This is a genomic window from Actinomycetes bacterium (assembly GCA_024222295.1).
Lineage (GTDB): Bacteria > Actinomycetota > Acidimicrobiia > Acidimicrobiales > Microtrichaceae > JAAEPF01.
The window spans coordinates 1-115343 of sequence record JAAEPF010000023.1; the positions used below are offsets into that span (position 1 = coordinate 1).

Consider the following 115343-nt stretch of genomic DNA (forward strand, 5'->3'; position numbering starts at 1 on the left):
CGTCGCCCCCTCCGACGACTACTGACCCACCCCCAAGATTCCCCCCAACCAACCCAAGAGGGGTGGAGCTTCGGCTCCACCCCTCTTGCGCGCTCTGGCACACAGGGGTCCGGAAACGCCGAATGCCCCGAGAGGCCGCTCACGCCACCAGCACCCGGCAGACCCGCTCACCGTGATTGCCTGCGCGTGCCGCGGATCACGTTCTTCGCACCTCGCGCATCCGCGCAGCGTCCCCGCTCCGAAGCCTCTGACGGCGGCCCGGCGCCGATCTCCAGAATCCATCTCCTGGGTCGGTGTCGGGCCGCCGCGCGCCGGCACCACCCGCCGACTCGTCAGCCGGACGGAGGGACATTCCGCCTCCTGGACAGGAGCCGCTCCAGCCGGAGGCGGTTGTAGCGCTGTACGACCACGAAAGGCAGATGGCACAACAGCCCGAAGGCCGTCATGAGGATGCCGAACAGGCAAGGCCGGAACACGAAGAACAACGGACCGGCGAACGCATTCGACCAGTGCACGTATTCAGCTCGGCGGGTCTCGATGACGAAGCGTTCCAGGGTCTGATCCGAGCGGTCGGGAATGCGGGCCTTGGATATCCCGCCACGGAAGAATCCCCCGGCCTCGGGAAGAAGGTCCTTCCATCGCCGGACCCGAAACACCCGCTCGTACAACCGGCCCTCGCGCTCGAACCGGCGCGAGCGGGTCACCCAGGTGTCGTGGTCCAGCCTGCGGGTCGGGATGCGGTTGCCCACCCACCCGGTCGCCAGCCCGATGATCAGCCATGCGCCTGCCGCAAGGAGAACTACGACAGCAGGCGGCAGCCCGTCCAGCTCGATCACGAGGGCCTGCCCGTCAACGCTTGCCGGTCGGAAGCGGGACCTCGCGCCCACGCCAGCGCACCCGCCGGCGGACCAGCGTGAACCAGAGGCTCCGGAAGAAGATCGCGAAGAACGCCAAGAGCTGCAACGGGAACAGGAGATAGGCCAGAGGCCCGAAATTGCCGAGGTGCGAGAACATGTGGCGAAGCTGGACCGCGAAGGCGCCATAGAGGGCAAGAACGGCGAGGGTGGGTGCCGGCTGCCCCGCGACCCGGACGAACGTGGCGACCACGCTGCCCATTGCGGTCAGCCAGACCACCGCTCCCGCCAGTCTGAACCCCGGCGTGTGGCTGGCTCCGGTTGCAAGGTTCTTCGTCCAGCCCTCCACGAGCGACCGCGGCCCGTCCGGGTACATCCGGAACCCCAGGTTCCTGTCCCCCACCAGCACCTTCACCGGCAGCCCCTGCGACTCGTAGGCCCTTGCGAGGGCCATGTCCTCGACGATCTCCCCGCGGACCGCCTCGTGTCCCCCGGTCGCCTCGTAGTCGGCACGGCTGGTCGCCATCACCGGGCCGAATGCCCCGTTCGTGGCCCTCTCACCAGTTGCGCCGGCGCCGATCCCCATGAACGAGACGGTGCCCAGCAGGGCAGAGACCCGCTCGTAGGTTCGTTCCACGAAATGGAAAGGCTCGACCGAGACGAGACCGCCGCGCTCATCCAGTTCGCCGACAACGGCCTCGAGGGCGCCGGGCTCGACGCGTACGTCTGCGTCGACGAACAGAAACGTCTCAGAACTCGAAGCCTGCGCTCCGACGTGGCACGCCCACGGCTTGCCGACCCAGCCCTCGGGCGCGGGGCCTGCGGAGAGCACTCGCACGCCGTCGAAGGACCGAGCCACGGCGAGCGTGTCATCGGTGGAACCATCATCCACGACGATGACCTCGGCCCCAGCAGGCCTCGCAACCTCCAGGGCGGCCAGCAGATTCGGAAGTGACTGCTCCTCGTTGCGGGCGGGGACTATCACCGAGAACCTGCGGCGTGCCGGCTGGCCCTGCAACGGCCGTGTCACGTGGAGCGTGGTCGGCCTTCCGAACAGCCACCATCCGAGCAGCCAGCCGGCCAGCATCCATACGATGTTGAGCACCGGAGCATGCTTGCACGTCAGGGCAGGCCTGACACGAGCTTCGGCCAGAGCTGGCTGCCAAACGGTGCAGACAATTTCCCAGCGAAGAGACCTAGCTTCTGGACCGTGACCGAAAAGGACAGTGCTCCCGCACCCGAGGTCTGGTCGGCCAGACGATCCCGGGTCGGCGAGGCCACCGTGTACAGGGCTCTCCCACAGCGGCCGCGCAGAACGGTCGGCGCATGGTGCTTCCTCGACTATCTCGGCCCCGGCGAGCCGGACGACGGTGGGGAAGGCATCGGACCCCATCCCCACATCGGGCTGCAGACGGTCACGTGGATGCTTTCCGGTGAGATGCTGCACCGCGACAGTCTCGGCAGCGAACAGCTCATCAGGCCCGGCGAGCTCAACCTGATGACGGCCGGGCAAGGCATCGTGCACGCAGAGGAGCGAGTGGGCGACAGCCCCGTCGAACTCGCCCAGCTCTGGGTCGCCCAGCCCTCGGCGACGCGCGACGGGAGCTCGGCGTTCGAACACCATGGGGACCTGCCTCGAACCGAGATCGGCGAATCCGAGGTGACCGTGCTGGTCGGCGAACTGGCCGAACTCGCGTCACCCGCCCGGCGCGACACGGACCATCTCGGGGCGGACATCAAGCTGAGGGGAAGCGCCTCGGTGCCTTTGCACCACGCACACGAGCACGTCGTCGTGCCGCTGCGCGGGTCGGTCCGCGTTTCGGGAACCATGGTCGAGTCTCCGCACCTGGCCTTCCTGCCACCGGGTCGGTCCGGGGTGGAGCTCTCGAGCACGAGCGACGCACGGGTCCTTCTCTTGGGTGGCGAGCCCTTCGACGAAGAGGTGCTCATGTGGTGGAACTATGTGGCCCGAACCCGCGCGCAGATCTCGGAGGCCCACGCGGAATGGACGGCACGAAGCGCTCGCTTCGTCGTTACCGACTCCGTCCTGCCCTCGATCGACGTGGGCCCTCCTCCCTGGGAGACGGGCTGAAACCGATCGAGACCCTCCAGGCCGTGCTCCGCTCGGGCCCCACATCGCCCAGGCCCCGGGTGGTCGTCGCGGGAATGGGTGACACCGGTGTCCCCATCGCCGTCCGGTTGGCGCGTCACTGCGATGTGGTAGGGGTCTCGACGAGGCCGGCCCTCGTCAGTGGCCAGGAGTTGGGCACGCGGCTGGCTGACCCCAGCAGCTGGCGGGCCAACTACCTGGTTCCCTACTCCAGGTTCAGGGGACTCGACTCCGTACGGCTCGTGCACGGCAGGATCGCCTCGGTCGACCTCGAGCTCCAGGATGTACGGATCCAGACTGCCTCCGGAGAGACAACCTCCGAGCCCTACGACTGGCTCGTCATCGCCACAGGCGCCTCCAACGGATTCTGGCGCCACGACCGCATCGAGAACGTCGCCGAGGTCAAGGCGGAACACGACCGGGTGGCCGACCGGGTCTCATCCGCATCCACCATCGCAGTGGTCGGCGGCGGGCCGAGCGGGGTGAGCGTTGCCGACAACCTTGCCCGTTCAGGCCCGGCCGAGGTGCACCTGTTCCACTCGGGTGACCTGCCCCTGCCGGGGTATCACCCCCGGGCGCGCGAGTGGATCGCCGGACGGCTGCGCCGCGACGGCGTGAGCATCCACACGAACCACCGCGCCCGGATTACAGACGGCATCGCACCGGACCGAATCACCTCGGATCCCGTCGCATGGTCGACCGGCCAGGCAGCGTTCGAAGCGGACGCCACGATCTGGGCGGTGGGAGGTGTTCGACCCCACAGCGAGTTCCTGCCCGCGGAGGTGCTCGACTCCGACGGATTCGTTTCCGTCGACGCCCACCTGCGGGTTCCCGGCCATCCCAACGTGTTCGCCGTGGGAGACATCGCCGCCTCCGACCCGAACCGCAGCTCGGCCAGGAACTTCGGCTATCGGGTGGTGGTAGCGAACATCCGCCGGCTCATCGCGGGCCGACAACGCGGCCTGCGGACCTTCCGGGCACCGGAGTACCGGTGGGGATCGGTGCTGGGAGTGCAGGAGGACGGCCTCGTCATTCTCCAGCCTGATGGCCGGCGGATCCGGATACCCCGCTGGATGGCCCGGGAGGTGCTGTTGAGGTTGTTCGTCCGCGCCTACCTGTACGGAACACTCCGGCGGTCGTGAGGCGAGGCCTCGGTCCCAGCCTCGACGCGCAAGGCCACGCGAGGCGACCAGCGACACTGTTGCGCAGGACACCACGGCCGCACCCGACACCACTGCCGCGCCGGAGACCACTGCCGCCCGAATGCAACAGTTCCGTGGGCTGAGCCGACGTCGCCTGCGACGCCCGAATGAGCGTCATTCCACCGAACGTCGCTATTGTCGCCGGCCGTGAATCTGTATGAACGAGTCAAGGCAAGGACGCTGCGGCTCAAGCCCTCGATCAAGTCTGCCTACATGCCATATCTGGAGCTGGCCGGCTCCGCCCACCTCCAGGCGCTCAGCGACACCTATGACATGCAGCTCGTCGAGTCGAGCAAGGATCCGCTCCTCGCGAAGCTCGCACCACCATGGCTGCAGCGAATCGCCGGGCCAATGCTCGATGCTGGCGACTGGTACGCCATGGCGATCCTGCATGAAGGCGACGTGGTCGGGCGGGTGTGGATGGCGTTGCGCGTCCCACACGGCCCGGTCAACGGAGTCATGAACGTGCGGCTCGCCAACGACGAGGCATACGGATTCGATCTCTACATCGAACCCGAGCACCGCCGCGGAGACATCAGCAACTTCATGGCCTACCACTGCATCAACGAGCTACAGCTGCGTGGAGTGAAGGTCGGCTACACCCACCTCGATTGCGACAACGCACCGTCGGTCTTCTGGCACGCCGGAGTGGGGTTCAACACGATCCAGAGCTACAGCTACCTGAAGATCGGTGACCGGATTCACTGGAAGATCCCACTCTCGGACTCGCCCAGGTGGGGCCCGGTTTCGCGCCGAGGCCGCCATTCGGAGGCGCCCGACGAGCGGGTCGACCCCTTCGGCAACGCCCTTCTGCCCATCTGAGCCTCGGCCGCGGCACAACAGGTGCGACCGCCTCGAGAGTGATCTTCAGTGCCTGGTGGACCCAGGTTGACCAAGCGGCCTCGCCAGTCAGGCTCAATCCGAGAGATGGCCGGCCGCCCGCCCTGCATAGGGAGGCAGGTCTAGGTAGCTCGCTATTCCGGGTTGGGCTGCCACCACGGCGGGAACCGCGCTCACGCAGTGCGTGGCGGTGGCGACGATGCCGGGGTTGCGGACCAGTCCGGCCGCAATCGACTCGGGGTGCCACCCGTGGAGCGTCATCGTTGTGGATGGATCGCCGGTGACCTCGACCTCGAAACGCTCACCCTCCGGCCCGAAGGACCAGGCGGGCTCCAGGTTCTCCTCGCCCATGAACCAGTTGGTCCGCACCGTTACGACCGGTTGGCCGTCGACGGTCGCCTCCCAGGTGAAACGCTGGGCGGCCACCCGGCCCGGTTCGATGGGCCCGATCGGTGAATCGATCGGCGCGGTGGCCAGCGACACGTCGTGACTGACCCGCAGTTCCGGATCCGCGCGGAAGCCGAGTTCCGCCACGATCATCGCGATCGACTGGCCAAACCCGTCACCCAGCACCGCCGGCATGATGCTGGCCCGCGCCTCCGCGGGTGTGGCGCCGAACAACATGATGGGGCCAACCACATCCGGTGCGTCATAGGACCGGATGTCACTCCACTCCTCGGCGCGCACATGGGTGATCGACTGCGACAGAGCCGACACGACCAGCGGAATGCGTTCGGTGACGCCGCCGGGATGGATGCCCGTGCCGTGCACGGTCGAGTTCCCCTCCCGACACGCGGCTTCGATGTCGGCTTCGTCGCGTCCTTTGGCAAAGAACCACCCGAGCGGGGTCACGACATTGGCGCCGGACGCGAGAATCGTGGCCACCACCTCCGGGTCGGCCATCACCGGCGAGTAGATCACGCAGTCAGCGCCGAGCTCCAGCAACTCTGCGACGTCGTTGGTGGCTTGCACGCCCACTGCCGGAACACCGATCAGCTCACCGACATCGACGCCGACCTTGTCCGGAGAATGGACCCAGCAACCGACCAGCTCGAGCTGCGGATGTGCCAGCACCCCCTGGATCGCCGCTGTTCCGACACCGCCCGTGGCCCACTGGATCACCTTGATCGACATCCGCCGAGCGTAGGTCGCTCACGGGGGTGTGAGGCCCCGGACGGTCTCCTCGATCCGGCCGGCACGTGTGGTGGGCCGCTTGGCGCTCTGAATCCGGTACAGGTACTGCTTCTTGTACGACTTGCTCAACGCATCAAAGGCTTGCTGGGCTCCGGGAGCCGCCTCCAGGGCATCTTGCAGGTCGGTTGGTACCAGGAGCGCCTCGATGTCGTCATGCTGCGACCACGAGCCATCGGACCTGGCCGCGTCGATCGCCGCCCGACCCCTGTCGTGCATCAGGCCCTCGTCCCGGTGGGTGTTCGACTCCAGCCAGCGACGCCAGTCGGCCCGGGTCCCTGGCACCACTACGTCCTTGTCGTTGGGCGAGGCGGGTACTGCCAGATCGGCGGTCTTCGTCATTGCGTCCGACCTTACGGCGGTCAGGCGACCCGGTTCGGACAGGTCCCAGACCCCCACGCGATCGACGATCCCCGCGGTGCTAGACAATCGACATGGCCACGCCAGAGCTCCATCCGGACTGTGAGCAGCTCGCCGGCCTCCTGGGCACCTGGAGGGGTGGAGGCGAGGGTGAGTACCCCACCGTCGAGTCGTTCGATTACGTGGAGGAAGTGAAGTTTGCCCACGTGGGCAAGCCCTTCCTGGCCTACGACCAGCGCACCCGCGCCACCGACGACGGCCGACCCCTGCACGCCGAGACCGGCTACTGGCGACCAGTCGTGCCTGGGCACCTCGAGGTCGTGCTCTCCCACCCGACCGGCGTCGCCGAGGTGCTCGAGGGTTCGATCGTGACAGGACCAACGATAGTGATCGACCTGCACACCACGTCGGTATCGCTCACGTCCACCGCCAAGTCGGTCTCCCAACTGCACAGGCGCTTCGAGCTCGATGGCGATGTCCTTCGCTACCGGCTTGCCATGGCAGCGGTGGGCGTGCCCCTAACGCATCACCTGACCGGGGAACTCAGACGAGTGGTCTGAGCCCCGCGTGTTTGGCCGGGTAGGACGTGGTCAGCTCAGGCGCAGACGCCACTGAGGTTGAAACCGATCGGCGTGCGCCCCGAGTAGGTAGCGTAGGAGCCTTCGGCTTCGAGGTCGGTGAGCGAGTACCCGTCGGGCACCTCGATGAAGATGTTGTCCGTCTGACCGCTGTTGGCGATGAGGTCGTCGCCCGTGAAGGTGAAGGTGTCGCCGGCGAGTACCAGCGTGACCGAGGTGAACGACGTCTTGTTGTTGTTGGGCACCAACACGAAGTGCCAGAACTGACCACCCGTTGGGCAGTCGCCGCCCTGTGGTCCGGCCGTGTCATTGTGCAGCGGAACGGTGGGGCCAGGAATTGTTGTCGTCGTGGTCGACGTGGAGGTTGTGGATGTCGATGTAGACGTGGTGGAGGTGCTCGACGTGGTGGAAGTCGAAGTTGTCGACGTGCTCGAGGTAGACGTCGAGCTCGTGGTCGTCGAGCTCGGCGGGCAGTCGTTGCCACCCCACCACTGCAGGGCCGTGTCGGTGTTGCCCGGGAACAGCAACGCCGGAGCGTTTGTGGGCTGGATGATCGGCGGCACTTCACCGGTCACAACCTCGAACTGGACCGGATCACAACCCTTGGTGAAGTGCACGACCGTCGAACCCGGCTCCTGCAGGGTCAGTTGTGTCGACCCTGCGAGGGTCTGAGGCCAGGCCAATCCATCCCCAGGCATCACATACACGACTGCGGCCGCTTCGATCGGGTGGCAGAGCCGCTCGGCGAGGTGCAGCGCAATCGTGAACGTGTTCGGATCCTGATGTAGCGAGTAGGTGAGGTTGCGGGTGACGATCGCCTCCGTCGGTGGCACGCACCCACCCCCGCCTCCCCACGACGTGAAGGCCACTGAGATGTCATCAGTTGACGCCGTGCGTGGAGCCGGCGTCCTGGATGAACAGCTTGCGGCCAGCAGGACCGTCGCCACAAGGACTGCCGCACCAAAGGTGACGGACCTGTTCGTGATCACGAGTTCCCCTCCGAGCTGCCGGCTCGCCTCCGCCGGTGACTTCCTCGCCTCTCGGTTCACTTCGTGAACCAGCCAGCACCTCATGTGAGTTCGTGAATGCCCTCAAACAGGTGTCATGGCCCGAGCGGCCACCGCTGCTTGTCGAGGTGCACAACCGATCCTGGGCAGGGTCCATGGCGACTCCCGGCCGCCAGACCCGACTGAGCATCGGGCGCGACCGCCCATCTCCGAAGCCTCATCCACAGGGTCGCTGCGATCGACAAGGCAACCGACAGAAGCGTGCAAAGGACCGTCAGGACCAGGAACCGCTTCACGCGCTCGACCCTGCAAGACGGGGACCGGACGAACGGCCACCACCAGGTGGGCACCTGTGCCCTCGAGCCTCAACCAGCGAAGCGCCGCACCGGCTGGTCAGGGAGCGTCGGCGTAGCGCAGGTACGGCCGGAACTCCTCGACGTTGGCGAACTGCTGCCTTGCGTCCTCGGTGGACATCGTCGGAGCCACCACGACGCGGTCACCGGGCTGCCAGTCGGCGGGGGTGGACACAGGATTCCGGTCCGTCGCCTGAAGCGCGTCGATGACCCGCAGGATCTCGTCGAAGTTCCGGCCGACCGACTTCGGATAGGTCAACGTCAGGCGCACCTTGTCGGAGGGGTCGACGATGAATACCGATCGGACCGTGGACGTGTCGCCTTCGCCTGGATGGATCATCCCGTACAGCTCGGCAACCGTGCGGTCGGGGTCAGCGACGATGGGGAAGTTCAGTGCCGTACCTGTTACTTCGCCGATATCGGGGGCCCAAGCTTCGTGGTCCTGCACCGAATCAACCGACAGCGCAATCGGCTTCGTGTTGCGCTTGGAGAACTCTCCCGTCAGGGCAGCGGTGCGGCCGAGCTCGGTCGTGCACACGGGCGTGAAATCAGCGGGGTGGCTGAACAACACGGCCCAGGCGTCCCCTTTCCATTCATGGAACGAAATGTCGCCATCGGTGGTGGCTGCGGTGAAGTCGGGGGCCGTCTCGCCCAGTTGGATCGCCATCTGTGAGCTCCTTGGTGCTTCCTGTGAGCCATCGGCGACCCACAGGACAGGACAACCCGAAGCGACACGATCCTGTTCCGACCTGGCTTGGCCCGTAGCCAGCCGGGCTGGCAGACCGCGCGGTCGGGCACCAGCAGTCGGGGCGGTCTGCAGGGCTCGCGTCATTCGTACGAGGACTGTCGGCACGAAGCGCGGACTGGCCGGCGGCGTCTCGTCGTCGTGGCTGGCTCAGGCGGAGTCGGTAGCCGCCCGGTTGGCGAGAACGGTGCCGCGGATGACGAAGAACAGGAGCCAGGCCACCCCGCATGCCGTGACCCCAACCCCCATTCCATTGGACGGCCGCAGCAGCACTACCGCCCCCGCGAGCATCGTGCCGACCGATCCCGCCAGCAACGAGCCTGCAGCAGCCTGCTGCGCCCGCACCCAGAGGACATTGTCCGCAAGCGTGGCCTTCGTGCGAATGCCGACGACCCAGTTCCGTGGAAGCCTGCCGTTGCGCGACCGAAGAGCAACGACAAGCAGGATCACTCCTGCTGCGATCAGCGAAAGGCCGAGAAGCACCGCTGTGCCAAGGGCCATGGGGTCGCTCGCGCCAGCGCCATCGAACATCGTCCGAAGCTAGCGCCACGATCAGGACCGGCCGACCCGCGCCGCGCGCATGTCGCCGGGTTGTCAGCTGTCCTCGACTGGGGACGTGCATCTGCCCAGCGAAGCACATCAGGTGGTGCTCCTTCGGTCCAAGAGAAGTGCGAGAGAAGCGAGCACCAACGGCACCACGACGATGACCGCCGGTGGGGAACTGGCCAACGATCCGATTCCCCTCAATACCCCGTCGTCGAATGCAGTCGTACCGGCAGCTTGCACGAGGGTCCACAGCAACAGCACCCCCAAGACGATCCAGCTCGCGACAAGCAGTCCGCGCCCAGGCCCGCCGCGGTGCACAGCCGAGTGACGCCAGGTGATCAACCCAACCCAGGCAACCATCGACAGCCCGACAACCGTGTTCACGGAATCGCCCTGAAGATTCGAAACCGCCACCAACCCGGCCACAACCAGCACGAGGCCCGAACCGCCGAGAACCCGATCCAGACGCTGATCTGAGGCCACGGCCGGACTCTTGCACAAGAGCTCTCATGAGCGCGGGCCGGATTCATCGAGATTGCCCGAGAACACGGGCGAGCCGTACTACTCCAACGTCCACCACTACGGGCCCGACCTCGAGGAACTACCGCCCGCACCCGGAGCACCGACGAGCTCGTCGGTTCTCCATGGGGTGGTGGAAGTCCAGCCCGACCACCCGCCCTACGATGCCGAGATGCAGTTGCGTCTCGTCGTTGTCACCGCGCTCGTGTTGTTCGCCGGATCGTGCTCCAACTCGGATGACACTCAATCGGCAGAACCCAGTTCCGACCCGGTTGCCGAAGCGGTCGACTACTCGCAACCCGGTGATTACGCGGCAGGAGTTACGACGCTGGAGTTGGAGGATCGATCGGTAGAGGTCTGGTATCCGGCGGACCCTTCGGTCACCGAGGGGATGGACACCGAAGTCTTCAACGTGTTGATGACGTTGCCCGACAGCTTCTCGTCATTCGTGCCCGATGGGCTCTCGGGCGACATCGACACGGGCGCCTACCGCGATGTTCCCGGAGTCGAAGGCGACCATCCGATAATCATCTACAGCCATGGCTTCGGTGGATACCGGCAGGTGGCGACCTACCTGACATCCCATCTGGCGAGTCATGGATTCGTCGTGGTGTCGGTGGATCACATCGAGCGTGGTCTGGTCCAACAGGCCCTGGGTGACGCGACGAGCGATCCGCAGCGCGAGATCGACGACCTCGACGCAGCAATCGCGTTGGTTGCCGAAGGTGACGCGTCGGCCGATTCACCGCTCTCTGGTGTCGTGGACACTTCTGTGATCGGGATCACCGGCCACTCAGCGGGAGGCGGGACATCCACTCGCTACGCCGAACTGGGCGACCGGGTGCTGGCGTTCTCTACGATCTCGGCTGGTACGCCTGCCCCGATCGAGGGTGACGAGATCGGTGTGCGCGGGATCGCCCTGAGTCCGGATGCCCCAGACGAGGTCACCGTCGAGGTTCTTGAGGTGTCTGGCGAAGTGCTAACGGTGTCTGTCGACGGGACGGACCCGCAGACGGTGGACGTCGATCGAGAAAAGGGCGCAGAGGTCGAAGCCGGCGGTGGGACTGCGACGCTGTTCTTCTTCCCACCGGACAGCGATCAGGCAGCGGTTCAACCCGGAACAGTCGTAGTGTCACGCCTCGTGCCCGACAAGCCTTCGCTGGTGATCCTGGGCGACGATGACCAGGTCGTGACGGCCGAGCGCAGCCGGAGCCAGTACGCAGTGCAGCCGAGCCCCAAGGTCCTCGTTGGCGTTGCCGGTGCTGGGCACAACAGCTTCACGGACTCGTGTGCTCGGATAATCGAGTTCGGAGGGCTCGGCGAGTTGGAGGACCTGATCGGATCGGCGCAGGTGGCGCGGGCGGAGGACGGATGCACACCGGAGGCTTCCGACCCCGAGGTCGTGCAGGCCGCGGTCCGCCATGCAACGACGGCCTTCTTCCTGGCTCAGCTCCTCGGAGAGGACGCCACACCGTCGCTGACCCAGGACGCAATCACCGAGTACTCGGGAGCCGAGTTGTCAGACCATTCGACCGCTCCGGCATGACGGTTTCTCTTGGGTGGAGCCCGAGAGGAGAATCGAACTCCTGACCTGCTCATTGCGAGGTATCCGACACTGAACGGTGTGCGAACCCCGCCAAGCACCAAGGGACGAATGACCCCGGATGAACCGATACGGCCCCAGGCCTTTTTGCGCTGTGCCGAGTCGGTCTGCGAGGTCCTTGACCAGGTGGAAGGGTCGCCTGCGCTAGCGGATGTCCCCGGGTTTCGCGCCCGATGGCCACGGCGGAATCCTGGTGCTTCGGCCGGCGCCCGCTAGAGACCGAGCAGGTCCATCGTCGTGCGGATATAGCGCTCGCCGGTTTCGGAGACCGGGAAGGTGACGGCACCCCCGGCCCTGGTCAACTCGACCATCGGCCGGCCGCCGGCGGGTATCGCTACCTCGACCCGGTGGATCTCGTCCTCTCCGACCAGCAGTGGGACCCGTCTGCGGATGCGGCGCCTGACGGGCTGCAGGAATCCGCAGGCACCGCAGATCGGAAGCGGGTGTGCGACGCGGCTGCATCGGCCACAGCGACGGATTCCGCAAACCACGCACGCCTCGGCAGGTTGCTCGCAGCGGTTGCATGTCTCGGTGCCGCAGTAGTTGCACTCGAGAGCGTGCTCGACGAGGTGCATCGACCGGTCGACCCGGACTGTGTCGACGGACCGGCCCGTGTCGAACGCAGTGACGTATCCCTTGCAGCGGCCGGCCGGTACCAGGTAGTCGATCTCGACCCGGCCTTCGTCGAGTGCGAACAGGAAGTTGCGCCCGGCGCCGACAGACCAACGTTCCCTCACGTGCAGGTCCGCACGTGCTGCGGCAGCAGCTGTGGCGGGCTCGGCGCTGCCGGACGATGCGTCGCCGAGCAGGATATCGACGGACCGGCTGATTCGGCGGCCACCCACCACACGGGGGCCCTCGACCAGATCCTCCACGCAGCCGCTTGCCAAACCGGCGTCGAGGGGGGCCGGCGGAAGCATCAGCGGTACAGCCGCGAAGGACGCCCGTCGTGGAGTGGGCACCGGGTCGGATTTCACGATGTCGACGGTCTCGAACCGCATCAGCCACTTCCTCCATGGGGACACATTGTGCGGTCAATATGTTTACCATGACGTAACGATTTACATCGCCCTCAAGTTTCTGGCCAGGCTGGCTCGCCTTCACCTGGCTTCGTCGCACCCCTCGACTCTGAGATCCAGAGCTCCTTGCACGAGCAGGCTGTGAAAACGGTGCAGGTGGGCGGGGCAAGCCGCGAAACGTCGCCCCTCCCACAGCGAACGACCGTGCGGCACCCGAGCTGCGCGACTTGGACAATCAGACTCTTCACGGTTCCGCCTCCGGGCGGCCCCGCCCTCAGGGCAGTGCCGCCTCGACCTGCGGCTCCCCCTGTGCGAAATCGGCCAACTGATTCCGTTGGCGTGGTCTGCTGATTCGAGCCCGAGAGGAGAATCGAACTCCTGACCTGCTCATTACGAGTGAGCCGCTCTGCCGACTGAGCTACTCGGGCGTGCCATGTGGGCGACTGCCGAGCATACAACCGGCCGCCCTGCATCCACGAAGGCGATCACTTGCGGTCGCTTTGGCTCCGACCGACGTTGATTCGTACCGTTGGGGGTCATGCAAGCCCCCAAGCCAGTGAAGCGAGCCGTGCAGAAGGTGGCCTCGTCGGATCGCTTCGCCAGGGTCGCACCCAAGGTGGTGCCCCCGATCGACCGGTTCGTATCGAAAGCGACCAAGGGCCGCATCATGCTGTCCCAGTGGGTCGTACCTTCGATCGTGCTGACCTCCACCGGGGCCAAGTCAGGCCAGCAGCGGCGCAGCCCACTCGCTGCAGTGTTGCTGCGCGGCGACATCTACGTGGTCGCCTCGAACTTCGGTGGCGAACACCATCCAGCCTGGTCCTACAACCTGATCGCCAACCCGGACGCAATGGTGACCATGCGCGCACGCGACCGCAAGGTGAAGGCGCATCTGCTCACCCACGAGCAGAAGGCGGAGGTGTGGCCGGAGCTCACAAAGGCGTGGCCTCCCTATGACCGCTACGTGGAACGGTCCGGACGCGATCTGCGGGTCTTCCGCCTGGCGACCACGTCCTGACCAGCCCGGATCAGGCAGCGTCGGGCGGGAGACGCAACAACAGCGCTCTCAATGCGAGCGACTCGTTCGGGTTGACCTGGAGCGAGTCGGTCAGCGACTGCACGGCCCCCGCGGCGTCAGTGAAACGTTCCGCAGCAACCGCGTCTGCATCACCAACGGCATCGCGGTAGTGGCCCACGAGGGTGGCGAGTCCGGCTCGCAGTTCGTCAGTGCGCAGCCGGCGGGCCTCACGCTTGTGACGAGCCTCCATGCGGCTGCGGTCCCCCTTGCGTGCAACTCCTGACCGTTCGGCCATGTCGTCGAAGGCCTCCATCTCGGCCTGGTGGGTCTCTCCGAGAGGCTCGAGCACGGAGTCGATGCCCTCCAGCAGCTCGTCCGCCACGTTGCAGGCTGCTGACCCCGAACCGTCGAGGCGCGTCGGAGCCTCAGCCCAGGCCGAGCGACGAGCGACGAGCTCGGAATCACAGGAGAGCAGTCGGGCACGGCGGAGGCTGCCACCGGCAGACCTCGATGCCTCTGCCGCGAGCTCGGATGTGACCCCTTCGGCTACCAACCGTTCCTCGATCGCCGAGGCCGGCACAGCCGAGGCGTGCAGTTGGACACAGCGAGATGCGATGGTCACCAGCTCCTCGGGAACGTCCTCCGCAAGCACGACGAAGATCGTCGTCGGAGGTGGCTCCTCGATCGTCTTGAGCAGGATCGGTGCAGCATCACGCACGAGGTGGAACTCGTCGAGCACGAACACCTGGAGGTCGCCCTCCGGCGGGGCCAGGGCGGCGCGGCGAACAACATCGCGCGCCTGGTCCGCGCTGATCGCCGGGCCGTCGCGCTCCACGATGGACATGCACGGGTGGACCCCGGTATCGGCCAGGTGAACGATCCGGGACGCCTCGGGCGAACCCGGCTCGGTTCCCGCGGCACCGACGAGCAGCTCCGCCGCAAAGGCCGTGGCCGCCGCCCGCTTGCCGGATCCCTCGGGGCCGACGATCAGGTAGGCCTGCACCGGCGACACGGCCGCCGCCCGCAGCGCAGAGACGAGGTCCGGCTGGCCGACGACATCCGCCCAGAGGTCATCGAGCGTGCGTTCGCTGTCGCGGGCATCCGACCCTGGCTGCATCCGGCGACAGTAACCGAGGCATCCCGAGCCGCGGACCGCCCCTCGATGGCTCAGGACGCAGCGCTCGCCAGCAGCTCCCCCTGCGAACCGCTCCAGCACGGCTGTGCGTGGACCACCATCAGCCACGCGCGTGTGGCGAACACAGGAACTCGCGATCTGTTCCAGATCCCGGTACTCCCTCGGATTCCGCGCTGCCGACCCGCCGCCTGCCGGCCCGGGATCACATTCCCAGTCGGTCGGCCACCACTGCGTTCACACGGTCCGAAACCGCCTCCACGGAGCCGGAGCCATCGAGGACCACCCAACGTTGTGGGTCCGCTGCTGCCTGGGCATCGAAACCCTGTCTGACACGATCGTGGAATCCTCCGCCTGCCGCCTCGATGCGGTCACGCGGCGCGCCGGTTCGCTCCGCTGCCGTCGCGTCGTCGACGGACAGCAGGACGACCAGGTCGGGTACGAGTCCGGAGACCGCCCAACGCGATATGTGCTCCACCTCATCGGGGTCGAGGCCGCGGCCGTGGCCCTGGTAGGCAACCGAGGAACCGATGTAGCGATCGCACACCACGTGGCGGCCCGACTCGAGGGTGGGGCGGATGAGGACCTCCGCGTGGTGGGCGCGGTCAGCAGCCATGAGCAGCGCCTCGGCACGGTCGGCGACCTCACCCGCGGTGCCTTCGAGCAGGATCGACCTCAGCTGTCGGCCGAGTTCGGTACCGCCGGGCTGGTGAGTGAACAGCGCGCCCAGCCGTGTGGCCAGCAACTCGGCCTGGGTCGACTTGCCACTACCCTCGCCGCCCTCGAACACGATGAAGCGGCCGCGCTCCGATCCACTACCGCTCACGAGGCTTCCTCTCCCGATTCGGTCGACCCGGGCGAATCATCTGAGTCGGACTTGCCGAATCGCAGTTCGCCGGTGATGTCGTCCCAGCCTTCGCGAAGACTGGACCGGATACCCATCTGCATCGAACGGGCTGCAAGCACACCCGCGCCGAAGATGATCGCTGACGCCAGCCAGAGCGTGATCCGAACCCCCGGTATCGCGAGGTCGAGACCACCGAGTGACCAGGTCGGCACTTCCGGCTCCGGGTCGCCGGTGGCTGCACGGGCGAAGCCGTTGAAGATGGTCGCCAGCACCGGGCCGAGCAACAGGGCGAGCATCACACACAGTCGAACCAGCGTCAGCAACGTGGTGAATATGCGGCCCCGCAGGTCGGCTCCGGTGTGCTGCTGCAACAGGGTGAAGCCCAGCACATAGCTGGCTCCGGCGAACAGCCCGAGGCCCGCGACTCCAAGCGCAGCCAACCAGAAACTCGACATGGACACACCGAAGAACAGCGACAGGCCCGACCCCATCACGCAGAACGGGAAGATCGTCTCCTTCGGCAGCCTGTTCTGAATGGCCGACAGCAGCACCACGCCTGATGCCACACCGATTCCCATGGCGGTGATGAAGAGCGGGAACTTGTCGGCATCGCCGATCACGAACCGGGCGAAGGTGGGCCCGAGCGGGATCAGCATCGCGCCGCCGACGAGACCCGTGGCCAGCCCGATGTTGACGGCACGCACCACCGGATTCACGAAGATGAAGTCGAGGCCCTCGCGGATGTCGGCCCACATCTTGCGAAGATGGGACTTCTCCTTGTCGAGGGCGTCCTCGGCCATCTCCTTCGCGTCCGTCGGCTCCTTCGCTTCCTCCACGGACTTCAGCTTCTTGGGAGCGTTCGACGGCAGGCCCCGGAACACGAAGCGAGAGAGGATCATCGCCGAGGCAGTGAACGTGAGCGCGTCGAAGTAGAAGGCGAGAGTCTGGGTGTCGCCGAGTGCGCGGTTGAGCCCTAGGAAGCCGAGCCAGCTCACCTGCACCAGTCGGTCGTTGAGGGTCTTGAGGGCGAACTGGATCGGCCCCGCGATCGGCAACGTCGCATACGCGGCGACCAGGCCGAGCGAGTTGGCCTGAGCCAGCTTCTCCGACGGGACCACCGCGGGGACCGTGGCCTCCTTGGCCGGTGACCACATCATCGTGAACACCTCGAGCACGAAGCTGGCGAGTATCAACCCCGGCACCGTGCGTACCAGTGGCAACAGCAGGTAGACACCGGCGCGCACCAGGTCGGCGGCGACCATCAGCTTCTTGCGGTCGAACCGGTCGACCAGCACGCCGATGAAGGGGGCCAGGAAGAACCCGGGAGCCACGCGTGCGAGCGTGACCAGGGCTATCGCGCCCTCGGGTTGGGAGGAGATCGACGCCGCCAACGAAGTGATGGCGAAGAACCCGACCCAGTCACCGAGGGCCGATATGACCTGGACGTTGAACAGCGCGAAGAACCGCCGGGTGCCGAAGACGCGCCCGATCCAGCCGTCTTCCTCCGGGGGGCCGCCCGACAGCGGCTCCTCGGCGGTCATCGCTCCTGATCAGCTCTTCTTCTTCGCGGGGGCCTTCTTCTTGGCCGGCGCCTTCTTCTTCGCTGGCGCCTTCTTCTTCGCCGGTGCCTTCTTCTTCGCTGGCGCCTTCTTCTTGGCCGGCGCCTTCTTCTTCGCTGGCGCCTTCTTCTTGGCCGGCGCCTTCTTCTTCGCGGGAGACTTCTTCTTGGCGGGAGCCTTCTTCTTGGGCTTCGCCTGGGCGGTCACCTTGCGGGCACGTGCAGCGGCCTTGTCAGCAGCGTCGCGGGCCTGCGATGCCGCCTTGTCGGCCGCGGATCGGGCCTGAGATGCCGCCTTGTCAGCAGCGTCCTTCGCCTGGGAGGTGGCCTTGTCAGCAGCGTCCTTCGCCTGAGAAGACGCCTTGTCCGCGGCGTCGCGGGCCTGGGCGGTCGCCTTGTCGGCGGAGTCCTTCAGGCCGTCGAGGGCCGACTGGATCTGCTCCTCGGCCTTCTTGCGCTGGTCCTCGGCCTTCTTGCGGTGCTCGTCGGCGAGCTTGCCGATGCGGTCGGCCTCGTCGGCCATCCATTTCTGGAGGTCCTCGATGAGCTGCTGGACATTGCCCAACACGTCACCCATCAAGTCCTCCACGTTCTTGGAGCCGTCGCGGGCCTGATCAGAGAGCTTGTCGAGCTCCTCACGTGCACGATCAAGGAACTGGGGGGTATCCGGCATGGTCGCCTCCTTGCTGGCTCCGGGCAGGTTGCCCGGAAGCGATAGCACCATCTCTAGTCCGCGCGGGCCCCTTGAGTCGACAAGATCCGGGCGAAATGGGACGGGCGACGCCCCCCGGTGCTACTGCGAGGAGCCGTCGCCGTCGGAAGATCCGGAGGCAGGTGGCTCACCGGACACCTCGGCGGCCGATGTCTCGTCGTCGCTTTTCTTGGCCGGAGCCTTCTTCTTGGCAGGGCTCTTCTTCTTCGCGGGCGCCTTCTTCTTGGCCGGAGCCTTCTTCTTTGCCGGAGCCTTCTTCTTCGCCTTCTTGGCCGGAGCCTTCTTCTTCTTGGCAGGTCCCTTGGCGCGACGCTCGGCGAGCAGTTCCATCGCCCGCTCCAGGGTGATCTCCTCCACCGAGTCGCCCTTGCGCAGGCTCGCGTTGTACTCCCCGTCGGTCACGTAGGGGCCGAAGCGACCGTCCTTGATGACGAGCGGCTTCTCGGTATCCGGATCGTCGCCGAGTTCGCGCAGCGGCTCCTGGCTCTTCTGGCCGCGGCGGCGTTTCGGCTCGGCGAATATCTTCAGGCACTCCTCGAGGGTGATCGTGAGGATCTGCTCCTCGCTGTCGATCGAGCGCGAGTCCTTTCCCTTCTTGATGTACGGCCCATACCGTCCGTTCTGAACGGTGATCACCTCGCTGTCCGAAGGATCAACGCCGACCTCGCGGGGCAGTGCCAGTAGTGGCAGCACGTCTTCGAGCGTGACCGTGGCCACGTCCATCGTCTTGAACAGCGACGCTGTGTTCGGCTTGAAGCCGGTCTCGTCGTCGTGCTCGCCTTCCTGCACGTAGGGGCCGAACCGCCCGGCCTTCAGGTGGACCTCGAGATCGCTGTCCGGATGGACGCCGAGCACGCGGTCATTCGACGGGGCATCCAGTAGCTCAACCGCCCGCTCGGCCGTGAGTTCATCGGGCGGCAGGTCCTCGGGAATCGACGCTGTCTTGCGGTCATCGCCCTCACCCTTTTCGAGGTACGGGCCATAGCGACCGACCCGGGCGACGATCGGAACATCATCGGCCGGGTCGTTGACCAGGGGGATTGAGTTGACGGCCCTTGCGTCGATCTCGCCCAGTCGCTCATCGACCAGTTCCTTCAGACCCATGCCACCACCGCCGGCAGCGCCCTGCGGGATCTCGCCGTCGTCGGTCACCTGGTCGCGCACCCCGAAGTAGAAACGGGTGAGCCATGGCTCCATCTGTTCGGTGCCACCCGCTATGCCGTCGAGGTCGTCCTCCATGCGGGCAGTGAACGCGAAGTCGACAAGGTTGGGGAAGTGCTCCTCTAGCAGGCTGACAACGGCAAAGGCCGTGAACGTCGGCACCAGCGCCGAGCCCTTCTTCCACACGTAGCCGCGGTCGAGGATGGTCGAGATGATCGAGGCGTAGGTCGACGGGCGGCCGACGCCCAGTTCCTCAAGTCGCTTCACGAGACTGGCCTCGGTGAAACGCGCGGGCGGCTGCGTGTCGTGTGCCACCGCGTCGAGTTCCTGCACGGCCATCGAGTCGCCCTCGGACATGTCGGGCAGGACCTTCTCAGCCCCGTCGTCCTCGTCTTCGTCGACTCCCTGCACGTATGCAGCGAGGAAGCCCTTGAACTGGATCGTGCGGCCCGAGGCAGCGAACACCGAATCACGGCCATCGGCGAGGGCTGCGCCCAAGCGCACCGAGACAGTCTCACCGCGGGCGTCGACCATCTGGGAGGCGACGGTGCGCTGCCAGATCATCTCGTAGAGGCGGAACTCCGAGTTGTTGAGCTCGCCCTTGACCTCTTCGGGGGTGCGGAAGCTGTCACCGGATGGCCGGATCGCCTCGTGCGCCTCCTGGGCATTGCGCACCTTGCGGTTGTAGGCACGGGGCGCCTCGGGCAGGTACTCCGCGCCGAAACGCTCGGTGATCTGGCTGCGAGCGGCGCTGACTGCCGTATCCGACAGGGTCGTGCTGTCGGTTCGCATGTAGGTGATGTAGCCGTTCTGGTAAAGCTGCTGGGCGGTGCTCATGGTCATCGCCGATGAGAACCGAAGCTTCCGGCCCGCCTCCTGCTGGAGGGTCGAGGTCATGAACGGAGCGGCGGGGCGGCGCGTGTACGGCTTCGCCTCGACCGAGCTGACCGCGAGGGAGATACCGGTGAGCCCTTCACGCACCGCAGTGGCAGAGGCTTCGTCGAGCAGCACCGCGCCCGCGTCCCGCGCAGACGCCTTGAGGCTGCCGTCGTCGCCGAAATCCTTGCCGTTGGCGAGGCGTGCGCCGTCGAGCTCGACCAGCGTCGCCGGGAAGGAGGTCTGGTCCTTGGAGGTGTCCTGGTGGCGCAGCTGCGCGGCCAGGTCCCACCAGGTGGCGGAGTTGAAGGCCATGCGTTCGCGTTCGCGCTGCACAACGACCCGTGTCGCCACCGACTGCACCCGGCCCGCGGAGAGTCGCGGCATGATCTTCTTCCAGAGCACCGGCGAGACCTCGTACCCGTACAGCCGGTCGAGCAGGCGGCGGGTCTCCTGCGCATCCACCAGACGACGGTCGAGCTCGCGGGGATTGTCGATGGCGTGCTGGATGGCCTCGGGAGTGATCTCGTGAAAGACCATCCGCCGCACAGGGACTTTCGGGTTGAGCACCTCGAGCAGGTGCCATGCGATGGCTTCGCCCTCGCGGTCCTCATCTGTCGCGAGGTAGAGCTCGTCGGCGTCCTTGAGCAGGGCCTTCAGGTGGCGGACGTGGTCCTTCTTCTCGGGGGACACCACGTAGAGGGGCTTGAAGTGGTTCTCGGTGTCGATGCCGAGGCGGGCCCACTTCTCGCCCTTCATGTTCTTGGGCACATCCGCGGCATTCCTGGGCAGGTCGCGGATGTGACCGATGGACGACTCGACGTCGTATCCATCGCCGAGAAAGCGCGCGATGGTCTTCGCCTTTGCCGGGGACTCGACGATCACAAGCGGGTTGGCCACGACGCACAACTAAAGCGTGTCGGCACCCGATGTCAAACATCGCGCCTCGCCGGCGCAGCCGGATCAAGCGGATCGCTGCCTCCTGCGCCAACCCTGCAGACCCTTGCGCGGAGCACGCGGAGCACCCGCGAACCCTCGCCGCGCCGGCACATCCATAGCGGTCGATTTGCTTGATCCAGAGGCGTTTCCGACCGACTGTGGAACCGATGACCCGGCAGGAGTCCACATCCGAGCCCGTAATCGGCGCCCAGTTGTACGTTCGTGGCGCAACGATCTGTGCCTGGTCGGCGATCGTCCTCGCGGTGGCCATCTTCCTGGCCGGCTAATGGGGTGGCAGCGCCCCCGCAACCGGTCGCTTCCGGGAGGACTGGCTGGCGACGGCACCGTGGTCAGCAGCGCTGTTCGCACTGTTGGCAGCCGGCGCGTTGCTCGGCAGGCGCCACAGCAGGGTCGCCGTCTGGTTGTTCGGTCTCGTCCTGGTGTTGGTCACCGCGATGGCGGCCCTCCTCACCGCCGGCGTCGACGACTTCTGGAGCCCCTTCGCCACCGAGGTCGAGCAGGCAGGCCTCCCGCGCAACGGCCTTACCCGCGGCGGCACGCTCGTCGTCGCGATGATCACCCTCGGTGCGCTGCTGCTGCTCGCACGGCGGGCGCCGGGAACGCGCACCGCCCTGAGTACGACCGCTGCACTCTTCGCTGCGGCGTCGATGCTCAACCGCGCCGGAATCACCGAGGTGTTGGAGCGTGAGCTGGCCGCTGGACGCGATTGCGGCGTGTTGTTCGTCGACCTCGACAACCTCAAGACGATCAACGACGAACTGTCACACGAGTCAGGCGACAGAGCCCTGCGGGCGGTGGCGCAGGCTATCGAGTCCCGCCTGCGCGGCCGCGACCGCGTGGGCAGGATCGGTGGCGACGAGTTCATGTGCGTGCTGACCAACCTGCAGGACATGGCCCAGTTCCGCGAGGTGGCGGGAAGGGTCGCTCAGTCGATAAGGGACAGCCGAATCAGCGGCAAAGGAGGCAGCACCGGGGTCAAGGCGAGCATCGGTGGCGTGATTGCTCCCAGCCACGGCGACGCGAAAGCCGCCCTTGCCGCCGCTGACGAGTGCATGTAAGCCGTCAAGAACGCGGGCGGCGACGGGATCTTCATCCTCGACAAGCCCGCGCCGGGCGAGAACCGCCGGTCGGCGGGCGGCGACGACTCGAGCAACGGTCCCCAAGCACACTCCGCGTCCCCTGATTCGTCCGGCCGCACCCGGATGTAGAGTCGCCGGACCCGACAAGGAGGGTCCGAGTGGACTTCGAACCGAGCCCCAGAGCCCGCGACCTGCAGGACAACCTGCTGGAGTTCATGGACGCCGAGGTCTACCCGGCCGAGCCCGTCTACGAGCAACAGATGGAGGCCCTCGGAGATCCCCACGGGCATCCGCAGATCATCGAGGACCTGAAGGACAAGGCCCGCGAGCGCGGGCTGTGGAACCTGTTCATGCCACATGAGACCGAGTGGACCCCCGACCCGGTGTCCAACCTCGACTATGCCCACCTGGCGGAGATCTCGGGATGGTCGGGCCACATGGCGCCGGAAGCCATGAACTGCGCGGCGCCGGACACCGGCAACATGGAGGTGCTGTCGCTGTTCGGTACGCCCGGACAACAGGAGCAATGGCTGCAACCACTGCTTGCCGGGGAGATCCGATCCGCGTTTGCCATGACCGAGCCCGACGTGGCTTCCTCCGATGCCACCAACATCCAGCTGTCCATCCGCCGCGACGGCGACGAGTACGTGCTCAACGGCCGCAAGTGGTGGATCTCGGGAGCCGCATCCGAACGCTGCAAGGTGTTCATCGTGATGGGCAAGACCGATCCGAACGCGCCCCGCCACACCCAGCAGTCGATGATTCTCGTTCCCCGCGACGCACCGGGGCTCAAGATCGTGCGCGACCTGCCGGTGTACGGCTACCAGGACCGCGAAGGCCATGTGGAGCTGCTGTTCGAGGACGTCCGCGTGCCTGCGGGGAACCTGATCGGCGAAGAGGGTTCCGGGTTCGCGATCGCCCAGGCGCGGCTCGGGCCCGGACGCATCCATCACTGCATGCGCTGCGTGGGCGTGGCCGAGCGTGCACTCGACCTCATGTGCAAGAGGGTGAAGGGGCGCGTGGCGTTCGGCAAGCCGATCGCCGACCAGGGGGTCGTGCGCGAGTGGATCGCGGACTCACGCATCGAGATCGAGCAGGCACGCCTGCGCACGCTCAAGGCCGCGTGGCTGATGGACACCGTCGGCACCAAGGGCGCCGCCATCGAGATCTCCGCGATCAAGGTCGTCGCCCCCAACATGGCGCTGCGTGTCGTGGACCGGGCCATCCAGGCCCACGGTGGCGGCGGTGTCAGTGACGACTTTCCGCTCGCACGGATGTACGCGGGCCTGCGCACCCTGCGCTTCGCCGACGGCCCCGACGAGGTCCACCGGCGCCAGGTGGCACGCACCGAACTCGCCCGCCACGAGTAGTCACCCACACCCTTTCAGGGCCCTTCGGAGCGCAAGGGGTCAATACGGCCCCAGCATGGCTGCGGGCTAGGCTCGGGCCCGGAGTGCCGGGAAGTCTGGTCGGCGCCGTTCGGCACGCCCGGCGGCTGATCTCCGACCCCTCATGATCCCGCTTCTGCTCGCCCACCTGATCGCCGCCGTGGTCTGCCTCGCCCCCGGGCGTCGCGCAGCCCGCTGGGCGCTGCCTGTGGCTGCGATCGCTCCCGCCGTCACATTCGGTTGGCTCGTGGCGAAGGCCCCCGCCGTGCTCGATGGCGACACGCCGACCGAGACCGTGAAGTGGGTGCCCGACCTCGCGCTGTCGATCTCGCTTCGCCTCGATGGCTTCGGGCTGCTGATGGGGCTGCTCGTGTCGGGCATCGGGGTGCTCGTGCTGCTCTACTCCGTGGCCTACTTCGGGCGCCGCGACGACCTCGGCAAGCTGGCGGGACTGCTCGTCGGATTCGCCGGCGCCATGCTCGGCATCGTCTGGGCCGACGGCCTGCTCACCCTGTTCGTGTTCTGGGAGCTCACATCGATCACGTCGTTCCTACTCATCGGCTTCGATGACGGCAACGTGACCGCGCGCGCTGCGGCGACGCGGGCGTTCCTGGTCACCGGTGCCGGCGGCCTCGCGATGCTCGCCGGGCTCATCATCCTCGGGCAGGTCTCCGACACCACCACCATCTCCGGTCTGGTCGAGGCGGCGCCCACGGGCACTCTCACCAGCGTCGCACTGGTGCTCGTGCTCGCCGGGGCGTTCACCAAGTCGGCACAGTTCCCGTTCCACTTCTGGCTGCCCGGAGCCATGGCGGCACCTACGCCTGTGAGCGCCTACCTGCATTCCGCCACGATGGTGAAGGCCGGCCTGGTCGTCGTCGCCCGCCTCGCACCGGGCTTCGCCACCGAAGGCCCCTGGCGGCTGCTCGTGGTGGGAGCCGGGCTTGCGTCGCTGCTCATCGGCGGCGTACGAGCGATGCGCCAGCAGGACACGAAGCTGGCGCTCGCCCACGGCACCGTCAGCCAGCTGGGTTTCCTGATGGTGCTGCTGGGGCTAGGCACACCGGCCACCACCTACGCCGGCGTGGCGATGCTGCTCGCCCATGCGTTGTTCAAAGCCTCGCTCTTCTTGTCGGTCGGGGTGGTCGACCACCAGGTGGGAACCCGCGACATGCGACGCCTCAAGGGGCTGCTGCGAGCGCTCCCGATCCTGGCCGCCTCCGTGATCGTGGCGGGTGCGTCCATGGCTGCCATCCCACCCACCTTCGGATTCGTGGCCAAGGAGAAGGCTCTCGACGCCCTCCTGGATGCCGACATCGGTGCCATAGGTGTGGTCGCCCTGATCGGCATCGTCGTGGGGTCGGTTCTGACCGTCGCCTACACGATCCGCATCGTGGTCGGCATGCTCGGCAACGACGCTGCAGGCATCGAGTCGACCACGACCGAGAGCGGCGAGGTGCTGCCTTCACAGGCACCGGTCGACCCGTCGTCGGTGCACCGACCCTCACCGGGCTTCATCGGAGCGCCCGCGTTGCTTGCGTTGGTCTCGCTGGTGTTCGGCTTCATGGCCGGCCCGGTGGGCAACTGGCTGGCCGAGGCAACCGCCTCGCTCGATCCCGAGACGTCCTCCAAGTACCTGAAGCTGTGGCCCGGCATCAACGTGGCGCTGGGCCTCTCGGCCGGCATCATCGCGCTCGGAGCGGCGACCTGGTGGTTCACACGGGTCCCCACCCGCACCGTCGACGCCCGCCGCAGCCCGGCCACGGTCATCTACGACCGCATCTACGACGGCCTGCTGTCGGGCGCCCGCCGCATCACCGCAGCGACCCAGAGCGGGTCACTCCCCTTCTACCTGGGCGTGGTGCTCAGCACGGTCGCCGCCGCAATGGTCGCCGCCATCATCGCCGGCGCCACCGATGCGATCAGCGACCCGGTGTGGGCCGACTCGCCGCTCGAAGTGGCGGCCGTGGTACTCACGGGGCTGCTCGCCGTGGCCGTCGTGGCGGCCCGCCAACGATTCACCGCAGCGGTGCTGCTCGGTGGCAGCGGCTACATGCTCGCCGTTGTCTACCTGCTGCAGGGTGCACCGGATCTGGCCATCACCCAGTTCCTGGTCGAGACACTCACGATCGTGGTGTTCCTGCTCGTGCTGGCGAGGCTGCCCCGCGAGTTCGCAGCTGCACCAGCATGGGCTCCGAGAACGCTTCGCATCGGCATCGCGGTGACCGTGGGCATCGTGGTGGCCGTGTTCGCCTTCGGTGCATCTGCGGCCCGCACCGAGCCGTCGGTGGGTCAGGAGTACATCGCCCTGTCCGAGCCGGAGGCGGGTGGCCTCAACGTCGTCAACGTGATCCTCGTGGACTTCCGCGGTTTCGACACCCTGGGAGAGATAACGGTGCTGGCAGTAGCCGGCGCAGGCGTGGTCAACCTGGTTCGCGCCGCTAGGCGCCAGCAGCGCCGCAAGCGACTCGAGGACGGCACCGAGCTCGAGGACCGATCGGGTCGACAGGTGGGGGTGTGGCGATGAGCGCTGACCACTCCGGGCCGGGACCGCTGAACCGTCGCTCGATGATCCTCACCGAGACGGTCAACGGGATCACTCCGATCCTGCTGTTGTTCTCGATCTTCCTGACCTTCCGCGGGCACAACGCTCCCGGTGGCGGTTTCGCCGGCGGACTGGTGATGGGTGCCGCGGTGATCCTGCGCTACCTGGCCTCCGGGCCGGCCGGCGTGCGCTCCCTTCGAATCGACCCGATCGTGCTCATCGGCATCGGCCTGACCCTCTCGGCCGTGGTCGGCCTGGCTCCACTGCTGGTCGGCGAGGGATTCCTCGAGTCGGCCATCTGGAAGTTCGAGCTGCCCCTGCTCGGCAAGGTGAAACTGGTGTCGTCCAGCTTCTTCGACATCGGGGTGCACATCCTCGTGCTCGGGGTCGTGATGGCGATCCTCGTGGCGTTCGTGGAGGCCGATGACGAGGTGGCACGGGTGCAACACGCGCGGCGTGTGTCCAAGCGGGAGGCCGAAGCTGACGCGGCCGAGGCGGAGGGGACGCCATGAGCATCGTGCAGGCTGCCCTCATCGCCGTGCTCGCAGGCACCGGCACCTACCTCGTGATGCACCGCACGCTGACGCGGATCATCCTGGGCCTCGGCCTGCTCGGCAACGCGATCAACCTGCTGATCCTCACCTCGGGAGACTCCCCGGGCGAGGCACCGATCATCGGACGCGAGGGCGCGTTCACCGACCCGCTGCCCCAGGCGCTGGTGCTGACCGCCATCGTGATCGGCTTCGGCGTGATCTCGTTCCTTCTGGCCATGGCCTACCGCGCCTGGACGATCGACGGCAACGACGAGGTCGAGGACGACATCGACGACCGCCGTCTCGCACAGCAGAGCGACACTGGCGGCGACTACGGGGAGCCCACATGAGCGCCCTGATCCCCCTGGTCATCGCAGTGCCGCTCACGGGGGCCGCCGTGACGCTGCTCGCAATCCGTTCGCGGACCACCCAGCGGCTGATCGCCATCGCCTGCGCAGTGGCCACGGCCGCGATCTCGATCGCGATCCTCATCGGAGTCGACCGCGACGGCACCCAGGCGGCCGCCCTCGGTGGTTGGCCGGGGCGCATCGCCATCAACCTCGTGGCGGACCGGTTCTCAGCGCTGATGCTCACCGTCAGCTCCACGATGCTGCTCGCCGTGCTGCTGTATGCCCTCGGCCAGCGAGCGGACGACGAGCGGTCACGCTGGTACCACCCGGCCTACATGGCCCTGATGGCCGGCGTGAGCGGGGCGTTCCTGGCGGGCGACCTCTTCAACCTGTTCGTCTGGTTCGAGGTACTCCTGATGGCCAGCTACGTGCTGCTCACCCTCGAGGGCAACGACGGCCAGATCCGTTCGGGCACCACCTACGTGGTGCTCAACGTGGTGGAGTCGCTGGTGCTCGTGACCGCCGTCGCGCTCATCTTCGCCGCCACCGGCACCCTCAACATGGCGGACCTGCCCGATCGCCTCGCAGCGCTGCCTGACGGGGTCCGGCTCGGGCTCAACCTGCTGTTGCTGATCGCGTTCGGGCTGAAGGCAGCCGTGTTCCCCCTGTTCTCGTGGCTACCTGACTCCTACCCGGCCGCGCCCAGCCCGGTCAGCGCCGTGTTCGCCGGCCTGCTCACCAAGATCGGTGTGTACGCGATCGTGCGTACCCAGACGCTGCTGTTCCCCGACACCAATCGCACGCTCCTGCTCGTGATCGCTGGCCTCACGATGGTGATCGGTGTGCTGGGCGCCATCGCCCAGTCCGACATGAAGCGGATACTCAGCTTCCACATCATCAGCCAGATCGGCTACATGATCATGGGCGTGGCCCTAGGGGGGCTGGCGGCGATCACGGCCACGATCTTCTACATGCTGCACCACATCCCCGTGAAGACATCCCTGTTCCTCGTCGAGGGAATCGTCGAGCGCGACACCGGGTCATCGACGCTCGACCGCGTCTCCGGGCTGGCGAGACGGTCGGGTCCTCTTGCTGCGCTCTTCCTCATCCCTGCGTTCAGCCTCGCCGGGCTTCCGCCCTTCAGCGGCTTCGTGGGCAAGCTGGCCGTGGTCACCGAGGGCCTCGACCAACGTTCGTGGTGGATCGTCGCAGCCGCCCTGGCAGTGTCGCTCATGACGCTGGTCTCGATGCTCAAGATCTGGACCGGTGCCTTCTGGGGAGACCCCGACCCAGCCCCCGCCGAGGGCCAGAGCCGGGGTCTGCTTCGCCAGCATCCTCTCATGTCGGCGGTCACCGTCGCCGTGGTCACCGCCACGCTCTGCATCGCGCTGTTCGCCGGCCCGCTGTACCGCTTCTGTGAGCGAGCGGCCCAGGATGCGACTCGCGTGACCACGTACACCGAGGCGGTGATCAAGTGAGCCGCCTACTGCCACCGGCCTTCGTGCTGTTCGTGTGGCTCGCGCTGTGGGGTGAGATATCGGTCGCCAACGTGGTGAGCGGGATCCTCGTGGTCACCCTGATCGGGTTGATAATCCGGCCGGTGCCCCGCGAGCACACCCTCGCCCCCCTTGCCCTCCTGCGACTGCTGGCGGTGTTCGTGTGGCGCCTGTTCAGCTCCTCGATGATCGTCGTGGCCGCCGTGGTGGCTCCGACACCCGCCCGCCTGCGTTCCGGCGTGGTGGCCGTACGGCTACAGCATCGCTCGAACCTGGTCGCCACGATCGTGGCCGACGCGATCAGCCTCACGCCGGGCACGCTCACCCTCGACGCGCACGACCCCGACCACGTGGAGCAAGATCCGCCCGGAGCCGAGGAGCACGATGGCGAGGCACCGGCCGACGGTTCGGATCATCCACCGCACGGCGACACTCCGGTGCTGTACATACACGTGCTCGGACTCGACAACCCCGACGCCGTTCGAGACGACGTGCGCCGCCTGGAAGAACTGGTTATCGCAGCGGTGACTCCCAACGAAGCCGTGTCGGGCGGTGACACGCCATGATCGTCGTCGTGTGGATCTCAGCAACGATGCTCGTGGCCGCGGGGCTGCTGGCAACCGTGCACGTGATCAGGTCGCGCAACCTGCCGGATCGCGCGATCGGCATCGACATGCTCGTGGCGCTGATCCTCAACGGACTCGCGGTGGGAGTCGCGGCATCACAGGACTCGCTCGTGGTGGCCCTGGTGCTCATCATCGGGCTGCTCGCGTTCCTCGGAAGCGTGACCATCGCTCGTTTCATCGAGAGGAGGGGGCTGTGAACTCCTTCGTGAACGTGCTGGCGGCTGTACTCATGCTCGCCGGCTCTGCCCTCGCACTGATCGCTGCGGTCGGCCTGTTCCGCATGCCCGACGCGTATTCCCGGATCCACGTCGCCACGAAGCCCGCCACGCTCGCGGTCGTTTGCACGGTCGGCGCGGCGATGCTGCGCGTTCCCGGCCTGTCCGCCACCACGAAGCTGCTGCTGGCGGTGGCACTGCAGTTCTGGACCGCACCGGTTGCCAGCCACATGATCGGTCGTGCCGCCTACGCGGCGGGACTGAAACCAGCCAAGCCCTGGGCCATCGATGACCTGGCCAACGGCGATGGCTTCGCGGAACCCGGCGCCGATGCGGACCCGGAGCCCGAAGCCCCCGCCGGGGACGCCGGCTGACGGCAGCTCAGGCCTCGCGGCTGATCTCGAGGATCCGGTCCAGACCGCATTCGCCGAGCAGGTCGGCCGCGGCCCCTGACGCCGTCACGGTCATGGTCGCCCCGCGACGCCTGGCCTTGCGGTCAGCGGCCAACAGCACGCCCAGACAAACGGGGTCGAACCAGTCGACCGATCGCAGGTCGACGTGCAAAGGTCCGTCGTGAACCGCGTCCAGCGCAGCCATGAGACGCGGCAGCGCGGACAGATCGACATCGCCGACCACTGCGATGGTGGTCGAGTCGCCGGCGGGACGGGTCTGCACGTCGAACAGCACGCCGCAAGCCTACGACTCCGAGCCGGCGCGCCCGACGGGGAGCCTGTCACCCACACATCGTACCGTTGTGGGATGACCGAGGTGCTCCGTACTCCGCCCGCCACCGGCGCGGCCACCGACCCCGGTGATGCCATTACGGCCTTGGTCGACTCGCTCTCAACCGACTCCCGCTTCGTGCACCGCCACCGCGACCCGCCCAGGCCGGCTTCACACGCCGACCCGAAGCTACCGCTACCCGAAGCGCTGGCCGGCGGCCTGCGGTGCTGGTCGCACCAGGCCGCGGCCATCGACGCCCTGCGCGATGCCACCTCCATCGTCCTCACCACGCCCACGGGATCAGGCAAGTCGCTGTGCTATCAGGCACCTGCACTCGAGGCCGCCCAGCGCGGTGAGCACGTGCTGATGGTCTTCCCGACCAAGGCGCTGGCCCACGACCAGCTCCACTCGCTGGCGGCCGCGGCGCCGCGGGGGATCAACGTGGCCGCCTACGACGGCGACTGCTCGCCCGAAGAGCGCAACTGGGTGCGATCCAACGCTCACATCGTGCTGACCAACCCCGAGATGCTCCATCTCGGCATCCTCTCCAACCACCGACGCTGGGAGGACTTCCTTCGCGGCCTCGATCTGGTCGTCGTCGACGAACTGCATGTGCTTCGCGGCGTGTTCGGAAGCCACACCGCCAACGTATTGCGCCGCCTGCGACGGCTGGTGGAGGCACACCGTGGTCGCGGACCCACGTTCGCGTTCACCTCCGCCACGATCGGTGAGCCCGGCGTTCTCTCCGAGGCCATGTGTGGCCTGCCTACCGCCACGATAGGGCAGTCCGGCGCCCCCACCGGCGAGCGCACCACGGTGCTGTGGAACCCGTTCGACGACAAGGGCGATCGTGAGGCAGCCGGCAGCTCACTCAACATCGAGACGGCGCGGGTTGCCAGCGAGGTGGCTGCCGGCGGGCTGCGCACCCTCGTGTTCTGCCGGTCGCGCAGGGCATCGGAGCTCGTTGCCAACGAGGTACGAGTCCGCCTGGAACAGGCAGGGGTGGAGGGTGCCCATGGTCTCGTGCGTGCCTACCGGGCCGGGTACCTCGCCGAGGAACGTCGCGAGATCGAGGTCGCACTGGCAGAAGACCGGCTGCGCTGCGTGGTGGCCACCAATGCACTCGAGCTGGGCATCGACGTCGACGGACTGGACGCAGTGGTGATGTCCGGCTTTCCCGGCACGATCGCATCGTTTCGCCAGCAGGTCGGACGAGCGGGTCGCGGAGCGCGCAGTTCGCTTGCGGTCTTGGTGGCGGGCGAGGATCAACTGGACCAGTGGATCATGCGCCACCCGCGCGAGGCCTTCAGGCGGGCACCCGAGCCGGCCGTGATCAACCCCGACAACCCCCATGTGCTGCATCCCCACCTCGGCTGCGCAGCCGACGAGATGCCGCTCACCCGACGCGACGAGGGCTACTGGCCCGATGTTCTCGACGATGCCGTGCGCTGCCTCGTGCTCGAGGACCGCCTCCGCGTGGAGGTTCCAACCGAGCGCGAGCCTGGTGCTGGATCGCCGCGTGCGCGCTGGGCGGGGCGCGGCTCGCCCGCGCCCACCATCGGGCTCCGTTCGGCGTCGCGGGGCGAGTTCCGCATCCGCCGGCCTGACGGCAGCGTGCTCGGCACCGTCGACTCCAGCCGGGTAGCCGACACGGTGCACGACGGCGCGGTGTACCTGCACCAAGGTGCTGCGTGGCGAGTGTGCGAGCTCGACATGGCCGACCGCACGGCGCACGTCGAGCCCGACGACGGCACCACCTACACACAGACAAGGCGTGACACGAGCATCGAGCTGCTCGACGAGTCGGGCACCGCGGTGATCGAGCAGATGGCAGCACATCTAGGGCGGGTGGAGGTGACCACAACCGTCACCGGCTACGTGCGCAAGTCCGTCGACCGCCACGAGGTGGTCGACCGGGTGGACCTCGACCTTCCCCCCTCGACCCTCGACACCACCGCCGTGTGGTGGACCTTCGGCGCCGAATTGATCGACGGCCTGGGGCTCGATGCCGGCCGTCTGCCCGGCGCACTGCACGCAGCCGAACACGCCGGTATCGGCATCCTGCCGTTGTTCGCCATGTGTGACCGCTGGGACGTCGGTGGCGTGTCCACGCCCTGGCTGGCGGAGAGCGACGCTGCCACGATCGTGATACATGACGCCCATCCGGGCGGTGCCGGAGTCGCTCCGATGGCCTTCGATGCGGCGCCGCGCCACCTTGCGGCCACGCTCGAGGTGCTCCGCAGCTGTCCCTGTGAGTCAGGCTGCCCGAGCTGCGTGCAGTCGCCGAAGTGCGGCAACGGCAACGAGCCGCTCGACAGGGAAGCGGCAGGCCTGCTGCTTGCGGCCGCCACCCGGCGACGGGGTCGGCGTCGCTGAGGGTCTGGCGGCATGTCATTCCACCCGTACCACCAGCGTTTCGCGCAGCCGCAACGACCCGACCGCCAATCCGACCAGGGGAACACGGGTGGGCCGCGCCACAACCGCCACGGTGAGCAGGGAGCCCCGCTGCCTTCCTCCCGACAGTCGCAGACCCTCGATCTCGAGTCCGGAACCGACATCGTGCAACGCCTCGCGGGTGGCTGCCTCGGTGGGCTCCACCATAGCTGCGCGGGCCGCGGCCGAGGTCGCCCTCGTGAGGTGGACCTGGTCACGCGCCAGGACCGCGACCTGCACAACGGCTGCCAGCAGGACGACGACCAACGGCAATACGAGAGCGAACTCCACGGTGGCCTGCGCCCTGACGTCCGGCTGGCGACCAGTGTGGCTCATCCGGCCTGCTGGAGGATCCGGGAGAACACGGCCTCGAACAGCCTGCCGACCACATCGGTTCCGGTGACCCAGGAGACCACCAGCAGTGCGAGCGCGGCCGCTCCGAGCAGCACGAGTGCGTACTCCACAGTGCTCTGGGCTCGCTCGTGCGGTGTGCCCGCGGCCATATGGCCGCTGGTTCTGGTGAGGTTTCTCATGGGTCTCCACTTCGCTCTTGTGAGCCGGTCGCCGGCTCGGTAGGGCAAGCTCGAGGAGGTCCTTGCCCGCCATGGCGAGCGGGGCGATCGTGACCAGCACGAACGCGGGCAGCACCAGCCCCGCCAGCGGCAACAGCAGCACCACCGGCAACCTGCGGACGCGCTGCTCGCGTTCGCGGCGAAGGCGCTTGCGCTCCTGAATTGCGAAACGTCGCAGCGGTTGCGCCACGGGTGCTCCCGACGTGGCGCTCAGGGACAACAAGGTCGCCAGCGAATGCCATCCCGGCTGTTCCCGGGAGCCGAGGTCCTCGAGCACGTCGATCAGGTCGGTGCCGCGTTCGAGGGAGTCAGCACAGGCCCTCATCGCAGCACCGGTGCCCGGCGCCCGGCCCACGCCGACCACCGCCTCGGCGACGCTGCTTCCGGCCGCTGCGGCGACGGCCAGCAGCTCGGCGCAGAGCGCCGGCTCCTCAGCCGTGTCGGGTCGCGGGTCACGCGGCCTCACGACTCGGGGACGGGTTGGCAGCGAGACGGGTCGACCCGGCCAGGCCACGGCGGGACCCACTACATCGGGGCGGCCCGGCATCACCGCCCGCGACCACCGACGCGGCCACAGCCCCGCGAGCGTGGCCGACGCGGCCAACACCGCTACCAGGGCGGTCACCGGACGGCTCGTGCGGTCAGGACCGCGCCCGCGCGCAGCGCGGCGAGGTCGAGCGCGACCGCCACGCCGAGGCACCCCCAACCAAGCGGCGTTGCGACCATGGCCGCCGTCGACCCGGGAGCAATCATCGTGATCATCGCCAGTCCGACCAGTGGCAGGGCGCAGAGCGCTGCCACCGAGGCGCGCGCCTGGCTGGTCAGTGCCCCGACTTCCTCGGTCAGTTCGATCCTGTCGACCAGCGCCGCTGCGACCGCATCGAACACCTCGGGCAGCCCCCTGCCATGGTGGCCGGCGAATCGTGCGGCGGCGCACAGCAGCCGTACATCCTGTGCAGGGAGAGGCGACTTCGTGGGCGGTACCGAGTCGGCCCGCAGATACCACTGCTCGAGTGCTTCATCCAGGCTGAGGCCGCGGCGCAACTGTGCACAGACGACCCCGCACTCGTGGCCAACCTCCGCCCTCAGACCACCCGCTGCATCCTCCAGCGCCTCCACCGGCGTCATGCCGAGTCGGGTGGAACGTGCCAGGTGCACCGCCACGGACACGAGCTCCCGGCGCGGATCAACGCTGCGACCTCGTCGGCGCCTGCGGAGCACGAACCTGGTGCACACCGCCGCGACGGCCAGCAGGCCCAGCGTTGGCGTCATCGGTCCTGCTCCACCGCCGCGAGACGTTCACCTGCGAAGCGGTGCATCGAGGTGACCGCACGCGAACCGTCGACCCTGCGCTCCACCCCGACCAGCAGGTCGACAGCGTTGCGGACCTGCGCGCTGGCCGCGTGCAGAGGAACGGAGCCGCCGAGTCCCACGACGACCATCACCTCGAGTCGTGCAACCGCGTCGACGGCGCTGGACGCGTGCACTGTCGACATCGACCCCCGGTGGCCCGTGGACAGTGCCCAGATCATGTCGGCGGCCTCGGCGCCGCGTACCTCGCCGACGATGAGGCGGTCGGGCCTCAGGCGCATCGCCGCCCGCACGAGGTCGCCCATGGAGATGCCACCAGCGCCCTCCGCCGATTCCGGCCTGCCCTCGAGGCGCACGACCGTGGGCCCCACCGGATCCAGCTCCGATGTGTCTTCGATCACCACCACGCGGAGCTCGGCGGGGATCAATCCCGACAGTGCGTTGACAAGAGTCGTCTTGCCGGCACCCGTTGCTCCGAACACGACGATGTTGTCACCACGGCGGACCGAGTGGCGGAGCTCATCGGCGACCGCCTGGGTGCAGAAGGCCTCAAGGTCGAGTGTGGCCATGTGGTGGCGGCGCAAGGCCACCAGGGGACCTTGGGGCGCCACCGGGTCGAGTATGACCGCTACCCGTGTGCCGTCCTCGGTGCGGGCGTCGACTATCGGATGTGCGCGGTCGGCCCTCAGGCCGAGCGGCGTGACCAGTCGCTCGATGGTGCGCAGTATCTGGCCGCCGTCCAGCTGGATCCCGGTGCGCTCGAGGCACCCCCGACGCTCCACCAGCACTTCGCCGGGCCCATCGATGAATATGTCGGTGACCGACTCGTCGCCGAGCAGCCGCTCGATCGGCCCCATGCCCAGAAGGTCAGAGGCGAGGTCATTGGCCAACGCCTCGAGCGCTGTCGCGTCCAGCAGCGGGGCCTCGCGAGCCAACAGCTCCCGCAGGGCCGCCTGCGGATCCCCTCCGCCGCCACCCGAGCGGAACGCCGAGCGCACCCGGTCGCGAAGCCCTGGCGCGTGGTCGGCTGGTTCAGTGCGCACGGCGCAGACCCGTCGCCAGGGTGGGTGGCACGCGGCGTGCAAGGCTGCCGCTGTCGATCGCCCGCCGAACAGCAGGATCGGATTCGACCACCCCGACCACCGGCAACCCGAGTATGTCGGCGATGTCGCGACGACCGACCGACCTGCCGGGCTCCCGCACGAAAACGACCCCATCGGCTGTGACCCCGAGGCTCATCGCCCGTCGCAACGCCATGTAACAGCCCGTCGTGACGAAAAGGGAGCTCCCGGCTTCCCGTAGGTGCACGGCTGGATGCCTGGTGCGACCATGGCCATCGAGGCCCGGCTCGCTCACGGCAAGGTCATGGGTGCTGAGTAGAGGGGTCCCGGCGTCCACCACCACGACCTCGCCGAGGGCAGTGCACGCCTGCACCAAGGCGGCGCCCCTGTCTGCGCCGACCTGGGCGCTGCCCTCACCCTTGGGCACCAGCAACAGATCGCTGGTGACGTCCACGGCGAGTCGGGCCAGCGCTTCGCCGGGGGCTGCGCTGTCGCACCAGTCGAGGATCCCGGGGCCGGCGGGCTCCGACATTCCGAGTGCCGCGGGCTGGTCGCCGCCGAGATCCACCACCACCGCACGGCCGTGGCGCTGTGCCATGAGTCCGCCCAACGCTGCGCTGACCACGGAGACGCCTGCACCGCCCTTGACGGACCAACAGGTGATGAGCATGCCTTCACCCCTTCCTTCACGGCCGCGCTCGAGGGCGGCCAGGATGGGGGAAGCGGGCGTCAACGATGCGCTCGGTGGCGGTCGTCAGCCCCGTGCTCGGTGTGCCGGAGACAAGCTACGTAGCGAAAACGAAGAATGCACCGGGTCGCGCGACCCGGTGCATTCGGTTGTGAGGTGTGCCTGGGCTCAGACAGCCAGCAGGTCGCGGGCACCCGTGTCGCTCGACGGGTGACGCAGCTTCGACATCGCCCGGGCCTCGATCTGGCGGATGCGCTCCCGGGTGAGGTTGAAGTGCTCGCCGACCTCTTCGCGGGTGCGAGCCTCGCCACGGTCCAGTCCGAAGCGAAGTTTCAGGATCTCTCGCTCGCGCTCATCGAGCGGTGACAACAGCCTCGAGATCTCCTCGGGCAGCAGCTTGGTGGCGGCCACCTCAAAGGGTGACTCGACGCTGCGGTCCTCGACGACGTCACCGAGTTCGGCATCGCCGTCCTCACGGAGCGGCTCCGACAGCGACAGCGGCTCGGCGGCGAAGCGCAGGGCCTCGGTCACCTTGTCCTCTGGCATCTCGACCTCGCGGCTCAGCTCGGCGAGGGTCGCCGGGCGGCCGAGCTTCAGCTCGAGGCGTGCCCGGGCCTTCTGCAAGCGGGCGAGCGTGTCGCCGGCGTGCACTGGCAGGCGGATCGTGCGGCCGGTGTTGGCGATGCCGCGCGTGATGGCCTGGCGGATCCACCAGGTCGCGTAGGTGGAGAACTTGAAGCCCTTTCGCCAGTCGAACTTCTCGACCGCGTGCATGAGGCCGAGGTTGCCCTCCTGAATGAGGTCCAGCAGCGGCAGCCCGGAGGCCTGGTACTTCTTGGCGATCGAGACGACGAGTCGCAGGTTCGACTGCACGAAACGACGCTCCGCCTCTTCGCCCTTGCGCGAGAGCCTGCGGAGCTCGCGGCGGCGGCCCGGAGCGATGCTGCGGCCCTTCTCCTCGATCTCGGCACGAGCCTCCGCACCGGCCTCGATGGCCTGGGCGAGCTCGACTTCGTCTTCCTTGGTGAGCAGTGCGTACTGCCCGATGTCGGTCAGGTAGAGCCGTACGAGATCTTCCTCGTCCCTCTCAACTCGGTCCTTGGCCACCGTTCACCTCTTCTTGGGCACCTGTTCAAGGGTGATTCGTGCGCTGGCACGAGTGCCTGTCAGGCCGGTGCGTGGTCCCGACGGCATCTATCTACTGTACGGATGAAGTCAAGCCTTCCAAGTGAGTAAATCATCACGCCGTGTGGTGGTGTGTCGATACATCTCATGCATGACGAGAAGTGCGACCGGTGGTACGGCAGTGGGCTCCGATGGCTGACACAGCTGTACAACAGGCGCGAACCGCCGTGAATTCCCGTTTCGTGGCGCTCCGGGCGGGCAACCGAGCCCAGCTGGTCACACCCCGATGGACCGCCCGATCCACCGCCGGCTTCGCCAGATCTGCTGTGGCGCCTCTCAGGAACTGATCAGGTCCGCCAGCGACACCGCCGCAGACGAGCAGATTTCAGCGTTCCTGTCGCCTTGCAGGCACTCCCCCAACAGGCCCAACGCTTCCAGGGTCGCGCGCTGCAGGTCAGCAACACAGATCGACAGCCACCTGAGTACTCCTCGGTCTGCTGCGTCAGCGCACAGTGCCAGATGGGCGCGATACCTCTCCGCCAGGGCGGGGCCTAGTGCGATCGACCACAACGCGAGACGCTGCTCTGCGTCGGCCACCTCGACAGCCGATGCCAGAACCGGGGCCCAGCGCTTCGATGCGGCATCGGGCCGGGCCCGCACCGAGCGCGGTAGGCGCCGCTCCCACTGCTCGGCTCGCCAACCATGCTGGGCGGACTCGACCGCGAAGAATGACTGCAGCGCAGCCCCCGTGGAACCTGACGCAGCGTCAGCATCGGTGGACCACACCCCGGTCAGGCGGAACAGGGCCTCCTCGAGCTCGAGGTGTCCTGTCACGAGCGCAGCCGTGTCTTCGAGGGTCAAGTGCTTCGGAGGCGGCTGCTGCACGGCCCAAGACTAGGCCGAGGGTTCAGGTCGGCTGCGGTGGGGCATAATGTCGTTGCAGCGCGCGGGAATCAACCATCACATGAGTGTGGTTCCACTGTGGTTAAGAGCGGAGGACCGACAATGACTGATCAAACTGGGAATGCCTGGCCGGCACTGCTGGACGCGCAGGGTCGTATCGCCGACCGACTGGACCGTGACCTGATTGACCAAGCCGACATCACGTTGGCCGAGTTCGAGGTCCTGGACCACCTTGCCGGCAGCGCGGAGCACACGGTTCGAATGAACGAGCTGGCGGAACACGTGCGCCTGTCCCCCAGCGGGCTCACGCGCCGCTTCGACACACTCGTGCGCCGCGGGTGGGTTACGAGGGAGCCTTGCGACGATGATCGCCGAGGCATCAACGCGCGGCTGACCACTGACGGGCTCGCGAAGCACGCGTTGGCCGTCGGCGTCCACGATGCCGGCGTGTCGACCTACATGCTCGACAACCTCGACGAGCACGAGGCCGAGTGCCTCACCCGGGTACTCGGCCGGCTCGGTGAACTGAACACGATCAAGCGGGGAGCGCGGGTCACCGAGGGCGCGACCGCGTCCGGCTGAGCAGGTAGTACCCGCTGACCCGGCAGTGGTCAGCCGCGCGGTCGGTACGCGTTCGTGATCGGCAGCCGCCTGTCGCGGCCGAAAGCCTTTTCCGATACGCGCAACCCCGGCGGCGACTGCCTCCGCTTGTACTCCGCCAGGTCGACCAGTCGGGCAATCCGTGACACCAGGTCAGGATCATGGCCTGCAGCCACCAACTGCTCTGCGGTCATGTCCGCGTCGACGTAGTCCTCGATCAGCGGATCCAGGACCTCGTAGGGCGGCAGGCTCTGGTCATCGGTCTGGTCGGGGCGCAGCTCCGCAGATGGCGCCTTGTCCAGGATCGACTCCGGGATCCACTCCCCCGCCTCCGTCGAGTTGCGCCAGCGACACAGCTCGTAGACGCTCAGCTTGGGCAGGTCCTTGATGACCGCCAACCCACCCGCCGAGTCGCCATAGAGAGTGGAGTAGCCCACCGCGGTCTCGCTCTTGTTGCCGGTGGTGAGCACCAGCCAACCGAACTTGTTGGACAAGGCCATCAACAACACGCCACGGATGCGTGATTGCAGGTTCTCCTCGGCCAGCCCTTCCTCGAGGCCCGCAAAGGAATCGGACAACATCTCCGTGAACGCTGCATGCGCCGGCTCGATCGCAATGGTGCGGCTCTGCACCCCGAGGTTGGCCGCCAGCGCCTCGGCATCGAGCACCGAGTGGTCACTCGAGTGGCGCGAGGGCATCAACACGACGTGGGTTCGCCGGGCACCGACTGCATCCGCAGCGATTGCCGCCACGAGCGCGGAGTCGACACCGCCGGACAGGCCCACGACAACATCGGTGAACCCGTTCTTGTGCACGTAGTCCCTCGTGCCGAGGCACAGCGCCGACCAGAGCTCCTCAGGCCCCATTGGCGAGTACGCAACCGCGCCGGCGGCGCCCGATGACACGACCCCTGGGACCTCGACCCCGGCCGGCTCCCCGCCCAGCTCGATCACGGTGCCGGCGACCCTTCGCGGTGGCGCCACGGGCACATCGGCCAGGACGAAGTCCTCACTGAAGCGCGCTGCGCGGCACACCAGACCGTCTGTGCCCACGACCATGGACCCACCGTCGAACACCAGCTCGTCCTGGCCGCCGACCTGGTTGACGTAGGCCACCGGTACACCGCTCTCCGCAACCCGCGCCCCCAGAGTGGCGAACCGGAGCTCCTGCTTGTCGGCACGAAACGGCGAGGCGTTGATGTTCAGCACCAGACGCGCTCCATGGTCGGCGGCGGCGACCGCCGGGCCACCTTGCACCCACACGTCCTCGCAGACGGTGACCGCCACGACGATCCCGCGCACCGAATAGAGCGCCTGGGACGGCGGGCCCGGGTCGAAGTAGCGCCTCTCGTCGAACACGCCGTAGTTGGGCAGCGCCTGTTTCCGGTAGCTGCCGACGATCCGGCCGCCGTGCAGCACCGCCGCGGCGTTCCATGGACCGTCGAGCGCATCGTGGGGATCTGCCCCGGGATGTCGGGTGCCCTCCACCCACCCGACCACCGCTGCGCACCGGCCGGTGACGGAGGAGGCGAGCTCCCGGAGCTGGGTCGCGGCATCGGCAACGAAGCCGGGCTTCAGCAACAGGTCCTCGGGTGGATAACCCGTGATGGCCAGCTCGGGGAACAGCGCCACGTCGGCCCCCGCGGCCTCGGCGCGCGCGTACGCCTCGAGGATGGCGGCAGCGTTGGCCTCCAGCGCACCCACCGCGGTGTTGATCTGGCAGAGTGCCACCCGCAGGGTCGCGGGATCGGGAGCATCGGACACCGGATCAGCCTACAGACGCGCCGGTGGGGGCCCGAAGGCCCCCACCGGATGCATCTCGGTCTGTCTGGATCAGGCCGGGTCGATGACCGAGCAGATCGTCTCGGTGATGAGCTTCGACACGACGTAGGGGTCGCAGTTGGCGCTGGGGCGACGGTCTTCGATGTAGCCCTTCTTGTCCTGCGCGACCTGCCACGGGATCCGGATCGAGGCTCCACGGTCGGACACGCCGTAGCGGAACTCCGAGAAGTGGGCGGTCTCGTGCTGGCCCGTGAGCCGGTCCTCGTTGCCGTGGCCGTAGCCGTCCAGGTGGCGCTCGAGTGCGTCCTCGGAGCCCATGGCCTCACAGGCGGCGATGATCGCGTCGTAGTCCTCGCGCATGAGGTTGGTCGAGAAGTTGGTGTGGCAGCCTGCACCGTTCCAGTCGCCCTTGATCGGCTTGGCCGAGATCGAGGCGTTGACGCCGAAGTCCTCGGCGATGCGGTACAGCAGGTAGCGGGCCATCCACATCTGGTCGCCGACCTCGAGGGTGCCGGACGGCCCGATCTGGTACTCCCACTGGCCGAGCATCACCTCGGCGTTGGTGCCGGAGATGTCGAGCCCCGCGCTCATGCAAGCGGTCGTGTGGGCCTCGACGATGTCGCGGCCGGCGATCTCCACGGCACCCACACCGCAGTAGTACGGGCCTTGGGGAGCGGGGTAGTAGTACCCCTCGACGGGCCAACCAAGCGGGCGGCCTTCCTCAAAGAACGTGTACTCCTGCTCCATTCCGAACCATGGGTCGTGCGCCGCGTACTTCTCGGCGACGGCCGCGCACGCAGCGCGGGTGTTGGTGGGATGGGGCTCCATCGTGCCGGGAAGCAGCACCTCGCAGAGCACCAAAACGTCGTCGCCACCGCGCAGCGGGTCGTGACACTGGAACACGGGCTGCAGCACACAGTCCGAGTTCTCACCGGGTGCCTGGTTGGTGGACGAGCCGTCGAAGCCCCAGATGCCGGGCTCCTTGCCGTCTTCGTAGATCCTGGTCTTGGAACGCATGAGCGGCACGGGATCCGTGCCGTCGATCCAGATGTATTCAGCCCTGTAAGCCACTGGCTTCACCTTTTCTGCTTCGTGGCCCTGCCGTGGCAGGACCGGCCCGATCTTGAGAGGTTTCCACGCCGAGGCACTCGCGTGCACAACGACGTGACCCTCAGAGGTTGGTCCGCCGCAATTTCTGACCCGTTGCCCAATTGTTAACGGCGTGTGAACTGACCGACTGCCATCCACCGCGCGATTCCCGCTTTCGCCGCCGCCATGGGCGTCCTGTCGGGCAAGCCGCCTGCTCGAGCATCGAACAGGGGGCGGCCGGCAACCACGGGGCCGGCGATGAGATCCTGGATGGACGGTGCCAAGATGGATGCGGCCCGCTCGCCCCGGCGAGCCTGGATCCCCCCGGAGAGTCCGATGCAACAAAGACAGGACTACGTGCTGCGCATGGTCGAGGAACGCCGTGTGCGCCTCGTGCGTCTCTGGTTCACCGACGTGGTCGGCCAGCTCAAGTCGGTGGCGATCTCACCTGTGGAACTCGAGTCTGCCTTCGAGGAGGGAGTGCAGTTCGACGGCTCCGCGATCGACGGGTTCAGCCGCGTGCAGGAGAGCGACGTGCTGGCCCGGCCCGACCCCAACTCGTTCCAGCTGATGGGCGCCGACGACGACGAGATCACCGCCAGGATCTTCTGTGACATCGCCAACCTCGACGGCACACCCTTTGAGGGAGACCCGCGACAGGTGCTCCGCCGCAACCTGGCCGCAGCCGCAGACGCCGGTTTCGAGTTCATGTGCGCTCCCGAAGTCGAGTTCTTCTACCTAGCCGCGCCGGAGCCCGGTGCGGCTCCCAGTCCGCTCGACCAGGCGAGCTACTTCGACCTGACCGTGGTGGACGAGAACAGTCACATCCGCCGCCGCACGATCCAGCGGCTCGAAGCGACGGGAATTCCCGTCGAGTACTCCTTTCACGAGGACGCTCCGTCCCAGCACGAGATCGACCTGCGCTACAGCGATGCCCTGGCCATGGCCGACAATGTGATGGCCCTGCGCATGATCGTGCGCGAGGTTGCAATGGCCTCCGGCGTGCACGCCACCTTCATGCCCAAGCCGATGGAGGGCGTCCAGGGCTCGGGGATGCACACCCACCTGTCACTGTGGTCAGCCGACGCCAACGCGTTCCATGACCCCGACGTGCCGGACGGCCTCAGCGAGGTGGCCCGCAGCTTCATAGCCGGAGTGCTCGCCCACGCCCCCGAACTCACCGCCGTCACCAACCAGCTGGTGAACTCCTACAAGCGCCTGGTCGCCGGGTTCGAGGCGCCGGTCAACATCTCGTGGGCCCACAACGACCGCAGCGCGCTCGTGCGCGTTCCGGTACCCAAACGCGGCAAGGAAAGGGAGGGCACGCGCGTGGAGTACCGGGCGCTCGACCCGGCCTGCAATCCCTACCTCGCCTTCTCGGTGCTTCTCGCAGCCGGTCTGAAGGGCATCGCCGAGGGCTACGAGCTCGGGCCCGAATCCACCGCCGTGCTGTCACAGGAAGCCGAGCGGCCGGGCACTCCGGGCCTGCTGCCCGCCAACCTCGCCGAGGCGCTCGACCAGATGGAGCGCTCCGAGTTGGTCCGCTCCGCTCTCGGCGAACACATCTTCGAGTGGTTCCTGCGCAACAAGCGCGCCGAATGGAGCGCCTACCGCACGCACGTGTCGACCTTCGAGCTGGACCGCTACCTGCGGGCCTGGTGACATGCAGCCCGTACTCATCTGGCCCGACCCTGCACCGCCGGACGTCGTCCGCGTGCTCGACCTCTCCGGCATCGACTGGGAGACCGTGACCGACGATGCCGACACGAGGAAGGGAGTCTGGTCCGCAGCCATCGTGAACTGTGAGGAACAACCGGCAACGGCGTACGCCATGGCTGCACAGCTGCGCCGCGGCGACCTGTCCGTGGGGCCGGTTCTGCTCCTTGTGCGGGGCTCACAGCTCGGAGACCTCGAGGATCGCCACGATGCCTTCGACGACTTCTGCGTGGTGCCCGCACACCCGGCCGAGCTCGAGGCGCGTGTGCGCCACCTGCTCGCCTCCGAAGGCGGCTTCGAGCTGCCCCCCGAGGTGATCACCTACGAGTCACTCGAGCTCAACCTGGAGACCTACCAGGCTTCGATCGACGGTCGCCCACTGGACCTCACCTACATGGAGTACGAACTGTTGAAGTTCCTCGCGGGCAATCCCGGGCGCGTCTTCACACGCGAAGTGCTGTTGAGCCGTGTATGGGGCTACGAGTACTACGGGGGTGCGCGCACGGTCGACGTGCATGTACGCCGCCTGCGCGCCAAGTTGGGCGAGCAGCACGCTGCGCTAATCCAGACGGTCCGCTCGGTGGGCTACAAGTTCGGCGAGTCGCGCTGGGGCAGCTGACCTGATGGACTCGGGCCTGGCGGTCGACGCCGCAGTTCTCGTCGGGTCCCTGCTGTTGGTGATCGGGGCTGCGCTGTCAGGAGCGGCCGACCGCTTTCGCACGCCCGGTCTGCTGCTCTTCCTGGTGCTCGGAATGGTGGTGGGCGACGACGGCCTGGGGCTGATCAGTTTCGATGACCCCGGACTGGCGCAGACCCTCGGTGTTGTCGCCCTGATCGTCATCCTCTTCGAGGGCGGCCTGTCGACGTCGCTCGACGAAGCCCGCCCGGTTGCCGCGCCCGCGCTGCTGTTGGCCACCGTGGGGGTGCTGGTGACGGCCGCTGTGGTGGCCGGCGCCGTGATGGTCTTCGCCGACGTCGGGACGACCACCGCACTGCTGATCGGAGCGGTGGTCGCCTCGACCGATGCGGCGGCCGTGTTCGCAGTGCTGCGCAAGGCGCCGGTGCCGCGACGGTTGGCCCTGATGCTGGAGACCGAGTCAGGCGCCAACGATCCGATGGCAGTGCTGCTGACCGTGGGAATCCTGGCCTCGTGGGAAGGCGACCCGACCACCGCTGACTGGATCGCATTCGGGTTGCGCCAGCTCGTCGGGGGCGTGGTGATCGGCATAGCCGTGGGTTGGCTGGCCGCCGCGGTGCTGCGTCGGCTGAGCACGGATGACAACGTCCTCGCCCCTGTGCTCGCACTCGGTGGAGCGGGGCTGGCCTACGGGCTGGGCACGCTGGTGGGAGCCTCCGGCTTCCTGGCGGTCTACCTCGCGGGCCTGATGGTTGCGACCGCGGCCCCATCGAAGCGTCGCGTCGTGGCCCGATTCCACGAGGCGATGGCGGCCATGGCCCAGATCGGGCTTTTCCTGATGCTCGGACTGCTGGTGTTCCCCTCGCAGCTGCCGGGCGTGCTCGGCATCGGCGTGGTGATCGCCGCCGCCCTGATCCTGGTCGCCCGCCCCCTGGCGATCGCGCTCTGCCTGCCGTGGTTCGGCCTCGGAGTGCGGTCGAACGTGTTCGTGGCCTGGGCAGGCCTGCGCGGTGCAGTTCCGATCGTGCTGGCCACGTTCCCGCTGACCGCGGGCTACCCGGAGGGCGACACGGTGTTCAACGCGGTGTTCTTCGTGGTGCTGGCATCGGCCACGGTGCAGGGACTCACGATCGGGCCCGTAGCGGGCAAGCTCGGCCTGTCGGGTGAGCGAGACGTGCTGTCGAGCGACTCAGACCTGTAGGTCGATCAGTTCACTGCCTTCGTTGCGGTACTCGCCCTCCATGCGCAGCGAGTGGCCAAGGATCACCGACAACACGCCACCGGAGATGATCACGGCGACCGGGATGACGATGACGAGTGCGATGACGATGAGTAGCGGACCCATGGCGGCCATTCTGCCCGATCAAAGGCCCCGACACCACACATGGGCGCCCAGCGTTCGTCAACGGGACCGCCCCGGCGCTGGCGGAGTCCGACAGCCGGGCGACGGGGTCACCCGGGCACGTGGACCCAGGCCTCCATCTCGATCAGGGCCCCGAAAGGCAACTCCGACACCGCCACCGCGGACCGGGCGGGTCGGTGGTCACCGAAGAACGCCGCGTAGCGCTCGTTGAGCTCGGCATAGTCGGCCATGTCTGAAAGGAACACCGTGGTCTTGGCGACCTGAGCGGGCTCGAGGCCGTGTTCGCGCAGAAGAGCGGCGAAGTTGGCCAACATCGCATCCGTCTGCTCACCGAATGAGTCGGCCAGGCCGTCAGCGGTGATGCCGATCTGGCCCGACACGCACCTCCACTCCCCCGCCTCGTACACCGGACTGTAGGGACTCGCCACGTCGACCTCCTCGGTGCCGCACTGGTCGCGGCGGGCTCAGAGTACAGCTGCGCGCAGCGGCCAGTCGGCGGTGAATCCGTGGTGCCGCCACAGTGCCGCTGCGGTTGCGGCGAACACGGCATCGCCGACTCCCACGGGCTCTCCGCCCGAACCGGTGGCCACCACTTCGACCGGAGGCATCGCCGCGGCGCCCAGCACACCGAAAGACCGGATCGTGAGGTCACAGACATCGCCTGCATCGTCGACCGCCAGGCCTTCGGAGCACACCCAACCCGCGGCCATGTGCACGGCGCCGATCACATATGACCGCAGCACTGCCTCGTCGAGCGGGTCGCCGGCATCCACGGCCACCAGTATCCGCCCACCATCGCGCTGTACGACCTCCACCCGGGCGGTCGCGCCGGTCGGCATGCCGACGACGACCGCTTCGGATTCGATTCCGCCAAGCGGGGACTCGGCGCCGGCTGCCACCGATGCGCAGAAGGCCTCGGCCCACCCGGCTGCCCTGAGCGCTGCGCTGGTGGGCGGACCAACCACGTCGACCTGTTCGACTTCCAGGCCCGGAGCGGCGACCAGGATCGCGTCCGCGATCGAATCCGTTCGGGCCACACGGACGATTCCGCGGCCGTCGCCATTCATCGCCATCGCCACCGGTGGGCGCTTGGGTCCGTGACGCACCGAGTCCTCGCGTGACCACAACGCCAGCACGGCACGACCGTGCTCGTCGGCGAGGCGGCGGGCGACCGCAGGGAGCGGACTGTCCGACTTCGCACCGAAGGCACCGCCGTTGGCCAAGGGATCTGCGGGCTCACCACCCGGTTCGCACCAGGAAGCATCGGTTTCCAGGTAGGCAGGCTCCACCCAGGAGGTGCGCAGGACCGAGTCCCACCGGCCCTGCGGTGCGGCAATGGGAGGGGCTGCTTCGAGCGTGGTGCGCCTGCCCTGAACCTTCGCCGCGGCTTCGCGGACCTCGGCCATTGTCTGCCCCACGACCCAGTCGCCATCGGGTCCGGGTACCGCGATCAGGGCATCCCGTGGCGCAGTGTCGGCTGCGAAGCCACCGCGTCCGAGGACGGCTTCGCCGTTGATTCGCTGGGGGCGGCCCCCTTCGAGAGCGGCGCGCCGAGCGACGGCATCGATGTTGCCGGCCCCGTTCCGAGCAGCACGAGGCTGGTCATCGCGGCCCTCGGAGCCGGCGCCCGTGGGTGACCCGGCGTTGAGCACCTCGACGGCCGCCTCGGTGATTCCCTGCCAGCCCGTGCAGCGACACAGGTGTGCGGCCAGCGCCCGCTGCAGCCGGGCCTCCTGTGCCGAGTCGGCGTCTGCGCTACCGGCGGCCCCGGCGTTCTCCGCAGCCTCGGCCTTGCGGCGGCAGTCCTCGAGTCGCATCACAATCCCCGGAGTGCAGAACCCGCACTGTGAGCCACCGCACTCCAACAGCGCGTCCGCCCACTGTCGGGTGACCGCGTCCTCGAGCCCCTCGAGTGTGGTGACCTCGCGTCCCGCCACCCTGCGCACCGGAGTCACGCACGCCACGCGGGCCTTGCCGTCCACCAGGACGGTGCAGCAGCCGCATTGGCCCTGCGGAGCACAACCGTCCTTCGCTGACGTGATTCGTGCCTCACCTCGCAGCACATCCAGCAACGAGCGGCGCTGCGGTTCATCGGCAGCCGTGAACTCCTCGCCGTTGAGGGTGAAGGTGACGGACATCGGCGCAGAGTGTGCCACCTTCAGGGGCTGTGGGCACTGTCAGCGGGGCGGGCCCCGAGTCGGCCGAAGGGTTCGTGGCCCGGTACCTTCGGTGTCGTGACCACCAGCGCCTCAACCGGCCGGCATTCGCACCCGGACCGGCTCATCCGCCCGTCGCGGCGCGACCTCCTGGTCGGAGCCACCGGACTGGCTGCGACTGCCGGACTGGCCGCATGCAGTTCCTCGGGCGAAGTCACGATCCCCGCTGCCGCCGAGCCCGGCCGGGCCCTGTTGGCCGCGTTCCCGCGATCGGTGCCACACGTGCCGGTCGGAATTCCGACGCGCCTGCCCTACCTCATATCCGACGAGGAGGGCGTGCCCTTCTCGGAGCTGACCGGAGACGTCGGCTTCACCATCTCGATGGGCGGGACCGAGGTCGCAAGTGCGACCGTGGCGCCTCGTTCGGAAGGTATCCCCCGCGCCTACCTCCCGCTCGAGATCGAGTTCCCCGAGGCCGGCGTGTACGACATCGTCGGCACCTACGAGGGCCAGCCACTCGAGAGCCGGGTCGAGGTGTTCGAGCCAGACGAGGTCGCGGCACCGGTGGTCGGCCAGCAGCTCCCACCCGCTCTCACTCCCACAGTCGACAACCCGGGCCTGGTGGATCCGATCTGCACGCTGGTGCCCGAGTGTTCGTTTCACGGGGTCAACCTGCAGGATGTGACCACGTCGGGTCAACGAATCGTCTTGCTGGTTGCCACCCCGGCCTACTGCCAGACCGCGTTCTGTGGGCCCACGCTCGGCAACCTGATCGACCTGGCCTCCGATCGCGAGGACCTGGTGGTGATCCACTCCGAGGTGTACCAGAAGCCGAAGGTGAACGAGGCCGACCTGCAGAATGCGCCGCTCGCTCCGGTACCCGAGGCCTACAGCCTGGCCATCGAGCCAGTGCTGTACGTGACCGACGAACAGAACACCATCACCGCACGCGCGGATGCGATCGTGGACCGCAGTGAGATGGCCGAACTGATCGCCTGAGAGGCGCGCCGGTCAGCTGAAGGACTGCCCGCACCCGCAGGTGCGTTGTGCGTTGGGGTTGGTGATCGAGAACCCCGACTGGTCGAGGCCGTCGTTGTAGTCAAGCGTCGCCCCCTCGAGCAGCTGTGCGCTGGACGGATCGACCACGACCTTCACACCTCCGAAGTCGCCGGTCTCGTCGTCGGCCTCGACCGAGGTGTCGAGGAACATGTCGTATGAGAACCCGGAGCATCCGCCCGGGCGAACCGCCACGCGCAGTGCCAGGCTCTCGTCGCCCTCGGCCTCGATGAGCTGGCCCACCTTGGTGGCCGCTGATTCGGTCATCGTGATCATGTGGTACCTCTCGGAACGGCCCGGTGGGCTCTGCCTGCACTGCACCGGTCGGACCGGCGTGTCTGCCAATTGTAACGGCCTGGGCCGTCAGAACACAGCGCGGCACACGCGCGCAATCACAGCGCGGCACGCGCTCGCACGATCACAGCGCGGCACGTGCCCGCATCAACGGGACGGAGAGGCCTCAGGTTGCGGCCAACTCGGCGAGGCACGGCGTGCGGGCGCCGATGTCGTAGAACTCGGTGACGACGGCACCACTGTCGGGCGATGCACCCGACACTTCGTCCACGAAGCCCTCCAGCATCCCGCGGTGCAGCGAGCAGACGACCTGGGGTTGGTCTTCTGCAAGGTCGGCGAAGGGACAGTGCCCGAATGCCACTGTCGTACAGCCGGCTTCGGTGACAGTCGCCGGATCGAATCCCAACTCCTCGAGCATCTGCACGGTCATGTCGGCACAGGTGCCGAGCGTGCGGGGTGCGTGGGCCATGCGCGCGCCGGCGCGCCTACCGGCTTCGAGCACGGACTCGGTGTCCGGTCCGGCGTCGACTGCGACCTGCAGCAGCATCGAGGCAAGCATGGGGTACACGGGCGGCTCAAGACCCAGGCTGGGCGCATCGCTGGCAAGCCCATAGAGCTTCTGGGGGCGGCCGACGGCCCCGCTCGTGTCGGGGCGAGATTCGAGCAGGCCGACCTCGCGCATCCGCTCGAGGTGTGGCCGCACCGTATTGAGGTGCAGGTCCAGCGAGTCCGCCACGTCGGAGGTCGACAGCGGCCGGGGTGACCGTGCGAGCTCCAGGTAGATCGCGTAGCGCGTGTTGTCGCCGAGCGTCTTGAGCACGTCGAGGCGCGTCGAACCCGACTCCCCGGGTGGTTCCTGCCGTCGCTGGGTCACGCCCCAAGCATAGCGCCGAAGTAATTTAGCCGGTGTTGGCCGTTAGAATGAGGTCCATGCCATCCGGCCCCCCACCAACCCCGCAACAGATCATGGACACCCTGCGGGCGGTGATCGACCCGGAGCTGGGCTCCGACATCGTCACTCTCGGAATGGCCCGCGAAGCGACGGTCGACCCCGAGGGCAACGTGTCGGTCCGAATCCTTCTCACCACCAGCGGGTGCCCGTTGCGCGCCGAGATCCAGCGCGAGGTCAAGGGCCGCGTCGGCGCCATGGACGGGGTCGACACGGTCGGCATCCAGTGGGGTGAGCTCGACGCCGCCCAGAAGGCCGAAACCATGGACCGCGCCCGCCGGGCAATGGCCGAGCGACCTGAGACCACTGCCGTTCCCTCCACGGCCAAGGTGCTGCTGGTCGCCTCCGGCAAGGGGGGCGTGGGCAAGTCTTCGGTGACCGTCAACCTCGCCGCGGCACTGGCCGCCCAGGGCTACGCCGTGGGCGTGCTCGACGCCGACATCTGGGGCTTCTCGGTGCCCCGGATGCTGGGTGTCGACGAGCAGCTCTCCGCCGACGACGACGGCCGGATCACCCCGCAGCGGATCGACGTGGGCAAGGGGCACATCGACGTGGTGTCGATGGGCCTGCTCGTGGAGCAGGAGGGATCCGCCCTCATGTGGCGTGGCCTCATCCTCAACCGCGCGGTGCGCCACTTCCTCGAAGACGTCGCCTGGGACGGGATCGACTACCTGCTCGTGGACATGCCCCCCGGCACCGGAGACGTGCAGATGGGGCTCGCCAAGATGCTCCCGCGCGCAGAGATGCTGGTGGTCACGACTCCTTCGATCAACGCCCAGAAGGTGGCAGTGCGGGTGGTGGACATGGGACGCAAGAACCACCTCCACATGGCAGGCGTCGTGGAGAACATGTCCGTCTACGTCGACGACGACGGACGGGAGCACCATATCTTCGGTAGCGGCGGTGCCGAGCAACTCGCAGTGGATGCCGGAGTGCCGCTGATCGGCCGGCTCCCCATTGAGCCCGAGGTCTCCTCCGGCGGTGACGCGGGCCGGCCGGCGGCACTGGGTGACACGCCGGCCGCGGCGGCGTTCGGTGACCTGGCACAGACAGTTCTCGAGATCTGCCCTCCCACCGACCTCACTGGCTGCACGGCCAGGATGCTCGAGTCCGTGCAGGCCTCGCTTGACGCCGCCGACGCGAACAATCAGGACAGCGGCATCCCGGTTTCGCCGTCGTAGACGCCGCCGTTTCGTTCGGGGTCCGAGTCCAGCACCGCCAGTCGCCGCCCGTCAGGCGATTCCGACATGTCGGGCAGCAGTGGCTCCGCGGGGTCTCCGAACTCGAGTCCTGCGACCGCCGTGGACGCGTCGCGATGGTCGGCCAGCACGGCGAGCGTGCGGACCGTGGGCATGATCATGGTCATCTCGCCGGCTGCCATGCGATCGAGTGCCTCAGCGGGCCTGATCCACACGTGTGAAACGATCTCGGCGCCATCGTGCTCCACAACCGCCCCCTCGGGCAGGGCCGTCACGAAGAACCTCGTGTCGAACCGGCGCGGTGACCACACCGGCGTCACCCATCTGGCGAAGGACCGGATACCTGATGCGTCGATGGTGGCACCGGCGGACTCCAGCAACTGGTCCATGCCCAGGGTTCCCCCGTGCACTTCCTTGCGCCAGGCGCTCAGGTCCGCTGGTCGCTGCTGCGCCGCGAGGCTCGTGGCCGGCGCCACTCCCGACTCCTCGAGGCACTCGCGCACGGCCGCGACCCAGAACGCGAGCCCGCCGTCGTCGACTCCGGTGAGCCGTGAGGCAGTTCGGTCATCGAGCCCGGCCACGCTGTGAACGGCACGCCTGTCAGCGGGGTCGACCGCACCGCCGGGGAACACATGGGCGCCGGGTACGAATCCCGCTCCGTCATGGCGTCTCAGCAGCAGAGCCTCGAGACCGCGCCTGCCATCGCGGAGCACCGCGACCGTGGCAGCGTCCTGCGCGGCGACGACTGCTTCCGGTGCCGGATCGTCAGTCATCGGCGGCGGCTCGTGAGGATCAGTCGCCGGAATCGAGTTCCCCGGCTGTGTCTTCGGGGGACAGCGGTTCGACACGGATGACCTTTGCACTGCCCGGTTGGCTCCCGGAAGTGCGGGCACCGGACTCATCTTCGAACAGATCGGTGTCGATGATGACTGTGCGCATGCCCGAGAACCCGTTGCCGGCCGGGAAGTCAGGGCCACCCGGGAAGCCAGGGCCACCCGGGAAGTCGGTGCCACCTGCGTAGGCCGAGCCCGCGCGCGTGCTCGAGACCGCGGTCGCTGCGCGGCGAGCCATCGCCCTCAGCGCCAACGGTGCCAGGAGCTTCCGCACCGGCGGGAGCATGAGCATCAAACCGACGAAGTCGGTGACGAAACCGGGGGTGAGCAGGAGCGCTCCCCCGCCGATGATCATGGCCCCGTCGATCAGCTCGCGCGTGGGCGGCCTACCTGCCACGAGCTCGTCGTTGGCCCGCCGCCACACCGCCAGACCCTGGCGCCTCATCAGCCAGGCGCCGGCCACCGAGAACGCCAGCAGCGCAACAAGAGTGGTGCCCAGCCCGAAGGCGTCGGCGGCTGCCACCACGACGGCCAGCTCCACGAGGGGCAACACCACGAACAACAGGATGAGTATGAGGGCCACGCTTCCAGCGTAGGAGCCACAAGCAAGGCGGTCATCGCAGAACGTCGCTCGGTTGTGGCGACACTCAGTCTCGCCGGCGATACCCGGTTCCGCGGTCGGCGCGGTGGGTGAGAGCGGCTGCCGTCAGTCGGTTTCGAGCATGCCGCGCCGCTCGGCCTCGTTGAGGCCGCCCCAGATTCCGTGGGGCTCCTTGATGTGAAGCGAGTACTCGAGGCACTCTTCGCGCACATCACAGGTCACGCAGATCCGCTTCGCCCGGCGCTCACGCTCCAGGCGGTCGGCCTTGCGCTCGAACTGGGGTGGCGGAAAGAACACTTCCGCCTGAGGTCCGCGACAAGCGGCCTTCACCTGCCACATGTCCAATGTCGGCTGTGCGCTCAACTGGGCCCCCCATTGTCAGAGCGTCAACATTTCGCACCATAGCCATGGCCTTCGCCGGCCAACAAGGTGCAATTTGCAAGCATCGTGCTCGCTATCGCGAGCGCAGGCGTGAACCTGAACGCCTACGTCCCGTCACGGGGGCGCCGTCAGTCGTCGTCCGACTGCCGCTTCTCGCGCATCTCGCGGTAGTCCATGGCACCGCCCTGCTCGGGCTCCACCTCGAGCAGCAAGCCGTCGATCTCGACGACCCGCACAACGTCCCCCTCGTCGATGGGCGTCGCCCGGTTGGTACGGGCCCGCCACAGTGCACCCGAGATCCGCACCGTTCCGTCGGGGTCCACGTCGGTGACCGCCGTTCCCTCCTCGCCGACCATCCAGTCACGTCCGATCGTGGGTGTGCCGAATCGGGTACGGACCATGGCCGGCATGCCCGAGTACATGGTGATCGCGATACCGATGATGCCGGTACCCAGCGCGATCCAGGTAGGTCTGAACTCGGTGAACAGGAACACCGATCCGACGGTGAACATCACCATGCCGATCGCGGTCCATGCGCGCGGCACCCCGCTCTGGATGTCGACGGCGAAAGCGACCGCCGAGAGCACGAGCAGCACGAGCGCCCACATGTTGTGTGGAAGCGCAGCAGTGCCATAGCCGCCGAGCACCACGCAGCCCGCTCCCACAACGCCCGCGATTCCGATGCCCGCGGTGTAGAACTCGAACAGCAATAGCCCCAGCGCTGCAGCCAGCAGCAGGTACGCCACCGAAGGGCTGGCGACCGTGTGCATCAACTGGGTGCCCAGGGGCAGCTTGGAGAACCGCACCAACGCCACGGGAGTCCGGCCCTCGGAGCCCTCCTCATCGGACACCTCGCTCTCCACGCCGTCGATGTTCACGATGTGCTCACGCACGATGGGTGAGAAACGGTCGACGACGCCCGCTTCAGCGGCTTCCTCACCGCTCAGGGCGGTGTCCAGCACCACAGCGGACTCCGCCGCGAACAGCTCGCCGAAGTCCTGCACCGCAAGGCGCTGTTGGCCCACTTCACCGACCTTCGCTCCCGGCGCCACCGAGGAGAAGTCGGCCACGGCCACCAGTTCCGCTGCCCCGCCCAGCGCCACCGCACCCGAGGGACCCACCCATACAGTCACCGGCACGCGGGCCGAAACCATCGCCTCCGCGACCTCGGCCAGGCGCTGGTCGGAGACGGCCGACCCCTCGCTGTCGATCTGCAGCACCACCGCCTCGACATCCCCGGCCTCGTCGGCAGCCCGTAGCGTGTCGATGATGTTGCTCGCCTCGATCTCGTCGATCAGCCCGTCGACCGCCACCACGTCGATGCACCCATCCGCCGCGCAGCTGCCCTGCGCCAGCGCAGGGGGCGACCACAACACGACGATCAGCCCAGCGAGCAACGCCGTGGCAACGGCACATCGCCTCATCGATCGGATGGCAGACTTGCCCACGGTGAGGGCCTCCAGATTGGACATTCACGAACGCGCCACCGCCCGTTCGGGTGGCAGCGGGATCAGCCCAGTCGCCCGCGCGTTGTGTCGCGACACCGAGGGGTGGCGCAGCCGGGCGTGGGGAGTGGGATGAACCCAGCCGAATTCTTCGGTGAATCCGGCGTCACAATCGTCGCCGGGAAGGGCGGTGTGGGCAAAACCACGGTGACGGCAGCCCTCGCGGTGGCCGCTTCGATGGCGGGACTCCGCACCCTCGTGATCGAGGTCGAGGGCAAGGAGGCCATGGCCTCCATGTTCGAAACGGGTGGGCTGACCTACTCCGAGCTCGAACTCGTGCGTGCCGCCGAAGCCCACGCCGGGGTGCACGCGCGCACGCTCACCCCCGACGACGCGCTGCTTGACTACCTGGCCGGCCGGGGCTTCCAGCGGATCTCCAACCGCCTGGTTTCGACCGGGCTGCTCGACATCATCGCCACCGCCGTGCCCGGCATCCGCGACATCCTCGTGCTGGGCAAGGTGAAGCAGCTGCAGCGCGACGGCGGCCACGACCTGATCCTGCTCGATGCGCCGGCGGCCGGCCATGCGATCACCTTCCTGCGCTCGGCTCGCGGCCTCGCCGACGCGGTGCGCAGCGGGCCCATCAACACCCAGGCCAACGACGTGCTCGAGTTGCTCAACGACCCCGCTCGCTGCCGGGTGGTGCTTGTGACGCTGCCCGAGGAGACGCCGGTCAACGAACTGATAGAGACCGCCTACAGCCTCGAAGAGGACGTCGGCGTCGCACTGGGCCCGGTCGTCGTCAACGGTGTGTACCCCGAGCTCGCAGGGCTGGGTACCGATCCCGAAGAGGCTGCGGCCGACGCCGGCACCCACCTGGTCGACGGCGAAGCCGAGCTGCTGTGCGCGGCGGCCGAGTTCCGCACGAGACGCCGGTCCATCCAGGACCGCCAACTGGAACGCATGGCCGAACAGCTCCCACTCGCACAGCTGCAACTCCCCTACCTGTTCACCTCCGAGCTCGACCGCGACGGACTCGAGGTGCTCGCCCAGGCCCTGTTCGACGGCATAGTCGAGCTGCCCGAGGACGGTGGGGCATGAGCGACCTGGCCTCCATCGTCGAGGGGTCGAGAGTGGTCGTGTGCTGTGGCTCCGGCGGAGTCGGAAAGACCACGACAGCGGCCGTTCTGGCGCTCGAAGCCGCCCGGCAGGGTCGGCGGTCGGTGGTGGTCACCATCGACCCGGCGCGCCGGCTGGCAGACGCCCTCGGCCTCGAAGGGCTCACCAACACGCCTTCGCGCATCGACGCCGACATGCCCGGTGAGATGCATGCCCTGATGCTCGACACCAAGAGCACCTTCGATGGGCTCGTGCGGCGCCATTCGGCCACCGCCGAACAGGCCGAGGGCATCCTCGAGAACCGCTTCTACCAGAACATCTCGTCGGCCCTGTCGGGCACACAGGAGTACATGGCCTCCGAGAAGCTGTACGAGCTGGCAGAGGAGGGCGACTGGGACCTGGTGGTCGTGGACACACCCCCCACCCGCAACGCCCTCGACTTCCTGGATGCCCCACAGCGGCTCGCACACTTCCTCGACCACCGGCTCTACAAGGTGCTGATGACACCCACCCGCGGGATAGTGCGAGCGGTCAACGTCGCCGCGCAGGCCGTCGTGCGGAGCATGTCCAAAGTGGTGGGCGGCGACGTCGTGGCGGACGCGATCGCGTTCTTCCGGGCGTTCGAGGGAATGGAACAGGGCTTCAAGGAACGCGCCGCAGCTGTTGACCGCCTGCTCGCAGCGCCGGAGACCGCTTTCATCCTCGTGGCCTCACCCAAGGCCGACACCGTGGCGGAGGCCAGCTATTTCGCCGAGCAACTCGCCGAGCACGGCATCGACGTGCGCGGGCTCGTGGTCAACCGCATGCAACCCGCATTCGGCACCGACGACGAGGGGCTCGCGCTGGGTCCGGATGCCGCACGTGAGCGCGCCAACACACTCGCCGGCACAGACCTTGGTGACCTGTACACCGCCCTGGCAGACGCCCGGCAACTGGCCCGCGGCGAGGAAGACCACCTCGTGGGACTGACCGAGAGGGTGAGCCCGGCTCCGGTGGTGAGGGTGCCGGTGCAGCCCTTCGAGGTGAACGACCTCGACGGACTGCACGTGCTCGGCGGATTCATGCTCGGTGGTGCCGTCGATGATCCCGCGGAGGCCAACGGGGACTGAACTCCCGGCTTTGTCCGCCAGGGTCACCACAGCGGTAGCGTCGTCGGTGTGAGTGACCGATTCGAACGCACGATCCTGCTGGCCACCGACGACGATGCCACCTTCGCCGAGGTGGAATCGGCACTCGTGGACGAAGCCACCTCGCTGTCGAGAGTGCGCGCCGGATCCGACGTGCGTGACGCCGTTGCCGCGCTGGATCCCGACCTGGTCATCTGTGACCTCCAGATCGGCAACATGGGTGGCGTGGCGACAGCTCTGGACCTGCGGCTCGAGGAAGGCGCAGGCCGCCTGGAGCCGCGGCCGATCCTGTTGCTGTTGGATCGTGCAGACGATGAGTTCATCGCTCGCCGCTCCGGTGCCGATGCCTGGGTGGTGAAGCCGCTCGATTCGCTCACCGTCAGGCGCAGCACCGACGCACTCATGGCGCCCGCCGAAGGCTGACACACGGAATCAGGCTTTCACCTGCGCCCGGTGGCGTGGGTACGATGTTGGCCCCAACGGGTGGTGGCGCAGCTTGGCAGCGCGCCTCGTTCGGGACGAGGAGGCCGGGAGTTCAAATCTCCCCCACCCGACCATCTGGCACGCGGTGCCCGGTCCATCCGGGCGCCGCGTGCGCTGTTCTCGACCGGGTTCGCGGACTATCGAGTGAAATCCGTCGCGAAAGTCAAGGACGTCACGGGACCGTCCGATGCTAGGTACGTGACAAGGGCAGACACACTGCGGGGCCGAGTAGGCCACTGGCGAAAGAGCCGGCTGCTCGCGCTGGTCGCATTCGCGGTTGCAGCAGCCTTCCTGGGGGCCTGCGAGTCCACCAAGGCCGAGCTGGACGCCGTTCGAAACGAGGTCAACGCCTCACGGGCCGCCGCTGGACTCCCCCCGGTGGCCGAGAACATCGTGCTGGACATCAAGGCCGACAACTGGGCCCAGCAGATGCGCAACCAGTGCCGGATCTGGCACTCCCGCCTCGCCGACGGGGCTCCGCCACAATGGAGGAAGCTGGGAGAGAACGTCGGCATGGGCGGCAACATCTCCCAGATCCACAACGCCTACATGAACTCGCCGGGACACAGGGCCAATGTGCTCGACCCGGCGTTCACCGAGATGGGTACCGCAGCCGTATGGGGTGAGTGCAATGGCTACCGCACCCTGTTCACGGTGCACGTCTTCATGGCGACCTGACTTCCGGGCGCGCCAACCGCGCCGGGGCTCCTCGCGCGTCCGGGCACCGCTACGGTGCGGCGCGTGGACATCACCGAGTTCCAGGAACTGATGGAAACCCTCTACGGAGAGGGCGACCGCGAACGCGGCATACCCGCCACCGTCGCATGGCTGTGCGAGGAGATGGGCGAGCTGGCCCAGGCCGTGCGCAAGGGCACCCCTGACCAGCAGCTCCACGAGGTCGGTGACGTGTTCGCCTGGCTCGCTTCGCTGGCCAACCAGCTCGACCTGTCACTGACCGACGCCGCGCAGCGCTACGTGGACGACCCGCCGAGCTGACCCACCGCCACCCCGCGCCGGCTCAGCGGGCCAGCAGCTCGGCGATCTGGATCGCGTTGAGCGCTGCGCCCTTGCGCAGGTTGTCGTTGGTGACGAACAACACGAGGCCGTGCTCGACCGACTGGTCCTCGCGAATGCGCCCGACGTAGGAGGGGTCGGCCCCGGCCGCCTCGAGCGGCGTCGGCACGTCGGACAGCTGAACGCCGGGTGCGGCTGCGAGGACCTCGGTGGCGCGCTGCACCGACAGCTCACTGGCGAACTCGGCGTGGATTGCCAGCGAGTGCCCCGTGAACACGGGCACGCGCACACAGGTACCCGCCACGCGCAGGTCGGGCAGGTCGAGGATCTTGCGGCTCTCGTTGCGCAGCTTCTGCTCCTCATCGGTTTCGAGGGTGCCGTCGTCGACCAGGTTGCCTGCCAGAGGCAGCACATTGAACGCGATCGGCTTCGCGAAGGAGTCGGTGGGTGGAAACCCGAGCGCGGTGCCATCGTGGGTGAACTCGGCGGCCTTGTCGCCCACCGCCTCGACCTGGCCGGCCAGCTCCTCGACCCCGGATAGGCCTGCTCCCGAAACCGCTTGGTAGGTGGCCACCCGCAGTGCGATGAGCGGAGACTGCAGGGCCAGCGGCTTGAGCACGGGCATGGCGGCCATGGTCGTGCAGTTGGGGTTGGCGACGATGCCCTTGGGGATCGATTCGAGGGCCTCGGGGTTGACCTCGGACACCACCAGCGGCACCTCCGGGTCCATGCGCCAGGCCGAGGAGTTGTCGATCACCGTCGCACCCACCGCCGCGACCTTTGGCGCGTACTCGCGCGAGAACCCGCCACCCGCGGAGAACAGGGCCAGGTCCAGTCCGGAGAAGTCGGCGGCTGCCGAGTCCTCCACCTCCACGTCGGTGCCGTTCCACGGCAAGGTCGTGCCAGCCGAACGGGCCGACGCGAAGTACCGCACCGAGTCGGCCGGGAAGTCGCGTTCTGACAACAGCTTGCGCATCACGCCACCGACCTGGCCGGTGGCACCGAATACTCCTACGTTCATGCCCCCGAGGGTACCGGTGCTCCTGACGCCGGGCCCATCCAGTTCCCGGTTGGTACCGCTCCCGTCAGAAGGTGGTCTGGTCGAGTTCGTACGCGGCGTGCAGCACCTGCACGGCCCGATCCGCGTCGGACTGGGCAACCACGCAGCTGATACGGATGGCCGATGTGGAGATCATCTCGATGTTGACGCCGTTGTTGGCCATCTCCTCGAACATCGTGGCGGCGACGCCGGGGTTGGACTTCATGCCCGCACCCACCACCGAGACCTTGGCGATGTCGTCGTCGCTGGTCACACCGGCCGCGCCCATCTCGCTGCTCTCGGCCCCACAGATCTCCAGCGCCCGGTCGATCTGCTCGTGGGGCACCGTGAACGAGATGTCGGTCACGCCGCCCACCGACACGTTCTGCACGATCATGTCGACGTTGACATGCGCCTCGGCGAGGTGCCGGAAGAGGGAACCGGCGATTCCGGGACGGTCCGGCACGCCGGCAACGGTGACCTTCGACTCCGAGTCGTCGGACACGACCGCTCGGATCAGTGCGTCTTCCATGTCGGGATCCTCCTCTGTTACCCAGGTTCCTGGCTCCCAGGTGAACGCAGATCGCACATGCAGCGCGACGTTGTGGCGGTGGGCGTACTCGACCGAACGCATCGCGGGCTTCGGGCATCCCGCGGCGGTCATCTCGAGCATCTCGTCGAAGGAGATCGCGTGCATGCGGCGCGCCTCTGGCACGACCCGTGGGTCGGTGGTGAACACTCCCGACACGTCCGTGTAGAGCTCGCAGGCATCCGCACCGATCGCCTTGGCCAGCGCCACCGCCGTCGTGTCCGAACCACCCCGACCCAGGAACGTGACGTCGTTCTTGACCGACACGCCCTGCGCGCCCGCCACCACCGGCACGCACCCTGCATTCACCGCACCGAGGATACGGTCGGCGCGCACGTCCACGATACGGGCGTTGCGGTGGTTGATGTCGGTGACGAAGCCGGCCTGGCTACCGGTGTAGCTCTCGGACTGCACACCCAGCTCGTGCAGTGCCATCGAAACGAGCGCGATGGACTTGCGTTCACCGGCGGTGATCAGCATGTCCATCTCGCGGCCCGGAAGGTCCGAGGAGACCTCTCCGGCAAGACGGAGCAGCTCGTCGGTCTCCTTGCCCATGGCCGACACGACGAGCACGACCCTGTCGCCGCGGTCGCGGCAGCGCGCGACGTTGAGCGCAACCTCGCGGATGCGCTCCGGATCCGACACTGAAGTGCCACCGAACTTCTGGACGAGCAGCGCCACGGTCCCAAGCTACAAGTGAGTCGCCCGGACACCCGAACCGGTTCGGTCGCCACGACTCTGCCGGCACCTGGCTGGGTCGGTATCCTGCGCGGCCATGGGATCAAAGGTGCCGAGTCCTCTCCGCAGCCGACCGTTGCGCATCCGGGTGGCCATTGCCTTCATGACGGCCCCGGTGCTGCTCACCGCCGCGTGCGGTGACAGTTCGGACTCCACCGCGGATGCGGGCGACGCGGCGAACTCACCGGCGGAGACACCGTCTTCATCCTCGAAGACACCCTGCCCGCCGGTGGAGGGCTCAGGTGAGCGGCAAGAGGTGTTCGACGGACCGCCGGAGTTCTGCATCGACCCGCAGACCACGGCGTACACGGCCACGTTCGTCACCTCCGAGGGGAATTTCACCGCCGAGCTCGACGCAGTCGCGGCGCCGGAAACGGTCAACAACTTCGTCGTGCTGTCGCGCTACCACTACTACGACGGAACACCGATTCACCGTGTCGTGCCGGGCTTCGTCATCCAGGGTGGTGACGGCGACGGCGCTCCGTACGGCAGCAACGACCTCGGCTACGCGATCGACGACGAACTCCCGGAGTCGTCTGCTGCCTACACCGACTACTCGCTCGCGATGGCCAACGCCGGGCCCGACACCAACGGCAGCCAGTTCTTCGTCGTGCTGCCCGGTGGTGGCGGTGGCTTGCAGCCGCTCTACAGCTGGTTCGGGCAAGTGACCGAGGGCCAGTCGGTCGTGGACACAATCGCCGCGCTGGGCCAACCCGCCACAGACGGTCCGCCCACGAGCGATGTCACTGTGGAGACGGTGGAGATCACCGAGGCGCCACTCTGAGCCCGCTCAGAACCCCGCATCGGGATTGAGTGCTCTCGGCAGGGCAGACAGCTCCGCAGCCCGCCCACCAGTGAAGACATGAACACCGCCGCTGCCGGTGACACCCCACGTGCCGTCGGGTGCCCGAACCAGGGCCGTGGCCTCATCGATGCCGGCCACCACCAGATCGGGTGCGGCGAGGCTGATCGTGCGTTGGCGCTTGTCGGCAGACCACTTGTCGAAACGGGAGATGACGGTCATGGACGGTATGAGACCGAGCCCGACCGTGAAGGCGCCGCCGCGGTTGTCGACCATGTGGCTGCACAGCACCGAACAACTCTCCGCCGCGACGGCCACCGTCGCTCCGCCCTCCCAGGCCGAAACCAGCGCGGAGAGAAGAGGGGTTTCCTTGAGCACCGATCGCAGGTGCATCGGCGACCCGCCTGGGACGTACAGGGCCTTGGTCGACGAGGCTGTCTCCACCAGCGCGGAATCGAAGGCATCGGCTCGCGTCATGGCAGCCAACACACGCATCTGCACATCGAGCTCGCCCAGGTGTGCACCAGCGGCGGCGATCATGGAATCCGGGTCCTCGTAGGCCATGGCCGTGGGCAGCAGGTCGACCGTCGTGCCCGGGTCGAACAACTGATGGTGGTGGCCGTTCTCGGGGCCGAATTCGGCACCGCCTATCAGTGCAAGGGTTCCGCTCACGCCCCCATCCTGCCCTCTCGGGGCCATTGACAACGACAGCGGCTGCAGCAGGCCCGGCTGAACCTGGTTCGGTTCGCCTTGCATCCGTGAGGCTACCCGTCGGTAACATACGCACCATGACGATAGAACGTGTGGGAATTCTCGGTTCAGGGATCATGGGGTCAGGCATCGCAGAGGTGGCGGCGAAGGCCGGCATCGACGTAGTCCTGCGGTCCCGAAAGCAGGAAACGGCTGACGCGATGCGCGCCGGGCTGGAGAAGTCGCTGACCAAGCAGGTCGACCGCGGCAAGCTCGACAAGGTCGACGCAGACGCCGTGCTCGATCGGGTGTCGGCAACCGACCACCTCGGCGACCTGGTCGACTGCGACCTCGTAATCGAGTCGGTCGTGGAGGACCTCGATGTGAAGCTGCCGCTGTTCGCGGAACTCGACAGCATCTGCAAGCCCGACGCCGTGCTTGCCACCAACACCTCCACGCTCCCCGTGGTTGACATGGCCATGGCGACGCACCGCCCCGACAAGGTGTGCGGCGTGCACTTCTTCAACCCTGCTCCAGCCATGTCGCTGGTCGAGGTCGTGGAGCCGATCACGGCCTCGGAGGAGACGATAGCCAGGGCTGTGCGCTTCGCGGAGGCCTGCGGCAAGAACCCCGTGACCGTCAAGGACCGGGCGGGATTCATCGTCAACGCGCTCCTGTTCCCGTACCTGAACAACGCCGTACGCATGCTCGAGAACGGCACCGCGACGGCTGAGGACATCGACGAGGCCATGAAGGGCGGCTGCAACTTCCCCATGGGACCTCTGGCGCTGCTGGACCTGGTCGGCCTCGACACATCGCTGTCCATCCTCGATGCGCTCTACGAGGAGTTCCGCGACCCCAACTACTCCGCGGTTCCGGCCCTGAGGCGCATGGTCTCCGCGGGTCGCCTGGGCCGCAAGACCGGTTCGGGCTTCCACGACTACTCGCGCTGAGCCGGCCGGCACGGTCCACGCTCCGGCGCCCCTGACCCGAACAACTGAGGCCCTTCGCCTGACAGCGCCTGCGCGCTGGGGCATGCTCGGCACCCGTGGGTTCACAGCTACCGCCCAGCCGCTGGTCCTTTCCGTCTCCCGAGGACGCCGAGCCGGACGGCCCTGTCGCGCTCGGAGGTGATCTGGAGCCGTCCACCCTCGTGGAGGCTTACTCGCGTGGTCTGTTCCCGATGCCACTCGGCAGGCGTGGCGAGTTGGGGTGGTTCTCGCCCGACCCGCGCGGGATTCTGCCGGTCGACGGGATGCACGTGTCACGGACCCTTCGTCGCTCGGCAAGGCGGCTGGACACAACCGTGGACACCGCGTTCACCGATGTGATGCAGGCCTGTGGTGACCCGTCGAGGCCACACGGGTGGATAACCACGCAGTTCGTGGATGCGTACACGCGCCTGTTCGACCTCGGTTGGGCCCACAGTGTCGAGGTGTGGTCAGAAGGCGAGCTGGTCGGTGGCGTGTACGGGGTGGCCATAGGCGACTTCTTCGCCGGCGAGTCGATGTTCCACACCGCCACCGACGCGTCGAAGGTGGCCCTGTGGAGCCTGGTCAACCTGTTGGCCGGTTGTGGGCGGCCCCTTCTCGATGTGCAGTGGCTGACCCCGCACCTCGAGAGCCTCGGCGCGGTGGAGATTCCTCGCTCGGAGTACCTGCAGCGACTTCGGGAAGCGGCGGGCGGGTCCGGCTGCTGGTAGCGGCCCGGACCCTGCGCACCGCGACCAGGCAGTCGGATCAGACCCTCGGCCGTCGACATGGCAGGCTTGTGCGTGACCGACCACCCATTGGTCGCCGCAGAGAGGGGACTGGCCCATGAGCTTTCATCACGTGGCGCTCGCCACCAACGACCTGGCATCCACCCACGAGTTCTACACATCCGCGATGGGTTTCACGCTCGCGAAGATCGTGGTGAATCCGACCCCGGAGGGTGGCTGGGCCAAGCACGCGTTCTACGACACCGACGATGGCTTCGGCGCCGAAGGCGGCCTCATCGCGTTCTGGGAACTGCATGGCGACTACCCGGAGGTACACGGGGCCATGTCGGCTGCGGTGGGGCTCCCCGACTGGGTCAATCACCTGGCATTCACCGCTACCGACGAGGCGCACTTCGAGTCGGCCATCAAGCGCTGGATGGCCACGGGCCACGACGCCGTGGAGATCGACCACGGATTCTGTCGGTCCGTCTACACCAACGATCCCAACGGCACGCTGGTCGAATGGTGCCTCGACACCCGGGACCTCGACGAGTCGGACCGAGAGCGCGCCGAAGAGGCGCTGCTGGCGGCCGAACCCGATATGGACGGCCTACCCGAGGCTTTCATCGCCCACGAGTCCGACGCCGCCGCGACGGCCCGGCAAGGCTGACAGTTCCCGCTGGCGCGACCAGGGGGCGCATTCGGTCGGCGAGCCGGCGCCAATCTGTTGTGAAATCAAGGTTATTGCACGGTTTCGAACACCACACGGAGTGAGATAACTACGCACGGTGGGACTACCGGGACTTTTGCCGAATTTCCGCGACCGACCATTGACCTCGAGCGAATTTTCCTATTCAGTGCTCCGAGTAATCACAAGGCACCAGGGGATGCGTCGAACCGTTGGCACGGGTTGAATCCGCTCAGTATGCGGGAACTCGAAGTGTGGTCGCTCAATAGCCAACTGGGGAGCAAGTAGCGAAACCGACCCCCTGCGGTGGCGGGCAGGGCGAAGCCTTCCGCCGCAGCTGCCACCGGGATCCGTCCCGGTGACCTGGAGAGTTACGACGAGGGGACCCCCGAGGGTCCCCTCGTCGGCATTCTGCCCACCCTCGGTGAGGTACCCATCGCTCAATCGGTGGCCATGTTGGCGAAGAGCGTGCAGTAGTCGAGGAACACGAGACGACACACGCCCGATGGGCCCGCACGGTGCTTGGCGACTATCACCTCCGCCGTGTCCTTCTCGGCGCTGTCCGGGTTGTACTTCTCGTCGCGGTACAGGAACATCACCACGTCCGCGTCCTGCTCGATCGAGTTGTGAGCGACTACCCCGTTGGCCACGAAGTTGTGGGTACCAGACACAGTGGCGTCGTAGGTGGGCTTCTCACCGAGCGCCTCGACTTCGAGGACCTCGTCCCACAACACGTCGGAGTCGGCGAGCTCGGCCAGCTCCTTGCTGCCGAGTACGTCGGCGATCCGCGCCAGCCGCTCCCGACTCGACGCCCTCGGGCGCGATTCGGTGCCCAGGAGGTAGCCACCGCAGTACTGCTCGCCGAGGGCCCCGGCGAGGTCGCGCTGGGTCATCTCCGCTTCACGCAGCTTCTCGACCACGAGGTCGCGGACCTCACACGGAATGGTGTCGACGTTGGGATTGCCGTCCACAGTCGACAGCACCGCGATCGCTTCAGGAACCTGGGTCGCACGTTCACCGGAGAAGCCGATCCGCTCGAGCAGCAGGCGCTGCTGACGGGCACCATGCACCCACAGTCGCCAGCGTGGCCGGCTGGACCCGATGTCGTTCATCCGGGCCTGGATGCCGAAGCGCAACAGCAGTGTCTGGAGATCATCGGCGAGACGACGCGACCCGGTGGTGGCGGCGAGCCGCACATGTGGCCTGCCACGCAGTTCTGTGACCGACAGGTAGCCGATGCGGCCCAGCACTCCGTGCAGCACTGCTGCCAGCTGGTCCTCGGGCAAGCGGTGCACTGCGGCGGGCGCCGCTCCTTCGGCAACCATGTCGGCTGCGAGCTGTGGCAGGTCCTCGGGGGCAACGGGAACGATATGTTCGGGTGAGCCCAGGGTCCGCGGCACCGCTATGCGACTGCCCGGCTCCAGCTCATCGAGGCGTCGCCATCCCGACACCGTGCGAAACGGGTGGTTGGCGCTCGCCTCGACCCGCCGCCCGGAGGAGAGGTGCAGGCGGAACACCTCCTTGGTGCCACTCGGAAACGCATGGCTGAGTGTTGCCGGCACCATGCGCCAGTGCTCGTCAAGACTCCACACCGGCACGTCGTGGGCGCCCGATTCGACCAACTCACCGAAGGTGACCTCGGTGTTGTCGTCGGCCCGCCGCACGCGGGTGTCGGCGGTCAGGCATCCCGACTCTCGCAGGTCGGCCAGCATCGGTCGCTTGTCCGAGCGCTGCTCGAGCTGGCGCGAGAGCTGCGACAGCGCAAGCACCGGGGCATCGAGCTCGCGGGCCAGCACCTTGAGCCCCCGGCTGATCTCCGCCACCTCGACCTGGCGACTCTCGGCTGCTCCACGGCCCTGCATGAGCTGGAGGTAGTCCACCACCACGAGGCCCAGCTTCTGGCCCAGGCGGTCCTGCAGGCGCCGCGCCTTGGAGCGGATCTCCATCAAGCTCACGGCGGGGTTGTCGTCGATCCACATCGTGCCCTCGCCGAGCCGGCCGATCGCCTTGGTGATCTTGGACCAGTCGTTGGAGCGCAGCTGGCCACTTCGCATCTTCGAGGAATCCACCCTCGCCTCGGACGCGATCAGGCGCTGGGTGATCTCGAGGTGGCCCATCTCGAGCGAGAAGAACAACACGGGCAGCCGCTCGCGCACCGCTGCATGGGAGGCCAGCCCCAGCGCGAACGCCGTCTTGCCCATGCCCGGGCGGGCCCCCACCACGATCAGTGCACCTGGCTGCAGGCCGGCAAGCATCTTGTCGAGCTCGGTGTATCCGGTGGGGGTGCCGGTGACCGCCTCACCGCGCTCCTCGATCTCCTCGATGTTGGTGAGACCGGCCTCGAGCAACGGCGCGAGGTCCTTCATCGTGTCGGTGGTGCGTCGTTGCGCAATGGCGAAGATCGCGCTCTCCGCATCGTCCATCGTGCGGTCGATGTCGTCGCGCGGTGAGTAGCCGAGTTCGGCGATGTCGTTGGCTGCACCGATGAGCCGGCGCAGCAAGGCCTTCTCCTCCACGATGCGGGCGTAGTACTCGGCGTTGGTGATGGCCGGTGTGCGCGTCTGCAGCGTCACCAGAGCCGCGGTACCGCCGCAGGCCTCGAGCAACTCCACCCGATCGAGTTCCTCTGCGACCGTCACGGGATCGATCCCCTGGCCGGCCACGGCCAGGGCCTGCATGGTATCGAAGATGTGGCGGTGGGCGGGCTTGTAGAAGTCGTCGGCGCCCACGATCGGCGAGACCATCGAAACCGCGTGTTCGGACAGCAGCATTGCCCCCAGCAGCGACTCCTCGGCCTCGATCGAGTGTGGCGGCACCCTGGCGCTGATCACCTGCGGCGGCCGACCCTCGCTTCTTGTGTCTTCCCCTGCGCGGAGCGGCGCTCCGATGGCGTCATTCATTGCATTGATCCTCCAACGATCCGCCTGTGGGCATCCAGAGGATGTCCCTGCGAATTACCTGCGAATATCCTGTGCATCGATGGGTGGAGTCCTGTGGAGGACTGTGGACAGCCCAGGATCAACCGGGGCCTGGCTGTGGGGGAAGCGCGGGGAAGCAAGGGGGCGCCGACCGAAACCGGTGCCCCCTTGGCATCCGCGTGTTGTGCGCGACGCCCCCGGCCCTTGCGGCAACGGGGTGCGTCGGGCGGTCAGTCCGCCACCACCTGCAGGTGAATCGGGAACTCGACGTCGGAGTGCAGCCGGGTCATCACGTGGTACTGGCCGGCTTCCTTGATGTGATCCTCGAGGCGCAACGCCTTGCGGTCGATCTCGATACCGGTCTGCTCCATCACAGCGCCAACGATCTCGGCAGCGGTGACGGAGCCGAAGAGGCGGCCGCCCTCACCTGCGCGGGCCTGCACCAGGATCTCCTTGGAAACGATCACCTTGGCGATCTCCTCGGCTGCCTCGCGGGCGGCGGCATCGCGGGTATCGCGGGCCTTGCGCATGGACTGCGCCTGCTCCTCGGCACCGGAGGTGGCCGGAATGGCCAGTGAACGGGGCTCGAGAAAGTTGCGGGCGTAGCCCTTGGACACCTCGACGACATCGCCGCGGTTGCCCAGACCCTGTACGTCGTCACGCAGGACGACCTTGACGTTGCTCACTGTGCACCCTCCTCGCTCGCTGCGGGTGAGTCAGCGGCCGGCGCTGCTGCTGGCGCGTCACCGCGATCCTCATCGGCCGGCGCCTCCCTGCGCGGTCGACGATCGTCGTCGCGCGGTGGACGGTCATCGTCACGCGGTGGCCGGTCGCGACGCCCACGGCGGTCACCACGGCCTCCGCGCTGGGTGGTCACCCGGCTGGAGTAGGGCAACAGAGCCATCTCGCGGGCGTTCTTGATCGCGTTGGAGACCTCGCGCTGCTGTTGCTCACTGTTGCCGTTGACCCGTCGAGCGCGGATCTTTGCCCGGTCGGACATGAACCTGCGCAGCAGGTCGACGTCTTTCCAGTCGACGTAGTCGATCTGCTCGGAATCGAGGATCGATGTCTTCTTCTTGAACTTGCGGCCCTGGTCCTTGACCTTGGGGCCACGCTTCGTGGACTTGCCCATCAGAACGGCTCCTCGTCGCTGTTGTACTCACGCGCCGGCGGTGTGTTCTGTGCAGCGGAGTCATATCCCCCGTCGCCACCACGGCGCTCGTTCTTCGATATGGATGCGGTTGCCCAGCGGAGGCTCGGTCCGACCTCGTCGGCGACGACCTCGACCTTCGAGCGCTTCTCGCCCTCCTGGTTCTCCCAGGAACGCTGCTCGAGGCGGCCCACGACCATCACGCGGGTGCCGCGGTCGAGCGACTCGGCCACGTTTTCAGCCAGGTCGCGCCAGCACACCACGTCGAAGAAGGAGGTCTGCTCCTCCCACTCGTTGCTCTGCTGGTTTCGCCAGCGCCGGTTCACCGCCAGGCCGAAGTTGGCGACCGCTGCACCATTGGGGGTGAAACGGAGCTCGGGGGCCCGGGTCAGGTTGCCGACCAGTTCAACTGTGTTTCCTGCCATTGCAGTCCTCCTGTCAGCCGGCAGCCAGAAGGCCGCGGCGGTTGGCCTCGGCGTCCGGCAACCGGATCAGCTTGTGGCGGACGACATCGTCCGCGAGTCGGAGGAAGCGGTCGAGGTCGTCGAGATTGGTCGCCTCCGTGCTGATCTCGAACACGGTGTAGACACCCTCGGTCTTGTGGTTGATCTCGTAGGCGAACCTGCGACGACCCCACTTGTCGACGGTGGGTACAAGACCTCCGCCTGCCTCGACCATCTCGGTGACCTTCTCGATGACGGCGGTGTTGGCCGCATCATCGGCATCGGCGTCGACGATGACCATCAATTCATACGCGCGTGACGGCACGTTGTGACCTCCCTGTGGTCCTGGCTCTGTGGCCGTAGGGTCCTGTCGGATACAGGACAGGGGCTTGGTTGACCTCTCCACTGTAGGGCGTGGCGGGTCCGCGGTCACTTCCGCAGCTGGTTGGTTCCTCCATGCCGCACATGTTGGCAGCGGGGTGTGACAGCCAACCGCCGCACCACAGCGCGCTGCCGCCGCGTTCCAGCCGCTACTTGCTGCCGTAGAGGGAGAGCGCCTCGGCCTCGTCGGCATCGAGGTGGTATGTCTCCTCGGGGCCCGGGAAGGCTCCGTTGCGCACGTCGACTGCAAACGCCGTGATGGCGTCAACCGCATCGGTTCGCTGGTCGGCGTAGCGACGCACGAACTTGGCGGCCTTGCGGTCCTCGACGCCCAGCAGGTCGTGGTACACGAGTACCTGGCCGTCGCAGTCGGGGCCGGCGCCGATACCGACGGTGGGGATGTCCAGGGCGTCGGTCACCATCGATGCCACGGCATCCGGGACACCCTCGAGCACGATCGCGAAGCAGCCGGCGTGCTGAAGGGCCTTGGCATCCGCCACGAGGGCCAGTGCGGCCTGGGACTGCTTGGCCTGCACCCGGAAACCGCCCATGGCGTGCATCGACTGGGGGGTGAGCCCGAGATGGCCCATCACTGGGATCTCCGCATCCACCAGGGCCTCGATCATCGGCACCCGCTTGGCGCCACCCTCGAGCTTCACGCACTGGGCTCCGGCGCGGACCAGTTCGGCTGCATTGCGCACTGTGTCCTCAACACTCACGTGGTAGCTCATCCACGGCATGTCGCCCACGACGAGTGCGGCGGGCCTGGCACGTGCCACCGCAGCGGTGTGATGCGCCATGTCGGCCACGGTCACCGACAGCGTGTCGTCGTAGCCGAGCACAACCATCGCGAGCGAATCGCCCACGAGGATCATGTCGACCCCGGCAGCATCCGCGATGGCGGCGCCCGGAGCGTCGTACGCGGTGACCATCACCAATGGATCGGAGCCGTTGGTGACCTTGCGGGCCGAAACGGCGGGAACAGTGGTCTTTGCGGATGGAGCCATGGCTCGCCTCCTCGTGTGGTCCAGCGCCCCTTGGCTGCCGGCCTTGGTACAAGGTTAGGTCACCCGGCTGTCCGGACCAAGCGCCGCGGCCCCCGGCGACTTCACGCCACGGGTAGGTTGCACCCATGCCGATCTGTGAGAGCTGCGGGCGCGAGGAGCGCGAAGTCACCAAGGTGCAGCGCGTCTACCTGGTCGCCGATGACAGCGCCGAAGCCGACGCCAGCCCCGCCGGGATCGAAGCCGGCGCGAGCCCCACCGCCGGCGACATCGAGATGTGGTGTGCCTCGTGCTGCGCAACCTTCCCGCACTCGGTCATCGACGCCGAATAGCAGCCACCCTCGGCTGGACCCGCTGACGGCCGAACAACCGGGCCGGGCGGATGGACCGCCTGACTGACCGCCTACGGGGGTGCGGGAGCCGGAGCAGCCGTGGTCGTGGGCGCTGCTGTCGTGGTGGTCGTGGGCGCGGCCGTGGTTGTGGTTTCGGGTGCGGCCGTCGTGGTCGTGGCCTCGGGATCGACCGTGGTGGTTGTCTCGTCCGCGGGCACCGTGCTGCTGGTCGACGGCGTCGTCGTCGTCTGGCTGGCCGGCACCCTGTTGCTGTTGAGCACCTTGTCGCCTGAGTCGACCCCGTCGAAGTCGCAGGAATCCTCGTCGGCCACGGCCTTGCGCATGAACCGACTCCAAGTGCGCGCAGGCAGGCCGCCGCCGGTGAGGTTCGGGCCGGCGTAGGTGGCCGGATCCTCCTGGCCGAACCACACCGCAGCGGTCATGTCACAGGTGTAGCCGGCGAACCAAGCGTCGCGGTTGTTCTGGGTGGTGCCGGTCTTGCCCACCGCCGGCGCCCCGATCGGCGCCTGCCTCGAGCCCGTTCCCTTGGTGATCACCCCGCGCAGCGTCGCGCTGACCGTGTCGGCCACGTCCTCGCTGATCACCTGCTCGGAGGTGATGTCCGTCGAGGCGTCGAACAACACGTTGCCCTCGGCGTCCTCGACCCGTCGGATCACGTAGGGGTCGGTGCGCCTGCCGTGGGCCGCGAGCGTCGAGTAGCCGGCCGCCATGTCCAGCACCGACACCTCACCCGATCCCAGCACGAGCGAGTAGTTGGGCTCGAGCGGGCTGCGCACCCCCAGGCGCTGTGCCATGTCCACGAGCTGTTCCGGGCCGATCGTGTCGACGATCCCCGCATACACGGTGTTGGTCGACTTCCACGTCGCTTCCTCGACCGTCACCACTGCACCACCAGCACCGCCCGAGGGCTTCCACAGCTCGCCCTGGCTCGCGTAGACCCCAGGGAAGCTGGTCGTCTGGGGCGCCGAGAAACGCGACTTCGTTGAGTAGCCATCCTCCACGAACGCTGTGAGGGCGAAGGTCTTGAAGGTCGAACCGGCCTGGCGGCCCGAGCCACCACCCTCGAGGCCCAGCGCCAGGTTGACCTGGCTCGCATTGAAGTCCGTGCCGCCCACCATTGCGCGCACCCTGCCGATGTCGTCCACCGCCACGAGGGAACCGAGCAGACCGTCGACGTCCTCGACCGTCTCCTGGACCGCCTCCTGGGCGTAGCCCTGCATCTCCGGGTCGAAGGTCGTGTACACCCGCAGGCCCTGGGTCTCCGCACCGCTGCCGTAGGTCTCGCGCACCTGGCTGCGCACGTACTCGAGCCAGTACTCCGAACCGAGCTCCTCGTACCTGACATCGTTGAAGTCGGCCTGCTTCTCCTCGCGGGGGCGGATCGTCTGGACCTGTGCGGAACCATCGGGGGCAACAGATCCGCTCACCCACGGCACGCCAGCCGCAGCATCGGCTTCGGCCTGGGTGATGTAGCCCTCCTCGACCATCGCGTCGAGGGTCGTCTGGCGGCGCCGCGACGCTTCCTCGGGGTCCCTGCTGGCGTCAGCGCTCTCGGGCGAGCGGATGAGGCCCGCCAGGTATGCGGCCTGGTACAGCTGCAGGTCCTGAACTCCGATCCCGAAGTACTCGCGCGAGGCAGCCTCGACGCCATAGGCCCCACGGCCGAAGTACACCTGGTTGAGGTAGCGGTTGAGGATCTCGCGCTTGTCGAGCTGTTGTTCGAGCTTCACCGCGAGCACCGCTTCACGCAGCTTGCGGTCGAGCGTGCGTTCCGGGCTCAGGTACACGGTCTTGACGTACTGCTGGGTGATCGTGGACCCGCCCTGCTGGGACTGGCTTTCGCCGAGCACATCACGCACGACCGCACGCGTGATGCCGATCGGGTCGATCCCACCGTGGTCGAAGAAGTTGCGGTCCTCGGTCGACAGCACCGCCTGCACCAGCACAGGCGGCAGGTCGTCATAGGAGACGAGGACCCGTTCCTCCGCCGCGGTGAGCGACGCCATCGCGCTGTCGAATCCGCACTCACCGGGCCCGACGTTGATGTCACACACGAACGTGGTCTCGATGGGCTGCTGTTCGGCGGGCAGCTCGATGGTGTTGAGCACCAGCCACGCACCACCGACAGCCACGACCGCGAGCACCGCGAACGCATAGAAGACGCGGCGAAGGCTCCAGAGGATCCTGCGCTTGGGCCGCGTCGGGGTGGTGGGTTCGTCAGCCATGGGGGTCGGGGCACGCAAAGCGGCCTGCAAAGAGTTTGGTCGGTGCGGGCAGCCTGCGGGTAGCTGTGCCGTAGCCGGTTCTCAGGATTGGGGCGCGTGCTGTCGCCGACGACTCAGCGTCGACGCAGGGCCTCTGAGAGCGGAACGACCTCGATCAGGTGGTTCCAGCGGCATTCGAGGCACACCTCGACGGTGTAGGTGCGGGCCTGGGGGCGGCTGCCATAGCGTTCCACGAGCTTCCTCAGCGAGGCCCGGTCCTCGACGATCCTCCCGCCTGCGGGCAGGCGGGGGGCGAACACGTACTGGACCAGCCGCAGGCTCGAATCACCACAGACCGGGCACGGCGCGGTGGCCTTCCGCGAGCAGTTCTCACCGACTCGAAGCAGCTCGGGCTGGGCATCGCAGACCTCGTTGCGGGCCACCTCGCCGGAACGCACCCGCCTGAGCAACTGCCGGCGCGCGAGCCGGTAATCAATGCTGCCGGGGACAGCGCCTTCGCGTCCCTCGGTGTCCGGCTGAAGGTACGGCACGGCCCGAAAGGGTACCGCCAGATCGACCCCTCGGTGCCGCCAGATGGTGCATGCCCGACCGTCGTGGGCCACCGGCGGGGTCCGCGAACCCCTCGGGGTGGTCCGCGAGACTGCGGGCATGGCCGGATCCCGAACCACTCCCCGGCGGCACCCCTCGGCGGGCAACCTGTCCTCCCGCCCCACCCTCGTTGGCGACGAAGGCAGTCCCGGTCCGCTGGTTCCCGCGAGCTTCCCCCATGGCGACGAGGGTGCGGCGCCGGCCGTGCGCCTCGGCCCGGACCTCGACAACGAGACACTCGCCAAGCTGCTCGGCCCGCTGGAAGGTGCGCGGGTGCTCGACCTCGGCTGTGGATCGGGGTCGGCTTCGGTTGCCATGGCGCGTGCGGGCGCACGGGTGATCGCCGTGGACTCATCCACCGCCCGGTTGACGAGGGCCCGCACCGCAGCCGAAGTCGCCGAGGTGCGTGTGGAGTTCCACCACAGCGACCTCGCAGACCTCGCGTTCGTCCGCGCCGACAGCATCGACGCCGTGCTGGCCGTCTACTCGCTCGCCCAGGTCCAGGACCTGTCCAGGGTGTTCCGCCAGTTGCACCGCGTGCTCTCCCCCGACGCACCTGTGGTCCTGTCGGTTCCGCACCCGATGTCGTTGATGCTCGAGTGGGACCCCGAGGAGCAGTCGAGCCCGTGGCTCGCGCGCACCGCCTGGAGCGACGCCGCGCTGGCATGGCGCGTCGGTGGTGACGAAGGGGCCACCCACGTGCACCAGGTCTCCGAGCTGTTCACCTCGCTGCAACGCAGCAACTTCGCTGTCGACACGCTCATGGAGCCGGTCCCGGAGACCGACGCGGTCGGCTCCCCGCACCGCGGCCCGCTCGATGACTGGGTGCCGTCGACGCTGGTGATGCGCGCCCGCAAGCAGGGAATCTGACGGGGGCGCCGCAGGGCTCAGTCGGCCGGACGCACGACCACGACCGGGCACGCGGAGTGGTTGACCACATAGGTGGTCACCGAGCCGAGCAACAGGCCCATGAAGCCACCGTGGCCCCGTGATCCGACGACCAGCATCTCGGCGGTCTCGGACAACTCGATGAGACGCTCGCCCGCGTGTCCGTCGAGCGCGGCGGTGTCAACCTCCACGCCTTCGAGACCACCCTCATCGCGCACGGTCGCGACGGCCGCGCCGAGGGTCTGGCTGGCGGCCGCGTCAAGGTCGGCCGGGTCCGGAACCGCCAGTTCGTAGCCAGTGCTCATGATCGGGGTCGTGTAGGTGCCCACCGCGTGCAGCCGGCAACCACGCAACCGCGCTTCGTCGGCAGCCCACCGGAGGGCATCGAGGGAGTTCTCGGACCCATCCACGCCCACGACGATGCCGTCGAAACCCTCACTCGGTGCCGCTCTGGAGCCTGCTTCGTTCATGAGCGAACAACCTACCCGTCGGACGCGCCGTCGGCCCGGGCAGCCCACCATGCGTCGAGTTCCTCGATTGCCCGCTCGGTTCCAAGGGGACCGTGTTCGAGTCGCAGCTCGAGCAGGTGTGCCAGGGCTTCGCCCACCACGGGCCCACCGGGTATCCCCAGGTGCTCCATCACATCCACTCCGTCGATGTCGGGGCGGATCGCAGCCAGCTCCTCTTTCTGGCGGAGTTCGTCGATGCGCTCCTCCAGCTCGTCGATGCGTGCTTCGAGCGCCTCGGCCTTGCGCTTGTTGCGGGTGGTGCAGTCCGACCTGGTCAGTGCCAGCAGCTCGTCGAGCAGGTCGCCTGCGTCGCGCACGAACCGACGGACCGCCGAGTCCGACCAACCCAGCTGGTAGGTGTGCATGCGCAGGTGGAGGTACACGAGTTTGGTGACATCGTCGGTGAGCTCGTTGCTGAACCGCAGCGCCTTCATACGCTTGCGGGTCATGCGCGCACCCACCACCTCGTGATGGTGAAACGACACGCCGTTGTCGCCGATCGCCCGTGTGGCTGGCTTGCCCACGTCGTGGAAGAGCGCCGCCAGGCGAACCTCGCGCTGCGGGGGAGACTTGGCGACCACGGCAATGGTGTGGGTGAGCACGTCCTTGTGGCGGTGGATCGGGTCCTGCTCGACGCGCATGGCGGGCAGCTCGGGCAGCACCACGTCCGCGAGGGCCGTGTCGCTGAGGAACCAGAGCCCGGCGGACGGATCCGGCACGACGACGAGCTTGCACAGCTCGTCACGCACCCGCTCCGCGGACACTATGCCGAGGCGATCGGCGCCCCTCTTGACAGCCTCGACCAGTTCGGGCCCCGAGCGGAGGTCGAATCGGGCCACGAACCTCGCAGCACGCATCATCCGCAACGGGTCGTCACTGAAGGAGACGTCGGGATCGAGCGGTGTCCGCAACCGCTTGGCCAGCAGGTCTTCGAGACCATCGAAGGGGTCGATGAGCGACGGCTCCGAGCCGGTCACCTCGAGTGCCATCGCGTTGATGGTGAAGTCCCGGCGCTCGAGGTCGGTGCGAAGGTCGGTGCCGTGAAACGCAACCTCGGGCTTGCGGCTGTCGGAGCGGTAGACCTCTTCGCGGTGGGTCGTGACCTCGAAATCCTCACCACCGATCGATGCTCCGATGGTCCCGAAACGTTCCCCCTGGGACCAGACCGCGTCGGCGAGTGGTGCAACCAGTTCCTTGATGCGCTCGGGGGTGGCATCGGTCGTGAGGTCGATGTCGTCATGGCGCGGGCCGTCCTCACCGGGTGGCAACAGGAGATCCCGGACCACGCCGCCGACGAGGTAGAGCCTGTGGCCGCCCTGTTCGAACCGCTCGGCAAGCGGCCTGACGCGCTCGAGCAGGGGGCGTGCGCGTTCGGGGATCACGCGGGCGATCGTACCGGCAAGTGAGGATGGCCACGAAGGCGTTGCGGGGCCACCTCAGTGTGTGGGGCCACCTCAGTGTTGCGGGGCCACCTCAGTGCAGTGCCCGGCGCCGTGCCTCCATGGCACTGTCGACGAACTGGTCACCCGGGCCTCCCGAGGTGGGCGACTCGGGATGCAGCTTCATCCCCGCCATCGCCGCCACGGTGGCAGCTGCGCTGTCTGCGATTGCGCGCAGGTCATAGCCACCCTCCAGCAACGCAGCCGCCCGCCCCCGGTCGACCAGGGAAAACAGGTCCGAGCACAGGTCTGCGTAGTCACCCGAGGTGAGCCCGAGGTCGCAGAGCGGATCCGCCCGATGGGCGTCATAGCCTGCGGACAGAAGCATCCAGTCCGCGCCGAACTCCTCCACCGCCGGCGCCACCAGCTCCTCGACGCTTCGGCGGTACACGTCTCCTGTTGCCCCTGCCGGTACGGGCACGTTGAGCGTGGAGCCGGCACCCGGTCCGCCACCGGTCTCATCCGCGTGGCCGCTGTAGGGATAGTGCGGACTCTGGTGCCAGGAGACATACAACACGTCGGGATCGTCCCAGAAGATGTCCTGGGTGCCGTTGCCGTGGTGTGCATCGATGTCCACCACGACCACCCGGCTACCCGCATCGCGCAACGCCGCTGCGGCCACGGCGATGTGGTTGTAGAGGCAGAACCCCATCGCACGATCAGCGGTCGCATGGTGACCAGGGGGTCGGACTGCCACGAACGCCGCGGACGCAGTGCCGTTGCCCAGCTCCTCGACCGCAGACAGGAGGGTGCCCGACCCGAGGCGTGCGAGCCGGGCGGACGACTCACCCACGTGCGTATCGGAGTCGAGGTAGCCGCCACCCAGCTCACAGAACCGGTCGACCCTCGCCACGTGGGTCTCCGAGTGCACTGCGGTGAGCTCCGAATCCGTGGCAGGCCTGCCCGAGATCGGCAGCAGTGCATCGCTGAGGCCGTGCAGCTCGATGCCCCGCGAAACCGCGCTGATCCGCTCCGGTCGTTCGGGATGTCCGGGGCCGCTGTCATGGTCCTCGAAGACCGCGTCACTGCAGAAGAGCACGTTCACTGTTCCCCACGCTACGTGTGACCGCAGCGCAGCGCCGCACACGGCATGCAGATACCCCGCTGCGGTATCCGCCGTCGCGGTGCAGGACGGTATCCTCGGCAATGGGCCGTGCGATCCGGCCGCCAGGAGGCTGCACACCCAATGTTGACGCGCGAGACCATCACGGTGGGCAGCCAGCGGTTCCGGGTCGGCCCATGGCAGGCGGACAGCGGCGTGGCGCACCTCTCGCTTCCACCACGGGCAACGCGGCCGACCACGCAAGACCTGCGCGCCGCGCTCGAGGCGGTCACCGCAAGGGGTTACACGTCGGTCCTGACATCTGCGCTCGAAGAGACCGAAACTGCCCCATTCACGCTGCTGGGCTTCAGTGAACACGACCGGCTCAACGTGCTCGTGCACCGACTCGCCAACGTCGAGCAGATCGGGCCCACCCCACGTCGCGTGAGGCTCCGCCGGGGTCGACGAGGCGACCGTTCGGACGCGCTGGCGGTCGACGCAGCCGCCTTCCCCGACTTCTGGCGACTGGATGCCGAAGGCCTGGCTGACGCAGAAGCGGCTACCCCCACGAGCAGGTTCCGTGTGGCCATCGCCGACGGCCGGGTCGTCGGCTACGCCATCACGGGCCGCGGGGGCGACTCGGGCTTCCTGCAGCGCCTGGCGACCGACCCGGCTGTGCAACGCCTCGGCATCGGGTCCGCATTGGTCGGCGACGCCCTGCGGTGGAGCATCAAGCGGCGCTGCCGCCAGGTGTACGTCAACACTCAGGTGGGCAACGCGGCAGCCCTGTCGCTCTACCGGCGGCTCGGGTTCGAGTCAACGGGGAACGACCTCGTCGTTCTCTCGTGGACCCCGGAGTGAGCCGCATCCGTCCGCGGCGCCGCACCCTGCCGGGGGCTGTGCTGGCGCTGGCGGCGGTGCTCATGGTCGCAGTCGGCGCACCGGCTGGCGCCGCCGCAGGGTCGGCGGTCCACTCCACCGAACGACAGGGTGAGGCCGACGACGCCGAGCAGCTCGCCACCGTCGAGGCGGCCAGTGCCTGGGTCGAGCCCGATGGCACATTCTCGGTCACCCTCGCTGCATCGAACGCCGCGCCACCCGGGAGCACACTCACCTGGACCGTCGGCCAACGGATATCACCGGGCAGCGACGGCCTGAGGGCCGCCACCGAGGACGTGATCGCCGGCAACGGGATCCGTCGCACGCTGCAGGCACCGCGCAGCATCGCCTTCGACGAGTTGGCCCCGGCCGATCCACCCGCCGGGTCCACAGCCGGCAACTGGCGTGTACTCGACGTGCCGATCCGTTCGGGACCCGGTGATTCCGAGAGCCTGTTCGTGCCCAACGCCGGCATCCACCCCGTGCGCCTGGAACTCGCCGACCCCGCGGGCGAACAGTGGTGGGAAACGACCGTGTTCCTCAACCGGCTGCCCGAGGAACTACCCACCACACCCGAGGGCACCGCCGCGACAACGGCTGTGCAGCTCCTGGCGAGCCTCGACAGTGGCCCCACGCTCTCACCCGATGGCACGGCATCGGTGCCCACTGACGAACAGCCCACGCTCAGTTCGATCCAGTCGTTGCTCACCGAGTCGCTGGACCTACCGCTCACCGTGGCACTTCGACCCAACACGATGCTCGGGTTGCAGCGCAGTGCCAGCCCGGCCGACCAGGCATTCGTGGCCTCGGTCGCCGAGTCCGCATGGAACGTCGTGCCGCAGACCTACGTCCGGGTCGATGCCGCTGCGCTCGGGCAGGCGCCCGATGACGAATTCACACGCCAGGTCGAGGTCGGCGCCGCCATCAATGGCGCGTTCACCGGCCGCGACCCGGTTCCGCTGTGGATGCTGGATGACACTCTCGACGAGGAGGCCGCACGGATACTCAGCCTCTTCGGTGTGTCGCACCTGATGGTGTCAGAGGACAGGTTGGTCCTTGTCGGGGACGACGCTGACGACTCGCGTGATCTCGACGACTCGATCATGCGGAATCGCTCGGTCGCCCTCGAAGGCTTCGACTCCGTTGCCGTGTCGACCTATGACGCGGAACTGACGCGCCTGATGGTGGAGCCGGGAACCGAGGCCGCCCTGGCTGCACACCGCGTGGTCACCGCCCTGATGAGCGAGTGGTTCGCAGCTGCGTCCGAGGCTGCCGAGGGCGAGTTCCCGCCGCTTTCCGCAGCGGTGTTGCTGACTCCCGGCGTGTCCGCCGAGACCGTCGCCGCACTGACCGCGCCGCTGCTCGGCGACGGACCACTACGAGTCGGTGCTCCTCCCCCGCCCGAGACGGGTGACGACGCTCCCCTGGCCCGACTCGGCCCGCTCGACCCACCCGACTTCGGTGCCATGGTCCGTCGCACGACGCAGGTGGGAGCCCACATCCAGGGATGGCGGTCGATGGCGGGCAGCACAGACCCGACCGCCGGCGAACTCGACCTGATCAACGACCAGACGGTGGAGATCTCACTCGACCAGGCCGCACGTACCGCCCTGTGGAACGGTGTGCTGGTCCGTGTCGACGCAAAGGTCGCCCAGATATCGGTGCCGCCACCGCGCACGATCGTGCTCACGTCACGCACCGGGTCGATCCCGCTGCGGTTCGGCAACGCAACGGGCCAGGCGGTGCGCCTGCTCATGCGCACGCGTTCGCCCCGCCTCGACTTCCCCGACGGGCCAGTCCGCGAGATCGTGCTGGTGCCCGGCGAGAACCGGGTGGACATCCCGGTGGAGGTCCAGGCTCCGGGCTCGTCGGTACTGCGAATAGAGCTGAGTTCGCCCGACACTGCCATCACGCTGCCCGACACATCGGTGACGGTGCGCTCATCGTCGATCTCCGGAGTCGGAGCCGCACTCTCGGGCCTGTCGATCCTCGTACTGGCCGTGTGGTGGATCCGCACCCACAGGTCCCGGCGCAACGGCGGGTCGGACCCGGGCGGCGAGAACCCAACGCAGGACACAGCAGACGCACCCGACGGCGGCGCAGGCGCAGCCGATGACACAGCTAGCGTGTCGCCACGACACGAGGGCGATCAATCGGAGCAGGAGTGACCGACGAGCCGACCAACCAGGGCGTGGCCGAGGGCATCACGTTGGTCGGTGCGGGAACAGTCATTGCCGGGCGCTACCACCTCGAGTCGCTTCTCGGCTCCGGTGGGATGGCCCAGGTGTGGGAGGCCAGCGACCAGACCCTCGGGAGGCGGGTGGCGGTCAAGGTGCTGCACCCGCACCTGGCCGGCGACGACACCTTCGTGCGCCGGTTCCGCCAGGAGGCCATAGCCGCGGCACGCCTCACGCATCCCGGAATCGTCGGGGTGTACGACACCTGCTCCGACGGCACCTACAAAGCAATCGTGATGGAGCTGCTGGACGCCCGCACTCTGCGCGAGGTCCTCGACGAGCGGGGCACACTCGACGCCGAGAGTGTCCGCCGCATCGGACTCCGTCTGCTCGACGCCCTCGAAGCAGCCCACCAGGCCGGTCTGGTGCACCGCGACATCAAGCCCTCCAACATCCTGCTGTGCACCGACGGACGGGTGAAGATCGCCGACTTCGGGATCGCCAAGGCTGAGGACCACACCGAGCTCACGCGTGACGGCTCGTTGATGGGAACCGCTTCCTACCTCGCGCCCGAACAGCTGGAAGGCGAGAGCGTGGACGGCCGCAGCGATCTCTATGCGCTCGGCATCGTGCTCTATGAATGCCTGGTGGGTCGCATCCCCTTCCAGGGTGACTCGGGCGCAGCAGTGGCACTGGCCCGGCTCCACACCGACCCTGTCGACCCGCGGCGCTACCGCGCGGATGTGCCCGCTGCGTTGGCCGCCACGATCATGTCGGCGCTCGAGCGGGTACCTGCTGACCGCTTCGCAGACGCGGCCGAGTTCCGCGCCGACCTGCTGTTCCTCACCGACGAGACCCACCCCCAGCCAGTGCCCGCGCCGGCGTCGAGCGCACCGGAGGCACCGGCTGCACCGGCACAGCCACAGGGGTTCGGGCGCTCCGAACGCCGCTGGCTTCTTCCAGCGCTCGGCGTCGCCCTGGTCGGCACTGCACTGGTGGTTGCAGGGCTCCTGCTCAGTCAGGGCACGCAGAGCCGCGTGACTCCACCTTCGACTCTGCCGCCGGAACTCGCAGGTGCAGCATTCAGCGAGGTGAGCACCTTCGACCCGTCGGGCACGGGTCAACCCGGTGAGAACGACAGCCTGGCGCCACTGATCATCGACGGGGATCCCGCGACGCTCTGGCGCACCGAGCAGTACGAGCGCTCCGACTTCTTCGACGGCAAGGACGGCGTGGGTTTGATCCTCGAGTTGGCTACGACGTCGACCCTGGACCGCCTCGACATCGCCGGGTCGACCAATGGCTGGTCCGGTGAGGTCCACTTGTTGCGCGACGACGAAGGACCCGATCCCGACTCGCCCCCATCGGCGACGCTCACCGACGTGCGGGCTCCCCTCTCGGTGGCGCTCGGCGGAGAGCGGGCCGACTCCGTGCTGATCTGGATCACGGACCTGGGTGACGGCGACGGGAGCCATCGCGTCGAGATCAGCGAGGTCAGCGCCACGGGAACTGCCGTCGGATGAATGCCGGCCGCCGACGCCTGCTCCCGTGACAGACCCACATGTTCTCAGCGCCGCCCGCGCCGGTGATCGCGATGCCGTCGCCCAGGTGCTGTCCGAGCACCTTCCTGCGATGCATGCCGTGTGCCGACGGCTGTGCCGGGATCGTGGTGATGCGCAGGACGCCGCCCAGGAGGCCGCAATCGCTGTGGTCAGGGGGCTCGCGCGATTCGATGGCCGCAGCAGCTTGTCGACCTGGATCTACCGCGTCACCACCAATGCATGCATGGACGAGTTGCGACGGCGCAGGCGGCGACCTGACCCGGCCGACGAGGCCGTCCGCGCGGACCCTGCTCCGCTGTGGTCAGCCGGCGCCACGACCGACCCCGGCGACGACGCGGTGCGGGGGGAGCTCCGAGACCACCTGCTCGAGAGGCTCAGCCAGCTGGGCGAGGACTACCGCGTCGCTGTGGTGCTGCGTGATGTCGCCGACCTCGACTACTCCGCCATCGCCGAGATCACCGGCGTGCCCATCGGCACTGTGCGTTCACGTATCGCCCGCGGACGGGCGCGGCTGGCCGATGCGCTCGGCGGGGTGGATCCATCGGCCATGGGAACCGAAACAGATCCTGCTGCGTCTGAAGGGGTGGAGGACCGATGAACGACGACAAGCAGTTCGAGCCGCAGGCCGATCCCACCGACTGGTCGGCCTCTGACGCGCTCGACCAGTCGCTCACCGGCGTCACCCCCGACGAGCTCACAGAGAAGGCACGCGTGCGCTTCGAACTGATGGCTGCCAGCCGTGACCTGTTGGCGGACCGCTCCGATGAGCCGGCCGCCGGCGAACTCGATGCCCTCGTCGCACAAGCGGTGGGCACGACGCACCCGCGCGCACAAGGCGGCCCGGCGGACCAACCTGCGCGGCTCGCACGCGTGCCCGGCTTGCGCCGTGACGGCGGAAGCCGCAACCGGATCCTTGCAGTGGCGGCAGCAGTGCTGGTCGTCGTGGTGGGGGTGGCGACCCTCGCAGTCATGTCCGCCAGGTCCGACCTGGGCAGCGACTTCGAATCCGCAGGCCAGGTCATCGATGAGGGCGCACCGCGTGCGGGCGGCGATGCGCAGGATGCAGCCGGCTCGTCCGCGGATGCAACGTCAGGAGCGCCGGCGGCGAACAGTGCGGAAGGACTGCAGGAATCCACTGCGGAATCGGTCGGCAACGACATTGACGACGTGCCCACCAGAGCGCCCGTTGATGTGTTCGCGGGGCTGAAGCTCACCATCACAGTGCGCATCCGCTGAGCCAAGGTCGCGGCGGGCACGCCAGCAACTATGGTTTGCCCCCATGGCATTCAGCGATCCCCCCACCGAGGGCACGGCGTCCACGGAGTCGCCGACCGGTGAGGCCCCTGCCGAGCCCGCCTGGACGGACCAGGTCACCGACCTGGTCGTCGACACCGTGGGAAAGGTTCGCTCCAGGACCACCGGGCCGGTGCTCAACGTGGCGCACGCCTCGGTGTACGGGATCGTGGCGGCGATCATCGTCATCCCGATCGTGATCGCCTTCTTTGCCGGGCTCATCAAGGGGCTCAACTGGCTGATCCCCGGCGACATCTGGATCGTCTACACGATCATCGCCGCGATGATGTGGCTGCTCGGGTGGGCTCTGTGGCTGCAACGCGACCGCTCTGGCAACGACGCCGGTTGAGGGTCCACCCGCGCGGCGTGGGTCCCGATGGGAATACCACGTGTCCGCAGCGAGTTCGATGAACAAACCCCCGGGGGTATACCGGGGCGACCGCTGGAGAAACCTTGAGCGAAGCAAGAAACGTCGTGATCATCGGATCCGGTCCCGCAGGGCTGACCGCCGCCATCTACACAGCACGCGCGAACCTCGAGCCGCTGATGATCGAGGGTGAGCCGTCGTCGACCAGCGACCAGCCGGGTGGCCAGCTCATGCTCACAACCGATGTGGAGAACTACCCGGGCTTTCCGGACGGAGTACAGGGCCCCGAGCTGATGGCCGGATTCCGTGCGCAGGCCGAGCGCTTCGGCGCCGAGATCGTGACCGCGAAGGTGTCCAGGGTCGACTTCTCGGAGCGACCCTTCAAGATCTGGGTAGGTGACACCTCCGCTGAGCCCACGCACCTGGCGCACTCGGTCATTGTCGCCACCGGTGCCCAGGCCCTGATGCTCGGGCTCGAGTCGGAGAGTCGGCTGCTCGGCCACGGCGTGTCCACCTGCGCCACCTGCGACGGGTTCTTCTTCCGCGGCCAGGACATCTGCGTGGTCGGCGGTGGCGACACAGCCATGGAGGAAGCGAGTTTCCTCAGCCGATTCGCTGACTCCGTGACCGTGATCCACCGCCGTGACGAACTGCGCGCCTCGAAGATCATGGCCGACCGAGCCCGGGCCAATCCCAAGATCAAGTTCCTGTGGAACTCGACGGTCGAGGACATCAAGGGCGACCAGAAGGTCGAGACCGTGTCCGTGCGCGACACCCAGACAGGCGAGGTCAGCGAGCACGCCTTCACCGGTGTGTTCGTGGCCATCGGGCACCGGCCCAACACCGACCTGTTCGCCGACGAGCTGGACCTGAAGGACAACGGCTACGTGGTCACCGAGGCGTTCCGCAGTTCCACCAGCGTGGAAGGCGTCTTTGCCTGCGGGGACGTCCAGGACGACTGGTACCGCCAGGCGATCACTGCAGCGGGTTCTGGTTGCGCTGCCGCCATAGACGCCGAGCGCTGGCTCGAGGAACAGGGCCACTAGCCTTCACCGACGGCCCGCCGCACGACGGGCGGACCCCCGAACGGTTTCGCGGTGACACCTTTGACACTGCAAGCTGGGAATGTCCCACCAGCGCGTGTGGTTCAGTCGATTAGCCGAGAACAAGGATGGTCAACAGCGATGTCAGCGATTTCAGCCCTCACCGAGGCAACGTTCGCCGAGGAGATCAACGCAGCCAGCGAGGCAGTGGTGGTCGACTTCTGGGCCGAATGGTGCGGCCCGTGCAAGATGGTCGCCCCGGTGCTCGAGGAGATCGCGTCCGAGAACGAGGGCAAGCTTCGCATTGCCAAGGTCAACGTGGATGACAACCCGGGCCTGGCCCAGCAGTTCAACGTGATGAGCATCCCCACCCTGATCGTGTTCAAGGATGGGTCCGAGGTCCAGCGGGTCGTGGGAGCAAAGGGCAAAGCACAACTGCTCGAGGATTTCGCTCCCGTACTCTGAGCGACAGCCCGCGCAGCATTATCCTGCGTGGGACCAGACGAAGCGGTCGGCCCGTGAAGCGGGCCGACCCGCCGTTTTGGCCCATGATCCGGGGGCCACGCCCCGCCGGGACTGCCAGGCACTTGCCCACATGAACGACCCGACACACGACCGACAGACCTTCGACCGCCGCGTCGATGCCCTGTCGCCCGGCGACGCCGGGCCGTTGGTGGGCGAACTGCGGCGCAGGTTGGCGTTGCTCGACCATCCGAGCACGGGTGACCCGGTGGATGAGTACGGCGATGCGACCACCACCGCGGTGGCCGAGTTCCAGTCCACCCGCGGCCTGGAACCCACCGGCGAGTGCGACCTGAACACATGGGCGGTGCTGTTGGAGTCCGAGCACCGCCTCGGTGACCGCCTGCTGTGTCTTCGCTCGCCCATGCTGCGAGGCGAGGACGTGGCCGACCTGCAACTGAGACTGGGCACGCTCGGCTTCGACTCCGGTCGGGTCGACGGCATCTTCGGTTCTGCGACCCAGGACGCCGTCGGGGAGTTCCAGAAGAACGCCGGCATCATCTCCGATGAGGTATGCGGGCCGGACACCGTGTCGGCGCTCGTTCGCCTGGCCGGGCGCGCAGGCACAGCTACCCTTGCCTCTGTCAGGGAGCGCGTGAGACTCCAACGTGATTCGACGGATCTAGGTAGCCTTCGAGTGGCTCTGGGAGCGGCCGACCCGGCCGATCAGGTCATTAGCGGCCTGGCCGCACTGCTCATGCCGCAATGTGCCGACGTAGCCATACTCGACGGTGACTGGTCCGATCAGGCCTCCACTGCCAACGACTTCGACGCCGACGTCTACATCGGGGTTGAGTACACCGACAGCGATGCAATAGAGGCCCACTACTTCTCGGTCACCGGGTTCGAGTCGGTGGGAGGTCGGGCACTGGCCGAGATCGTGGTGCGCGAACTGCCTGCAACCGGCCTGGGAGTCGTGCGCGGCATGAGGTTGCCGATCCTGCGGGAAACCCGTGCCCCGGCCGTGCTGGTGAAGCTGGGTCATGGCCTCGGCGACATTCATCAGCGCGATCTGGTCGTCAATGCCCTTCAGAGGGCCTTGACCTCCTGGAGATCCTCGACCTCCACTTGAGGTTCCGGTTGCCCACAGGGTTATCCCCCACTGTGGATAACACGGTGAACCCTGGATTCACCGCTCAGGTACCGGTCCTGTGGCCATTGAGGGTCATGCGTCAGCGATCATCCGACGGTAGATGCGCTCCAGGTCCTCAAGGTCGGCGAACTCGATGGTCACCTTGCCACGACGTGCCGTCATGGCAATGCTGACCCTCGTGTCGAGGTGGTCGGCCAGGAGCTCCTCGAGTTCTATCAACCCGGGCTGGCGGAGCTTCGGCTTTGAGGGATCGTCGTCCGCGTGGGAGTCGACCTCGGGCTCCGCCGTACCTGCGCCATCGGTCTGCGACTCGAGCTTCATGCGTTCCTTGACGAGGTCCTCGACCGCGCGAACAGTCAACTCGTCACGGACAGCCCTCTTCGCCAGGGACTCCTGGTAGCTGCGATCTGGATGGCTCAGCAAGGCCTTCGCATGCCCCGCCGAGAGCAGACCGTCGCCAACCAGGCGCTGAACCGCCGGCGTGAGCTGGAACAGTCTGAGCAGATTGGCAACTGCGCTGCGGCTGCGTCCCACTCGCTCGGCCACCTGCTCCTGTGTGTAATCGAACTCCTCGATCAGCCGCTGGTAGGCGGCTGCCTCTTCGAGAGGGTTCAGGTCCTGTCGGTGCAGATTCTCCACCAGGGCCTGCTCGAGACTGGCAACCCCCTCGGCTTCACGCACCACGACCGGAACGGTCTCGAATCCGGCGCGACGAGCCGCCCGGAGCCTGCGCTCGCCTGCTATCAGTTCGTAGCCGTCCTCGACCTGGCGCACCAGCAGGGGCTGGAGCACTCCCAGCTCCTTCATGCTGGCGGATAGGTCCGAAAGGCTGTCTTCCTCGAAGTTCCTCCGCGGCTGGTTGGGGTTCGGACTGACCTGGTCAATCGGTACCTCACGCAGGCCGTCGCCCGCGTCCAGTACCTCCACATCCTCGGCCGACGGTGGGATGAGCGAAGTCAGTCCCCGACCGAGTCCACCTTTACGCGCCATTGCTCACCTCCCGAGCGAGTTCACGGTATGCAACGGCCCCCCTGGAGCTCGAGGCGTAGGTCGTTATCGGCTGTCCGAACGACGGTGCCTCGGACAGCTTGATGTTGCGCGGAATCATGTTTCGACAGACGAGATCCCCGAAGTGGTCCCGTACCTCCTGGACGACCTGCTCGCCCAGATTCGTCCGGGTGTCGTACATCACCATCACGATGTTGCTGATCCGCAAGAGCGGATTCAGGTTGTCCCTCACGAGGTCCACATTTCGAGCCAGCTGCGCCAGGCCCTCGAGGGCGTAGTACTCGCACTGGATCGGCACCATGACCTCCGTGGACGCCACCAGACCGTTCACGGTCAGCAGACCGAGCGAAGGCGGGCAGTCGATGAGGATGTACTCGTACTGGTCGGCCACCTCCTCCAGGGCCCTCTTGAGCTTCGATTCCCGGTTGAAGGCTGGAACGAGTTCGATCTCGGCTCCTGCAAGATCGAGGCTCGCCGGGGCCACGAACAGGCCCTTGACCTCGGTCGGTTCGATGCAGTCGTCGATCGGAAGCCCGCCGAGAAGTACGTCGTACATGGTGTGGTCGAGAACCCGGTAGTTGATTCCGAGACCGGTCGTTGCGTTGCCCTGCGGATCCAGATCCACGATCAGGACGCGATGACCGAGCTCGGCCAGCGCAGCCCCCATGTTGACCGTGGTGGTGGTCTTGCCGACGCCGCCCTTCTGGTTGGCCACCGACATGATCCGTGTGTGGACCGTCGGATCCTCACTAGCCGTCGCGGGAGCCGGGGTGGCTACTTCAGCGGTCCGCTCGTCGACCGCTACCGGCGTGGACTTCGCGCTGGCGTCCCCGGCCCCGGCGACCGGATCCCGAAGGTCTGGTGGCTGCTCCACACTGTGTTCGGAGCGGCCTTGCTCATCGTTGTCCGGCATGGGTCTCCCTCGTTGCCTGGGGTCCAAGACCAGTCGTTGGGGTTGGATCTGCTGCCTACCTACCGGCTCTGGAGTCCTCTTGAAGAGAAACCGACGCCGCACGAGACGAGCCTCGCGACCCAACTCCCGACTGGGGAACGGCGCCCATCCTTTCGTCTATGGCCCACACGGTCAAGCCTTTCCGGGCTGTTCCACGTGAAACATCGCAACCGCGCCTTCGAGAACGAATCGGAGCAGGTCACCACGAGTCGCTGACGATGTTCCACGTGGAACAGCCTGCACCCGGGCACAGTCCTGCAACCCGACCCAGGACTCGGGCGAACAGGGTCAGAACGCAGGGCGCTTGGCAGGCATGCCCTCGCGCCTGGGGAGCCTGGCTGGACAGGCCCCGGCTGCAACCAGTTCCACGAACATCGAACCCGATCTGCGCACATGGCTCGCTGGCCGATAGCCCAGCGCTGCCAACCCGGTGTCGGGCCAGCGCACCTGGCCAGCCCGAGGATCCGCATCTCGAGTGGGATCCTCCGACCCGGCACTGCCTGGCGGCTCGCTCACTACCAGCGATCCACCGTCGGCCAGCAAAGGGCGGGCGCACTCAGCAGTGACTGCTGGGGGGCCGAACGACCTCGAGACCACGTGCGCGTAGCGCTCCCGCATCCCGGGCTTGTTGCCGGCCGACTCCGCACGCGACCACACGGCATCGACGCGGTCACCGACGCCAAGTTGGTCGATTGCCCACTCCAGGAACCTCACCCGACGGCGGGCGGCGTCGAGCAGTGTCATCTGGATGTCCGGTCTGCCGACCGCCAGAACGAGTCCCGGAAGGCCCCCGCCGCTACCGAGGTCCAGCACGTCACATCCCGGCTCGAGGAACGCCTCGAAGCCGGCCGAATGGACCACCTGGGCGTCGAGGTCCACGCCACCGATGAGGCTGCGGTCCTGCGCAGCCTGCAACACCGCGCGCAAAAGCACCGGGGTTGGGGGCCCCGCCAACCACCTGGAAGGGTCGTCCCTCAACAAGTGGTCGAACCCGCTCAGGTACAGGCCGTGCCGGCGTGACTGGTCAGGCTGTCTTCAGCACGACCCGACGGCGCGGGTCTTCACCGACCGACTCTGTCTCGAGGCCGTCGAACTCCCCAACCACGTCGTGCACGATCTTGCGGTCTGCGCGTGACATCACCTCGAAGATGACCTCTTCGTCGGTATCGAGAACCTGCTCGGCCTCGGCACGAACGAACGCTTCCAGCGATGCCGTACGGTCAGCGCGGGCCCCCGACACGTCCAGGGTCACCTTTCCGTAGGTGCGGCCATCCGCCTGACGCTGGATCGCGTTGCGGCAGACCTCCTGCACAGCATCGAGGGCATTGAGCCCCGGGCCTATGAGCAAACCGAGGCCCTCGCCGGTCACCTCGAAGCTGAGCACGCCCTCGTCATCGAGGGAACTGCTGACACTGCCCTCGTATCCGATGGCCCCGAGCAGTCCGGTGAGAAACTGTTCGCCTGCTTCACGCTGTTCGCTCTCGGGCATCATCTCTCGCTCCTTGGCCGGCTTCTGGCGACTCTCGCCGTCACGTCGATCGTTGCCCCGCTTGGCGGAGCCGCCGCCGTCCGAGCCCCTGGAGGCCTTGGTGGACCCACCATCTCCGGAACCACCCTTGCCCGAACCGCCCTTGCGCGAGCCAGCCCTGTCCGAGCGGTCTCCGCCCTTGGCGCCCTGGCTCTTCTGGCCCGACCGGCCACGGCCGTTGCGCCGCTTGCGCTCCTGCTTGGGCGGGGGAGCACTCGGTGCAACGCGGGCACGAACTCGCGCTGCGCCTCGGGTACGACCGAACAGACCAGGCCTTGGCTCCTCGACCACGTCGAACTCGGCGTCCTCATCGAGGACCCCCAGTTGGTCCAGGGCAAGCTCCTTGGCCTCCTCGATCGTCTTTGCAGTTGTCTCGACCCACTCCATGTGAATCCCTCCTGGTCGGCGCCTGTGCGGCGCTGCCTACTTGGAGCCCTTGCGGCGGTCGCCGGATTTCCGGCCTCCGCCGCTGCCCTTATTGGAGCCACCGGATCCCGACGTACGTTGCCCGGTGGACTTCTCGTGGGCTTTCTGGCTCTTGATGCTCTTGCCGGGCCCCTTGTCCTGGTTGCCCGATCCCTTCTTCGATCCGTTGGACGACCCGGAGCCGCCCTTGCCCGCGCCCTTGGCCTTATCCGCGCCCTTGGCCTTATCCGCGCCCTTGGCCTTATCCGCGCCCTTGGCCTTGCCCGCGCCGTTGCCCGCGCCCTTGCCCACGGCCTTGGCGTCACCCTTCGACGCTCCCTTCGCTCCGCCCTTCTCTCCACCCTTCTCCTTGGCGGTGGCCTCGATGGCCTCGCCCTTCGGGTGTTCCTTGTTGTAGATGCTGCGGTTTATGTAAGCGTTGGTGCCGATACGGCACAGGTTCTGGGTGCACCAGTACAGCGCCAGGCCGGCCGGGAACCCGAAGGAGATCACCGGCAGGAAGAACGGCATGAACTTCATGATCGCCTGCTGCTGTGGATTGACGCTGGCGTTGCTGTTGCGGCTCTGCAGCTGGCGGTTCTGGATGATGCCGGTGGCCAGCATGATGCCGAGCAGTATGAAGTAGGGGATGGCGATCCACAGGCTGATGCTCAGGGCGTCGCTGGCCGAAAGGCTGAGGTCGACCCCCAGGAAATTCATGGTGCTGGTCGTGCTCAGCGCGTCGTACAGGTCAGTGCCCGGGTTCAGGTGTGAGGGGTCGAAGTTCTGGTCCGTGAACACGTAGGGGGTCAACGGAAGCCCCTGGATCTCCTGGCCCGATATCTGGCCGAGCCCTGTACCCAGGCCACCCGGGCGCACCGTGAGGCCTCTCATCAGCTGGTACATGATGATGAACACAGGCATCTGGGCGATCAGCGGCAGGCAGCCACCCAGCGGGTTGATCTTGTTCTCCTTGTAGAACGCCATCAACTCCGCATTGAGCTTCTCGCGGTCGTTCTTGTACTTCTCCTGGATCCGCTTCATCTCCGGCTGCAGGCGCTGCATCTGCATCATGGAGCGCGTGCTCTTGACCGTGAGGGGCGTGATGACAACCATCACCAACACCGTGAGCGCCATGATCGCGATGCCGTAGCTCGGGATGATGGTGTAGAAGAAGTTCATTACGGCGCCGAGGGCGTCGAAGAGCGGCTCGAACATCAGTTCGCCTTCCGTTCCGGTACGGGGTCATACCCGGAGGTTCCCCATGGATTGCAGCGGATGATCCGCCGGGCTCCCAGCCACAGGCCCCGCAGGGGGCCGTGCATCTCCACGGCTTCGATTGCATAGGTCGAACAACTGGGCACGTGACGGCACGGTGAGGGACGATCGGCCCTGGCCATCTGGTACCAACGCACCGGCGCGATGAACACCCGCCTCGCCAACGTCGGTCGTGGCTGCGCGTCCTGGGTCGGGTCGGCAGCTGCGGGCACGGTCACAGCCCTGTTCCCGGTGCTGCCAGGCGCTCGAAGATCATGCTGAGCGCTGCCGACGCCCAGCTGTCGAGCTGGGCGTAGGCCGGTTCCTCACTCGACGGTAGGACTGTCACGAGGTACCACCCTTCGTGAAGCCGTCCGTCATGCTCTGCGTTCGCGAACACGGCCCTGAGGCGCCTGCGTAAACGGTTGCGGCGCACCGCGGTGCCTGCACCGCGGCCGATCGAGTAGGCGACTGCCGGCCCGGTACCGACAGCGTCCTCCGGAAGCCTTGCGGCACGGATACGCAGTCCACCGTCACGCACAGTGAACCCGTGCGCGCGCAAATGGCTGAACTGCTCTCGTCGGCCGATCCGCCCGACCACATGGCGTCCCGACTTCAGGCCGAGAGCCGCTGGCGACCCTTGCGGCGCCGGTTCTTGACGATCGACCGCCCGGCGCGGTTCGACATCCGGTGTCGGAACCCATGCTTGCGGGCCCGGCGACGTTTGTTGGGCTGGTAGGTACGCTTCACGATCTCTCCGGCTTCTGGGCGGGGGCTGCCCGCGGACGTCCCCGTCGGCGGTACACCGCTTGGCCCCGGTGCCAGGGTTCTGCCGGTGGCCACGGCGGCGGCCGCAGACCGCCCTTGTGGCAGGTTGCGGCACAACGTGGGCCGGCAGGGAGGAACCCGCCGATCGGGTTCAAACATGTCAAGCTAGATGAGTCGCGCCCCTGGCGCCAACCCTGTGCCACACGACGGCCCTCACAGAGCCGGTTGCCACGACCGAGGAGAGTGGCTAGGTTCGGCCGGATCCAGTCGTGAGCCAAGGCGGGTACCTGACAGATGGCGGGTTGTCCTTGTTTTCCACAGAATGTGGACGCCCCTGTGGAGGAATAGGGATATGGGAGATGCGCAGCTCCAGACCGGTGCGGAATCCGTTTGGCATTCCGCATCCAGCGCGCTGCAGGAGCAGGTGACCGACACTGTCTGGGGATCCACCTTCCAGGAAGTCAGTGCGTCGGACCTCGACGACGACGTGCTCACGCTCACCGTCCCGAGCCAGCTGCTGCGCCAACGCATCGAGCAGCGCTACCTGGGGCTGATCGAGGCCGTCCTCGACGACGTGGGCCATAACGGAATGAGTGTTGTGCTCGAAGTCGACGTGGAACCCGCACCGATCGAAGTCGGCCCCGACCCCGCTGCGGATCCTGCCCTCCGCGACACGATCGACATCACCGAGGGATCGCCGGAGCCGGACGACGCCAAGACTCCGCCTCCGGGGCGGCGCTACACCTTCGACACCTTCGTGACCGGCCCCTCCAACCGGTTCGCCCACGCAGCCGCACTGTCTGTCGCCGAAACCCCCGCCCGCAGCTACAACCCGCTGTTCGTATACGGCGGTGCCGGACTCGGAAAGACCCACCTGCTGCAGGCCATTGCCAGCTACGTGCGTGAGAACTACCCCTCGTTCCGGGTGCGGTACATCTCCACCGAGACGATGCTCAACGAGTTCGTCGAAGCGATCCGCCGCAATACCCAGCCCGAATTCAAGCAGCGCTACCGCGAGATCGACGTGCTGCTGGTGGACGACATCCAGTTCATGGAAGGCAAGGAACAGCTCCAGGAGGAGTTCTTCCACACCTTCAACACCCTGCATGACGCGCAGCGCCAGATCGTGCTGTCGTCGGACCGGCCACCGGATGCCATCGCGACGTTGGAGGACCGCCTTCGAAGCCGGTTCAAGATGGGCTTGATCACGGACATCCAACCGCCCGACTTCGAGACCCGACTGGCGATCCTGCGCAAGAAGGGCGACCAGGCCGGCTCGAGGGTGCCGTCGGAGGTGCTCGAGTTCATCGCCACGAACATCACCTACAACATCCGCGAACTCGAAGGCGCCCTCATCCGCGTCAACGCCTACGCAGCGCTGAATGACACCGAGCTGACCGTGCCGCTCACACAGGAGATCCTCGCCGACATCCTCAATGCCACCAAGCCGCGCCAGATCACCCCGTCGGTGATCCTCGATGCCACAGCCGAGCAGTTCGGTCTCGAGGTTGCTCAGCTGCAGGGCAAGAGCCGCACACGGGACCTTGTGCACGCACGCCAGGTCGGCATGTACGTGTGCCGTGAGCTGACCGACCTGTCATACCCACAGATCGGTAAGGAGTTCGGCGGGCGTGACCACACCACGGTCATCTACGCGTACGAGAAGGTCTCCAAGCTCATGAAGGAGCGGCGCAAGACCTACGAAGACGTCACGAGCCTCGTGCAGCACCTGCTCGCGGGTGGCTGATCGTGCGGGCTCGGCCCGCGGGATGGGGATCGCGACCGCATTGGGATGGGGGCTGCACATGGATGACCGCCCCATCCGCTGTGCAAGGGAGCGCGGTCGCGATGTTGAGGGCCACTCCCCTCGCGACACCGCATGCACAGACATCGATGTAATTACTCCGATGCCCTGTGCACACCGGGGGAAGCCTGTGAATCAGCGAACCCGCAGCACAACGGCCTGCGCTAGTTTCTCCACAATCCACAACCCCTCCTACTACTGCTACCGGATTACAGACAGATTCGCCGGTGTGGTGGGGAAAGCGAGAAACAGTGAAGTTCCGATGTGAGCGAGACGTGCTGGTTGATGCGCTGGGCACCGCAGGCCGCGCCTCGACCACGCGCAACGTCCTGCCTGTCCTTTCCGGCCTGCGCCTCGCGTTGGAGGGCAACCGACTGCAGATAACGGGCAGTGACCTGGACCTCACCATCACAGTCGCCATAGAGGTCGCGGGTGCGGCCGATGGTGTCGTCGTGTTGCCGGCCAAGCTCGCAGCAGACATCGTGCGGCACTTCGAACCCGGGGCCATCGAGGTGGATGCCTCCGGTGATCGACCCCGTGTCTCCGGTGGCCGCTCGGAGTTCTTCATCAATGCGATGCCTGCCGATGAGTACCCGAGCCGGGCCGAGCCGACGGGTGAGTCGGTGACCCTCGCCGCGGGGGATCTTGCAGAGGGGCTCCGCCAGGTCGTCAAGGCAGCGTCGCGCGACGATTCCCGCCCGGTGCTCACCGGTGTGCTCATGACCGCGGAGGACGACGGTCTGCGACTCGTGTCGACCGACTCCTACCGGCTCGCGGTGCGTGACCTCCCCGGAGCAGCGGTGCTCAGGCCGGGCCAGCAGGTCCTGGTGCCCTCGCGTGCGCTGGACGAGGTCAGCCGGCTGCTCGAGGACGACGCCGAGGTCACCATCGTGCTGGGCGAAAGCGACGTCACGTTCGAGATCGGCGAGCTGCACATCTCCACGAAGCTGATCATGGGTGACTTCCCCGACTACCGGAAGCTGATCCCTGCAACGACGCCCCAGGCCTTGATCATCGGTCGTCAGGCCCTGATGGATGCCCTGCGGCGTGTGAAGTTGATGGCCGCTGAGCACACGCCGGTGCGGCTCAGCATGCGACCCGATCTCCTGGAGCTGCGTACGGTCAACACCGACCTCGGCGAGGCGGTGGAAGAACTGGATGCCAAGTACGACGGCGAGGAGTTGGCGGTCGCATTCAACCCGGAGTACCTGCTGCAGGGCCTCGAGGTGACCGTTGGCGACGAGGTCTCGATCGAGAGCACCGATGGCTCCAAGCCGGCCACGATGCGTTCCGTTGAGTCGGGCGAGTTCCTCTACCTGCTGATGCCCGTGCGGGTGTCCTGAGCCGTAGCTGCACGGGGTGCTCGTACGCGAGCTCTGGTTGACAGACTTCCGCAGCTACGCCACCGCGCACCTGCTCGCTGCGGAGGGCACCTGTGTGATCCGCGGGCGCAATGGCGTAGGGAAGACCAACCTGCTCGAGGCGATCGGTTACCTGGCCACCCTGTCATCGTTTCGCGGTGCTCCCAACGAAGCACTGATCCGCGCGGGCGCCGACTCGGCGGTTGTGCGAGCAGAAGTGGAGGTGGAAGGCCGGGTGCAGCTGCTCGAGGCGGAGATCTCGCGCAACGGACGCAACCGGGTGCAGGTGAACCGCCAACGCCTTCGCCGAGCGTCGGACCTGCTCGGAACCCTGCGCGTGAGCGTGTTCTCGCCCGATGACCTGGAGTTGGTCAAGGGCGGGCCGTCGGGACGACGCAACCTGCTCGATGACCTCCTGGTGGCACTGCACCCTCGCAATCAGTCGGTCCGTTCGGACTGGGAGAAGGCCCTGCGGCAACGCAACGCCCTGCTGAAACAGGTCGGGGGTCGTCTCGACGAGTCAGCGGAGCTGACCCTCGAGGTATGGGATGACAAGGCTGCAGCAGCGGGGGAGGAACTCGCATCGCTGCGTAGCGCACTCGTGGAGAGACTCGCTCCCGCGGTGACCAGTGCTTATCGCGACATCGCTGGGGAGGAAGTCCCGGTGGAACTGGTCCGCGTAGCGGGCTGGAGCGGATCGTTGGCCGACGCTCTGCGGGCCGCTCGCAAGGACGACCTGCGCAGGGGCGTGACGACGGTCGGTCCCCACCGTGACGAGCTGAGTGTGCTGCTGGAGGCGATGCCGGCGCGAACGCATGCGTCACAGGGCGAGCAACGCTGCCTGGCCCTGGCGCTGAGACTCGCTTCGCACCGCGAGGTGGCGGAGGAGACGGGCACCCCTCCGGTTCTACTGCTCGACGACGTGTTCAGCGAACTGGATCCGAAACGCTGTGAAGCGCTGGTCGGGTCGTTGCCGGCCGGGCAGGCCTTCCTGTCGACCGCGGCGGTACTGCCCGAGGCCGTCAAGGCAGACCAGGAAGTGGAAGTGACGCCCGGGGAGCTCTCGCGGGTCTCCGACTAGCGTTGTGTCGATGAGCCCGGAACCACTGCCGGGACATCGTCCACCGGTGGGCCTGGGCGAGTCCCTCGGCCGACTGCAGCGCCTGATCGGCACAGCTCGGCCGGACAGCCTCGCGGTACTCGAGGAGCACTGGGAGCAGGTCATCGGCGCCCGTCTGGCGCGTCACTGCCGGCTGCATTCCCTTCAGCACGGAACGCTCGTGGTCACCACGGCGGAAGGCGCGGTAGCTGAGCAGTTGCGGTGGATGCAGAGCGATCTGGTGGCCGCTGCCAACGCGGTGCTGGGATCCAGCGAGATCAGCGACGTGCAGGTGCGTTCCAAGCCTGCCTGAACGCGGTTTGGAGCACTGGTCGGTGGCCCCTGGACGGACTGCCGCGCGGACGGTCGGCCGATGGTGTGCAGGCCGGTCGCGGCAGCCGCTTGTGGCACTGCCGGACCGGGTCGCGCGACCCGGTCCGGATGCCGGTTGAAGGGGGTCGCGAATGGTACGATCTGACCTTGTACACAGGCCCTGGAACACCAAGGGAATCGGGCCTGACCACACAGCCGACCAGAGAGTCATCCACAGGTCATCCACAGGGGATGACCGGCCCGGATTCCGGCGTGGGCAAGCAAGTGGGAGCAATACCGATCCCTCATCGACCGGAGGCATGTTGACAGCCGAAGAAGCCAGCTACGGAGCGGACGCGATCCAGGTCCTCGAGGGCCTCGAAGCTGTCCGAAAGCGCCCCGGCATGTACATCGGTTCCACCGGCCCCGCGGGCCTGCACCACCTCGTGTACGAAGTGGTCGACAATTCCGTCGACGAGGCCATGGCCGGCTACTGCAGCCGCATAGACGTGGAACTGCTCCCCGACGGCGGATGTGAGGTCCGCGACGACGGTCGCGGCATCCCGGTCGACGCGCATCCCAGCTACGAGAACCTCACCGCAGCCGAGGTCGTTCTCACCGTGCTGCACGCCGGCGGCAAGTTCGGTGGGGGCGGCTACAAGGTGTCCGGTGGCTTGCACGGAGTGGGTGTCTCGGTCGTCAATGCCCTCTCGGTGCGCACCGAGGTGGAGATCGACCGTGATGGGACTCGTCACCGGATGTCGTTCGCCAACGGTGGTGAGATCGCCGAGAGCCTGTCCGAGGTCGGTGCTTCACCGGTTGGCGATGACGGCGAACCGCGCACAGGCACGACCGTTCGGTTCTGGCCGGATCCCACGATCTTCGACGAGGTCGTCTTTCGGGCATCGACGATCGCCGAACGACTGCAGATGATGGCGTTTCTCAACGCAGGGCTGCGGATCGTGTTCACCGACAGCCGACGCACGAGCAGCAGCGACACCCCGGCTTCCGAGGTCGTCGAGTTCCACTACGAGGGCGGCATCCGCGACTTCGTGCGCCATGTCAACGCCACCAAGGAGTCGTTGTTCTCCGACGTGGGCTACTTCGACGAGACCGGCGCAGACACCGATGGCGGCTCGATGGAAGTCGAGATCGCGTTCCAGTGGAACACCGGCTATCACTCCGACGGCCTGCACTCATTCGCCAACGGCATCAACACCATCGAGGGTGGAATGCACGAAGAGGGCTTCAAGAAGGCGATCACCAACACGGTCAACCGCTACGCACGCGAGCACGGTCACCTCAAGGAGAAGGAACCGAACCTCCAGGGCGAAGACATCCGCGAGGGCCTCACAGCGATCATCTCGGTGAAGCTCTCCGAGCCCCAGTTCGAAGGCCAGACCAAGGGCAAGCTGGGCAACGTTCCGATGCGGTCGATGGTCGAGCGTGCCACCAACGAACGCATGGCTGAGTGGCTCGAGGAGCATCCCACCGAGGCCAAGCGTGTCCTGCAGAAGGCCGTTCACGCGGCCCGCGCACGTGAGGCTGCACGCAGCGCACGTGAGGCCACACGGCGCCGGTCGGTACTCGATGGCGCCGGTCTGCCCGGCAAGCTCACCGACTGCTCATCCAAGGACCCACGCGAATCCGAGCTCTACATCGTGGAAGGCAACTCCGCCGGCGGATCGGCCAAGGACGCCCGCGATCCCCGCACGATGGCGATCCTGCCCATCCGCGGCAAGATCCTCAACGTCGAGCGCGCACGCCAGGACCGCATGCTGGCCAACACCGAGATCCAGACGTTGATCTCCGCGATCGGCGCCGGGCTTGCCGACGAGTTCGACATCGACAAGCTGCGGTACCACAAGATCATCCTGATGTGTGATGCCGATGTCGACGGTTCACACATCCGCACCCTGTTGCTCACGTTCTTCTTCCGCCAGATGCGCCCCATCGTGGAGGGCGGCCACGTGTACATCGCCCAGCCACCGCTGTATTCGACCGAGGTTGGTCGCAACAAGCTCTATCTGAAGGATGATGCCGCCAAGTCGGCCTTCCAGGCCGACAACCCCAAGCACCGCAACGACTTCCAGCGGCTGAAGGGCCTCGGCGAGATGGACTCCGAAGAGCTGTGGGAAACCACGATGGATCCCACCACGCGAACGCTGTTGCAGGTATCGGTCGAATAGGCCGCGATCGCGGACGAGGTCTTCTCCATCCTGATGGGCGACGACGTCGACAGCCGAAAGCACTTCATCCAGTCCAACGCCGCAGATGTGCGCTTCCTCGACATCTGACGCCGGCATCCAGAAGCGACATCCCTGACCCGGAGCCCCCACACCGATGAGTGACGAAAGCCCCAACGACGACGCCGAGCAGCCCGGCGAGGCAGCCGATGCGGTGCTCGGTTCCATCGACTCCATCGAGATCCAACAGGAGATGGAGCAGTCGTTCCTCGACTATGCGATGTCAGTCATCGTGTCGCGTGCCCTGCCCGACGCGCGCGACGGGCTGAAGCCGGTGCACCGCCGGATCCTGTGGGCAATGCATGACGCGGGGCTCCGTCCGGACCGCAACCACAAGAAGTCCGCGACCGTCGTCGGTGACGTGATCGGGAAGTACCACCCCCACGGCGACCAGGCCGTGTACGACGCACTCGTGAGGATGGGTCAGAGCTTCTCGCTGCGCCATCCACTCGTGGATCCCCACGGCAACTTCGGTTCACCATCGGATCCCCCGGCGGCCTACCGCTACACCGAGTGTCGCCTGTCCAACATCGCCATGCAGATGCTCGCGGACATCGACGAGGACACCGTTGACTTCGTGGCCACCTTCGACGGCTCCAACGAGGAGCCCGATGTACTGCCAGCGAGGTTCCCCAACCTCCTGGTCAACGGCAGCCAGGGCATCGCTGTGGGCATGGCCACCAACATCCCGACTCACAACCTCGGCGAAGTGATCGACGCCACCGTGCACCTTCTTTCGAATCCGGATGCCACCACCGATGACCTGATGGAGTTCGTCAAGGGTCCCGACTTCCCCACGGGGGGCCAGATCATGGGCCGCGCCGGACTGGTCTCGGCGTTCCGCACCGGCCGGGGTTCGGTCAAGGTGCGCGCCCGCGCCGAGATCGAGGAGGCGAAGAACAACGAGCGCATCGTCGTCAGCGAGATTCCGTACCAGACCTCGGTGGAGGGCATCTCGGAAAAGATCGCCGAGTTGGCCAACAGTGGCGTGATCGAGGGCATCCGCGAGATCCGTGACGAGCGCACCCGCGGTGAGACCCGTCTCGTCATCGAGTTGAAGCGCGACGCTCCGGGCAACGTGATCCTCAACAACCTGTTCAAGCACACTCCGCTTCAGACCACTTTCGCGGTGAACATGGTTGCCCTCGTTGATGGCGTGCCCCGCACACTCACCTTGCGCGATGCGCTCGTGCACTACGTCGCGCATCAGGTCGAGGTCGTCACCCGGCGTTCGGAGTTCCGCCTCGCCAAGGCACGGCGCAGGGCCCACATAGTCGAGGGATTCCTGAAGGCCCTCGACCTGATCGAGGAGATCATTGCCGCGATCCGCGCCTCGGCGGACCGCGCTGCGGCCATCGAGGCACTTCAGGTGGACGCGTTCGGGTTCTCCGAGATCCAGGCAACCGAAATCGTGGACATGCGGCTGTCCACCCTCACGAGGCTCGGGAGGGAGCGTCTCGAGGAGGAGCTGGAGGAACTGCGGGCAACCATTGCCGAGCTCGAGGCGATTCTGTCCGACGACGCCAAGCTTCGCTCGACCATCACCGAGGAACTGCAGGCCGTACGCGAGGAGTTCGCCACGCCGCGCAAGTCGTCACTGGAGCACGACGACGGCGACCTCGACGTGGAAGACCTCATCGACGACGAGGATGTCGTGGTGCTGATGACCGACCGCGGTTACCTCAAGCGCGTGTCGGCTGACGCGTTCCGCACGCAGGGCCGCGGTGGCCGCGGTGTTGCGGGCGCGAAGCTGGCCGATGAAGACGTCATCACACACCTGATCTCCACCTCCGCGCATGCCTACCTGTTGTTCTTCTCCAACCGGGGCAAGGTCTACAGGCTCAAGGCACACCGGATACCCCAGCGTGACCGCACAGCAAAGGGCCAGGCGATCGTCAACCTGCTCAATCTGCATCCCGACGAGCGCATCGAAGCGATCATCGACACCCGTGACTACGAGACGCAACGCTTCCTGTTCTTCGTGACGCGTAACGGTGTGGTCAAGAAGACCGCCTTCAACGCCTACGACAGCTCCCGTTCCGACGGTCTGATCGCGATCAACCTGCGCGACGGCGACGAACTCGTGAGAGTGCTGCCGACATCGGGTGAGAACGACCTGCTGATCGTGACCAGAGGTGGGCGGGGGATCCGTTTCTCCGAAGGTGATGTGAGGCCCATGGGTCGAACGGCCAGTGGTGTGCGCGGAATCAAGCTGCGGGGCGATGACCATGTGGTCGGCGCCGACGCCGTGACCTCGCCCGAGGACGTGCTGCTGACCATCACCGATCAGGGCTTCGGTAAGCGTACGGACGTGTCCAACTTCAACGTTCAGGGCCGCGGCGGCCAGGGCGTGAGGGCTCATCGACTCCCCGAGGCACGAGGTGAGCTGCTCAATGGCTTTCTGGTCAACTCCGACGACGAGGTGTTGTTGATCACCGACACCGGGGTCGTCATCCGTACTGCCGTCACGGACATCTCCACCCAGGGGCGTGACGCTTCGGGTGTGCGGGTGATGTCCACCGGTGAGGACAGCCGCGTCGCCGCTGTCGCTCGGGTACTCGCCACCGACGACGAGGGTGACGACGAAGGTGCAGTCGACGACGAGCCCGTCGTCGGGGATGAAGCCGGCGCCGACTCCGACGGCTGAGGACCGGCGTGCAGGGGTCAGGTGATCGGTCTGCTGTAACCGTCCTGTCGGCTGTCGTGCTGGTCCTGGCCACTCTCGTGGTGCTGGCAGCGGCAACCCTCGGGGGAGGCTCCCTGCAGGTCGAGCGGGCACAGGCCGTGGCTGACGTGGCGGCACTTGCCGGCGCAGTCGGCGGGCAAGGCGCCGCCGAGGCTGTCGTGCTTGCCAACGACGCAAACGTCGAGTCCTTCGACCGCATCGGCGCAACGGTCGTGATCGAAGTGGTCCATGGCAGGGCCGCCGCGGTTGCAGCGGCCCGACCCGAGCCTGGGTGGTCGCACCAGCGAGCAGGTGCCGCTGTAGGCTCGCACGGGTGACCATGACCTCTGACAAGGGTGTTGACGACACACCGGAGCGCAGCGGCAAGAGCGGGACCGGCAATGAAGGTGGGCCTGCGAATCGTTCGCGTCCCGCTCCCGAGGACTCCGCACGTCGGCAGGCCGACAGTGGTGGGCGCCGCATTCTCGGATACCGACGCCAGCGATTCGAGGCGCGCAAGGTCCGGCGCCTCGTGCGCCACATCGACCCGTGGTCCGTGCTCAAGCTGTCGCTTCTGGTGGCATTGTGCATGTGGGTCGTCGCACTGATCGCCTCGGTGATCATCTGGTCGGTGGCCAACAACACGGGTGCGTTGGCCAGTCTCGAGCGGTTCTTCAACGAGAACCTCCAGCTCGAGGACTTCGAGCTCACCGGTGACGTGCTGTTCCGACAGTTCGGGCTGATCAGCCTGTTGTTCTCACTCGGCTTCGCGGCGACGATGGTCGTGGCCTCGCTGGTGTTCAACCTCATCTCCGACATCATCGGTGGCGTGTGGGTGTCTGTCATCGAAGAGGAAACCGCCCGACCGATCGTGGACTTCGAGCCGGCGGCGCTGCCTTCCGAGGGCCGAAGCTGACTTCGTTGCCTACAGCCTGATTCGCTACGCTGGCGGACCGCCGCAAGGGTCAGGACATGATGGCCCGAGGCACTGCGGGGCTATAGCTCAGTTGGTTAGAGCGCACCCCTGATAAGGGTGAGGTCGCAGGTTCGACTCCTGCTAGCCCCACGAACGCAACTCACCGCGAAGGGTGCTGATCGTGCGAGGACTGCCATGGGCCGCAGCTGCCATCGGAATCGGTGCCGTGATGGCCGTGGTGGCGAGGTTGCGGGGTAGCTCACCCGAGGCACCTGCGGTGGGTGGCTGGCGTGACCTCGAGCTCTCGACCGGTCCCGCATCGAGCCGGCCGGCGAGTGTGGAGCCCTGATGGGAACCAGTGCCCGCGTTGCGATCCTTGGTGCCGGCGTAGTCGGTGGGCGGATGGCCCGCGAGATCCTGTCACCGGATCCGGCGATGTCGGTCGAACTCCACTCCAACGACCCGGATCGGCGCAAGGAACTGCGCAAGGTGTTCGGTGACCAGGTGACGGTCGGGGAATCAGCCGGTGACGTTGGCCCGGCTGTCGAGGTGGTTGTGCTCGCCGGCCACCAGGAAGGCCAGCCGGCAGCAGCACGGCGGCACGTCGAGGCCGGTCGGCATGTGATAGCGGTGGCTGATCGGCCCGACACCGTCGAGGCGCTCCTCGGCCTTGACGAAGTCGCTCGTGACCGGGCCAGGAGCCTGGTGGTGGGCGCCGCCTTCTCGCCCGGGCTGTCCTGCCTGTTGGCCAGGTTCGCTGCCGCCGGGCTCGACACCGTCGATGAGGTTCACTTCGCGCGTCACGGCGCTGCGGGCCCGCTCTGTGCGGCCGATCGGCTGGCTGCGCTGCGGCGTCCGGTCCGCGAGTGGCGCGACGGCACGTGGACGGTTCACCGGGCAGGATCGGGTCGCGAGCTGTGCTGGTTTCCGGATCCGGTGGGCGGCGCGGATGCGTACCGTGCTGCCACGGCCGAGCCGTTGCTCGCCGTGGAGTCCTTCGTCGACATCAACAGATCATCGGCCCGGGTCGTGCTGTCGCGATGGGACCGGATGACCCAGTATCTGCCTGTGTTGCTCCCTGCACCGCCAGAGGGCGGGATGGGAGCCATCCGAGTGGAGGTGAGGGGTTCCGAAGGCGGTAGCCGCGCGTCGCGGGTGCTGGGCGTGCTCGACCGACCAGGGGTGGCGGCAGCTGCTCTCGGCGCCGAGGTGGTCAAGGACCTACTTGCAGGCCTGGCGCCCGTGGGAGCACACGGCCTTTCCTCCTGGCCCGACGTGGCCGGCATGCTGGCGCGCCTGCGGGTGAGGGGCGTGCGAGTGGCGGTGCTCCAGGGCAGCGAGGGCGGGTCCTGGGTCGGCACGGCTGGGAGCTGAGCTGGCAGTTCAGCACCTGACCATTGCCTTCTGGCAGCACCGATCATCACTGTCAGTGGGCAGTTCGCGATATTCCGCTCAAGATCTGGGACGGGCGGTCCGAAGCTACTCACAGAGAGTGAGCGATGGCTTTGGCGCGAAAAAACTCGGGAAATCGCTAAAGGAGTCAGGTCGCGCGCGCCGATGACTGCTGCATCGAGTCCCAAAGGGGTCGTCATGCCAGTGAAGTCGCCAGTACGCACCGAAGCCGAGATCTCCCGGTTGATCGAGGAGAACCTCTCACTCGTCAACCACGTGGTCTTCCAGGTCGCAGTTCACTTTCCTCGACACGTGGATCGCAATGAGTTGATCAACGCCGGTGCCATCGGTCTGGTCGAAGCCGCCAAGCGCTATGACGAAGCACGCGGCGTGCCATTCAACCGTTTCGCCGCCCAACGCATCCGCGGTGCAATCATCGACGCCGTGCGGTCCGCTGACTGGGCACCTCGATCGGTTCGCAAGCTCGCCCGCCGCCTCGCCGCCGCAGAACAGTCGCTGTCGGGCCGACTCGGCCGCCCGCCGAGCCTCGGCGAGACCGCTGGTGAGCTCGACATGACACCGGAGGAGCTACACGCCCTACGCGACCGCATCTTCCGTTCCGTCGTCCTCGCATTCGAACACGTCGTCGGTGACCCCGACGATGACGACCTGACGCTTGTCGACGTTCTGGCCGACGACGGGCGCGAGCCCGACGCCGAGCTCGAGGAACGCGAACTCAAGGCCTACCTGCGAGAGGCGATTGCCCACCTGCCCGAGCGCCACCGCCTCATCATCCTCGGCTACTTCATCCAAGATCGCACCAGCGCCGACCTCGCCCGCTTCCTTGGTGTGACCGAGTCGAGGGTCTCGCAGATGCGCAGCGAGGCACTGGGCATGCTCAAGCGTGGCATCGAAGCTCAGTACGAAGGCACCATGACCTCCGAGCCGGAGGGCCTGGTCGAGCGTCGTCGGGTCGCCTACGCCCGCCGGATCGAGGCCACGTCGCAGCCGGGCGAGCGTATCTCGGAGCGCCAGGATCCCGACAGCGACGATGCATTCTGCGAGGAAATCGACCGTCTCCTCGAAGTGGTCGGCTGAGCGACCTACAGCGATCTCACGTGCGCCGGCCCGACGGTCGGCCGCCCGGCCTCGGTCAGCTTCAGCCCAGCAGGTCCAGCCAGTTCTGGTGGTCGGTGCCTGTCGAGGCGATGGCCGAATACCCGTAGGCCCCCGAGCGTTCCGGCTCCACGACGTCGGCGCCGTCTCGACGGGTGATCCGGCCACCGGCTTCCTGGATCACGAGCGCAGGTGCCGCAAGGTCCCACCACTCGAGCGTCGGGTCGAACATCGCCTGGGCCCGGCCGGTGGCCACCAGCGCGTAGCCGTAGCCGTCGCCCCATGTGCGTACCACGACCCCGGCTTCGGCCACCCGGCCGAAGAGATCCGGATCCCACTCGTGGAAGCCCGACACGCACAGCACCGATCCCTCGAGTCCGGCACCCGGCCTGTCCAGCGCCGGCACCGGGTCGTCGTCGAGGAACGCCCCGTGACCGCGCGCGGCCCACACGCACTCACCGAACGCCGGCAGGTTGATCACGCCCACAGCCGGTCCGTGCTCGTCGGCGAACGCCAGCAGGTTCGAATAGGTGCCGACACCGTGTGAGAAGGCCTTGGTGCCATCGATCGGGTCGATCACCCACGTGCGGCCCGAGGAACCGGTGCGATCCGCATGCTCTTCGCCCAGCACGGAGTCGTCGGGGAAGGCCTCGGTGATTCGCTCGCGCAGTAGTGCCTCAGCGTCGCGGTCGGCCCTGGTGACCGGGGTGCCGTCTTGTTTGTGTTCGACTTCCAACTCCGCCCGGCGGAACCAGCCGAGCGTGAGGTCTCCAGCCTCGACCGCCCACCCGCGCGCGAGACGGGCGATGTCCAGGTCGGCGGGGGGAATCGGGGAGTCCATCGGCGCATTCTCGCACCTGCGCGGGTCCACACCCAGTGGCACAGCCCGACTCTGGTAGGAACCTGCCATGCATGTCGAAGCAATGATGACCCCGGCCGACCTCAACCGCACCGCCAGCGAAGCCCAGTTGGTGCAGCGGTCCGGATTCGGGGGCCTGGTGCTCACCGAGACCTCGCGATCTGCGTATCTGGCAGGCACCGCCGTGGCGATGAGCGCCCCGCGCCTTCGTGTGTCCACCGGGGTGGCGGTGGCATTTGCGCGCAGCCCGATGGTCACCGCCGGTGCAGCATGGGAACTCCAGGAAGCCACGGGCGGTCGGTTCCGGCTGGGCCTCGGCACACAGGTACGCGCCCACATCGAGCGCCGCTATGGCATGGAGTTCAGTCCTCCGGGTCCCCGTATGGCCGAGTACGTGCGGGCCGTGCGGGCGGCGTTCGCCGGATTCCGTGGAGAGCCGCTCGACTTCGAAGGGCAGTGGTGGTCGATGTCGCTGCTTCCCCGTGCCTGGTCGCCCGGTCCGATTGACCACCCGGACCCGCCTGTCGACGTGGCCGCTGTCAACCCATGGATGCTTCGCATGGCGGGGGAGTTGGCCGACGGGGTGCACGTGCACCCGCTCAACCATCCGAAGTACCTCCGGGAGACGGTCGTGGCCGAGGTGGCCGCCGGTGCCGCCCGGGCCGGCCGGGACAGTTCAGATGTGGACCTGCTGGTGCCCGTGTTCACGGTGGCGGGGGACGACGAGCAGGAGCGGTCCCAATGGCGTGAACTCGCCAGGATGCAGGTCGCGTTCTACGGCTCGACGCCCAACTACGCGTTCATTTTCGACATGCTGGGGGCCGAAGGGACCACGGCGGCGTTGCGTGAGCGTCAGAAAGCAGGCGACATGGCCGGGATGTCCGCAGTCATCACCGACGAACTGCTGGCCGACTTCGTCGTGGAGGGCACGTGGGACGAAATGCCCGACGCGCTACTGGCCCGGTACGGGGGTTCGGCAGAGACGCTCGTGTTCTATTTCGCCAACCCGACGTTTGCCGACCCAGCCAGCATGGAGCGCTTCGGCGAAGTGGCGCGGCGGGTGGAGGCGGCCACGACCCCTGCCCCCGGCTCGGAGCCCGGGAAGGCCGTCGGCTAGATTTCTGTTGCGCACACAGTGGTGTGCGACGGCCCCGAAGCCGTTCCAAGAGACCCGGAGTCCCCCCAGATGTCACCCAGCCCCAGCGACCCCGTCGAGCGCCTGGTGTCCGGCCCGATCGTCGAGGCGCACACCGATGACACGCTCAACCGCCTCGCCGAGCTGATGGTCGAGGACTCCATCGGCCTCGTCGTGATCCGCGACCAGAACCCGGTCCTGGGCGTTGTGTCCGAGCGCGACATCGTGCGTGCCGTGGCTGAGGGACTCGACTTCGAGTCCGACCGCGCAGCCGACGTGATGGCCCTCGAAACCGTGAGCATCGACGCCTCGGCGTCGATTGCGCAGGCCGCATCCATGATGATCGATGGTGGGATGCGCCACCTTCCGGTGATGAAGGGTGAGAAGGTCGTCGGCGTGGTGTCCATCAGGGACCTGCTGGCAGCCCACACCGACTGAGTCCGGGTGGACCTGGAGGAGATCCTCACCCTCTCCCCGCACGGCTCCGACGTGTGGGTGGGAACGGGACCCACGTATCCATGGGGCGGGCTCTACGGCGGACAGATCGTGGCCCAGGCCCTGCTGGCCGCGGGCCACAGCGCCGATGACGACTACGTCGTGCACAGTGTGCGCGCCTACTTCATCCGGCGCGGCGTGCAGGCCGAACCCGTGCGCTACGAGGTCGACCGGATCCGCAACGGCCGAAGCTTCCAGACTCGACGTGTGGTGGCCCGACAGGACGGTGTTGCGATCCTCAACCTCGAGGCCTCCTTCCAGCGGCCGGAGCAGTCAGCCGATGTGGAGACCGTCGGCGCTGACCGGTCGGTGCCCCGTCCCGGTGACCTCGAGGTCGGGTCATGGTCGCCGTCGTTCGAACGGGCCTTCGTGCCCGGCGCACCCGACAGCTTCGGTGGTGGCCGTGCGGTGGCCTGGCTCAAGGCGGCCGGAAGCCTCGGCGACGACCCCGTCGTGCAGGCCGCCGGATTCGCATTTCTCTCTGATGACCTGCCGACCGATGCGGTCGTGCGGGCCCACCCGGTGGCGGCTGAACCCGAGGAAGTGCGCCATGAGGTGTTGTTCAGCGCCAGCCTTGACCACACGATCTGGTTCCACCGCCCCGGCCGCAGCGATGAATGGCACCTGCACGACTTCAGCTGCCACAGCTTCGTCGGCGGCCGCGGGCTAGCGCTCGGGCACATTCATTCCGCCGGGGGTGACCACATTGCGACGGTGGCCCAGGAGGTCCTGCTGCGCGATACCCGCGAAAGACCCTGACAAATCCGACTGAGCGCTACATCGGTCGCTGATCCTGCCGATTGGACAGGGGGGCCGGTCGGCTCCCGGGCCTTGATGGCCGATCCAACGAGCGGAGGTCACCAGCAGCATGCGGGTCGTGGACGTGCACACGGAGGGCGACGGGGCTCTCGACGCGGTGCTGCACCCGCGCCTGACCGTGCTGACCGGCTTGCAGGCCGAGTGCCAGGAACTTGCGCAGGCGCTGGCCCAGGCGTTCGTACTGGCGGGCAACGGGCTCACGGGCACTGTCGAGTACTCGGGCTTCCACATGCCGCTGGACCAGACGACGGTGGTGTCACTGGACCTGCAGGGCGAGGGGTTCAGGGTCGTGACTGCCGGCGAACTGCCGGAGCCCGACCATGCGACTACCGAGGATGCCGCCGGCGATCTCGAGGAGCGACGGGCGGGCTGGAAGCGCAGGCTCGACGCTGCGAGCCAGCAGGTCGGATCCCTGATGCCACGTGTCGAGGCAACCAGGGCCGCGGTCGAGGTGGGTCGGGCAGAACTCGACGCGGAAGGCGTCGCCCGGGCGGAACTGCTCCAGCAGTCCGAACAGGCAGCCAACCACCCAGCGGAACTCGCCCGGAAGGTCGAGGCGGTACAAGCAGAGCTGTCGGCGGCGGATGCGCACGTAGCGCTGCTCACCCAGCTCGCCCCTGTTGTCGCGGCCGCGTTCCACGCCGACAGCGAAGTAATGCGAAGGGTACGCATCGGCACGGAGCCCGCTGAACTGCGCGACCTGTTGGGCCGGGCAGCCGCGTCGGGACTGCTCTCCGAGGGCCGGGTCGCCGAGCTGACCGACTGGCTGGACTCGGTGGCCGCCGGAACGGCCCGCCCCAATGAGGCGCTCGCCGAGATGCTCTCGGAGGTGGACCAGCTGGAACGACGCTGGGCCGAAGTGTCGGCCGTCGGGGTGGAGGACGAGCCCCCGGTCGTGCAGGCGCGCGAACGCCTCGACGTCTTGACCGTCCGGCTGAGCGCACTCGAGGAGCTCGCCGGCAGCGGGATCCTGGCCGACCGGGCACGAAGTGAGATCGACGCCGCCCACAATGAGCGTGCGCGTATCGAAGGCGAGCGCCATCTGCGTTCAGGTGGTCTCGAGGAAGCAGTCGAAGCCGAGCAGCGGGTGCTGTCGACCTATGGGTTCGACTCCTACCTCGACTACACCATTGCCCTTTCGACCCGCTCGGTCGGTGACGCGGTCGAGTCGACTCTCCAGCGGGTTCGTACCGAACAGGTTGGTTCCGCCGATGCACTGGAGGCGGCCAGGGGTGCCGCCGCAGCCGATCGGACTGCCCTCACCGACCAGCGCAAGGCACTGCGCGAGCGCATCCAGCAGAACTCGGGCGTGGATGCGGATTCGCTCACCGTTGACCTGCTCGCGACCGTGCCCGCACTACCCGGCTCGTTGCACCTGCTTGGCGACGAAGTGCAGGCGGGGATGAACGCGCACGTGCAGCACCGCGGGGAGCTCGTGGCGTACCTCGAATCGATCGAAGCCGAGCAGCAATCGGGTGTCGACCGTCCGGCAGCGCTGGCAGCGCGTGCCGAGGAGCACGCGAGCCGCGCCGCGGCACTAGCTCCGTTGGTGGATCGTGCAGCCCAGGAGCACGAGTCGGCCGCGGTGGAACTTGTCGAGGCTCAGCGGATCGTCGATGAGGCCAACGAGCGCCTCGCCGCCATCGAGCGGCAGTTCGCATCGCTCGCGCTACCCGACGGCGAGGGCTACAGCGCGGCCGACGTGGCCGCGATCGTGACCGGTCTCACGCCAACGCTGGATCCGCACGGCTCCGATCCCGTGCCGGTTCTGATGGTGGACACGTTCTCGCCGCTCGGCTCGTTGGCCACCCAGGCGCTCGAGGCGACCCTCGTGGCCGCCGTGCGGGTGCAGCTCGTCTACATAACCGACGACGAGGCGGTGATCGACTGGGCGGAACGGCTCTCACCGAGTGCCGGCCAACTCGTCCGGCTCGGCAAACCCAACTGGTTCCAGCGCCGCCTCGCCCGGCGGGCGCAGAGGCGTGAGCACAGTCAAACGTGAGGACGGTCAACCCGGAGGTTCCTAACGATCCTTGACCGCAGTGGCGTTCACGCTGCCGGCTCGACCCGGCCGGCCTGCTTCTGCCGGCTGATTGGCCGCTGCGCTGTCGCAGTCGGTCGTTTCTCTGGTTGAATCGGCTTCGGCCTGGACCAGTTGTTCCGGAGCCGAACTGGAGGAGTTGTGCACGATCTCGTGATCAGGGGCGCCACCGTCATCGACGGCACGGGCGCCGAGGCGCGCCATGCCGAGGTTGCGGTCGACGACGGAGTCATAACCGCTGTCGAGGACTCCGTCGGAAACGCGAGGCGCGTGATCGACGGCGACGGCGCCCTGTTGACGCCGGGATTCGTCGACATCCACACCCACTACGACGGCCAGGCCACATGGGATCCGATGTTGTCGCCCTCGTGCTGGCACGGTGTGACGACGATCGTGATGGGCAATTGCGGGGTCGGCTTTGCTCCTGTGGCAGAGGGCCGCCAGGAATGGCTCATCGGGCTCATGGAAGGCGTCGAGGACATCCCGGGCTCAGCGTTGTCGGTCGGCATCGACTGGCGGTGGGAGAGCTTCGGTGAGTACCTCGACGCACTCGAGGGGACTCCGCGCACGATGGACATCGGCACACAGGTCCCCCACGGAGCGGTGCGCGCGTACGTGATGGGCGAAAGGGGAGCGGCGAACGAGGCCGCAACACCCGAAGACATCACCGCGATGGCCGACATCGTGCGCGACGGAATCCGGGCGGGTGCGCTCGGGTTCTCCACCAGCCGTACCCTCGCCCACCGCGCAATCGACGGCGAGCCGGTTCCGGGCACGTTCGCGGCCGAGGACGAGCTCTTCGGCATCGGCGAGGTGCTGGGCGAACTCGGCACCGGCGTGTTCGAGTTGGCGCCCGCAGGTGCCCTCGGCGAGGACCTGGCTGCTCCTGAGAAGGAAGTCGACTGGATGGTGCGGCTGTCGGAGTCGATCAACCGACCCGTGAGCTTCGCCCTCACACAGAACAACGAGGATCCCGTGCAGTGGCGACACCTCCTCGACCTCGTGGGAAGGGCAAATGCCGGCGGCGCCAGGGTGAGGCCCCAGGTGCACGGGCGCACCGTGTCGTTGCTCCTCGGCTTCCAGACCTTCCATGCCGCGCAGTTCTGCCCGTCCTGGGCGGAGCTCGGACTCGGACTCATGGACTGGCAGCAGCAGGTTGCCGAGGTGTCGCGCCCCGAGGTCCGCGAGCGACTGGTCCGTGAACTGCAGTCCATGGAGGACGACCCGATCGTGATGGGCTTCATGAACCCCGCGAGCACGTACCTGCTCGGCGACCCTCCTGTGTACGAGCCCGGGCCCCAGCGGTGCGTGGCCGAGATCGCGAAGTCCGAGGGCCGCTCGATGTGGGAGACCCTCCTCGACGCGATGCTGGCTGACGGCGGCAGGGAGCTGCTCAACTCGCCGGTGCTCAACTACAGCGACGGCAATCTCGACGCGGTGCACTCCATGCTGTCGGATCCCAACTCGGCATTCGGTCTGGGTGACGGGGGAGCGCATGCCGGGCAGACCTGTGATGCGTCCACCACTACGTTCCTGATGACCCACTGGGCCCGTGATCGCCAGGGCGACAAGCTTCCGCTCGAACAGGCGATCCACAAGATGACCGGCGCAACGGCGGACCTCTACGAGCTCGGTGACCGGGGCCGACTACAGCCCGGCAAGGTGGCCGACCTGAACCTGATCGACTTCGACTCGCTGGCGCTCAGGCGCCCGCAGTGGGTGACCGATCTGCCGGGCGGCGCAGGCCGGCTGGTGCAGCGCTCCGAGGGCTACCTGGCCACGATCAAGTCGGGCGAGGTCACGATGGAGGGCGGCGAGCCCACGGGCGCTCGCCCGGGCGGGCTGCTTCGGGGGTCGCGGTGACCGACGCGGACCGCACCTCGATGGACCCGGTCGACGTGACCCGGCAGTTCTGGCAGGCCCTCTACGCGCACGACTGGGATGCAGTTGGGTCGTTCTTCGGCCCTGAGTCGGTCTACTTCGACGTGCCGACCGGGCCCTCGACGGCGGCGAAGGGCCCCGACGACATCGTGCATCGTCTGCGCCTGGGTCTCGACCCGGTCTCGGGGCACGATCACGGTCCCAGCACGGTGGTGGTGGCGGACCCGCCTGTCGTGATGACCGAGCACACCGAGATCTGGCACTGGCCCACTGGCGAAACCGCCACCCTGCCGTTCGTGTCGGTGATGTACGTCGAAGCCGGCGTGATCACCATGTGGAAGGACTACTGGGACTACAACACGCTGCTGGATGCTGCACCCGCGGACTGGCAGGAGAGGCTCTTTTCAGCCGACCTGCACTGGATCCACGACGCGACGGGCCATCCACGGGCCTGACGGGTCGCACGGATCCACCTTGCAAGTGGCATCGGTGTCACGATCGACGTACACACCAGCGTGTCGGGCTGACGAACGCCGATCAACCGGTGATGGCGTTCCATATGACCGCCAACGACGGCACGATGCTGACCACGAGCATCCCGGCGAGGGCCAGCCATGATCCGACGCGGATCCAGGTCCGGGCGGGTCGGAGTCCCGGCAGGGCCTCAGGGTCCTCGCCGGGCTCGGGGTGGCCTAGGTCGTCGATTGGCCGGGCAGCGCCCGACGAATCGCTGGCAGGCCGGGATTCCTCGAGCAGCAACAACTCGAACTCCGCCTCGAGGCGCTGTTCGGCCGGCACCACGACAGTGGCCCCACCGAGACCTGCATATGCCGAGCGGTCGAGGTTGGTGCGGGTGGTCGCTTCTATGCCCTGGGTACGCAGATAGGAAACCAGCAGGTCGGCCTGGGTGGCCGATGAGGTCCTCGATACGACGACCGCCGATCGCATCGGCACATCCTAGGTTGGCCCGGAAGCCGGGTGTAGCAGGGCGGCGGCTTCCACGAGCGCCTCGACCAGCGAAAGCGTGTGGGGCACGAACGGCGACGACCCGAAGTCATGGTCGGACCAGACCGGACTCGTGCCCCTGACACGCGGGGGCAGTTCCACCTGCACGCCTGCGCCGCGCACGAGGTTGACCGGATTCGCCGGGTGCACCCCCCGGTACTGCGGGGGGATCTCGTCCAGCTCGTCGATCACCTCGTAGCCGTCGAGGTGATCGCGAAGTGTGCGGCCCACGACGCCGGCATGGGCCCGACCACCGCCCCCCACGGCGATGGTCAGCCAACGATTCGGGTGTTCGCGGACTCCGCCATAGCCGTGCACCGAGATCGCCACCTCCACGTGGTCACAGAACGCGGCCAGCCGCTCCGATTCGGCCGGGTCGAACCGGTGTGACGGAACATGCCAGGTGAGGTCGTCGGGTTGCACCACGGCGTACAGCGACGAATCGCTGCGCCGGGAGGCTTCGTGTGCGATCTCGTACGTCGTCGCCTCGAGACCGCCGTGAAGCGCCATGAACCCCACAGGCGAGCGCAACTCGAGGTGTTCCTCGACACCCCTTGACCCGAGAAGCTCGCCGAGCATCTGCGCAGGGTACGTGAGGGAGCCGTGGCGGGCAGCGCGCCGGCGGCTTCAGGAACCGCCGGCGACCGGAGCGATTCCCAGGTCGCGGTAGGTGAACACGGGCAGGTACGGCACCCCGTGCTCCTCGAAGAACCTAGCGGCCACGTCGCCGCGGTCGATGAGGGTTGACGCAGCCACCACGGTTGCACCCGTGTCTGTCACGTGGTGGAACGCCTTCTGGATCGATCCGCCGGTGGTAACGGCGTCATCGACCAGGAACACGCGCTTGTCGGCGCCCAGCTCGGCTCCTTCCACGAGCTGGTCGGTGCCGCGACCCTTCGGCTTCTTGCGCACGACGAACCACTCGGTGTCGTCGTCGAGCCAGGCCGCCACCCCATGGGCGAACTGGTCCGCGCCGAGGGTGAGTCCACCCACCGCGTCGAAGGCAATGCCCGCCGCGCCGACGGACTCCGCCATCACTTGGCAGGCGAGCCGCAGGTGGCGCCCGGCGGCGAGTGCCCGCTTGCCGTCCACGAAGTCGTGGCTCATCTCGCCCGAAGACAGCTCGCGCGGCTCCTCGAAGTGGATCAGCCCGCGTTCGCGTACCACCTCGAGCAGCTCGCCTCGCCGGGCCTCATGGTCGGTGTCGGTGCCTTGCGGTGCCATGGGCCCATTCTGGCCCAGCTCCGTGGCGGTGACGGTATGGTCTCGCCGGTGCCCGCCGATTCACGCGCCGCGGACGGTCCGGTCCTCGACGAGGCCCAGACTGTCGCCGACCTTGTGGTTGCACGGGCGGACGATGCCCACACGGCCATCGTGTCCGAGCACGGTTCGTGCACCTGGTCAGAGCTCGTTGAGGCGGCGGGCCGACGCGCCGCCCTGCTCACCTCGCTGAGGGTCGATGGCCCGTTCAACGTTGGAGTGCTCCTCGACAACTCGCCGGAGTACATCGAGCTCCTGTGTGGCGCGGCGCTCAGTGGGGCGACGCTCGTGTGCCTCAACTCCACCCGGCGCGGCGACGAGCTGGCGGCGGACATCAACCACACCGACTGCCAGCTGTTGGTGACCGATGGTGCGCACGCAGCGCTTCTCGATGGTCTGGACACGAGCCTGTCCAACGATCGCGTGCTGCTGTGTGACAGCACCGCCTACGCGGCCGCGCTCGACTCGGTGGCCCCGGCCGCCTCGTCGCCGGTGGCTCCCGATGACCTCTACCTGCTGATCTTCACGTCGGGCAGCTCGGGTGCACCCAAGGCCGTGCGGATGACCCACGGGCGTGCTGTACGAGCGGCCGACTCGCTGTTGTGTGGCCGCGACGATGTGCCCTACTGCGCGATGCCGTTGTTCCACGGCAACGCCCTCAATGCCTGCTTCTTTCCCGCCCTGGGTGTCGGCGCCACGATCGCGCTGCGCCGGAGGTTCTCCGCATCGGCATTCCTCGATGACGTCCGGCGCCACGGCTGCACCTACTTCAGCTCGATCGGCCGGGTACTCAACTACGTGCTCGCCACACCGGAG

At 67.4% G+C, this 115343-nt stretch carries 115 protein-coding genes, 3 tRNA genes, 3 pseudogenes and 1 riboswitch (1 of these 122 running past the window's edge); of the genes and pseudogenes, 62 read left to right on the top strand and 59 right to left on the bottom strand.

Features of this window, described 5'->3' with window-relative positions; all coding sequences use genetic code 11:
• Positions 1-332: 332 nt before the first annotated feature.
• Both GY812_05815 and GY812_05820 read right to left on the bottom strand, forming a co-directional pair.
• Positions 333-836: a hypothetical protein gene (locus tag GY812_05815; protein MCP4435008.1), complete on the bottom strand. Its 504-nt coding sequence runs from the start codon at positions 834-836 to the stop codon at positions 333-335.
• A 13-nt stretch (positions 837-849) separates the two neighbouring features.
• Positions 850-1959, bottom strand: a complete 1110-nt coding sequence (locus GY812_05820; protein ID MCP4435009.1) for a glycosyltransferase — start codon at positions 1957-1959, stop codon at positions 850-852.
• Positions 1960-2064: 105 nt separating this feature from the next.
• Between GY812_05820 and GY812_05825 the strand changes: the two genes are divergently transcribed.
• From GY812_05825 to GY812_05835, 3 genes are all read left to right on the top strand, one after another.
• Positions 2065-2946 (top strand): pirin family protein, encoded by an 882-nt coding sequence (locus tag GY812_05825; protein MCP4435010.1) that lies wholly within the window; start codon positions 2065-2067, stop codon positions 2944-2946.
• Positions 2859-4106: an FAD-dependent oxidoreductase gene (locus GY812_05830; protein MCP4435011.1), complete on the top strand. Its 1248-nt coding sequence runs from the start codon at positions 2859-2861 to the stop codon at positions 4104-4106. Before GY812_05825 ends, GY812_05830 begins: the two co-directional genes overlap by 88 nt.
• A 207-nt stretch (positions 4107-4313) precedes the next feature.
• Positions 4314-4988 carry a hypothetical protein gene (locus GY812_05835; protein MCP4435012.1) on the top strand — a complete coding sequence of 225 codons (675 nt, stop codon included), beginning with the start codon at positions 4314-4316 and terminating at the stop codon, positions 4986-4988.
• A 93-nt stretch (positions 4989-5081) separates the two neighbouring features.
• On the opposite strand, the gene GY812_05840 is transcribed toward GY812_05835, so the two are convergent.
• Both GY812_05840 and GY812_05845 read right to left on the bottom strand, forming a co-directional pair.
• Positions 5082-6140 carry a dihydrodipicolinate reductase gene (locus tag GY812_05840; protein ID MCP4435013.1) on the bottom strand — a complete coding sequence of 353 codons (1059 nt, stop codon included), beginning with the start codon at positions 6138-6140 and terminating at the stop codon, positions 5082-5084.
• A gap of 18 nt (positions 6141-6158) precedes the next feature.
• Entirely contained in the window at positions 6159-6539 is a 381-nt protein-coding gene (locus tag GY812_05845) for a hypothetical protein (GenBank protein ID MCP4435014.1), read from the bottom strand.
• A 92-nt stretch (positions 6540-6631) separates the two neighbouring features.
• Here GY812_05845 and GY812_05850 point away from each other — a divergent pair, with 92 nt between their 5' ends.
• The gene (locus tag GY812_05850) at positions 6632-7117 is read left to right on the top strand and encodes an FABP family protein (protein MCP4435015.1); all 486 of its coding nucleotides are present in this window, start codon (positions 6632-6634) and stop codon (positions 7115-7117) included.
• A 356-nt stretch (positions 7118-7473) separates the two neighbouring features.
• On the opposite strand, the pseudogene GY812_05855 reads toward GY812_05850, so the two are convergent.
• From GY812_05855 to GY812_05870, 4 genes and pseudogenes are all read right to left on the bottom strand, one after another.
• Positions 7474-7605: pseudogene (locus GY812_05855) on the bottom strand (leucine-rich repeat domain-containing protein).
• 930 nt (positions 7606-8535) lie between these two features.
• Complete coding sequence (locus GY812_05860; protein ID MCP4435016.1) at positions 8536-9162, bottom strand: peroxiredoxin; 627 nt, start codon at positions 9160-9162, stop codon at positions 8536-8538.
• Between the two features lie 228 nt (positions 9163-9390).
• Positions 9391-9771 carry an SdpI family protein gene (locus GY812_05865; protein MCP4435017.1) on the bottom strand — a complete coding sequence of 127 codons (381 nt, stop codon included), beginning with the start codon at positions 9769-9771 and terminating at the stop codon, positions 9391-9393.
• 108 nt (positions 9772-9879) lie between these two features.
• Positions 9880-10269 carry a hypothetical protein gene (locus GY812_05870; GenBank protein MCP4435018.1) on the bottom strand — a complete coding sequence of 130 codons (390 nt, stop codon included), beginning with the start codon at positions 10267-10269 and terminating at the stop codon, positions 9880-9882.
• Positions 10270-10321: 52 nt separating this feature from the next.
• Here GY812_05870 and GY812_05875 point away from each other — a divergent pair, with 52 nt between their 5' ends.
• Positions 10322-11851 carry an alpha/beta fold hydrolase gene (locus GY812_05875; protein ID MCP4435019.1) on the top strand — a complete coding sequence of 510 codons (1530 nt, stop codon included), beginning with the start codon at positions 10322-10324 and terminating at the stop codon, positions 11849-11851.
• Positions 11852-12120: 269 nt separating this feature from the next.
• Here GY812_05875 and GY812_05880 read toward each other — a convergent pair whose 3' ends face one another.
• Positions 12121-12909, bottom strand: coding sequence for a hypothetical protein (locus GY812_05880; protein ID MCP4435020.1), 789 nt, complete (start codon positions 12907-12909; stop codon positions 12121-12123).
• 373 nt (positions 12910-13282) lie between these two features.
• Positions 13283-13355, bottom strand: a tRNA-Thr gene (locus GY812_05885).
• A gap of 110 nt (positions 13356-13465) precedes the next feature.
• On the opposite strand from GY812_05885, the gene GY812_05890 reads away from it, so the two are divergent.
• Positions 13466-13945 carry a nitroreductase family deazaflavin-dependent oxidoreductase gene (locus tag GY812_05890; GenBank protein ID MCP4435021.1) on the top strand — a complete coding sequence of 160 codons (480 nt, stop codon included), beginning with the start codon at positions 13466-13468 and terminating at the stop codon, positions 13943-13945.
• A gap of 10 nt (positions 13946-13955) precedes the next feature.
• On the opposite strand, the gene GY812_05895 is transcribed toward GY812_05890, so the two are convergent.
• The 5 genes and pseudogenes from GY812_05895 to topA form a co-directional block, all read right to left on the bottom strand.
• Entirely contained in the window at positions 13956-15062 is a 1107-nt protein-coding gene (locus GY812_05895) for a hypothetical protein (protein MCP4435022.1), read from the bottom strand.
• Positions 15063-15282: 220 nt separating this feature from the next.
• A complete protein-coding gene (tmk, locus tag GY812_05900; GenBank protein MCP4435023.1) occupies positions 15283-15903 on the bottom strand; it encodes a dTMP kinase in 621 nt (206 codons plus the stop codon).
• The gene (locus GY812_05905; protein ID MCP4435024.1) at positions 15900-17465 is read right to left on the bottom strand and encodes an MFS transporter; all 1566 of its coding nucleotides are present in this window, start codon (positions 17463-17465) and stop codon (positions 15900-15902) included. The genes tmk and GY812_05905 overlap by 4 nt, the downstream gene beginning before the upstream one ends.
• Before the next feature lie 9 nt (positions 17466-17474).
• Positions 17475-17657: pseudogene (locus tag GY812_05910) on the bottom strand (hypothetical protein).
• A 618-nt stretch (positions 17658-18275) separates the two neighbouring features.
• A complete protein-coding gene (gene topA / locus GY812_05915; protein MCP4435025.1) occupies positions 18276-21116 on the bottom strand; it encodes a type I DNA topoisomerase in 2841 nt (946 codons plus the stop codon).
• Between the two features lie 425 nt (positions 21117-21541).
• On the opposite strand from topA, the gene GY812_05920 reads away from it, so the two are divergent.
• The 9 genes from GY812_05920 (at position 21542) to GY812_05960 (ending at position 29797) form a co-directional block, all read left to right on the top strand.
• Complete coding sequence (locus GY812_05920; protein ID MCP4435026.1) at positions 21542-22249, top strand: GGDEF domain-containing protein; 708 nt, start codon at positions 21542-21544, stop codon at positions 22247-22249.
• A 179-nt stretch (positions 22250-22428) separates the two neighbouring features.
• A complete protein-coding gene (locus tag GY812_05925) occupies positions 22429-23640 on the top strand; it encodes an acyl-CoA dehydrogenase (GenBank protein MCP4435027.1) in 1212 nt (403 codons plus the stop codon).
• 142 nt (positions 23641-23782) lie between these two features.
• Positions 23783-26185 (top strand): DUF4040 domain-containing protein, encoded by a 2403-nt coding sequence (locus tag GY812_05930; protein MCP4435028.1) that lies wholly within the window; start codon positions 23783-23785, stop codon positions 26183-26185.
• Complete coding sequence (locus tag GY812_05935; GenBank protein ID MCP4435029.1) at positions 26182-26715, top strand: hypothetical protein; 534 nt, start codon at positions 26182-26184, stop codon at positions 26713-26715. Before GY812_05930 ends, GY812_05935 begins: the two co-directional genes overlap by 4 nt.
• The gene (locus tag GY812_05940) at positions 26712-27086 is read left to right on the top strand and encodes a Na(+)/H(+) antiporter subunit C (protein MCP4435030.1); all 375 of its coding nucleotides are present in this window, start codon (positions 26712-26714) and stop codon (positions 27084-27086) included. Before GY812_05935 ends, GY812_05940 begins: the two co-directional genes overlap by 4 nt.
• Entirely contained in the window at positions 27083-28564 is a 1482-nt protein-coding gene (locus GY812_05945; GenBank protein MCP4435031.1) for a Na+/H+ antiporter subunit D, read from the top strand. The genes GY812_05940 and GY812_05945 overlap by 4 nt, the downstream gene beginning before the upstream one ends.
• On the top strand, positions 28561-29148 hold the full coding sequence (locus GY812_05950) for a Na+/H+ antiporter subunit E (GenBank protein ID MCP4435032.1): 588 nt from the start codon (positions 28561-28563) through the stop codon (positions 29146-29148). Before GY812_05945 ends, GY812_05950 begins: the two co-directional genes overlap by 4 nt.
• 8 nt (positions 29149-29156) lie before the next feature.
• Entirely contained in the window at positions 29157-29405 is a 249-nt protein-coding gene (locus GY812_05955) for a cation:proton antiporter (protein MCP4435033.1), read from the top strand.
• Positions 29402-29797 carry a monovalent cation/H(+) antiporter subunit G gene (locus GY812_05960; protein ID MCP4435034.1) on the top strand — a complete coding sequence of 132 codons (396 nt, stop codon included), beginning with the start codon at positions 29402-29404 and terminating at the stop codon, positions 29795-29797. The genes GY812_05955 and GY812_05960 overlap by 4 nt, the downstream gene beginning before the upstream one ends.
• Positions 29798-29804: 7 nt before the next feature.
• Here the strand turns inward: GY812_05960 and GY812_05965 are convergent, their stop codons facing one another.
• On the bottom strand, positions 29805-30110 hold the full coding sequence (locus GY812_05965; protein MCP4435035.1) for an STAS domain-containing protein: 306 nt from the start codon (positions 30108-30110) through the stop codon (positions 29805-29807).
• A gap of 72 nt (positions 30111-30182) precedes the next feature.
• On the opposite strand from GY812_05965, the gene GY812_05970 reads away from it, so the two are divergent.
• A complete protein-coding gene (locus tag GY812_05970) occupies positions 30183-32522 on the top strand; it encodes a DEAD/DEAH box helicase (protein MCP4435036.1) in 2340 nt (779 codons plus the stop codon).
• Positions 32523-32537: 15 nt separating this feature from the next.
• Here GY812_05970 and GY812_05975 read toward each other — a convergent pair whose 3' ends face one another.
• The 6 genes from GY812_05975 to GY812_06000 all read right to left on the bottom strand — a co-directional run bounded on the left by GY812_05975 (position 32538) and on the right by GY812_06000 (position 38221).
• Complete coding sequence (locus tag GY812_05975) at positions 32538-33776, bottom strand: hypothetical protein (GenBank protein ID MCP4435037.1); 1239 nt, start codon at positions 33774-33776, stop codon at positions 32538-32540.
• On the bottom strand, positions 33773-34423 hold the full coding sequence (locus tag GY812_05980) for a hypothetical protein (GenBank protein MCP4435038.1): 651 nt from the start codon (positions 34421-34423) through the stop codon (positions 33773-33775). Before GY812_05980 ends, GY812_05975 begins: the two co-directional genes overlap by 4 nt.
• Positions 34420-35505 (bottom strand): CpaF family protein, encoded by a 1086-nt coding sequence (locus tag GY812_05985; GenBank protein ID MCP4435039.1) that lies wholly within the window; start codon positions 35503-35505, stop codon positions 34420-34422. Before GY812_05985 ends, GY812_05980 begins: the two co-directional genes overlap by 4 nt.
• Positions 35495-36193 carry a hypothetical protein gene (locus GY812_05990; GenBank protein ID MCP4435040.1) on the bottom strand — a complete coding sequence of 233 codons (699 nt, stop codon included), beginning with the start codon at positions 36191-36193 and terminating at the stop codon, positions 35495-35497. Before GY812_05990 ends, GY812_05985 begins: the two co-directional genes overlap by 11 nt.
• Positions 36194-36379: 186 nt before the next feature.
• Entirely contained in the window at positions 36380-37318 is a 939-nt protein-coding gene (locus tag GY812_05995) for a sigma-70 family RNA polymerase sigma factor (GenBank protein ID MCP4435041.1), read from the bottom strand.
• 354 nt (positions 37319-37672) lie between these two features.
• On the bottom strand, positions 37673-38221 hold the full coding sequence (locus GY812_06000; GenBank protein ID MCP4435042.1) for a hypothetical protein: 549 nt from the start codon (positions 38219-38221) through the stop codon (positions 37673-37675).
• A gap of 120 nt (positions 38222-38341) precedes the next feature.
• Here GY812_06000 and GY812_06005 point away from each other — a divergent pair, with 120 nt between their 5' ends.
• Positions 38342-38821: a winged helix-turn-helix transcriptional regulator gene (locus GY812_06005; GenBank protein MCP4435043.1), complete on the top strand. Its 480-nt coding sequence runs from the start codon at positions 38342-38344 to the stop codon at positions 38819-38821.
• A 29-nt stretch (positions 38822-38850) separates the two neighbouring features.
• Here the strand turns inward: GY812_06005 and GY812_06010 are convergent, their stop codons facing one another.
• Entirely contained in the window at positions 38851-40575 is a 1725-nt protein-coding gene (locus GY812_06010) for an NAD+ synthase (GenBank protein MCP4435044.1), read from the bottom strand.
• A gap of 96 nt (positions 40576-40671) precedes the next feature.
• A complete protein-coding gene (locus GY812_06015; GenBank protein ID MCP4435045.1) occupies positions 40672-41691 on the bottom strand; it encodes a glutamine synthetase in 1020 nt (339 codons plus the stop codon).
• Positions 41692-42045: 354 nt separating this feature from the next.
• Between GY812_06015 and GY812_06020 the strand changes: the two genes are divergently transcribed.
• The 3 genes from GY812_06020 to GY812_06030 are packed head-to-tail and all read left to right on the top strand — an operon-like array spanning position 42046 to position 45263.
• A complete protein-coding gene (locus tag GY812_06020; GenBank protein ID MCP4435046.1) occupies positions 42046-43371 on the top strand; it encodes a glutamine synthetase in 1326 nt (441 codons plus the stop codon).
• 1 nt (position 43372) lies between these two features.
• The gene (locus tag GY812_06025) at positions 43373-44044 is read left to right on the top strand and encodes a response regulator transcription factor (protein ID MCP4435047.1); all 672 of its coding nucleotides are present in this window, start codon (positions 43373-43375) and stop codon (positions 44042-44044) included.
• A 4-nt stretch (positions 44045-44048) separates the two neighbouring features.
• Positions 44049-45263, top strand: a complete 1215-nt coding sequence (locus GY812_06030; GenBank protein ID MCP4435048.1) for a potassium/proton antiporter — start codon at positions 44049-44051, stop codon at positions 45261-45263.
• On the opposite strand, the gene GY812_06035 is transcribed toward GY812_06030, so the two are convergent.
• From GY812_06035 to GY812_06045, 3 genes are all read right to left on the bottom strand, one after another.
• Positions 45252-45407 carry a hypothetical protein gene (locus tag GY812_06035; protein MCP4435049.1) on the bottom strand — a complete coding sequence of 52 codons (156 nt, stop codon included), beginning with the start codon at positions 45405-45407 and terminating at the stop codon, positions 45252-45254. The genes GY812_06030 and GY812_06035 overlap by 12 nt on opposite strands.
• A 107-nt stretch (positions 45408-45514) precedes the next feature.
• The gene (locus GY812_06040; protein ID MCP4435050.1) at positions 45515-45853 is read right to left on the bottom strand and encodes a RidA family protein; all 339 of its coding nucleotides are present in this window, start codon (positions 45851-45853) and stop codon (positions 45515-45517) included.
• 36 nt (positions 45854-45889) lie between these two features.
• The gene (locus tag GY812_06045; GenBank protein MCP4435051.1) at positions 45890-47563 is read right to left on the bottom strand and encodes a 2Fe-2S iron-sulfur cluster binding domain-containing protein; all 1674 of its coding nucleotides are present in this window, start codon (positions 47561-47563) and stop codon (positions 45890-45892) included.
• A 96-nt stretch (positions 47564-47659) separates the two neighbouring features.
• On the opposite strand from GY812_06045, the gene GY812_06050 reads away from it, so the two are divergent.
• A complete protein-coding gene (locus GY812_06050; protein MCP4435052.1) occupies positions 47660-48580 on the top strand; it encodes a hypothetical protein in 921 nt (306 codons plus the stop codon).
• A gap of 12 nt (positions 48581-48592) precedes the next feature.
• Here the strand turns inward: GY812_06050 and erpA are convergent, their stop codons facing one another.
• Positions 48593-48913: an iron-sulfur cluster insertion protein ErpA gene (gene erpA, locus GY812_06055; protein MCP4435053.1), complete on the bottom strand. Its 321-nt coding sequence runs from the start codon at positions 48911-48913 to the stop codon at positions 48593-48595.
• A 184-nt stretch (positions 48914-49097) separates the two neighbouring features.
• A complete protein-coding gene (locus GY812_06060; protein MCP4435054.1) occupies positions 49098-49805 on the bottom strand; it encodes a helix-turn-helix domain-containing protein in 708 nt (235 codons plus the stop codon).
• 56 nt (positions 49806-49861) lie between these two features.
• Here GY812_06060 and GY812_06065 point away from each other — a divergent pair, with 56 nt between their 5' ends.
• On the top strand, positions 49862-51061 hold the full coding sequence (locus GY812_06065; protein ID MCP4435055.1) for an Mrp/NBP35 family ATP-binding protein: 1200 nt from the start codon (positions 49862-49864) through the stop codon (positions 51059-51061).
• Here the strand turns inward: GY812_06065 and GY812_06070 are convergent.
• The 4 genes from GY812_06070 to GY812_06085 form a co-directional block, all read right to left on the bottom strand.
• Complete coding sequence (locus tag GY812_06070; GenBank protein ID MCP4435056.1) at positions 51028-51852, bottom strand: NUDIX hydrolase; 825 nt, start codon at positions 51850-51852, stop codon at positions 51028-51030. The two genes, GY812_06065 and GY812_06070, sit on opposite strands and share 34 nt — an antisense overlap.
• A 19-nt stretch (positions 51853-51871) precedes the next feature.
• Entirely contained in the window at positions 51872-52495 is a 624-nt protein-coding gene (locus GY812_06075; protein MCP4435057.1) for an FxsA family protein, read from the bottom strand.
• Positions 52496-52618: 123 nt separating this feature from the next.
• Complete coding sequence (locus GY812_06080) at positions 52619-52852, bottom strand: WhiB family transcriptional regulator (protein ID MCP4435058.1); 234 nt, start codon at positions 52850-52852, stop codon at positions 52619-52621.
• A gap of 170 nt (positions 52853-53022) precedes the next feature.
• Positions 53023-54366, bottom strand: coding sequence for a hypothetical protein (locus GY812_06085; GenBank protein MCP4435059.1), 1344 nt, complete (start codon positions 54364-54366; stop codon positions 53023-53025).
• Positions 54367-54471: 105 nt separating this feature from the next.
• On the opposite strand from GY812_06085, the gene GY812_06090 reads away from it, so the two are divergent.
• From GY812_06090 to GY812_06115, 6 genes are all read left to right on the top strand, one after another.
• Positions 54472-55440, top strand: a complete 969-nt coding sequence (locus GY812_06090) for an ArsA family ATPase (GenBank protein MCP4435060.1) — start codon at positions 54472-54474, stop codon at positions 55438-55440.
• A complete protein-coding gene (locus tag GY812_06095) occupies positions 55437-56567 on the top strand; it encodes an ArsA family ATPase (protein MCP4435061.1) in 1131 nt (376 codons plus the stop codon). Before GY812_06090 ends, GY812_06095 begins: the two co-directional genes overlap by 4 nt.
• Positions 56568-56615: 48 nt before the next feature.
• Entirely contained in the window at positions 56616-57008 is a 393-nt protein-coding gene (locus GY812_06100) for a response regulator (GenBank protein ID MCP4435062.1), read from the top strand.
• 57 nt (positions 57009-57065) lie between these two features.
• Positions 57066-57142, top strand: a tRNA-Pro gene (locus GY812_06105).
• A 124-nt stretch (positions 57143-57266) separates the two neighbouring features.
• Positions 57267-57746, top strand: a complete 480-nt coding sequence (locus GY812_06110) for a hypothetical protein (GenBank protein ID MCP4435063.1) — start codon at positions 57267-57269, stop codon at positions 57744-57746.
• 63 nt (positions 57747-57809) lie between these two features.
• Entirely contained in the window at positions 57810-58064 is a 255-nt protein-coding gene (locus GY812_06115) for a pyrophosphohydrolase (GenBank protein MCP4435064.1), read from the top strand.
• Positions 58065-58086: 22 nt separating this feature from the next.
• Here the strand turns inward: GY812_06115 and GY812_06120 are convergent, their stop codons facing one another.
• Together GY812_06120 and GY812_06125 are read right to left on the bottom strand one after the other, a co-directional pair.
• Complete coding sequence (locus GY812_06120; GenBank protein ID MCP4435065.1) at positions 58087-59103, bottom strand: aspartate-semialdehyde dehydrogenase; 1017 nt, start codon at positions 59101-59103, stop codon at positions 58087-58089.
• A gap of 64 nt (positions 59104-59167) precedes the next feature.
• Positions 59168-60391: an aspartate kinase gene (locus GY812_06125; GenBank protein MCP4435066.1), complete on the bottom strand. Its 1224-nt coding sequence runs from the start codon at positions 60389-60391 to the stop codon at positions 59168-59170.
• 160 nt (positions 60392-60551) lie between these two features.
• Between GY812_06125 and GY812_06130 the strand changes: the two genes are divergently transcribed.
• Positions 60552-61232: a peptidylprolyl isomerase gene (locus GY812_06130; GenBank protein ID MCP4435067.1), complete on the top strand. Its 681-nt coding sequence runs from the start codon at positions 60552-60554 to the stop codon at positions 61230-61232.
• Positions 61233-61238: 6 nt separating this feature from the next.
• On the opposite strand, the gene GY812_06135 is transcribed toward GY812_06130, so the two are convergent.
• Positions 61239-61922, bottom strand: coding sequence for a type 1 glutamine amidotransferase-like domain-containing protein (locus tag GY812_06135; protein MCP4435068.1), 684 nt, complete (start codon positions 61920-61922; stop codon positions 61239-61241).
• 116 nt (positions 61923-62038) lie between these two features.
• Between GY812_06135 and GY812_06140 the strand changes: the two genes are divergently transcribed.
• From GY812_06140 to GY812_06150, 3 genes are all read left to right on the top strand, one after another.
• Positions 62039-62893 (top strand): NAD(P)-binding domain-containing protein, encoded by an 855-nt coding sequence (locus GY812_06140; GenBank protein MCP4435069.1) that lies wholly within the window; start codon positions 62039-62041, stop codon positions 62891-62893.
• Positions 62894-62988: 95 nt separating this feature from the next.
• Complete coding sequence (locus GY812_06145; GenBank protein ID MCP4435070.1) at positions 62989-63642, top strand: leucyl/phenylalanyl-tRNA--protein transferase; 654 nt, start codon at positions 62989-62991, stop codon at positions 63640-63642.
• 115 nt (positions 63643-63757) lie between these two features.
• Entirely contained in the window at positions 63758-64309 is a 552-nt protein-coding gene (locus GY812_06150) for a VOC family protein (GenBank protein ID MCP4435071.1), read from the top strand.
• 206 nt (positions 64310-64515) lie between these two features.
• Positions 64516-64635, top strand: a riboswitch (cyclic di-GMP riboswitch).
• A 132-nt stretch (positions 64636-64767) separates the two neighbouring features.
• Here GY812_06150 and dnaB read toward each other — a convergent pair.
• The 6 genes from dnaB to panB all read right to left on the bottom strand — a co-directional run bounded on the left by dnaB (position 64768) and on the right by panB (position 70226).
• Positions 64768-67227, bottom strand: a complete 2460-nt coding sequence (gene dnaB / locus GY812_06155) for a replicative DNA helicase (protein MCP4435072.1) — start codon at positions 67225-67227, stop codon at positions 64768-64770.
• 248 nt (positions 67228-67475) lie between these two features.
• Entirely contained in the window at positions 67476-67931 is a 456-nt protein-coding gene (rplI, locus tag GY812_06160; GenBank protein MCP4435073.1) for a 50S ribosomal protein L9, read from the bottom strand.
• Positions 67928-68377, bottom strand: a complete 450-nt coding sequence (gene rpsR / locus GY812_06165; GenBank protein ID MCP4435074.1) for a 30S ribosomal protein S18 — start codon at positions 68375-68377, stop codon at positions 67928-67930. The genes rplI and rpsR overlap by 4 nt, the downstream gene beginning before the upstream one ends.
• A complete protein-coding gene (ssb, locus tag GY812_06170; protein MCP4435075.1) occupies positions 68377-68820 on the bottom strand; it encodes a single-stranded DNA-binding protein in 444 nt (147 codons plus the stop codon). The genes rpsR and ssb overlap by 1 nt, the downstream gene beginning before the upstream one ends.
• A gap of 13 nt (positions 68821-68833) precedes the next feature.
• On the bottom strand, positions 68834-69139 hold the full coding sequence (gene rpsF / locus GY812_06175; protein MCP4435076.1) for a 30S ribosomal protein S6: 306 nt from the start codon (positions 69137-69139) through the stop codon (positions 68834-68836).
• Positions 69140-69368: 229 nt separating this feature from the next.
• Positions 69369-70226 (bottom strand): 3-methyl-2-oxobutanoate hydroxymethyltransferase, encoded by an 858-nt coding sequence (panB, locus tag GY812_06180; GenBank protein ID MCP4435077.1) that lies wholly within the window; start codon positions 70224-70226, stop codon positions 69369-69371.
• Between the two features lie 125 nt (positions 70227-70351).
• Here panB and GY812_06185 point away from each other — a divergent pair, with 125 nt between their 5' ends.
• Positions 70352-70555 carry a hypothetical protein gene (locus GY812_06185; GenBank protein MCP4435078.1) on the top strand — a complete coding sequence of 68 codons (204 nt, stop codon included), beginning with the start codon at positions 70352-70354 and terminating at the stop codon, positions 70553-70555.
• A 71-nt stretch (positions 70556-70626) separates the two neighbouring features.
• On the opposite strand, the gene GY812_06190 is transcribed toward GY812_06185, so the two are convergent.
• Both GY812_06190 and GY812_06195 read right to left on the bottom strand, forming a co-directional pair.
• On the bottom strand, positions 70627-72801 hold the full coding sequence (locus GY812_06190; protein ID MCP4435079.1) for a hypothetical protein: 2175 nt from the start codon (positions 72799-72801) through the stop codon (positions 70627-70629).
• 113 nt (positions 72802-72914) lie between these two features.
• A complete protein-coding gene (locus tag GY812_06195; protein MCP4435080.1) occupies positions 72915-73331 on the bottom strand; it encodes a DUF5318 domain-containing protein in 417 nt (138 codons plus the stop codon).
• Between the two features lie 118 nt (positions 73332-73449).
• On the opposite strand from GY812_06195, the gene GY812_06200 reads away from it, so the two are divergent.
• Positions 73450-74259: a methyltransferase domain-containing protein gene (locus tag GY812_06200; protein ID MCP4435081.1), complete on the top strand. Its 810-nt coding sequence runs from the start codon at positions 73450-73452 to the stop codon at positions 74257-74259.
• Positions 74260-74276: 17 nt separating this feature from the next.
• On the opposite strand, the gene GY812_06205 is transcribed toward GY812_06200, so the two are convergent.
• The 3 genes from GY812_06205 to GY812_06215 all read right to left on the bottom strand — a co-directional run bounded on the left by GY812_06205 (position 74277) and on the right by GY812_06215 (position 77270).
• Positions 74277-74747, bottom strand: coding sequence for a universal stress protein (locus GY812_06205; protein ID MCP4435082.1), 471 nt, complete (start codon positions 74745-74747; stop codon positions 74277-74279).
• An 11-nt stretch (positions 74748-74758) separates the two neighbouring features.
• Positions 74759-76168, bottom strand: a complete 1410-nt coding sequence (locus GY812_06210) for a CCA tRNA nucleotidyltransferase (protein MCP4435083.1) — start codon at positions 76166-76168, stop codon at positions 74759-74761.
• Between the two features lie 91 nt (positions 76169-76259).
• Positions 76260-77270 (bottom strand): histone deacetylase, encoded by a 1011-nt coding sequence (locus tag GY812_06215; GenBank protein ID MCP4435084.1) that lies wholly within the window; start codon positions 77268-77270, stop codon positions 76260-76262.
• Between the two features lie 141 nt (positions 77271-77411).
• On the opposite strand from GY812_06215, the gene GY812_06220 reads away from it, so the two are divergent.
• The 9 genes from GY812_06220 (at position 77412) to GY812_06260 (ending at position 86182) form a co-directional block, all read left to right on the top strand.
• Positions 77412-78128 carry a GNAT family N-acetyltransferase gene (locus GY812_06220; protein ID MCP4435085.1) on the top strand — a complete coding sequence of 239 codons (717 nt, stop codon included), beginning with the start codon at positions 77412-77414 and terminating at the stop codon, positions 78126-78128.
• The gene (locus GY812_06225; protein ID MCP4435086.1) at positions 78125-80314 is read left to right on the top strand and encodes a hypothetical protein; all 2190 of its coding nucleotides are present in this window, start codon (positions 78125-78127) and stop codon (positions 80312-80314) included. The genes GY812_06220 and GY812_06225 overlap by 4 nt, the downstream gene beginning before the upstream one ends.
• Complete coding sequence (locus tag GY812_06230; protein ID MCP4435087.1) at positions 80311-81846, top strand: serine/threonine protein kinase; 1536 nt, start codon at positions 80311-80313, stop codon at positions 81844-81846. Before GY812_06225 ends, GY812_06230 begins: the two co-directional genes overlap by 4 nt.
• 25 nt (positions 81847-81871) lie before the next feature.
• On the top strand, positions 81872-82483 hold the full coding sequence (locus tag GY812_06235) for a sigma-70 family RNA polymerase sigma factor (protein ID MCP4435088.1): 612 nt from the start codon (positions 81872-81874) through the stop codon (positions 82481-82483).
• Complete coding sequence (locus tag GY812_06240) at positions 82480-83121, top strand: hypothetical protein (protein MCP4435089.1); 642 nt, start codon at positions 82480-82482, stop codon at positions 83119-83121. Before GY812_06235 ends, GY812_06240 begins: the two co-directional genes overlap by 4 nt.
• Before the next feature lie 43 nt (positions 83122-83164).
• Positions 83165-83527 carry a hypothetical protein gene (locus tag GY812_06245; GenBank protein MCP4435090.1) on the top strand — a complete coding sequence of 121 codons (363 nt, stop codon included), beginning with the start codon at positions 83165-83167 and terminating at the stop codon, positions 83525-83527.
• A 104-nt stretch (positions 83528-83631) separates the two neighbouring features.
• Positions 83632-84591, top strand: coding sequence for a thioredoxin-disulfide reductase (gene trxB / locus GY812_06250; protein ID MCP4435091.1), 960 nt, complete (start codon positions 83632-83634; stop codon positions 84589-84591).
• 138 nt (positions 84592-84729) lie between these two features.
• Complete coding sequence (gene trxA / locus GY812_06255) at positions 84730-85053, top strand: thioredoxin (GenBank protein ID MCP4435092.1); 324 nt, start codon at positions 84730-84732, stop codon at positions 85051-85053.
• A gap of 130 nt (positions 85054-85183) precedes the next feature.
• A complete protein-coding gene (locus GY812_06260; protein ID MCP4435093.1) occupies positions 85184-86182 on the top strand; it encodes a hypothetical protein in 999 nt (332 codons plus the stop codon).
• A 93-nt stretch (positions 86183-86275) separates the two neighbouring features.
• Here the strand turns inward: GY812_06260 and GY812_06265 are convergent, their stop codons facing one another.
• The 8 genes from GY812_06265 to rpmH all read right to left on the bottom strand — a co-directional run bounded on the left by GY812_06265 (position 86276) and on the right by rpmH (position 92280).
• Positions 86276-87193 carry a ParB/RepB/Spo0J family partition protein gene (locus GY812_06265; GenBank protein MCP4435094.1) on the bottom strand — a complete coding sequence of 306 codons (918 nt, stop codon included), beginning with the start codon at positions 87191-87193 and terminating at the stop codon, positions 86276-86278.
• Complete coding sequence (locus tag GY812_06270; protein MCP4435095.1) at positions 87183-87932, bottom strand: ParA family protein; 750 nt, start codon at positions 87930-87932, stop codon at positions 87183-87185. Before GY812_06270 ends, GY812_06265 begins: the two co-directional genes overlap by 11 nt.
• 519 nt (positions 87933-88451) lie before the next feature.
• Positions 88452-89117: a hypothetical protein gene (locus tag GY812_06275; protein MCP4435096.1), complete on the bottom strand. Its 666-nt coding sequence runs from the start codon at positions 89115-89117 to the stop codon at positions 88452-88454.
• A gap of 70 nt (positions 89118-89187) precedes the next feature.
• Positions 89188-90078: a hypothetical protein gene (locus GY812_06280; protein ID MCP4435097.1), complete on the bottom strand. Its 891-nt coding sequence runs from the start codon at positions 90076-90078 to the stop codon at positions 89188-89190.
• A 36-nt stretch (positions 90079-90114) separates the two neighbouring features.
• A complete protein-coding gene (locus tag GY812_06285) occupies positions 90115-91314 on the bottom strand; it encodes a YidC/Oxa1 family membrane protein insertase (protein MCP4435098.1) in 1200 nt (399 codons plus the stop codon).
• A complete protein-coding gene (gene yidD / locus GY812_06290; protein MCP4435099.1) occupies positions 91314-91586 on the bottom strand; it encodes a membrane protein insertion efficiency factor YidD in 273 nt (90 codons plus the stop codon). The genes GY812_06285 and yidD overlap by 1 nt, the downstream gene beginning before the upstream one ends.
• 2 nt (positions 91587-91588) lie before the next feature.
• Positions 91589-91954, bottom strand: a complete 366-nt coding sequence (locus tag GY812_06295) for a hypothetical protein (protein MCP4435100.1) — start codon at positions 91952-91954, stop codon at positions 91589-91591.
• A 14-nt stretch (positions 91955-91968) separates the two neighbouring features.
• Positions 91969-92280: a 50S ribosomal protein L34 gene (gene rpmH, locus GY812_06300; protein MCP4435101.1), complete on the bottom strand. Its 312-nt coding sequence runs from the start codon at positions 92278-92280 to the stop codon at positions 91969-91971.
• A 10-nt stretch (positions 92281-92290) separates the two neighbouring features.
• Between rpmH and dnaA the strand changes: the two genes are divergently transcribed.
• The 12 genes and pseudogenes from dnaA to GY812_06360 all read left to right on the top strand — a co-directional run bounded on the left by dnaA (position 92291) and on the right by GY812_06360 (position 105014).
• Entirely contained in the window at positions 92291-93868 is a 1578-nt protein-coding gene (dnaA, locus tag GY812_06305; protein ID MCP4435102.1) for a chromosomal replication initiator protein DnaA, read from the top strand.
• Positions 93869-94176: 308 nt separating this feature from the next.
• Positions 94177-95268, top strand: a complete 1092-nt coding sequence (dnaN, locus tag GY812_06310; protein ID MCP4435103.1) for a DNA polymerase III subunit beta — start codon at positions 94177-94179, stop codon at positions 95266-95268.
• A gap of 16 nt (positions 95269-95284) precedes the next feature.
• Positions 95285-96367 (top strand): DNA replication/repair protein RecF, encoded by a 1083-nt coding sequence (locus GY812_06315; protein ID MCP4435104.1) that lies wholly within the window; start codon positions 95285-95287, stop codon positions 96365-96367.
• A 10-nt stretch (positions 96368-96377) separates the two neighbouring features.
• On the top strand, positions 96378-96698 hold the full coding sequence (locus GY812_06320) for a DUF721 domain-containing protein (GenBank protein MCP4435105.1): 321 nt from the start codon (positions 96378-96380) through the stop codon (positions 96696-96698).
• Between the two features lie 319 nt (positions 96699-97017).
• Positions 97018-98994, top strand: a pseudogene (gene gyrB / locus GY812_06325) (DNA topoisomerase (ATP-hydrolyzing) subunit B).
• A 46-nt stretch (positions 98995-99040) separates the two neighbouring features.
• Positions 99041-101590: a DNA gyrase subunit A gene (gene gyrA / locus GY812_06330; GenBank protein MCP4435106.1), complete on the top strand. Its 2550-nt coding sequence runs from the start codon at positions 99041-99043 to the stop codon at positions 101588-101590.
• A 56-nt stretch (positions 101591-101646) separates the two neighbouring features.
• Positions 101647-101946: a hypothetical protein gene (locus GY812_06335; protein ID MCP4435107.1), complete on the top strand. Its 300-nt coding sequence runs from the start codon at positions 101647-101649 to the stop codon at positions 101944-101946.
• Entirely contained in the window at positions 101943-102524 is a 582-nt protein-coding gene (locus GY812_06340) for a hypothetical protein (GenBank protein MCP4435108.1), read from the top strand. Before GY812_06335 ends, GY812_06340 begins: the two co-directional genes overlap by 4 nt.
• Positions 102525-102600: 76 nt before the next feature.
• A tRNA-Ile gene (locus tag GY812_06345) sits at positions 102601-102674 on the top strand.
• A 31-nt stretch (positions 102675-102705) separates the two neighbouring features.
• A complete protein-coding gene (locus GY812_06350) occupies positions 102706-102873 on the top strand; it encodes a hypothetical protein (GenBank protein MCP4435109.1) in 168 nt (55 codons plus the stop codon).
• On the top strand, positions 102873-103898 hold the full coding sequence (locus GY812_06355) for a hypothetical protein (protein MCP4435110.1): 1026 nt from the start codon (positions 102873-102875) through the stop codon (positions 103896-103898). Before GY812_06350 ends, GY812_06355 begins: the two co-directional genes overlap by 1 nt.
• 216 nt (positions 103899-104114) lie before the next feature.
• Positions 104115-105014: a sigma-70 family RNA polymerase sigma factor gene (locus GY812_06360; GenBank protein ID MCP4435111.1), complete on the top strand. Its 900-nt coding sequence runs from the start codon at positions 104115-104117 to the stop codon at positions 105012-105014.
• 61 nt (positions 105015-105075) lie between these two features.
• Here GY812_06360 and GY812_06365 read toward each other — a convergent pair whose 3' ends face one another.
• Positions 105076-105873, bottom strand: coding sequence for an inositol monophosphatase (locus GY812_06365; GenBank protein ID MCP4435112.1), 798 nt, complete (start codon positions 105871-105873; stop codon positions 105076-105078).
• 67 nt (positions 105874-105940) lie between these two features.
• Between GY812_06365 and GY812_06370 the strand changes: the two genes are divergently transcribed.
• The 6 genes from GY812_06370 (at position 105941) to GY812_06395 (ending at position 112717) form a co-directional block, all read left to right on the top strand.
• On the top strand, positions 105941-107008 hold the full coding sequence (locus GY812_06370) for a TIGR03617 family F420-dependent LLM class oxidoreductase (protein MCP4435113.1): 1068 nt from the start codon (positions 105941-105943) through the stop codon (positions 107006-107008).
• Between the two features lie 69 nt (positions 107009-107077).
• Positions 107078-107464 (top strand): CBS domain-containing protein, encoded by a 387-nt coding sequence (locus tag GY812_06375; GenBank protein ID MCP4435114.1) that lies wholly within the window; start codon positions 107078-107080, stop codon positions 107462-107464.
• 21 nt (positions 107465-107485) lie between these two features.
• Positions 107486-108280, top strand: coding sequence for an acyl-CoA thioesterase II (locus GY812_06380; protein ID MCP4435115.1), 795 nt, complete (start codon positions 107486-107488; stop codon positions 108278-108280).
• A gap of 118 nt (positions 108281-108398) precedes the next feature.
• Complete coding sequence (locus GY812_06385) at positions 108399-110342, top strand: hypothetical protein (GenBank protein ID MCP4435116.1); 1944 nt, start codon at positions 108399-108401, stop codon at positions 110340-110342.
• A 180-nt stretch (positions 110343-110522) separates the two neighbouring features.
• The gene (locus tag GY812_06390) at positions 110523-112244 is read left to right on the top strand and encodes an amidohydrolase family protein (protein MCP4435117.1); all 1722 of its coding nucleotides are present in this window, start codon (positions 110523-110525) and stop codon (positions 112242-112244) included.
• Between the two features lie 20 nt (positions 112245-112264).
• Positions 112265-112717, top strand: coding sequence for a nuclear transport factor 2 family protein (locus GY812_06395; protein MCP4435118.1), 453 nt, complete (start codon positions 112265-112267; stop codon positions 112715-112717).
• Positions 112718-112799: 82 nt separating this feature from the next.
• Here GY812_06395 and GY812_06400 read toward each other — a convergent pair whose 3' ends face one another.
• Genes GY812_06400 through GY812_06410 form a run of 3 tightly spaced genes read right to left on the bottom strand, consistent with a single transcriptional unit; the run spans position 112800 to position 114491 of the window.
• Entirely contained in the window at positions 112800-113210 is a 411-nt protein-coding gene (locus GY812_06400) for a hypothetical protein (GenBank protein MCP4435119.1), read from the bottom strand.
• A gap of 9 nt (positions 113211-113219) precedes the next feature.
• Positions 113220-113846 carry a hypothetical protein gene (locus tag GY812_06405; GenBank protein MCP4435120.1) on the bottom strand — a complete coding sequence of 209 codons (627 nt, stop codon included), beginning with the start codon at positions 113844-113846 and terminating at the stop codon, positions 113220-113222.
• A gap of 48 nt (positions 113847-113894) precedes the next feature.
• Positions 113895-114491, bottom strand: coding sequence for an orotate phosphoribosyltransferase (locus tag GY812_06410; GenBank protein MCP4435121.1), 597 nt, complete (start codon positions 114489-114491; stop codon positions 113895-113897).
• Positions 114492-114527: 36 nt separating this feature from the next.
• Between GY812_06410 and GY812_06415 the strand changes: the two genes are divergently transcribed.
• A protein-coding gene (locus GY812_06415; GenBank protein ID MCP4435122.1) for an AMP-binding protein crosses the window boundary here: on the top strand, positions 114528-115343 show its beginning. Its footprint extends 888 nt past the window's final position; the window shows 816 of its 1704 coding nt (coding positions 1-816); the start codon lies at positions 114528-114530; the stop codon falls past the right edge of the window.

What these genes read in the sequence shown, in the direction of transcription:
- GY812_05830 (MCP4435011.1), top strand. Translation starts at nt 2,859, where the DNA reads ATGGACGGCACGAAGCGCTCGCTTCGTCGTTACCGACTCCGTCCTGCC.
- GY812_05840 (MCP4435013.1), bottom strand. Translation starts at nt 6,140, where the DNA reads ATGTCGATCAAGGTGATCCAGTGGGCCACGGGCGGTGTCGGAACAGCG.
- GY812_05845 (MCP4435014.1), bottom strand. Translation starts at nt 6,539, where the DNA reads ATGACGAAGACCGCCGATCTGGCAGTACCCGCCTCGCCCAACGACAAG.
- GY812_05850 (MCP4435015.1), top strand. Translation starts at nt 6,632, where the DNA reads ATGGCCACGCCAGAGCTCCATCCGGACTGTGAGCAGCTCGCCGGCCTC.
- GY812_05860 (MCP4435016.1), bottom strand. Translation starts at nt 9,162, where the DNA reads ATGGCGATCCAACTGGGCGAGACGGCCCCCGACTTCACCGCAGCCACC.
- GY812_05865 (MCP4435017.1), bottom strand. Translation starts at nt 9,771, where the DNA reads ATGTTCGATGGCGCTGGCGCGAGCGACCCCATGGCCCTTGGCACAGCG.
- GY812_05880 (MCP4435020.1), bottom strand. Translation starts at nt 12,909, where the DNA reads ATGCGGTTCGAGACCGTCGACATCGTGAAATCCGACCCGGTGCCCACT.
- GY812_05890 (MCP4435021.1), top strand. Translation starts at nt 13,466, where the DNA reads ATGCAAGCCCCCAAGCCAGTGAAGCGAGCCGTGCAGAAGGTGGCCTCG.
- GY812_05895 (MCP4435022.1), bottom strand. Translation starts at nt 15,062, where the DNA reads ATGCAGCCAGGGTCGGATGCCCGCGACAGCGAACGCACGCTCGATGAC.
- GY812_05905 (MCP4435024.1), bottom strand. Translation starts at nt 17,465, where the DNA reads ATGACCGCCGAGGAGCCGCTGTCGGGCGGCCCCCCGGAGGAAGACGGC.
- GY812_05930 (MCP4435028.1), top strand. Translation starts at nt 23,783, where the DNA reads ATGATCCCGCTTCTGCTCGCCCACCTGATCGCCGCCGTGGTCTGCCTC.
- GY812_05935 (MCP4435029.1), top strand. Translation starts at nt 26,182, where the DNA reads ATGAGCGCTGACCACTCCGGGCCGGGACCGCTGAACCGTCGCTCGATG.
- GY812_05940 (MCP4435030.1), top strand. Translation starts at nt 26,712, where the DNA reads ATGAGCATCGTGCAGGCTGCCCTCATCGCCGTGCTCGCAGGCACCGGC.
- GY812_05945 (MCP4435031.1), top strand. Translation starts at nt 27,083, where the DNA reads ATGAGCGCCCTGATCCCCCTGGTCATCGCAGTGCCGCTCACGGGGGCC.
- GY812_05970 (MCP4435036.1), top strand. Translation starts at nt 30,183, where the DNA reads ATGACCGAGGTGCTCCGTACTCCGCCCGCCACCGGCGCGGCCACCGAC.
- GY812_05980 (MCP4435038.1), bottom strand. Translation starts at nt 34,423, where the DNA reads ATGACGCCAACGCTGGGCCTGCTGGCCGTCGCGGCGGTGTGCACCAGG.
- GY812_05990 (MCP4435040.1), bottom strand. Translation starts at nt 36,193, where the DNA reads ATGCTCATCACCTGTTGGTCCGTCAAGGGCGGTGCAGGCGTCTCCGTG.
- GY812_06005 (MCP4435043.1), top strand. Translation starts at nt 38,342, where the DNA reads ATGACTGATCAAACTGGGAATGCCTGGCCGGCACTGCTGGACGCGCAG.
- GY812_06020 (MCP4435046.1), top strand. Translation starts at nt 42,046, where the DNA reads ATGCAACAAAGACAGGACTACGTGCTGCGCATGGTCGAGGAACGCCGT.
- GY812_06025 (MCP4435047.1), top strand. Translation starts at nt 43,373, where the DNA reads ATGCAGCCCGTACTCATCTGGCCCGACCCTGCACCGCCGGACGTCGTC.
- GY812_06030 (MCP4435048.1), top strand. Translation starts at nt 44,049, where the DNA reads ATGGACTCGGGCCTGGCGGTCGACGCCGCAGTTCTCGTCGGGTCCCTG.
- GY812_06035 (MCP4435049.1), bottom strand. Translation starts at nt 45,407, where the DNA reads ATGGGTCCGCTACTCATCGTCATCGCACTCGTCATCGTCATCCCGGTC.
- GY812_06045 (MCP4435051.1), bottom strand. Translation starts at nt 47,563, where the DNA reads ATGTCCGTCACCTTCACCCTCAACGGCGAGGAGTTCACGGCTGCCGAT.
- erpA (MCP4435053.1), bottom strand. Translation starts at nt 48,913, where the DNA reads ATGATCACGATGACCGAATCAGCGGCCACCAAGGTGGGCCAGCTCATC.
- GY812_06065 (MCP4435055.1), top strand. Translation starts at nt 49,862, where the DNA reads ATGCCATCCGGCCCCCCACCAACCCCGCAACAGATCATGGACACCCTG.
- GY812_06070 (MCP4435056.1), bottom strand. Translation starts at nt 51,852, where the DNA reads ATGACTGACGATCCGGCACCGGAAGCAGTCGTCGCCGCGCAGGACGCT.
- GY812_06080 (MCP4435058.1), bottom strand. Translation starts at nt 52,852, where the DNA reads ATGTGGCAGGTGAAGGCCGCTTGTCGCGGACCTCAGGCGGAAGTGTTC.
- GY812_06085 (MCP4435059.1), bottom strand. Translation starts at nt 54,366, where the DNA reads ATGTCCAATCTGGAGGCCCTCACCGTGGGCAAGTCTGCCATCCGATCG.
- GY812_06090 (MCP4435060.1), top strand. Translation starts at nt 54,472, where the DNA reads ATGAACCCAGCCGAATTCTTCGGTGAATCCGGCGTCACAATCGTCGCC.
- GY812_06095 (MCP4435061.1), top strand. Translation starts at nt 55,437, where the DNA reads ATGAGCGACCTGGCCTCCATCGTCGAGGGGTCGAGAGTGGTCGTGTGC.
- GY812_06120 (MCP4435065.1), bottom strand. Translation starts at nt 59,103, where the DNA reads ATGAACGTAGGAGTATTCGGTGCCACCGGCCAGGTCGGTGGCGTGATG.
- GY812_06130 (MCP4435067.1), top strand. Translation starts at nt 60,552, where the DNA reads ATGACGGCCCCGGTGCTGCTCACCGCCGCGTGCGGTGACAGTTCGGAC.
- GY812_06140 (MCP4435069.1), top strand. Translation starts at nt 62,039, where the DNA reads ATGACGATAGAACGTGTGGGAATTCTCGGTTCAGGGATCATGGGGTCA.
- GY812_06150 (MCP4435071.1), top strand. Translation starts at nt 63,758, where the DNA reads ATGAGCTTTCATCACGTGGCGCTCGCCACCAACGACCTGGCATCCACC.
- dnaB (MCP4435072.1), bottom strand. Translation starts at nt 67,227, where the DNA reads ATGAATGACGCCATCGGAGCGCCGCTCCGCGCAGGGGAAGACACAAGA.
- rpsR (MCP4435074.1), bottom strand. Translation starts at nt 68,377, where the DNA reads ATGGGCAAGTCCACGAAGCGTGGCCCCAAGGTCAAGGACCAGGGCCGC.
- ssb (MCP4435075.1), bottom strand. Translation starts at nt 68,820, where the DNA reads ATGGCAGGAAACACAGTTGAACTGGTCGGCAACCTGACCCGGGCCCCC.
- rpsF (MCP4435076.1), bottom strand. Translation starts at nt 69,139, where the DNA reads ATGGTCATCGTCGACGCCGATGCCGATGATGCGGCCAACACCGCCGTC.
- panB (MCP4435077.1), bottom strand. Translation starts at nt 70,226, where the DNA reads ATGGCTCCATCCGCAAAGACCACTGTTCCCGCCGTTTCGGCCCGCAAG.
- GY812_06185 (MCP4435078.1), top strand. Translation starts at nt 70,352, where the DNA reads ATGCCGATCTGTGAGAGCTGCGGGCGCGAGGAGCGCGAAGTCACCAAG.
- GY812_06190 (MCP4435079.1), bottom strand. Translation starts at nt 72,801, where the DNA reads ATGGCTGACGAACCCACCACCCCGACGCGGCCCAAGCGCAGGATCCTC.
- GY812_06200 (MCP4435081.1), top strand. Translation starts at nt 73,450, where the DNA reads ATGGCCGGATCCCGAACCACTCCCCGGCGGCACCCCTCGGCGGGCAAC.
- GY812_06205 (MCP4435082.1), bottom strand. Translation starts at nt 74,747, where the DNA reads ATGAACGAAGCAGGCTCCAGAGCGGCACCGAGTGAGGGTTTCGACGGC.
- GY812_06220 (MCP4435085.1), top strand. Translation starts at nt 77,412, where the DNA reads ATGTTGACGCGCGAGACCATCACGGTGGGCAGCCAGCGGTTCCGGGTC.
- GY812_06240 (MCP4435089.1), top strand. Translation starts at nt 82,480, where the DNA reads ATGAACGACGACAAGCAGTTCGAGCCGCAGGCCGATCCCACCGACTGG.
- GY812_06245 (MCP4435090.1), top strand. Translation starts at nt 83,165, where the DNA reads ATGGCATTCAGCGATCCCCCCACCGAGGGCACGGCGTCCACGGAGTCG.
- trxA (MCP4435092.1), top strand. Translation starts at nt 84,730, where the DNA reads ATGTCAGCGATTTCAGCCCTCACCGAGGCAACGTTCGCCGAGGAGATC.
- GY812_06260 (MCP4435093.1), top strand. Translation starts at nt 85,184, where the DNA reads ATGAACGACCCGACACACGACCGACAGACCTTCGACCGCCGCGTCGAT.
- GY812_06265 (MCP4435094.1), bottom strand. Translation starts at nt 87,193, where the DNA reads ATGGCGCGTAAAGGTGGACTCGGTCGGGGACTGACTTCGCTCATCCCA.
- GY812_06270 (MCP4435095.1), bottom strand. Translation starts at nt 87,932, where the DNA reads ATGTCGGTGGCCAACCAGAAGGGCGGCGTCGGCAAGACCACCACCACG.
- GY812_06280 (MCP4435097.1), bottom strand. Translation starts at nt 90,078, where the DNA reads ATGGAGTGGGTCGAGACAACTGCAAAGACGATCGAGGAGGCCAAGGAG.
- GY812_06285 (MCP4435098.1), bottom strand. Translation starts at nt 91,314, where the DNA reads ATGTTCGAGCCGCTCTTCGACGCCCTCGGCGCCGTAATGAACTTCTTC.
- rpmH (MCP4435101.1), bottom strand. Translation starts at nt 92,280, where the DNA reads ATGTTTGAACCCGATCGGCGGGTTCCTCCCTGCCGGCCCACGTTGTGC.
- dnaA (MCP4435102.1), top strand. Translation starts at nt 92,291, where the DNA reads ATGAGTCGCGCCCCTGGCGCCAACCCTGTGCCACACGACGGCCCTCAC.
- GY812_06320 (MCP4435105.1), top strand. Translation starts at nt 96,378, where the DNA reads ATGAGCCCGGAACCACTGCCGGGACATCGTCCACCGGTGGGCCTGGGC.
- gyrA (MCP4435106.1), top strand. Translation starts at nt 99,041, where the DNA reads ATGAGTGACGAAAGCCCCAACGACGACGCCGAGCAGCCCGGCGAGGCA.
- GY812_06355 (MCP4435110.1), top strand. Translation starts at nt 102,873, where the DNA reads ATGGGAACCAGTGCCCGCGTTGCGATCCTTGGTGCCGGCGTAGTCGGT.
- GY812_06360 (MCP4435111.1), top strand. Translation starts at nt 104,115, where the DNA reads ATGCCAGTGAAGTCGCCAGTACGCACCGAAGCCGAGATCTCCCGGTTG.
- GY812_06365 (MCP4435112.1), bottom strand. Translation starts at nt 105,873, where the DNA reads ATGGACTCCCCGATTCCCCCCGCCGACCTGGACATCGCCCGTCTCGCG.
- GY812_06370 (MCP4435113.1), top strand. Translation starts at nt 105,941, where the DNA reads ATGCATGTCGAAGCAATGATGACCCCGGCCGACCTCAACCGCACCGCC.
- GY812_06375 (MCP4435114.1), top strand. Translation starts at nt 107,078, where the DNA reads ATGTCACCCAGCCCCAGCGACCCCGTCGAGCGCCTGGTGTCCGGCCCG.
- GY812_06395 (MCP4435118.1), top strand. Translation starts at nt 112,265, where the DNA reads ATGGACCCGGTCGACGTGACCCGGCAGTTCTGGCAGGCCCTCTACGCG.
- GY812_06400 (MCP4435119.1), bottom strand. Translation starts at nt 113,210, where the DNA reads ATGCGATCGGCGGTCGTCGTATCGAGGACCTCATCGGCCACCCAGGCC.
- GY812_06405 (MCP4435120.1), bottom strand. Translation starts at nt 113,846, where the DNA reads ATGCTCGGCGAGCTTCTCGGGTCAAGGGGTGTCGAGGAACACCTCGAG.
- GY812_06410 (MCP4435121.1), bottom strand. Translation starts at nt 114,491, where the DNA reads ATGGCACCGCAAGGCACCGACACCGACCATGAGGCCCGGCGAGGCGAG.